The organism is Streptomyces sp. NBC_00076, assembly GCF_045041235.1.
In the GTDB taxonomy this organism is placed as follows: domain Bacteria; phylum Actinomycetota; class Actinomycetes; order Streptomycetales; family Streptomycetaceae; genus Streptomyces.
Map to the genome: position 1 here is coordinate 5765831 of NZ_CP108242.1, position 115343 is coordinate 5881173.

Here is a 115343-nt window from a genome sequence, read left to right on the forward strand (position 1 = left end):
CTCCTGAGCACAGGGCCCGGCTGTATGCCGTCGTCACCGACGCGGTGGGCACGCCCACGGAACTGGTGGCCGCAATAGGAGATCTGGTCTGGCAGCGCCGTACCAGCCTGTCCGGCACTCACCTCCCGGCTCCGGGGGAGGATGCGTCGCCGGTGGACTGTCCCCTGCGTTTTCCGGGCCAGTACGCCGATCCCGAGTCGGGCCTGCACTACAACCTTCACCGGTACTACGACCCCGAGACGGCGCGGTACATCAGCGCTGATCCGCTGGGTCTCGTCCCCTCACCCGATCACCACGCCTACGTTCCGAACCCACTGGGCTGGACCGACCACCTCGGGCTTGCCGGGAAGGGGCCGTCGGGGCCGAAGAACACACTGGACTTCGGGCAGGGGTACACGGGCCGGCGTGACAACTTCCCAGTGGGCAACAAGGGAAGGGACGTGGAGATCCACGTCTACGACAAGTCCATGCGCGAAGTCGGGCTGTACAACAGCCAGGGCTGGTTCAAAAAACATGGCATCAAGGCTTCGGAAGTCGAGGTCCCGCCCGGCGTGGAGAACTCCATCAAGGGGCGGGTGATCTACGAGCTGCGGAAGGTCGGCCGCATCGGCCCCAAGAGGACCGAGGACATCACCGGAGACAAATGGAGGCGACCGCGTCTCGCCGCGGAAGGATGCACATGAAGTACGTCACGGCCGTCTGGGACGACGGAGGGTTCTCCGTGGATCCGGGGGCCTATCTGGCCGAACTGCCGCGTCTGCGCGCCGACCTGCCCCCAGGCGCCCGGTCCTTCGCCACCGACCCCGGCCACTACGACATCGCGGGCGCGACCCACTGTGTCAAGGATCTGGAACTGGCCGGGGTCCACCTCGCCACCGACAAGAGCGGCAGCCTGGTCCTGGACTTCGCGCCCAACAAGTTCAAGCACGACTCCGGCCTGCGCATCAGCTACTCGGGCGTGACGCACTTCTCCGTCGACTATGAACACTCCATCGACTGGATGCTGGTCGACGCCGTCCTCCTCGACGAAATCCTTCCGGACGAGGACGGCGGTTGCACGCACGAAATCGCGCTGACCGACGCGAGCATCCTGGTCCGCTGCCGGGACCTGGAAGCGGTGTGGGGCGGCAGGAGCTGACGGAGACGGCTTCGGTGGTCTCACGCCACCTGGACCGACTCTCCCCGCACGCGGGCGTCGACGAGTGGACCGCGATCTCCTTGATGGAGTAGTCGCTGGTGCTCATCGCCACTTCGTCTGCGAGGGAGGGGCTGTAGCGCCGGACGTCTTCTGCACTCAGGTTGTGCCAGATCGGCAGGAGCGATTGCTCCCCGGTCACGTTACGGGTGACGAGTCCGTCAGTTCGTGGTTGGTCCAACCCTTGGCGAAGAAGGGGGACGAGAGCACGACGATGCCGAAGCGGCTCGCCCTGATCCCTCATCGATCTTGCCGCAGAGGCTGTGGCCGATCCGCATCTGGGCTTCGTCGAGCTAGACAGTCACGCCCACCTTGGTAAGTGTGTCTCGAAGGGGGCGGGCAACGGCTCCTTTGCCCTCGGACGCGTGGGAGATGAAGACGTCCCAGGTTTGACCACCAAGCGCGTCGCCAGTGGGCTCCTCCGGTTCATGGACCGCGACGGAGCGGGCCGGGCTGCCCTGCGGGTCGCGGGGCGAAGGCAGGAAGCCCGCGGAGGCCGCTGGACTGGACAGACGCAGAGATGCGGCCGGAATAGCCGCCAAGGTCGATGGTCACGACCCACTGTCCGTTACTGGGGATGGTGATCTGGTGAGGCGATCGAGAGACGCGACCGCCCAGGTACCGGTAGCTCTTCCCCGGAGGGCGACGATGTCTGAAGCGGTGTGGAAGCCCACGTCGGCTGGACCCTGGCACTAGTCCTTTTTGGCAGTACTTGTGGGAGCCGTCCGGGAACCGCTCCCCGAGGTCGGCTCCCAAATGGCTCCAAAATGGACCCACCAAGCAAATCAGGCCCGATGCTGATCTTTCAGCATCGGGCCTGACCTGGTGTTTCACTGTCGGGGTGGCGGGATTTGAACCCACGACCTCTTCGTCCCGAAGCAACTTGAGTGCGCCCTCGACCTCGGGGCCGTGCGGCTCTCACCTGCTGCGATGGTCCGCAGGTGTGCGCGGTTGTCCGCAGCTGTCCGTCGGCGTTGTCACGCAGTTAGACACTCACACGGCAAGCTGGAGGGATCTTCAGTCGCCTGCGAACCACAAGTAGCTGCCTGGGGTAGCCGCGCAATGTTCCAGCATCGATGTGAGATCGTCCAGCGCAGCGAGCTGGCGCTCATCAGCGCAACTCCGCCTCAAGCCGTGGATCTCCTGGAGGGCAGCCGCGGCCTCTTGCTCGTTCATCAACGTGTCCCCGTACGGATCGACGGCGGTGAGCCTTCCGGGTACTCCGAGGAGCTGGAGCGAGCCGAGTGCATCGGCCAGTGCGTCGCCATGCCCCTGGGAGCTCCGCAGGAGCGTTGCGCGGGACTTGCGCCAGTTGTTGCGTGCCGGCCGTGCCGAGTGCAGCTCCAGATCAATGCCCATGCTTCATGGTGACGCGCTGCGCTGCTGCATAGCCACAACTGATCACCGGCGGCCGTGACCTGCGGTCGCCTTATCGATCAATGCCTGACCTGCTGCTGAGCTGTCGGCAGCTGTCGACGTTGGTCAACACTGAGCGCCCTTCCACGGCCCTAGGACGGCCCGGGAGGGCGCTTCTGTTGACCAGGTGCTTTAGAAGCAGACAATGGCGCCGATGCCGGGTTGGCGCCCAGGGAGCAGTCCTGCTCAGGTTCACGGCGATCTGCCTACGTCCGTACTCGTTGCCGTCAGCGCTGGCGTCACTGCCGTCGGACGCGATCGCGGGCTCGGTCAGGCCCTCAGCGGTTCTCTGGTGGATAGCTAATGCTGGATGAGTGAAGCGCGCCCATTCGCGGGTTGCTCCTGCTATAACCAGTCGCATGAAGAAAAAGTGGGGGATGGTCCTGCGGGCCTGCAAGGCTGCGGCAGGGAGTTATTGGAAGCACGTTGCGGTAGTAGTAGGGGCTGCGGCGTTCGCGCTGCTTTTGTGGCGAGGCCCTTGGTGGCTTGATGGTGCACATTTGAGGCACGATAATCTCCAGCCAGCCGACGGTGTGGTAATCACTGGCTTTCGGGCCTCCATGGTGGCGGTGTTTGGTGGTGTTATTGCAGCTCTTACGCTGCGGCATAACCGAAAAAAGGATGAGCGCGACGCCGATATCGAGCGAGAGGGGCAAGTTACTGAGCGCTACATCGCGGCAGTCAAGTTGCTGGCTTCTAGTGTGCTGACTGAACGCTTGGGGGGAATTTATGCACTTGAGCGGATCATGCGTGATTCTGAGCGCGACCATAATACGGTGGTTGAAGTTCTTTCTGCCTTTATTCGTGAGCATGCCCGGAAGGAGGATGCGGCCGTAAATGGTGCAGAAGGAGAGGGGGGAGGCGACGGCGGTGGTCGCCGGGAACGCCTCGTGGGTGATCTTCAGGCGGCGATGGAGGTGCTTGGGAGGCGACCTGACCGCCAGGAGCTAGAAGATGAAGGGGGCTTGGAGCGCGTGAACCTTACGAAGGTGGACCTGCGCGGTGTCGAATTGTACTGCCACACCCTAAAGCATGTTGATATGCGTGATGCCCGACTGGACGGTGCGCAGTTTTATATGGTCAACTTCTTTGGGGCGCAGCTTCAAGACTCATGCTTCAATGGGGCCGATTTCTGTTGGGCCGATCTTTCGGTCTGTGACCTGAGCGGCTCCGACCTGCGAAATGCCCGGCTACACGGAGCGCAAATCAAACACTCGACTCTACGGCGGGTTGATTTCTCCGGTGCTGATATGGGCGAAGTCCTCCTGGAAAATTCCGACTTGGCTGAAGCGAATTTGGAGGCCGTCAATTTCTTGAGTACTGATCAAGTCTTGATGGCTCGCATATTCCGGTCGACAAAGCTTCCAGTCGAGATGTGCCAGGATGCACGTGTTGAGGCACGGATTGAAGAATGTGAGGCCGAAAGATTGGCCTGGTTGGAGTCTCGGCGACAAGCTCAACCCTGATCTGGCTAGGGGGGTCGGTTGGCGACAACGAGTGCACTGACATGTGAGGTTGGCGGAGCGGCTTTGGGCTGGAGTTTTAATGACCGAGTCAAGCGTCACTACCCAGGTCTTGGAGCACCTGTTTGGAAGATCGCGTATGCGGATGGCTGTTGACCTGGAGAGACGGTGACCTGCGCGTTCCTGGGAGACTCACCGCCGTTCCCCGTTGTTCCCCGCCGGTCGCCGCTCGGTCGGGCACGCAAGGGGCACGCTGCCCACCAGGGCTATTCGTAGACCCGAGCGGCAGTCAGGGCACGGGCGAAGAGCGTCCAGTCACCTTCGGGTGGCAGGTCGTGCCCGAAGTTCCGGTACCACCCCGGAGACGCAGCGACCCAGGCTTCCAGGGCTTTCAGGAACTTGTCCAGCGTTGCGTTCTCCCACTGCTGGCCGTTAGCTGCGTGGTCTGCACGAAGACGCGTCAGGAAGGCGCTGAAGGCCTCGCGATCGCCAATGTGGTCGTCGGGGGCGAGGGGGCTTGTCATGGCTGTGATCCTAAGAGGGTCCTTCTGTGGCTGGCGTGAGTGTCAGCGATCACACCGACCCAAACCCACCACTCACCCCAGCTCCCATCCCGTCCGCCGTCGACCCACACACCGTGGAGCGGGCGTGGTTCATGGCGTCCAGGTGGAGCGCGCCACTGTACGAACGACCTGGACGCCATGGGCCGCGTCTGCTCGGCTCTGCCTGGGTCGATGGTGGACGGGATGGGAGCCCACAACGCACGCCATCCATGGGCCCGCGGTCGGGCATCGAGAGGGATGGAGTGGAGCCCGACCGGCCGTGTCTTCACGACGCGGAGCGGTGAGCCGCTTGACGCTGCCAACGTCCGCCGCGACTTCAAGGCCATCGTGAAGAAGACCGGACTGAAGCCGGAGTGGACGCCGCGGGAGCTTCGGCACAGCTTCGTGTCCCTGCTCTCCGACCACGGCATCCCCTTGGAGCGGATCGCGCTCTTGGTCGGTCACAGCAGCCAAGCGACCACAGAAGCGGTCTACCGCAAGCAGCTCCGCCCCGTGATCACGCAGGGGGCCGAAGCCATGGATGACATTTTCGCCGACCAGGAGGAGGCAGAGGACAAGGAGGAAGTGGGCGGAGCGGCGAACTGATCAGCTTTGCCTTCTCGATTATTGAGTTTGCTGTGCGCCCGTCACGGGCGCACAGCAAATCAACGTGTCGTGCGAGTGCTCGGGGTCGGCCGGCGACTGGCTCTCCGCATCCTCGGTTGCGGTCAGCGTCACCGAGTCAGTACTCTGAGTGCTGGCCGAGCAGCGGCCGCGGCTTAGCTTCTAGCCCGTGACTGGAAGTGCCCATAGCCCGAAGGTGCACCGCATCCTGTGATCGCTGAACCGCGCTCGCCCTGTCAGGTGTGGCGGATCACGGGACAGTCATGCCGGAACCAGGACGACGACGTGGTGAAGAACCACCGCCGCAAGCGCGATGCGCAGCACCGTCAAAAAGAAACCGGTGAGTGTTATCAGGCGGCACTAAATGCGGTGCGCAGCCAGCCTCCCTCCACCCGAGCGGTGGCAACAGCCCGCCAGGCTGTTATTGCGGGCAAGCGTGACATCGTAGATCAGTTGATCAATGAGTGGCTGGACCTGCCTCTGAATGGACAGTGGCGAGCAGCAGTGGAGATGGCTCTGATGGACGACGCCTTGGACCCTGCTCGGCTAGATGAAAACTGTCTCCCTCTTCTTCGCACGCTAGCGCACTCTGAATACCGCCGGTTGGTGCCGTTGTGGATGCGTAGGGCGCTTGGCGGGCGGCTCGTCCTCCTGAGCGAATGGACAGGCACCGACGCTACCGACCACGAAAGCCCTGAAGTTGTTCTGCTGAACTCAGAGTTCGGTGATGAGCGGCTCGCGTCTGTGCTTGGCGGCCTGACAGAGCAGGAAAGGCGGCTGGTTCAGACCTGGGCTGGACTCGGCGGCTCCTGGGGAGAAGCTGCAGCTTCTCAAGGTTTGGACGCCAAGATGGGCGAGAGGGTCCGGCGCAAGCTGAAGCGTCTTGCAGCGAAGCACATCCGTCGCGCCGAGGCGGTGGCGTGATGAGTACTCTGCGTGATGCTCTCCCCGAACTGATTGGCGGCGTCGCCGCGGGGCTCGTTCTGATGGGACTCGGCTGGATCGTGCGTAGGGTGCTCTCTCGCGGCACGGCTCAGCGTCAGTGTCTACCTCGCCAGTACACCGTGCTCTATAGCGAGAACTCTGGCGGTCGCCCTGATCGGTTCGCAAGCGGGCAGCCCTTTGGCACTGTCGTGCTTCACGTTGTTGAGGGCCGCGTGCAGCGGCTCATGCTGACCGGGACGCGGCTTTCCGACGGAACGTTTGCCGCTCAGCCGTTGCCCAGCTAGCACGCTGGTTCTGAGGCATCCTGTTCGTGCCCGAGCGGCTAGACGCTCGGGCGCCAGGGTGGGTGGGTCCTTGCTGGGCTTCAGGCACCGCAGTTTGATCGCATTCGTTTGGCCCCCTGTTTGGCCCCCACGCACGGCAGAGGGCCTGGTGCATTGTCTGCACCAGGCCCTCTGACCAGCGTCGGGGTGGCGGGATTTGAACCCACGACCTCTTCGTCCCGAACGAAGCGCGCTGCCAAGCTGCGCTACACCCCGATTGTCGCTGCTCGTCGCGGCGACGTCGTTTACTTTAGCCCACTGGTGGCTGGAGACGAAATCCGGTTTTCGTGCGGTGGTGGCTGGGGGCGACCGGGGTCGGCTGAGGTTCGCGCGGGGGTGGCCGAGGTGGAGGCGGCCGGAGGCAGGAGCAGCCGACGGCTCCAGGCCCGGCCGACTGCACCTCGGCCTGATCGACTACGCGCGGCCTGATCGACTACGCGCGGCCTGATCGACTACGCCCGGCACAGTCGACTACTCCCGCCCCACCAGCGTCAGCAGCGTGACCTCCGGCGGGCAGGCGAAGCGGACCGGGGTGTAGCGGTTCGTGCCGCAGCCCGCCGATACGTGGAGGTACGCCGTACGGCCCTCCGCCGAGTGCTTCGACAGGCCCTTCACCCGGTCCACGTCCAGGTCGCAGTTGGTGACGAACGCGCCGTAGAAGGGGAGGCACAGCTGGCCTCCGTGGGTGTGGCCGGCCAGGATCAGCGGATAGTCGTCCGCCGTGAACGCGTCCAGAACCCGTAGGTAGGGGGCGTGGACGACGCCCATCGAGAAGTCGGCGGCGCCCGACGGACCGCCGGCCACCTCCGCATAGCGGTCTCGCTTGATGTGCGGGTCGTCCAGGCCCGTCAGCTCGATCGACACGCCCTCGATCTTCAGCGCGCCGCGGGTGTTGGTCAGGTTCTGCCAGCCCGCCGCGTCGAAGCCGTCGCGCAGGTCCTCCCACGGGTTGTGGACGGCGTTGACGGCGGGAGTGTTGCCGTTCAGTCCGTGGCGGCCCTGGGCCTTCTCGAACAAGTACCGGGCGGGGTTGCGGAGTTTGGGGCCGTAGTAGTCGTTGGAGCCGAAGACGTACGCGCCCGGGAACTCCATCAGCGGACCGAGGGCGTCCAGGACCTCCGGCACGCCCTCCGGGTCGGAGAGGTTGTCCCCGGTATTGATCACGAAGTCGGGGCGCAGGCCCGCCAGCGAGCGCAGCCAGCGCTGCTTCTTGTGCTGGCCGCCGACCATGTGGATGTCGGAGACCTGGAGTACGCGCAGGGGGCGCATTCCGGAGGGGAGGACGGGGACCGTCACTCGTCGGAGGCGGAAGGAGCGGGCCTCAAAGCCCGCCGCGTACACCAGACCGGCGGCGCCAGCCGCCGCGATCGACAGAGGTACTCCGTATCGCGCGCGCATACGTCCATCGTGTCAGACCCCGCCCGGGCCCCGTGCCCACAGCCCCTTAAATGAGCGGGCGTACGGGCCGCGACACCTGCGACAATCAGACCCATGACCACGCTCAAGTCGAAGCTGCAGGACGACCTCAACTCCGCCATCAAGGAGCGCGACGAGCTCCGCTCCTCGACGCTCCGGCTGACGCTCGCCGCGATCACCAAGGAGGAGGTCGCGGGCAAGACCAAGCGCGAGCTCTCCGACGACGAGGTGCAGAAGGTGATCACCCGCGAGGCGAAGAAGCGCCGCGAGGCCGCGGAGGCCTTCGCGCAGGGCAATCGCCCGGAGAGCGCCGAGCGGGAGAAGGCGGAGGGCGAGGTCCTCGCCGCGTACCTGCCCAAGCAGCTGTCCGACGAGGAGCTGCATGAGATCGTCGCTCAGGCCGTCGGGGAGGCGAAGGCGGCCGGCGCCGAGGGTCCGCGGGCCATGGGCGCGGTCATGAAGATCGTGAACCCGAAGGTGGCCGGCCAGGCCGAGGGCGGCCGCGTCGCCGCCGTCGTGAAGAAGCTCCTCGCCGGCTGAGTGGCTCCGAGCCGCGGGCCGAAGAGGGACGCCGAGCGCTCGTAGACGGGTGCGAACCGCACGACGGCCTGCGTACGGTCGTCCGTGGAAACCCATTCGTACAGCTGGCCGTTGCCGGTGGCTGTCTCCAGGGTGTCTTCGACGTCCTGGCGGGAGAGCGTGCCGTCCCTGGCGACGAGGGCGTCAGCTAGAAGCGGCGGGCGTCGTCGTGCGTGTTCTCGAGGGCGCGTGCTCCCGGTCGGACTCCTGGAGTCGGCGACGCCCCAGGAGTCCACGAGTGTCACCACCGGGGCGAGTCGGGACTGCACCGAGGGCTTTCGCCCACGGTGCAGTCCCGATCGGGTACGAGGCCCGTCAGCCGCGCCTTCCGCCGTTGCCGTTGCCCTGGAAGAACCCGTCCGGGAAGCTGAAGGTGGGATCCGGCTCGGCGCCGCCGTTCGTACCACCGTCGGCTAGGCCGCCGATGAGACCGTTGCCGTCGCCGTTGCCACCGTTGCCCCTCCCGTTGCCCTTTCCATCGCCCTTGTCACCCTTGTCACCCTTGTCGCCGTCGTCCTTCTTGGGGTCCGGTATGTCGACGAGGTTGAACGTCTCCGCGTTCTTGCCCTCCAGCGCTCCGGACATGGCGTCCCGCCAGATCGGGCCGGGGGTGTCACCGCCGTAGACCTGGGAGTGGAAAACTCCGCCGATGGTGATGTTGGTCATCTGGATCTTCTGAGTGGCGCTGCCGACCCAGACGGCGCCCGACATGTTCGGCGTGTAGCCGGCGAACCAGGCGTTTATCCGCTTGTCCGTCGTACCCGTCTTGCCGGCGCTCTCCCGGCCCGACAGCCCGGCCGCCTTGCCCGTACCGGAGTCGACCACGCCGCGCAGCAGGGTGTTGACGGTGTCCGCGGTCTTCTCGCTCATCGCCCGCGAGCACGTCGACTTGGGCACCTCCAGCGACTTCTTGTCGCCGGCGACGGTCTGGGTGATCGACTCGATCGCGACCGGGGTGCAGTACATGCCCCGGCTGGCGAAGGCCGCGTACGCGCTCGCCATCGTCAGCGGGGAGAGGCCGGTGGAGCCCAGTGTCATCGACGAGGGGACCTCGGGGACCTTGGTGCCGTTGCCCTGGACCACTCCCAGCGCGTTGGTCATCTTCACCACCGGGCACATGCCGATGTCGGAGAGCATCTGCACGAAGTAGGTGTTGACCGACTTGGCCATGGCCTCCTTGAGGGCGTAGGGCCCGACCTCGCTCTCGCTCTCGTTCTCCAGCTTGTACTTCGGCCTGCCGTCGTTGACCCACGGCTTGCCGCTGCAGGTCTGGACCGTGTCCGGATAGTCCATCTCGTACGGCGCCGGGTAGACCTGCGTCGGGGGCTTGCCCCCCTCCAACGCCGCCGCGGCCAGGAACGGCTTGAACGTCGAACCCGTCGGGAAGCCGAAGTTGGAGCCGCCCATCGCCGCGTTGACCGAGTAGTTGTACTCCGTCTCGTCCTTGCCGTACCCGTACGGCTTCGACTGGCCCATCGCGAGAATCTTGCCGGTGCCGGGCTCGACCAGCGTGGAGGCCGCGGCGACCTTGTCGCTCTTGTAGACGTGGTCCTTGAGCGACGTCTGGACCGATTTCTGCGCCTGCGGGTCGAGCGTCGTCCGAATGGTCAGGCCGCCCTGGTTCCAGAGCTTCGCCCGCGCCTCCTTGGTCTTGCCGAAGACCGGGTCCTTGAGGAAGACCTTCTCGACGTACTTGCAGTAGAAGCTGGCGCCCTGGACGGCCGTGATGCAGCCGTTCCTGGGCCGGCTGATCTTCAGGCCCAGCGGATCCTTCATCGCCTTGGCGGCCTCGGCCTGCGAGACGTCACCGACCTGCGCCATGCGCTGCAGCACGGTATTGCGCCGCTTGGTGGCCTCGGCCTCGTCGTTGATCGGGTCGTAGCGGCTCGGCGACTGCACGATGCCGGCCAGCAGGGCCGACTCGGAGAGGGTCAGGTCCTTGGCGTGCTTGGAGAAGTAACGCTGGGCGGCGGCCTCGGCGCCGTAGGCCTGCTGACCGAAGAACGTGATGTTCAGGTAGTTCTCGAGGATCTTCTTCTTGCCGAGCTCCTCCTCGACCTGGATCGCGTACTTCAGCTCCTTGATCTTGCGGCCGATGGTCTGCTGGGTGGCCTGCGCGACCTTCGTCGGGTCGTCACCGGCCTCCTCCACGAAGACGTTCTTCACGTACTGCTGGGTGAGCGTCGAGGCGCCCTCCGAGACGCCGCCGCTCTGCGCGTTCTTGTTGAGCGCGCGAAGTACGCCCTTCAGGTCGATCGCGCCGTGCTGGTAGAAGCGCGAGTCCTCGATCGCGACGATCGCCTTCTGCATGTACGGCGAGACGTCCTTGAGTCCGACCACCGTGCGGTCGCGCGAGTAGACCGTGGCGATCTGGCCGCCGTCGGCGTCGAGGATCGTGGTGCGCTGGCTCAGCGGCGGTGTCTTCAGGTTGGCCGGGAGCTCGTCGAAACTCTCCACCGACCCCTTGGCCGCGAGCCCCAGTGCGCCCGCCGCGGGCAGCGCGATGCCGGCCATCACGGCTCCCGCGAGCACACTGACACCGAGGAACTTGGCGGCCTGCTGCGTGGAGGACAGACCACCGCCCGAACGCTTCTTTGGCATGAGGGCAGCCTACGTTCTCATTCGCCGGACACGCGTACAGGCGTTGGCCTAAGCTGCTCTCAACTGTCACAGCTGTAGGGCTACGTATCAATACGTCCGGCGACCCCGAATCGTTCCGGCGATTCCCCAACTTTTTTATTGGGGCGTGTCCGAATCCGCCTTGTGTGTCACCTGGTGTCCGTTGTGACGCAACATAACTGTCCCGGTTCGCCGGGATAGTCACGTATGTCGTCAGCTCACTCCCCCGGGTGATCTGCCGCTTACCCATAGTCCGTTCGGGCCATTCAAGATTGGGCCCGAAGGGGGTGTTGCGCTGTGCCCACCTTCCGTAACGTCCTCAACTGGCGGCGGTGAATATGCCGCTGCCGCCGTGGGGGAGCCTCGATTCGGGAGAGGACGGCGCCGGTATGGGCTGGGTAGTCGACTGGAGTGCGCAGGCGGCCTGCCGCACTACCGATCCGGATGAACTGTTTGTTCAGGGAGCGGCGCAGAACAGGGCCAAGGCGGTGTGCACCGGCTGTCCGGTGCGCACGGAGTGCCTGGCCGACGCGCTCGACAATCGCGTCGAGTTCGGCGTGTGGGGAGGGATGACGGAGCGGGAGCGCCGCGCACTGCTGCGCAGGCGACCGACCGTGACCTCCTGGCGGCATCTGCTGGAGACCGCGCGTACGGAGTACGAGCGTGGGGCGGGCATCCTGCCCCTCGACGACGACGAGGTCTACGAGCGCTACGCGGCGGTGAGCTGAGGGGGGCCTCAGGCGCCTGCCCCGGTCTCGGGCAGCTCCGGCCGCTTGGCCGCGAGCCGGTCACCGATGTCCCGCAGCCCCGCGAGGTCGTGGACGTCGCCGGGCAGTGCGGCCACTTCTGCCACCGCCACCTCCGGGTGGCGCGCGGTGAAGCGGTCACGGGTGCGCTGCTCGCGGGAGAGCAGCCGCATGCGCTCGGCATGCAGCCTCAGCAGGCCCGCGGTGAGTTGTTCGACGGATCGCTCCTGGTCCTGCTTCTGGTGATGCTGCTTCTGACGCGGGTGCGTCTGCTGCGCCCGCTTGTGCCGCGCGGCGTCCTGAACCGTGGCGTCCTGGTCCGCGGTGTCCTGGTCCGTGGCTGTGGGGGAGCCTTCGTCGGAAGCAGGGGGTTCGGTAGCAGGAGGTTCTGAACTGCCGTACGTGTCGGGAGAGTTACGAATTGCTTTCCCGTCCCCCTGATCCACAATGCGGGGCTCTTCAAGATTTTCTGCGGCGGCGAGCGCCCGCTCGGCCGACAGGTGGACGGCACCGCTGCCGTGGACACGGTTGAGCACCAGGCCCGCCAGCGGCATCTCCTCGGCGGCCAGCCGCTCCACGAAGTACGCGGCCTCCCGCAGTGCGTCCCGCTCCGGGGCCGCGACCACCAGGAACGCGGTCCCAGGTGCCTGGAGCAGCTTGTACGTCGCGTCCGCGCGCGTGCGGAAGCCGCCGAAGGTGGTGTCCATCGCGGCCACGAACGTCTGGACGTCCTTGAGGAGCTGCCCGCCGAGCAGCTTGCCGAGAGTGCCGGTCATCATCGACATCCCGACGTTCAGGAACTTCATCCCGGCGCGACCGCCCAGCTTCGCCGGGGCCGTCAGCAGCCGGATCAGCCGGCCGTCGAGGAAGGATCCCAGCCGCTTCGGCGCGTCCAGGAAGTCGAGCGCCGAGCGGGACGGGGGCGTGTCGACGACGATCAGGTCCCAGGCGTCCCTGGACCGCAGCTGTCCCAGCTTCTCCATCGCCATGTACTCCTGCGTGCCCGCGAAGCCCGCCGAAAGCGACTGGTAGAAGGGGTTGTTCAGGATCGCGGTCGCCCGCTCCGGGTCCGCGTGCGCCTCGACGATCTCGTCGAAGGTGCGTTTCATGTCCAGCATCATCGCGTGCAGTTCGCCGTTCGCGGCGTCGTTGACGCCCTTCACACGGCGGGGGACGTTGTCGAGCGAGTCGATGCCCATCGACTGGGCGAGCCGGCGTGCCGGGTCGATGGTGAGCACCACCACCTTCCGGCCGCGCTCGGCCGCTCTGAGGCCGAGCGCCGCCGCGGTGGTGGTCTTCCCGACCCCGCCCGAGCCGCAGCACACCACGATGCGGGTCTTCGGGTCGTCGAGCAGGGGGTCCATGTCGAGGACGCGGGCGGGGGAGAGGCGGTGGCGGGGGTGGTCTTGGGGGTGCTGGGTGTCCTGGGGGTGTTTGGGGTCCGGGGGCTGCGGGGCGTCCTGGGTGTGGGGTGCGTCCTGGGGGTCCGGGGCGTCTTGGGGCTGAGCTGCGTCTTGGGTGTGGGGTGCGTCCAGGTCTGGTGCGTCCAGGTCCGGTGCGTCCTGGGGGTGGGGCTGGTTCGGGCTCATGACATCCCCTGTTCCCGCAGTTCCGCGGCCAGTTCGTACAGGCCCGCCAGGTCCATCCCCTCGGCGAGCAGCGGCAGTTCGTGCAGTGGCAGGCCAAGCTCGCCGAGCACCGCCCGCTGCTCGTGCTCCAGCTCGTACCGCTCGGCGTACTCATCGGCCTGTGCCACCAGCGGATCGATCAGCCGCTCGGCGTTCCCGCCGCGTCGCGCCCCGCCGAGTCCCGCCGCCGAGAGCGAGCGCGCGACGGCCGTCCGCGGGGCCTTCCGTACGAGTTCCAGGTCGGCCGCGTCCAACACCTCCGGCCGCACCATGTTCACGATGATCCGTCCCACCGGCAGCCTCGCCGACCGCAGCTCGGCGATCCCGTCCGCCGTCTCCTGGACGGGCATCTCCTCCAGCAGGGTCACCAGGTGCACCGACGTCTCGGCCGACTTCAGCACCCGCATCACGGCCTGCGCCTGATTGTGTATCGGGCCGATCTTGGCCAGTCCCGCGACCTCGTCGTTGACGTTGAGGAAGCGGGTGATACGACCGGTGGGGGGCGCGTCCATCACGACGTAGTCGTAGGTGAACCGGCCGCTCTTGTCCTTGCGACGCACCGCCTCACAGGCCTTGCCCGTGAGGAGTACGTCCCTCAGCCCGGGTGCGACGGTGGTGGCGAAGTCGATCGCGCCGAGCTTCTTCAGGGCTCGGCCCGCGCCGCCCAGTTTGTAGAACATCTGGAGGTAGTCCAGAAGGGCCAGTTCGGGGTCGATGGCCAGGGCATACACCTCCCCGCCCCCGCGAGCGACGGCGATCTTGCGTTCCTCATAAGGAAGCGCTTCCGTCTCGAAGAGCTGCGCGATGCCCTGCCGACCCTCGACCTCGACGAGAAGCGTCCGCTTCCCCTCGGTGGCGAGGGCCAGCGCTAGGGCTGCGGCGACCGTGGTCTTTCCGGTCCCGCCCTTGCCGCTGACGACCTGGAGCCTGCTCACGTATTCGAGCCTAACCAGTCCGCGTGCGGGCTACGCCGGAGGCTGTGGACAACGTGGCTGCGGATGGGGAGTGGGCAGAGGCTAAAGTCGGCCACATGACCAAGTGGGAATACGCAACTGTGCCGCTGCTCGTCCACGCCACGAAGCAGATTCTGGACACCTGGGGCGAGGACGGCTGGGAGCTTGTCCAGGTCGTGCCCGGGCCGAACAACCCCGAGCAGTTGGTGGCCTACCTGAAGCGGGAGAAGGCGTGAGCGCGGTCGAGGCGCGGTTGGCCGAGCTGGGCCTGAGCCTTCCTGCCGTCGTACCGCCGCTTGCCGCTTATCAGCCTGCCGTGCAGTCGGGTGTGTACGTCTACACGTCCGGCCAGCTGCCGATGGTGGACGGCAAGCTGCCCGTCACCGGCAAGGTGGGTGCGGAGGTCACGGCCGAGGAGGCCAAGGAGCTGGCGCGTACGTGTGCGCTGAACGCGCTGGCTGCGGTGAAGTCCGTGGCCGGTGACCTGGACCGTGTCGCGCGTGTCGTGAAGGTCGTCGGGTTCGTGGCTTCGGCGTCGGACTTCACGGGGCAGCCGGGTGTGGTGAACGGCGCGAGCGAGTTGCTGGGCGAGGTGCTGGGCGACAAGGGCGTGCACGCGCGGAGTGCGGTGGGGGTGGCGGTGCTGCCGTTGGACGCGCCGGTGGAGGTTGAGGTTCAGGTTGAGTTGACGGGGGCGTAGGTGGGGGCGTCGGCGGGGTGGCCCTGCCGGTGCCTGCGGCTGTCTGCGGGTTCGGGGGTCCGGCGGGTGATGCCTGTGGCGCCTGTGCGGGTTCGGTGGGGGTGGCTGTAGCGCCTGCGGTTCGGGGGTGGGTCGGGGCCGGGACGGGGGTGTCCGTCCTCGGAACGTCGCGGAATCGGTTTCCTGGTGAGGGGGCGGTGTTGACGCGACAACCGCTGCGGGCGGACACCCCCGCCCCGTCCCCTTCCCGCCGTGCGCGGGCGCGGCCACCGCTGTGACACCGGGCCGGGCTACGTCCGTCGGTGCCGCGGTGGGCTTCCGGCTTGCGGTTCCCGAGGGGCAGCAGAGGGCCCTGCCCAGTCGCGGCGCCTGACGGTGGGGCCTCCAGGGGCTTGGATCCGCGCCGGTGTTTGCAACACGGCCCCACTGCACCGCACCGGTCAGCTCTCGAACATCCGCGCGCCAAGAGATAGCCTCCGGCCATGGCAAACGGGCAGTGGTACCCCCGGGACTGGCCTGACCGTATCCGCGCTCTCGCGGACGGCACGCTCATCCCGGTCACCCCCAGGCGCGCGGCCACGGTGATGCTCCTGAAGGACGCGGAGACCGGGCCCGCCGTCCACATGCTGCGCAGACGCGCCTCCATGGCCTTCGCGGGCGGTGCCTACGCGTACCCGGGCGGCGGTGTGGACCCGCGCGACGACGACCACCACGTCCACTGGGCGGGCCCCACGCGCGCGTGGTGGGCGGACAGGCTGGGCGTGGCGGAGACCGAGGCCCAGGCGATCGTCTGCGCGGCCGTACGGGAGACGTACGAGGAGGCGGGCGTCCTGCTCGCCGGCCCGGACCGTGACTCCGTGGTCGGCGACACCACGGGCCCGGACTGGGAGGCCGACCGTGCCGCCCTGGTCGCCCGGGACCTCTCCTTCGCGGAGTTCCTGGAGCGTCGCGGCCTGGTCCTCCGCTCGGACCTGCTGGGTGCCTGGACCCGCTGGATCACCCCGGAGTTCGAATCCCGCCGCTACGACACCTGGTTCTTCGTGGCCGCGCTTCCCGCGGGCCAGCGCACCCGGAACGCCTCCACGGAGGCGGACCGTACGGTGTGGATCCGACCCGCCGAGGCGGCGGAGTCGTACGACAAGGGCGAGCTGATGATGCTGCCGCCCACCATCGCGACCCTGCGCCAGCTGACGCGGTACGCCACGGCCGCCGAGGCGCTGGTCGCGGCGCCCGGGCGTGACCTGACGCCCGTGCTGGCCCAAGCGCGCCTGGCGGACGGCGAGATCGTGCTCTCCTGGCCGGGGCACGACGAGTTCACCAAGCACATCCGGACCGACCTGCCGACCGGCGGAGCCCCCGCATGACGGACGCCGCAGCCCTTCCCGGCCAGCCACGGGGCGGGGTCCTCTCGGGCTCCGCCACCCCGCGGGCCGTGAACGTGCTCGCCCCCAACGCCTCCGCGATGACGCTCGACGGGACGAACACGTGGGTCCTGTCCGAGCCCGGCTCCGAGCTGGCCGTGGTGGTCGACCCCGGGCCGCTGGACGAAGGGCACCTGCGCAACGTCGTCGACGCCGCCGAGAGGGCCGGCAAGCGGGTCGCCCTCACCCTCCTCACCCACGGCCACCCGGACCACGCCGAGGGCGCCGCCCGCTTCGCCGAGCTGACCGGTACCGAGGTGCGGGCCCTGGACCCGGCGCTGCGGCTGGGGGAGGAGGGGCTGGGCGCCGGGGACGTGGTCGAGGTCGGCGGTCTGGAGCTGAGGGTCGTGGGGACACCCGGGCACACCGCGGACTCCCTGTGCTTCCATCTCCCGGCCGACCTGGCTGTTCTGACCGGCGACACCGTCCTGGGGCGCGGTACGACCGTGGTGGCGCACCCTGACGGTCGTCTCGGGGACTACCTGGACTCCCTGCGGCGGCTCAGGTCCCTCACGGTCGACGACGGGGTGCACACGGTGCTTCCCGGCCACGGGCCGGTCCTGGAGGACGCGCAGGGTGCCGTCGAGTTCTATCTCGCCCACCGTGCCCACCGCCTGGCCCAGGTCGAGACGGCCGTGGAGGACGGCTACGGGTCCCCCGCCGAGGTGGTCGCCCACGTGTACGCCGACGTGGACCGGTCCCTGTGGCCGGCGGCCGAGCTCTCGGTACGGGCACAGCTGGAGTACCTGGAGGAGCACGGGCTCATCTGAGGAGAGGGGAGAGTAGCGCGGGTAGGGGGTGAGGCTACGGCGGGGGGCTTCTCTGGCGGGCACAACGACGAGGTCCCGCCTCACCAGGAGACGGGACCTCAGCGACGTACGGTCAGGACCGGCGTCAGCGCGAGCGCTTGGCGAGCCGTTCCACGTCCAGCAGGATCACGGCTCGTGCCTCCAGACGGAGCCACCCGCGGCCCGCGAAGTCGGCCAGCGCCTTGTTCACGGTCTCGCGGGACGCGCCGACCAGCTGGGCCAGCTCCTCCTGCGTGAGGTCGTGGACGACGTGGATGCCCTCCTCGGACTGCACGCCGAAGCGGCGGGAGAGGTCGAGCAGCGCGCGGGCGACACGGCCGGGGACGTCCGAGAAGACCAGGTCGGACATGGCGTCGTTGGTGCGACGCAGGCGGCGGGCGACGGCGCGCAGGAGGGCGGTGGCCACCTCGGGGCGGACGTTCAGCCAGGGCTGGAGGTCGCCGTGGCCGAGGCCCAGCAGCTTGACCTCGGTCAGCGCGGTGGCGGTCGCCGTGCGCGGGCCCGGGTCGAAGAGGGACAGCTCGCCGATGAGCTCACCGGGGCCGACGACGGCCAGCATGTTCTCGCGGCCGTCGGGGGAGGTGCGGTGGAGCTTCACCTTGCCCTCGGTGACGACGTAGAGCCGATCGCCCGGGTCGCCCTCGTGGAACAGGGAGTCGCCACGCGCGAGGGTCACCTCACTCATGGAGGCGCGCAGTTCCGCGGACTGCTCGTCATCGAGCGCCGCGAAGAGCGGGTTGCGCCGCAGAACGTCGTCCACGAGTTCTCTCCTTGTCGACCTGCTCAGGGGATCTTGCTCCCCCTGTCTACCAGGGGACCGTGTTCCCCATTTTGCCGGACGGTCCAAACAGTGTGATCTGTCACAAGGATGCCGCACAGGTGTGCCGGGGTATGCGGCAGGGGTCCAATTGGAGGCCGATCTTCTGGGTCCGGGGCGGATGTCAGTGCCGGGCTCTAGGCTGGCCGGGTGTCCAAATCGCCGGTGGGAGCACAGGCCAAGGGGGCTGGACGGGTGGCGGCACATCAAGATTCCGCTGTGGGCGAACAGGGCTCCGGCGGCGGTAAGAAAAGCACAAAAGCGACAGAGAAGGCTCCGGTGAAGAAGGCGACTTCCAAGAAGGCTGCCCCGGTGAAGAAGGCCGCCGAGGCCGACAAGGCCGTACCGGCGAAACGGGCCGCCCCGGCGAAGAAGGCTGCCCCGCTGAAGCAGGGCGCCTCGCTGAAGAAAGCGGTCGTCGCGCCCGGGAAAGCCGCCGCCTCGGTGAAGAAGGCGGCTCCGGCGAAGACCGTCGCCGCGCCGCCGAGCGACGAGTCGCGCACCGCCCTCGTCCGTCGTGCCCGCCGGATCAACCGCGAACTCGCCGAGGTCTATCCGTACGCCCACCCGGAGCTGGACTTCGAGAACCCCTTCCAGCTGATCGTCGCCACGGTCCTGTCCGCCCAGACCACCGACCTGAGGGTCAATCAGACGACGCCCGCCCTCTTCGCCAAGTACCCCACGCCGGAGGACCTGGCCGCGGCCAACCCGGAGGAGGTCGAGGAGATCCTCAGGCCCACCGGCTTCTTCCGGGCCAAGACCAGGTCGGTCATAGGGCTGTCCAACGCGCTCGTCGAGGACTTCGGGGGAGAGGTCCCCGGGCGGCTCGACGACCTGGTCAAGCTGCCCGGAGTAGGCCGCAAGACCGCCTTCGTGGTGCTCGGCAACGCCTTCGGGCGGCCCGGCGTCACCGTGGACACGCACTTCCAGCGGCTGGTGCGGCGCTGGCGGTGGACCGCCGAGACCGACCCGGACAAGATCGAGGCCGCCGTCGGCGCGCTCTTCCCCAAGAGCGAGTGGACGATGCTGTCCCACCACGTGATCTTCCACGGCCGCCGTATCTGCCACGCCCGCAAGCCCGCCTGCGGCGCCTGCCCCATCGCCCCGCTCTGCCCGGCGTACGGCGAGGGCGAGACGGACCCGGAGAAGGCCCGGAAACTGCTCAAGTACGAGAAGGGCGGCTTCCCCGGCCAGCGCCTGAAGCCCCCGCAGGCATATCTGGACGCCGGCGGGAAACCCGCGCCGCCGCTGGGGGCCCGATGACGCGGTCCCGGATCCATCCTTGTGCACGTTCCCAGGAACGATCTCGGGAGTGTCGGGCGTTGGACCGAGCAGGACGAGGGGGGTGGCGATGACGCGCGCGAGCCATACGCGGGGCGGTCCGGTGACGGTCAGCACGGAAGGCCTGCCGGGCTGGCTGGATCCGGTGGTGCACGCCGTGGAGACCGTCGAGCCGCTGCAGCTCAGCCGCTTCCTGCCGCCGGCGGACGGTGCGGGGCGGCAGTCCGCCGTCCTGATCCTGTTCGGCGAGGGTGAGCGCGGGCCCGAACTGCTTCTCATGGAGCGGGCGAGCTCGCTGCGGTCACACGCGGGACAGCCGTCCTTCCCGGGTGGTGCGCTGGATCCGGAGGACGGTGACCCGAAGGGTGACGGTCCACTGCGTGCGGCGCTGCGCGAGGCCGAGGAGGAGACGGGGCTCGATCCTGCCGGGGTCCAGATCTTCGGCGTGCTGCCCCGGCTGTACATCCCGGTCAGCGGTTTCGTCGTCACGCCCGTGCTGGGCTGGTGGCGCGAGCCCAGCCCGGTCGGGGTCGTCGACCCGAACGAGACCGCGCGCGTCTTCACCGTCCCCGTGGCGGATCTCACGGATGCCGGAAACCGCGCCACCGCGGTCCACCCCCGAGGCCATAAAGGTCCGGCATTTCTGGTCGAATCGGCCCTGGTATGGGGTTTCACGGCCGGGATCATCGACCGCCTGCTCCACTACGCGGGCTGGGAGCTCCCCTGGGACCGGGACAAGCAGGTCCCTCTCGACTGGCGTGCATGACACTGTGTCTGCCGTGTTGTGCGAAGTCAGGGTGTCTGCCGTGCTGTGCAAAGTGATGAGGCGAGGCTCGAACCGGTGAACGTGCTGGACATCCTGTTGCTGGTCGCCGCCGTGTGGTTCGCGATCGTCGGCTATCGCCAGGGTTTCGTCGTCGGCATCCTGTCGGTGATCGGCTTTCTGGGCGGCGGTCTCGTCGCGGTCTACCTGCTCCCCGTCATCTGGGACGCGCTGACCGACAACGCCGAGGTCGGCACCACGGCCGCCGTCGTCGCGGTCGTCGTCGTCATCGTCTGCGCCTCCGTCGGCCAGGCCCTGACCACCCACCTCGGCAACAAACTGCGCCGGTACATCACCTGGTCCCCGGCCCGCGCCCTGGACGCCACCGGCGGCGCCCTGGTCAACGTGGTCGCGATGCTGCTGGTCGCCTGGCTGATCGGCTCCGCCCTCGCCGGCACCACCCTGCCGACGCTCGGCAAGGAGGTCCGCAGCTCCAACGTGCTCCTCGGGGTCGCCCGGGTGTTGCCCGACCAGGCCGACACCTGGTTCGCGGACTTCTCCACGGTCCTCGCGCAGAACGGCTTCCCGCAGGTCTTCAGTCCGTTCGCGGACGAGCAGATCACCGACGTCGATCCGCCCGACCCGGCCCTCGCGAACAGCCCGGTCGCCACCCGCGCCCAGCGCTCCATCGTGAAGGTCATGGGCACCGCCCAGAGCTGCGGCAAGGTCCTCGAGGGCAGCGGCTTCGTCTTCGGCGACCGCCGTGTCATGACCAACGCGCACGTGGTCGGAGGCGTCGACGAGCCCACCGTCCAGATAGGCGGCGAGGGCAGGAAGTACGACGCCACGGTCGTCCTGTACGACTGGGAGCGCGACATCGCCGTACTCGACGTACCGGACCTGAGCGCGCCCGCGCTGAAGTTCGCCTCGCAGGACGCGGCCCGCGGGGACGGCGCGATCGTGGCGGGCTTCCCGGAGAACGGGGGGTACGACGTTCGGGCCGCGCGCGTGCGCGGGCGCATCACGGCCAACGGCCCGGACATCTACCACCGCAGCACCGTCCGCCGCGATGTCTATTCCCTCTTCGCGACCGTCCGTCAGGGCAACTCCGGCGGCCCGCTGCTCACCCCCGAGGGCAAGGTGTACGGCGTGGTCTTCGCGAAGTCCCTCGACAGCGCCGAGACCGGTTACGCGCTCACCGCCGACGAGATCCAGCAGGACATCGTCAAGGGGCGCACCGCGAATCAGCAGGTGGACAGCGACAGCTGCGCACTCTGAGGCCGGATTTCGAGGAACCCGGCCGGGGAGAGGGAGTGTCAGAAAGCGGGGCGTCAGCCCCGCGGATGACGCAGGCGTACCGAGACCCAGCGGGCCCGGCGGCGCAGGATGCGCGGAATGCCCACTCGGAGATCCGTGCCGTCCGGCATTGCCGGGGCACCGCCTCGCTGGTGGGAGCTCAGGCCCGAGGCCGAGCGTCGATTGCGTGCTGCGTCACTGTAGTCGTGCGTCCAGCCCATACCCCGACGTCTGCCCCCGCCCCAAGGTCGATAACCGCCCCCAGGGCCCCCAATTGGCCTATGCGCCAGGCAATTGGCCGTTCGTCGGACAGGTGTTCATTTCCGGACACGGGCGCAGCGGCCGGGTCACCGATCGGGTTCGGGATCCTTGAGCCAGTTGACCAGCTCGGTGGACCCGCGCTTCACCGATCGGGTTCGGGATCTTTCAGCCAGTTGACCAGCTCGGTGGAGAAGGCGACCGGATCCTCCTCGTGCGGGAAGTGGCCCAGTCCGTCGAACAGTCGCCAACGGTACGGCGCTTCGACGTACTCCCCGGAACCGGCGGCGCTGCGCGTACGCATCACGGGGTCGAGGGAGCCGTGCAGATGCAGCGTCGGCACCCGCACCGGCCGCTTCATGCGCCGGTTGAACTGGATGCCGTCCGGGCGGGCCAGGGAACGCACCATCCAGCGGTACGGCTCGACCGAACAGTGCGCGGTCGAGGGGATGCAGATCGCGCGGCGATACGTCTCCACCGCCTCGTCGTCCGGCAGCCGAGGGCCCGACCAGTCCCGGATGAGACGGGCGACGAGCGCGCCGTCGTCCGCGGTGAGCTGCCGCTCGGGGACCCAGGGGCGCTGGAACCCCCAGATGTAGGAGCCGGCGCGCGTCTGCTTGACGTCCGAGAGCATGGCCGAGCGCCAGCGTCGCGGGTGCGGCATCGAGGAGACCGCGAGCCGTCGTACGAGTTTCGGGCGCATCGCGGCCGCCGTCCACGCCAGATAGCCGCCGAGGTCATGGCCGACCAGCGCGGCGTCCGGCTCGCCGAGGGAGCGGATCACGCCGGTGACGTCGAGGGCGAGGTTGGCCGGGTCGTAGCCGCGCGGGGTCCGGTCGCTGCCGCCGACGCCGCGCAGGTCCATGGCGACGGCCCGGTAGCCCGCGTCGGCGAGCGCGGTCAGCTGGTGCCGCCAGGTCCACCAGAACTGGGGGAAGCCGTGCAGCAGCAGCACCAGCGGTCCGTCACCCAGCTCGGCGATGTGGAAGCGCGCGCCGTTGGCGGCGACGTCCCGGTGGGTCACCTCTTGCCCGCCGGGGATGTCGACACGTACGACCGAGGCTGGTTGTGCCGAAGAGCCGGCGGGGTCCGTCATGAGGACGAGCGTGCCACAGCCTCGATGGCCTTCGCGTCCGGGACCCCGTCCTCCAGCGCCGGCCGCGGGTGCGGCTTGGCGTTCTGCAGGACGCCCGCCGTCTCCTTCATCGACGCGGCGACCTTCTGCGGCCCCTTGCTCTTCTTGGCCTTCTTCGCGAAGACCACGCCGATCAGCGCGAGGAGGCCGGCCAGCAGCACGTTGGCCGCGAAGGACAGCAGGAAGCAGACCGCGAGGTTCCAGCCGCTCCAGGTCCTGATGCCGTACGCCAGCGCGAAGTTGAGCATGGGCAGCGAGAACACCAGCACCGCGCCGGCCACCGTGAAGGCGCCGCCGCTGGTCGCGCCGCGCTTGACGTCATGCTTGAGCTGCGCTTTCGCCAGTGCGATCTCGTCGTGCACCAGCGCGGACATCTCGGTCGTCGCCGAGGCGAACAGTTGGCCGATGCTGCGTTCGGCGCCGACCGGGCTGCCGTCGGGTGCGCTCATCGCGGTCTCCCTCTTCTGCCTGACGTCCGCCGGGCTGGTGCCCGACCTCCACCCGGCGTGTGCCTGACTGTGTACGGTCCTTCTGCACGGTCCTTTTGTACCGTCCCGTCAGATCATGCCGGACGGGGGTTCTCCTCGCCTGCCCCGCCCGTCACTTCGGCAAGTCCGCTCGCTCGGCGGCCGTCCGTTCCGCGGCCTTCTGTGCGGCGATCCGGCGGTGCTCGGCGGCCTTGCGGTCGTAGATGTCGGCCATCCGCAGGTGGTAGGCGGGGTCGTCCTCCTCGTAGATGTCCGGGATGCCGTCGAGGTCGTCGTCGCGCTCCTCGGCCTCCCACAGCCTGCGGTATTTGGCGTTCCGTACCTTCAGCAGCACCGTCGCCAGCAGGGCCGCGATGAGGGATCCGGTCAGGACGGCGGCCTTGACCTCGTCCGTCAGCGCCGCGTCGCCCTCGAAGGCCAGCTCGCCGATGAGCAGCGACACGGTGAAGCCGATGCCGGCCAGGGTGGCCACCGCGAACACGTCCGCCCACTGGAGGTCGTCGCTGAGCGAGGCCCGGGTGAAGCGGGCCGTCAGCCAGGTCCCCCCGAAGATGCCGATGGTCTTTCCGGCGACCAGTCCGAGGACGACACCGAGCGTCTCCGGCCGGCGGAACACCTCGCCGAGCGCCCCGCCGGAGAGGGAGACACCTGCGCTGAACAGCGCGAACAGCGGCACGGCCAGGCCCGCCGACAGCGGCCGTACGAGATGCTCGATGTGCCCGCCCGGGGAGTGCGCCTCGCCCTCGCGGGTCGTGCAGCGCAGCATCAGTCCCATCGCGACGCCCGCGATGGTGGCGTGGACCCCGCTGTTGTACATGAGCGCCCAGTTGACGAGCGCGAGCGGGACATAGACGTACCACCCGCGCACGCCCATCCTCAGCAGTAGCCAGAAGACGGCGAGGCCGACGGCCGCGCCGCCGAGTGCGACGAAGTCGATCGAGTCGGTGAAGAACACCGCGATGATCAGAATCGCGAAGAGGTCGTCGACGACGGCGAGTGTCAGCAGGAACGCGCGCAGGGCGCTCGGCAGGGACGTCCCGATGACGGCGAGCACCGCCAGCGCGAAGGCGATGTCGGTGGCGGTGGGGACGGCCCAGCCCTCGAACGAGCCGCCGCCGGTGATGTTGGTGAGCGTGTAGACGAGCGCCGGTACGGCCATCCCGCACAGGGCCGCCACGACGGGCAGGGCGGCCGCCCTGGGGTCGCGGAGGTCACCGGCGACCAGCTCGCGCTTGAGTTCGATGCCGGCGACGAAGAAGAAGACGGCGAGGAGTCCGTCGGCGGCCCAGTGCGCGATCGAGAGGTTCAGGCCGAGGGCCCCGGGGCCGAGGTGGAAGTCGCTGACGTTCTCGTAACTGTCGTGCAGTGCCGGGACGTTCGCCCAGGTCAGTGCGGCGAGGGTGGCGATGAGCAGCAGCACGCCGCCGACGGTCTCGGTGCGCAGCGCGTCCGCCACATAGGTCCGCTCGGGCAGGGACAGACGTCCGAGAACCTTGCGGGCGGAGTTGGTGCGGGGGGCGGCCACGGGACAGACCTCCGGTCGGCGGGCAGGACGGAACACTTGCCGACCAGACTTCCCGGCGCACCTATGTGGTTAGCCTACCTAAGGTGCGCGAGGAGGAACACGGCGATCCTCACATTAGGCGCGAAAGGGGCACCCGGCGCGCTTGTCACCGGGTGCCCCTCACCGCCGTACGTATGCCCAGTCCTCGCTGGGCGCGCCTGCTCAGTCCTCGCTGGGCGCGGCCGGGAGCTTGTTCTGGATGAGGTCCATGACCGTCGAGTCCGTCAGGGTCGTCACGTCTCCGAGCTGGCGGTTCTCGGCGACATCCCGCAGCAGCCGGCGCATGATCTTGCCGGAGCGGGTCTTCGGGAGCTCCGCGACCGGCAGGATCCGCTTGGGCTTGGCGATCGGGCCGAGGGCAGTGCCGACATGGTTGCGCAGGTCGGCGACGAGACCCTCGTCATCGGCGTCCGCCGTGCCGCGCAGGATGACGAAGGCGACGATCGCCTGGCCGGTGGTCTCGTCCGCGGCCCCGACCACGGCCGCCTCGGCGACCGACGGGTGGGACACCAGTGCCGACTCGACCTCGGTGGTGGAGATGTTGTGCCCGGACACGAGCATCACGTCGTCCACCCGGCCCAGCAGCCAGATGTCGCCGTCATCGTCCTTCTTCGCGCCGTCACCGGCGAAGTACTTGCCCTCGAAGCGCGACCAGTACGTGTCGAGGAACCGCTGGTCGTCACCCCAGATGGTGCGCAGCATCGACGGCCACGGCTCGGTGAGCACGAGGTAGCCACCGCCGCCGTTGGGCACCTCGTTCGCCTCGTCGTCGACGACGGTCGCGGAGATGCCGGGCAGCGGGGTCTGCGCGGAGCCGGGCTTGGTCGCGGTGACGCCGGGCAGCGGCGAGATCATCATCGCGCCGGTCTCGGTCTGCCACCAGGTGTCCACGATCGGGGTCCGGTCGGCGCCGATGTGCTTGCGGTACCAGATCCAGGCCTCGGGGTTGATGGGCTCGCCCACCGAGCCGAGCACCCTGAGGCTGCTGAGGTCGAACTTCGCGGGGATGTCGTCGCCCCACTTCATGAACGTACGGATCGCGGTGGGAGCGGTGTACAGGATGGTGACCCCGTACTTCTGCACGATCTCCCAGAAGCGGCCCTGATGCGGGGTGTCCGGAGTGCCCTCGTACATGACCTGGGTCGCGCCGTTCGCCAGCGGCCCGTAGACGATGTACGAGTGGCCGGTGACCCAGCCGACGTCGGCGGTGCACCAGTAGACGTCGGTCTCCGGCTTCAGGTCGAAGACGGCGTGGTGGGTGTAGGCGGTCTGGGTGAGGTAGCCGCCGGAGGTGTGCAGGATGCCCTTCGGCTTACCCGTCGTGCCGGACGTGTACAGGATGAACAGCGGCTGCTCGGCGTCGAACGCCTCGGGAACGTGCTCGGCGGACTGCCGCTCGACGATCTCGTGCCACCAGACGTCGTGGGCGTCGTTCCAGGCGACCTCCTGGCCGGTGCGGCGGACCACGAGAACGTGGTCGACGTTGCCGGCCTTCTCGACGGCCTCGTCGACGGCGGGTTTCAGCGCGGTCGGCTTGCCGCGCCGCCAGCCGCCGTCGGTGGTGATGACGACCTTGGCGTCGGCGTCCTGGATACGGGTCGCGAGGGCGTCGGCCGAGAAACCGCCGAAGACGACGGAGTGCGCGGCGCCGATCCGGGCGCACGCGAGCATCGCGACGGCCGTCTCGGGGATCATCGGCATGTAGACGGCGACCCGGTCGCCCTTCTGGACTCCCAGTTCCAGCAGGGCGTTCGCGGCCTTGGAGACCTCGTCCTTGAGCTCGGCGTAGGTGATCGCGCGGCTGTCGCCGGGCTCCCCCTCGAAGTGGATGGCGACCCGGTCGCCGTTCCCGGCCTCAACGTGCCGGTCCACGCAGTTGTACGCGACATTGAGCTCGCCGTCCTTGAACCACTTGGCGAACGGCGGGTTCGACCAGTCCAGGGTCTCGGTCGGCTCCTTGGCCCAGGTCAGCCGACGGGCCTGCTCGGCCCAGAAGCCCAGCCTGTCAGCCTTGGCCTGCTCATACGCCTCCGCGGTGACGTTGGCGTTCGCGGCCAGGTCGGCGGGCGGCGCGAACCTGCGCTCCTCACGCAGCAGGTTGGCCAGGCTTTCGTTGCTCACGACATCTCCCTTTCTCAGGGTTGTCCGTTGTGTCCCAGGCCACAGCTCATCAGACCCAGGGGTCCGGTGACAAGGGTCGACGGACAATTGGTTTAGACCTGTTGGGCGGCGATTCGATGGCCGGGGTCATCCGTACCCACGGACGCCGACCAGGCAGAGTTCAGTGCCTGTAACGCCTTTCACACTCCGGTGCCCGAGGTCCAGCCGTGACCGAGGCGTGGGGTGACTGGGGACGTGGGGTGGCCGTGACCTGAGCGACGGTCAGCGACGGTCACGGTCACCCCGTTTCGCCTCACACCGACAGGTCCGCCGCCCGCACATGGTGGAAGACGCCGTCTCCGTCCGTCCCGGTGAGCAGATACGCCTGCGCTTCCCCCACGTGGAAGTACATCCCGTGCAGTTCCAGCGCACCGTCCCGCAGAGCCCGGGTCACCGACTCATGGGCGCGCAGATGCTCCAGCTGCTGGACCACGTTGCTCAGACAGAGCTGCTCCACCGCGTCCGCGGGGGCCCGTCCGGCGAGCCGGGCCCACGGCCGGCTGTCGTCGGCCATGCGCTCCATGCTCGGCAGCCCGTGCCGCAGCCACCGCTTGAGCGGGGTCCGGGCGCCGCCGGGCTCGGAGTTGATCAGCGCCTGCATGGCCCCGCACCCGGAGTGCCCGCACACCGTGATGGATCGCACCCGCAGCACGTCCACCGCGTACTCGATAGCGGCGGACACCGAGTCGTCCCCGCTCTCCTCGCCGGGGAGGGGGACGAGGTTGCCCACGTTGCGCACCACGAAGAGGTCGCCTGGACCACTGGAGGTGATCATCGAGGTGACCAGTCGTGAGTCGGCGCAGGTGAGGAACAGCTGGGAGGGTCGCTGCCCGTCGCGTGCCAGCCGGGCCAGCTCGCCCCGCACGAGCGGTGCGGTGTTGCGCTGGAAGGCGCTGATGCCGCGCGCCAGGTCATGCCCGCTCGGCTCAGTGGACGAGCCCGGTCCGTCCGGGTGCGCGTCATGGGCCGGCGAGGCGGCGCACCGCGGGCGATCGCACTGGTGGTTGCGCCACGGTGTCCACGGCCGGCAGCGGCACCCGGCGGTGCTGGTCGCCGCCTGGGCGCTCCCGTCCTCGGTGAGCTGACCGGCCCTGCTTCCGGGCTCGCCGATCCGTACTCCGGCGCGGCGGCCGATGAGTTCGACGGAGCCCCCCTGCGCGGTGTGTGTCTTCTGCCAGTCCTGCAGCGACTCGTAGGCCGCGTGGTCCATGAACGACCCGTCCAACTCCACGACGGCGTGGGTACCTTCGGGCACGAGATGCAGGGCCCGAGAGAGTCGGGGCACCGCGAGGAACGTCAACTGGCCTCGTACATGGACGTAGTGGACTCCTTCCTTCTCGTCGTGTGCGATGCGGGTACGGGTCAGGCGGTGCAGGGCGACGGCGACGGCGACGGCGACGCCGAGCATCACGCCCGCCAGGACACCGAGCATGACCACGCCGAGTGTGGTGACGGCGTACACCAGCACCTCTCGGTGGCGCGTCACCGTGCGGATGTGGTGCAGGGACACCATCTGGATGCCGACGGCCATCACCAGGGCGGCGAGCGAGGCGAGCGGGATGAGCTCCAGGATCGGGACCAACAGCAGCGCGGCGACTACTACGAGAACGCCGTGCAGCATCGTGGAGTTCCGGCTGACGGCACCGGCCTTCACATTCGCGGAACTCCGTACGGCGACCCCGGCGACCGGAAGTCCGCCGAGCGAGCCGGAGACGATGTTGGCGGCGCCCTGGCCGAGCAGCTCGCGGTCCAGACCGGAGCGACCGACGCGGGCGGGCAGGCCGGGGCGGCCGGCCACCAGCTTGTCCACGGCGACCGCACCGAGCAGTGACTGCACGCTGCACACCAGCGTGGTCGTGAGTACGGCGGCGACCAGGCCGAGTGCCGGGCCCTCGGGCAGTCCAGCCAGTGCGTGACTGCTCCAGGACGGCAGGTCGACCCTGGGCAGGGCCAGCCCGGCGAGGTACGCGGTGACGGTGGCCCCGCCGACGGCGACGAGCGCCGCGGGCACCCTGCGCAGCAGCCGGCCCGCCCGGCCGGGAATCCGCGGCCAGAGCAGCAACAGGGCCAGCGTCAGCACGCTCGTTGACGCGGCGGCCGGATGCAGGTGCGCCAACTGGGCGGGCAGCGCACGGAGGTTGTCGAGGACGGCGCTCTGCGGGGTGCCGCCGAGGACGATGTGCAGTTGGGCGACGGCGATGGTGACGCCGATACCGGCGAGCATGCCGTGCACGATGGCGGGGCTGACGGCCAGGGCCGTGCGGGCCACACGAAGGCAGCCGAGGCCGAGTTGGGCGAGACCGGCGAGCACGGTGATGGCGCAGGTCGTCCGCCAGCCGTAGCGGTGGATGAGGTCGGCGGTGACCACGGTGAGCCCGGCGGCGGGGCCGCTGACCTGGAGCGGTGAGCCACCGAGCCGTCCGGCGACGATCCCGCCGACGGCGGCGGCGACGAGGCCGGCCTGAAGTGGCGCGCCGGTGGCGAGGGCGATGCCGAGGGACAGAGGGAGGGCGATCAGGAAGACCGCGATGGAGGCCGACACGTCGGCTCCCTCGATGCGGAAGCGGCGTGGTGGGGTCGGCGGTGGGCTGTGGGGTGGGTGGACGTGCTTCGTACGACTCGGGTCGGTGGTGCGGGTGGGGACGCAGGCTGACATGTTCCCGTCTCCTCCGGGGCGGCGCGGTCGCGGATTGCGGCCGTGGGGCACGGCGTACAGCGGCGGGATGGATCAACTCTTGGTAAATGAATCGTAATGCAGAGTAAAGGTCAAGCATGGACTTTAGCGGCAAATGGGGTAGGAAATCACCTCAATGAGTGAACCAGGCTTTTTATCGGCTTGTCGTATTAATTCATTTTCTTTCTCGTGTGACCTTGGCGGCGCATCACACCGCACACGCCTCATCGGCGTCGGTCCGAGAGAAAGAAGGTGGGCGGACATGGCCGTCACCCAGAGGATCATCGCGGGCACCGTGGCTGCCGGGGCCTGTGCCGCGTCGCTCGCCGGTTGCGCGATCGGTACCGACGGCGCCGAGTCAGGGGCGCAGGGCGCGCAGAAGGCGAAACCGGCCCAGGCGCCGCCCAAGAGCATCGTCCGCCTGATCGGCGACGGCTCGACCGCGTACACCGGGGCGCAGCCGCACCTGTCGAGACCCCAACGTCTCAAGCACGGCCAGAAGCCCCCGCAGTTCGTGGTGTTCTCCTGGGACGGCGCCGGCGAGGACAGCCAGCGGCTGTTCTCCCACTTCCGCAAGGTCGCCAAGGAGAACGACGCGACGATGACCTACTTCCTCAGCGGCGTGTACGTGCTGCCGACGGAGAAGCGCGACCTCTACCGGCCCCCACAGCACTCTCCGGGCCGCTCGGACATCGGCTTCAACGACGAGCAGGGCATCGCCGACACCGTGAAGCAGTTGCGCCTGGCGTGGCTGGAGGGCAACGAGATCGGTACCCACTTCAACGGTCACTTCTGCGGCAGCGGGGGCGGCGTCGGCGAGTGGTCGGTGGATGACTGGAAGGACGAGATCGCCCAGGCGAAGCAGTTCGTGAAGTCCTGGAAGACCAACACCGGCATGAAGAAGGCCTCGCCGCTGCCCTTCGACTACGACAAGGAGCTCGTCGGCGCCCGCACGCCGTGTCTGGAGGGCCAGGAGAACTTCATGAAGGCGGCCCGCGACCTGGGCTTCCGTTACGACACCAGCGGTGTCAACAACCAGGTCTGGCCGAAGAAGAGAAACGGCCTGTGGGATCTGTCGATGCAGCTCGTGCCCTTCCCCGGGCACTCCTACGAGCAGTTGACCATGGACTACAACTACATGGTCAACCAGTCCGGCACCAGGACCCAGGGAGACCCCGGCAAGTACGCCTACTGGGGTGACCAGATGCGCGACAGCCTGCTCACGGGCTTCCACCGGGCCTACGACGGCAATCGCGCGCCCCTGATCATCGGCAACCACTTCGAGTCGTGGAACGGCGGCACCTACATGCGGGCCGTCGAGGAGGTCGTCCAGCGGGTCTGCAACAAGCCGGACGTGCGCTGTGTGTCCTTCAGGCAACTCGCCGACTGGCTGGACGCCCAGGACCCGACGACCCTTCACAAGCTGCGCGCCCTGAACGTCGGCGAGGCCCCGCAGCAGGGCTGGACGTCCTTCCTGTCGGGCCGCCCCGCCCCGGCCCCGAAGGGCGTGCCCGGGGCGCCGGCGGCCAAGTAGCGGTAGCGGTCTGACCGGTGTCACGAAGCGGTAGCGGTCAGGGCCTTGGTCACGAAGCCGTAGGGGGCAGGCCGTTGACACAAGTGCCGGTAGCGGTCCCGCCCTTGTCACGAGGTCGGATGGCGGCCGTCAGACCGTCGCCACGACACTCTCGCCGAGCACGAAGGAGGGGTCGACCTGCGCCGCAAGATCGACCCCGGTGCGCTCGTTGCCCCACGACTGGGCGTTCTTCAGATGGAAGTGCACCATCTGGCGCGTGTAGCGCTCCCAGTCGCGCAGTTCGTACGTCGCGTCGGCGGCCGTCCGCAGTCGGTGCAGGGCGCGGCGGTTGACGTCCTCCAGGAGCTCGAACCGGGGCGGCCGGCCCTTCTCCAGTGCGCGCACCCAGTCCGAGTGCCCGACCGTCACGAGCAGGTCGTCCCCGACTTCGGAGCGGAGGAAGTCGAGGTCGTCCTGGCCCTGCACCTTGTTGCCGACGACCTTCAGGACGACGCCGAAGTCGCGGGCGTACTCCTTGTACTGGCGATAGACGGAGACTCCCTTCCGGGTCGGCTCGGCGACGAGGAAGGTGATGTCGAAACGGGTGAACATGCCGGAGGCGAAGGAGTCCGAGCCGGCCGTCATGTCGACCACGACATACTCGTCGGGGCCGTCCACCAGGTGGTTCAGGAACAGCTCCACCGCTCCCGTCTTGGAGTGGTAGCAGGCGACCCCCAGGTCGGCGTCCGTGAAGGAGCCCGTGACCATCAAACGGACGGTGTCACCCTCGAGTTCCACCGGCCGTGCGCAGGAGTCGTAGACCGGATTGCCCTCGCCCAGCCGCAGCAGCCGGGAGCCCTCGCCGGGCGGGGTCGTCTTGATCATCGTGTCGGCGGAGGCGATACGCGGGTTCGAGCCGCGCAGGTAGTCCTTGATCAGCGGCAGCCGCTCGCCCATGGCGGGCAGCGCCGCAGCCTGCGCCTCGTCCAGGCCGAGAGCCGGGCCAAGATGCTGGTTGATGTCGGCGTCGACGGCGACGACCGGCGCGCCGGCGGTCGCGAGGTGGCGGATGAACAGGGAGGACAGAGTGGTCTTGCCGCTGCCGCCCTTCCCGACGAAAGCAATTTTCATGTTCACCAAGAGTAGTGGCCTGATAGCTGTGAGTGGCAGGAGGGCGTGAAGAAGACCACTCATTCGTGGCGCGCGTGGCTGTCATGCGTAGGGTCGTACCTATGAGTACGACAGGCGCGGCCGCCGATCCGCTCGCGGCCCTGGGCGAGCTGCCCGGTGTGGACGAATCCGTGGAATCCGTGCGCAAGTCCGTGGACCGTGTCTACGGACACCGGGTCATGCGGCGCCGCAGCAACGCGATCACCTCCGAGGCCGCCCTGCGCGGAGCCCGCGGTTCGGCGGCGCTGTCCGGTGCGGACTGGGCCCTCGAAGAGGTGCGTCGGCGCACCGACTTCAGCGGTGACGACGAGGCGCGCGTCGTGGGCGCGGCCCTGCGGCTGACCGCCGAGGCGGGGCAGCTGCTGTCCATCTGGCGGCAGTCGCCGCTGCGGGTGCTGGCCCGGCTGCACCTGGTGGCGGCCGCGGCCAAGGGCGACGAGGTCGGGCGTCCGCGGCAGGAGGGCGAGCCGGTCGACGAGCCGCTCATCGAGCTACGGACGCCGGGCGCGGCGGAGGTCTCCGGCCGTCTGGAGGGGCTCGCCGAACTGATCATCGCGGGCGGTTCGGCCCCCGCGCTGGTCACGGCCGCCGTCGTGCACGGCGAACTCCTCGCTCTCAGGCCCTTCACCTCACACAACGGCCTGGTCGCGCGCGCGGCCGAGCGCATCGTCCTGGTCGGCAGTGGACTGGATCCCAAGTCCGTGTGCCCGGCGGAGGTGGGCCACGCCGAACTGGGGCGCGCCTCCTATCTCGCGGCCCTCGACGGTTATGTCTCCGGCACCCCGGAGGGCATGGCCGCCTGGATCGCCCACTGCGGCCGGTCGATCGAGCTGGGTGCGCGTGAGTCGACGGCGGTGTGCGAGGCGCTGCAACGCGGGGCGGCGTAGGGAGAGTCCCGGAAAAGGGTTGCGGCGGTACGAGGATTCGTACCGCCGCTGGCATGTTCACCGGGGTACCAAGCGTCCTCGATGTATTGCCCATCAGGTCGGGAACTTCGCCCGTCCCTGGTGTGGCTGGCCCGTAATCGACGGGTCGACGTCGCGTGGGTGCCCGGTGTTCATGCTCGGTCCGTGGGGCCGTGTGCGTGTTTGAAGGTGATCCTCTCGGATGTCCTTGGTCTCGCGGGCCGTTAACTTCTTTGTACTCCAGGGCCGGAGTAAGCGGAACCCCTGACCGTGGTTCTTTACTTTTGGGTCAGAAAAGCCGCTAAACGGGCACGAGTGTGAATGCCTGCGCGGTCAGGCCGGAGCCGAGCGGCGCCGGTTCGCGTACCAGACGAGCCCGGCGGTGGCCGCCGCGGCACCTATCGCGGCGACCGCGACCAGAGCCGGACGGGGCGGTACGGAGAACGCGGGGAACCGCTGCTTGAGCCGGACCGGCCGGTGGAAATCGAGAATCGGCCACCCGCGCGCGACTGCCTCGCGGCGCAACGCACGGTCCGGGTTCACCGCATGGGGATGGCCGACTGCCTCCAGCATCGGCAGGTCGGTCGCCGAGTCGCTGTAGGCGTAGCAGCGGTCGAGGTCGTACCCCTCGGACTCGGCCAGCTCCTTGACCGCCTCGGCCTTCGTCGGGCCGTACGCGTAGTACTCCACCTCCCCGGTGAAGCAGCCGTCGTCGCCCACCACCATGCGGGTCGCCACCACGCGGTCCGCGCCGAGCAGTTCGCCGATCGGTTCGACCACCTCGGTACCCGACGTGGACACGATCACGACGTCCCGGCCGGCCGTGTGGTGTTCCTCGATGAGGGAGGCGGCCTCGTCGTAGATGATCGGGTCGATGAGGTCGTGCAGGGTCTCGGCGACGATCTCCTTGACCTGCTGGACGTTCCAGCCGCGCACCAGCGCGGACAGATACTCGCGGGTGCGTTCCATCTGGTCGTGGTCCATACCGCCCACGAGGAAGACGAACTGGGCATAGGCGGTGCGCAGGGCGGCCCTACGGTTGATCAGTCCGCCTTGGTAGAACGACTTGCTGAAGGTGAGCGTGCTCGACTTCGCAATGACCGTCTTGTCCAGGTCAAAGAAGGCCGCTGTGCGGGGCAAGGAGTGGTTTTCCACAACCCCGAGCATAGGCGCAGCCCATTCGGCGTAAGGTGGGCGCGTTGGTTTGCCTGGGAGGGCTCTCGGGTACACCATGGAAGTCACGGATCGTTCGCGACCGTGCTAACGCGGTCCGACTCCTCCCCCCCCGAGTCGGCCGTGAAGGCGACCCCCGCTCTCCCCCCCGGCGGGGGTCGTCGCATGTCCGGGTGGGTTTTCCTCTTCTGTGCACGGCCGTGAGGCCGGACCGGGGCGGCTGCGGCCGCCCCTTTCGCACACCCACGATCTGTCACTGTGCGTAGTCGCTGCGCTGCTCTACGGAAGTCGCACAGGGGGTGGTACAGCGGTCACCGGTATGGGTGACGGCGATATTCACAACCATCGAGTCGTCCACAGTTATCGACCAAGATCCACACGATTTCCCAGATCGCTGCACGGTGATTCCAACGCGCCCCGCTCGCACCGAGTTCATGAGCTGGTTCCGGTTAGGCGGGCGGGTTTGGCCGGTTCGTATCGGCCGTTCATATGGAGGCCGGGTGCCGGTTCTTCACATGCGTGGGATCGCGGGGCCGCTGGAGCCGCGCGAATCAGACCGATCGCGGGGCCGCAGGGCCCCGGAACAGAGGCGGATCGCGGGGGCTTTGGGCCGCCGGAGACGCAGCCAAGGGGGATGAAAACCGTGGCCGCAGCAGTCACACACGAACCATCGCCCGCCGCCGGAGGGCGGCAGGGCAAACCGTTGATCGTCACGGAGGACACCGATCTGCTCGACGACCTGTTGCGCCTGTGCGCGGCGGCCGGCGCCACGCCCGAAGTGCATCACGGGGTACCGGAGCGCAGAGGCGGCTGGGAGTCCGCGCCTCTCGTCCTCGTCGGCGACGACGCCGTGATCCGGGTGCGCGGTGCCGCCCGCAGAAACGGGGTGGTGCTGGTCGGCCGCGACCAGGACGACCCCGGAGTCTGGCGGCGAGCCGTGGAGATCGGAGCCGACCACGTCCTGATGCTGCCCGACGGTGAGCAGTGGCTGGTCGACCGCATCGCCGACGTGGCCGAGGGCGTCGTCCGACCCGCCCTCACCGTCGGCGTCATCGGCGGCAGAGGCGGGGCAGGAGCGTCCACACTCGCCTGCGCCCTCGCTGTCACCTCCGCACGCGAAGGGCTGCGCACGCTCCTCGTGGACGCCGATCCGCTGGGCGGCGGACTCGACGTCCTCCTCGGTGGCGAGACGGCCCAGGGGCTGCGCTGGCCCGCATTCGCCGCCTCGCGCGGGAGGGTCGGCGGTGGCGCCCTGGAGGAGTCACTGCCCGAACTGCACTCGCTGCGGGTGCTCAGCTGGGACCGCGGTGACTGTGTCGCCGTCCCGCCCCAGGCGGTCCGGGCGGTGCTGGCCGCGGCCCGACGGCGGGGCGGCACGGTCGTGGTCGACCTGCCCCGCCGGATGGACAACGCAGTCGCCGAAGTTCTGGCCCAACTCGACGTGGGCCTGCTCGTGGTCCCCGCCGAACTGCGCGCTGTCGCGGCGGCCGGCCGGATGGCTTCCGCCGTCGGCATGGTCCTGCGCGACTTGCGGGTGGCGGTACGCGGCCCGTACGCACCGGGACTCGACGACCGCGAGGTGGCCCGGATCCTGGGGCTGCCGCTGGCCGGTGAGGTGCCCGTGGAGTCCGCGCTGCTGCGTCCCCACGGAGGCAGGACACCTCCCGGCGCGGCCGGCCGAGGGCCGCTCGCGCGCTTCTGCAAGGAGTTCTGGGAGCGGGCGTTGCTGGAGGTGAGGGCGGCGTGAGCACCAATGCCGGAGCCGGGCGGGGGGAGCGGATCGAGGTGATCCAGGCGATCGGGGGGACCGAGGCGATCGGGTGGCCCGAGGAGGTCGGGGGTTTCGAGGGCTCGGGGGGCTTCAAGCAGGGCGGAGGGATTGGAGGGATCCGAGGGGCTGGAGGAATCGGATCGATCGGGGGGCAGGGAGTCGGCGCGGTGGGTGGGGCGGTCGAGGGCGAGGGATGGGGAGCTGGGGCCGGGTCGTCAGGGCGATGGTCGTCCGGTGGTGCTCATGCGGTCGCGCCGGTGTCCGGTGTGGATATGACGCCGGGGCTGCTCGACGGTGTCCGGCAGTGGCTCGCCGAGAGCGGGGGCGAACCGACACCCGCGCGCGTGGCGCAGGCGTTGCGCGAGCAGGGACGGGTGCTCGGGGACGCGGAAGTCCTCAGCGCGGCCGAGCGGTTGCGGTCCGAGTTGATCGGCAGCGGCCCGCTGGAACCACTGCTCGCCGATCCCTCCGTGACCGACGTACTGGTGTCCGCCCCCGACCGGGTCTGGGTGGACCGGGGCGGCGGGCTGGAACTGACCACCGTCTCCTTCACGGACGCCGCCGCCGTGCGACGGCTGGCGCAGCGCCTGGCCGCGGTGGCCGGACGTCGGCTCGACGACGCACGGCCCTGGGTCGACGCCCGGCTGCCCGACGGGACTCGGCTGCACGCGGTACTGCCCCCGGTGGCTGTCGGCTGTGCCTGTCTGTCTCTACGGGTCGTGCGGCCGCGAGCCTTCACGCTCGACGAGCTGGTGGCGGCGGGCACGGTGCCGCCGGGTGGCGACCGGGTGCTGCGCGCACTGATCGACGCACGGCTTTCCTTCCTGATCAGCGGTGGTACGGGTAGCGGCAAGACGACGTTGTTGAGCGCGCTGCTGGGGCTGGTCGGGCCGGATGAGCGGATCGTGCTCGCCGAGGACTCCGCGGAACTCAGGCCGGAGCATCCACACGTCGTACGGCTGGAGAGCAGACCCGCCAACCAGGAGGGCGCCGGACTCGTCACGCTCCAGGACCTGGTGCGGCAGGCGTTGCGGATGCGGCCGGACCGGCTGGTCGTGGGCGAGGTGCGCGGCCCCGAAGTGGTGCACCTGCTGGCCGCGTTGAACACGGGCCACGAGGGCGGGTGCGGAACCGTGCACGCCAACGCGGCGGCCGACGTGCCGGCCCGGCTGGAAGCGCTCGGCACGGCCGCGGGACTCGATCGGGCCGCCCTGCACAGTCAGGTGGCGGCCGCCCTGGCGGTCGTCCTGCATCTCGTCCGCGACCGGTCCGGACTGCGGCGGATCGCCGAGGTGCACGTGTTGGAGCGGGACCCGTCGGGGCTGGTGCGGACGGTGCCGGCGCTGAGGTGGGGCGCGGAGGCGTTCGCGTACGAGCGGGGCTGGGAGCGCCTACGGGGGTTGCTTCGTACCGAGTCGATCGGCGAGGGGCCGCGCGGTGAGCGGGATGGGTGAGGTCGGGATGTCGGTGGTGGCGGCTGCCGTGTGTGTCGGGGCGGCTGTCTGGCTGCTGGGCGAGCGGCACTCCGGGGCACGGCGGGCGCAGTTGCTGCTTGAAGGCGGCGAAGTGGTGGGCGTCGGGCCGCCCTCGTGGCGGAGCCTCGCGGGTGAGCTGCGGCGGATCCGTGAGTGGCTGCGGGCCGAGTGGTGGTCGGCGGGCGTCGGGCTGGTGCTGTCGCTGCTGGGAGCCTCGGTGTTGCCGGTGGCCGCGGGACTGGCCGGGGTGCCGTTGCTGCGGCGGATGCGGCTGGCCCGGGAGGAGAGACGGAGGCGGGAGCTCCGGGGCGACGCGGTGATCACACTGTGCGGGACGCTGGCCGGGGAGGTGCGCTCGGGGCGCCAGCCGGGCGAGGCGTTGCTGCGGGCCGCCCACGACTCCAGCGGGCTCGGTGACGCACAGGCGGCGGTACTGGCGGCGGCGAGGTTCGGCGGGGACGTCCCGGGCGCCCTCGCGACTGCGGCGCGACAACCGGGCGCAGAGGGATTGCGTGGACTCGCCGCGTGCTGGCGGGTGGCCGTGGACCAGGGGGCGGGCCTCGCAGCCGGACTCGACCGACTCGAAGGTGCCTTGCGTGCCGACCGGGACCAACGGGCGGATCTTCGCGCCCAGTTGGCAGGCGCCCGGTCGACAGCGGTGATGCTCGCGGGCCTGCCGGCACTGGGGCTCCTCCTCGGCACCGCCCTTGGCGCCGACCCGCTCCACGTACTGCTGCACACCGGGCTCGGTTTGGGGTGCCTGCTGGTGGGGGCGGTCCTGGAGGGCCTCGGGATGTGGTGGGCGACGCGGATCGTACGAGGAGCGGAGGCGACGTGAGCGCGGAAGTTGTCCACAGGCTGGGGGTAGTTGTGGGGGCGGTGCTCGCTGTCGGCTGGCTGGCGCGGTGGGCGGGCGCGGCGCGGCGCGAGCGGAGGGTACGGCGGCGACTGGCGGCGGTATTGCCCGTCGTCGAGGCAACCACATCCGTCGGATCGCGCTTCGACGTGCGGGAGTTCGCGCGACGTTGGCTTCCCGTGACGGGCGCGGCGGGCGCTGTGTTGGTTCTGGTCGGAGGGGTCGCGGGTGCCGGGGCAGGGCTGGCTGTCGGTACGGGGCTGTGGCGGTGGCGTGTTCGGCAGGCGGCGGCCGTCGGGGCCGGTGCCGGGGCGGGCATCGACGCCGGAGAAGCGGCTCGACAACTGCCGCTCGCCGCCGACCTGTTGGCGGCCTGCATCGCGGCGGGCGCCGGACCGGTGATCGCGGCGCAGGCGGTCGGTGAGGCGCTCGGCGGCTCGGTCGGGGAAGTCCTGGCGCGCGGTGCGGCGGAGGTACGGCTCGGCGGTGAACCGGGCGAGGCCTGGCGACGGCTCGCTGCGACACCGGGTGCGGGTGCCCTGGCTCGGCTGCTGGAACGGGCCGACGTCTCCGGGCTGCCGGCCGCCGCGCCGGTCGCCAGGCTCGCCGCCGACGCCCGCGCCGACTGGACGCGCACCGCGACGGCACGGGCCAGGCGGGCGGCCGTGATGGTCACCGCGCCGGTGGGGCTGTGCTTCCTGCCCGCGTTCATCACGGTCGGAGTCCTGCCCGTGGTGCTTGGGCTGGCGGGTGGGGCGCTGGGAGGGGGTGGTGGATGAGAGAACGCGGGCGTGGCAGCAGGGAGCCGATGACAAACGGCAGGCGGCCGATGTCAAACGGCAGACAGTCGACGGCGAACGACAGGCAGCCGACGGCAAACGACAGGTAGTCAACACAACGGATCCTCACGGGGGTTGAGATGTACAAGGCGGTACGGGCGCGGATGCGTGCCCTGGTGTGCAGGGCGCGTGCGTCGCGGAGGGACGTGGGAATGGTCACCTCGGAGTACGCGATGGGAATCGTCGCGGCGGTGGCGTTCGCGGTGGTTCTCTACAAGGTGGTCTCCAGCGGGGAGGTCAGTGCGGAGCTGCAGGGAATCGTGAAGCGGGCCCTCAATGCGCAGGTGTGAACGAGGCGCGGACAGGGGGTTTGTCACGGCGGAGGCTGCCGTGGTGCTTCCCGTGCTGGTGATGTTCGCGATGGCGTTGGTGTGGGTGCTGCTGGCCGTTGCCGCGCAGATCCAGTGCGTGGACGCGGCGCGGACGGGCGCTCGCGCGGCGGCTCGCCAGGACTCGGTCGACGCCGTCGTCGAGGTGGTCCGGGGGGTGGCGCCGCGCGATGCGAAGGTCACGGTCAGTCGGGAGGGCGATCAGGTCCGTGTCGCGGTCGTGGCGAGGCCACCGGCACTGCACGGCCTGCCCTTCGAAGTCCGGGAGGAGGCCGTGGCGTCGGTGGAGGAGACCGTGGGGGAGGGGAGTTGAGCGCCGGCTGGTCGGGCCGCCTGCGGGAAGCTGTCCGGCATGTGACCGCCGGGGCTGTCACCGCCAGGCGTGGGGACGGGCGAGGTGGCGGCGGGGACCGAGGCTCCGCCACCGTGTGGAGCGTCGCCGCGATCGCCGTCCTGTGTGTGGTGGTGGGTGTGGTGCTGGCCATGGGGCAGGCCATCGTGGCCCGGCATCGCGCGGCCGGCGGCGCCGATCTGGCGGCGCTCGCGGCGGCGGACCACTGGGCGGACGGCGGTACGGCGGCCTGCGCCCGGGCGGACCGCGTGGCCCGGGCTCAGAGTGCCCGGCTGGTGAGATGTGTGCTCGTGGGCGAGATCTCGGACGTGACGGCGGCGTCGGGACGGGGGCCGTTCGCGGCGGAGGTCAGGGCACGGGCGGGTCCTGCGGAGCCGGAGCCGGACTCTGTCCCGGTCCCGGTGCCGGTGCCGGGCTCGCCGGTGCCCCCTGCGGAGCCTGTGCCTGGGCCGGATTTGGATCCGGAGCCAGATCCGGAGCCAGATCCAGATCCGTAGTCGGCCCTTCCGGAGTCCGAGCCCGTGTCGGCCCGGTCGGGGCCCCGTGCGGACCCACGCGGGGCGCCTCCTCCGGGGGCGGAACCTCCCCACGCGGGGCGTCCGTATGCCGCCCCTCATGCGGAGGCGGAGGCCCTGCAGACTGGGGCCCCGCCTCCGCCTTCCCCGCCTCTGCCTGCCCCGCCTCCTCCTCCGGCGCCCCCCGCAACAGCACCGTGAGCAGTCGTACCGCCCCCCTCTTGTGCAGCGGGTCGTTGCCGTTGCCGCACTTGGGGGACTGGATGCAGGACGGGCAGCCGGCCTCGCACTCGCAGGAGGCGATGGCCTGTCGGGTGGCGCTGAGCCAGGCGCGGGCGGTGTGGAAGGCGCGCTCCGCGAAGCCCGCGCCGCCGGGGTGGCCGTCGTAGACGAAGACGGTGGGCAGCAACGTGTCGGGGTGCAGCGGGATGGACACGCCACCGATGTCCCAGCGGTCGCAGGTGGCGAAGAGGGGCAGCATGCCGATGGACGCGTGCTCGGCGGCGTGCAGGGCGCCGCCGAGGATCTCCGGATTGATCCGGGCCTCGTCCAACTGGTCCTCGGTGACCGTCCACCACACCGCGCGGGTACGCAGCGTACGAGGAGGGAGGTCGAGCTTCGTCTCGCCCAGCACTTCACCGGTGATGAGCCGTCGACGCAGGAAGGAGACCACCTGGTTGGTGACCTCGACGGAGCCGTAGCACAGGCGTCCGTCGCCCCAGGGGACCTCGACGTCCGTCTCCAGGACGGAGATGGCCGTGGTGTCGCGGGCGACGGTCGCATACGAAGGGCTGGCCTGCTCGACCAGGGCGACCGAGTCCTCCAGGTCCAGCGAGCGCACCAGGTACGTACGGCCCTGGTGCAGGTGGACAGCGCCTTCGTGCACGGTCGAGTGCGCGGCGCCCTCGTCGACCGTGCCCAGGAGCCGGCCCGTGCCGGCCTCGACGACCTGGACCGGCCGGCCGCCCTCCCCGCGGATGTCGGTGAGGTCGGCGGCCCGCTCCCGGCGGGTCCAGTGCCAGGCCTTCGTGCGGCGGCGCAGCAGCTTCGCGGCCTCCAACTGGGGAAGCAGTTCCTCGCACGCCGGGCCGAACAAGTCCAAGTCATCGTCCGTCAACGGCAGTTCGGCGGCGGCAGCGCACAGGTGCGGGGCAAGTACGTACGGGTTGTCGGGGTCGAGGACCGTGGACTCCACGGGCTGGTCGAAGAGGGCCTCGGGGTGGTGGACGAGGAAGGTGTCCAGAGGGTCGTCGCGGGCGATCAGGACGGCGAGGGCGCCCTGACCGGAGCGGCCCGCCCGGCCCGCCTGCTGCCACAGGGAGGCGCGCGTGCCCGGGTAGCCGGCGATCAGGACGGCGTCGAGGCCCGAGACGTCGATGCCGAGTTCCAGCGCGGTCGTCGCGGCGAGGCCGAGGAGTTCGCCGGAGTGGAGCGCCTGCTCGAGGGCGCGGCGCTCCTCGGGGAGGTAGCCGCCGCGGTACGCCGCGACACGCCGGGCCAGGGAGCGGTCGATCTCGGCGAGGCGTTCCTGGGCGATCACCGAGATCAGTTCGGCGCCGCGCCGGGAGCGCACGAAGGCGACCGAGCGCACGCCCTGCACGGCGAGGTCGGTCAGCAGGTCGGCCGTCTCGGCGGTGGCCGTGCGGCGGACCGGCGCGCCCTTCTCGCCCTGCATCTCGGTGAGCGGGGGCTCCCAGAGGGCGAACACCAGTTCGCCACGCGGGGAGGCGTCGTCGGCGACCTCGACCACCCGGAGGCCGGTCAGGCGCCCCGCGGCCTCCGAAGGCTCCGCGGCGGTCGCGGAGGCCAGCAGGAACACCGGAGAGGCTCCGTAGCGGGCGCAGAGGCGGCGCAGCCGGCGCAGCACCTGGGCGACGTGCGAGCCGAACACGCCGCGGTAGGTGTGGCACTCGTCGATCACGACGTACTTCAAGGCGCGCAGGAAGGAGGACCAGCGGGGGTGGGACGGCAGGATGCCGCGATGCAGCATGTCCGGGTTGGTCAGGACGTAGTTCGCGTACTGGCGTACCCATTCGCGTTCTTCGACCGGCGTGTCGCCGTCGTACACCGCAGGACGTACGGAATGGCCCAGAGGTTGTGAAAATTCCTTCACGGAGCGGCACTGATCCGCCGCGAGTGCCTTCGTGGGGGCCAGGTAGAGGGCGGTGGTGCCGCGGCCGTTCGGGGCCTCGGAGCCGTCCAGGAGCGTCGAGAGGACCGGGACCAGGTACGCCAGGGACTTGCCGGACGCCGTGCCGGTGGCGACGACCACCGATTCGCCGTCCAGGGCGTGCTCGGCCGCGCGTGCCTGGTGGGCCCAGGGATGTTCGATGCCACGGGCCTGCACCGCGGCGATGACCTCGGAACGGATCCGGTCCGGCCAGACGGCATGGCGGCCCTCACGTGGGGGCAAGTGCTCCGTATGAGTGATGCGCGAAGCCCGGCTCGGCCCTGCGGCGAGCCGGTCCAGGATGGTGCCCGGCGAGAGCCGGGAGGCGGTCTGAGCCGAGGGTCGATCGGATCGGTGATTCTTGGCCATCGGCACCGAGTGTGTCACTGGCGTGACGGACAATGGGACCAAGGCGTCGTACACGCCTGCCGGTAAGTGATTGAATGCCATCGCGGCTGGCGAACCGTCCTGGGGGCTTCAAGCCGAGGTGTCCCGAGGGGCGACCGCTCGATTGCAAGGTGCTGGAGGATCCGTGGACCTGTCCCTGTCGACCGAAACCGTCGGCGATCGCACGATCGTCAGGGTCGGTGGCGAAATCGACGTATATACCGCGCCCAAGCTGCGCGAGCAGCTGGTCGAGCTGGTGAATGACGGCAGTTTCCACCTTGTCGTCGACATGGAAGGCGTGGACTTCCTCGACTCCACCGGTCTCGGCGTGCTGGTCGGCGGACTGAAGCGGGTGCGGGCCCATGAGGGCTCGCTGCGCCTGGTCTGCAACCAGGAGCGCATTCTGAAGATTTTCCGTATCACCGGCCTCACCAAGGTGTTCCCGATCCACACCTCGGTCGAGGAAGCGGTTGCGGCCACCGACTGACGACCGGCCCGGGCGCGACCCGAAGGGTCCGCGCCCGGTACGGCCGACGTTGAACGAGGGGTCCGGGCTCTCGGCAGCCCGGTCCCCCCACCGCACGCCCGTAGTTCCGAGGGGGATGCATGGCCACCGTTGAACTCCGCTTCAGCGCGCTGCCCGAGCACGTCCGGACCGCCCGCCTGGTGGCGGCAGCGGTGGCGCGCAGGGCCGGAGTGGACGAGGCCGTTCTCGACGAGGTCAGACTCGCGGTCGGCGAGGCCTGTTCCCGTGCCGTCGGACTGCACCAGAACGTCGGCATCACGGCGCCGGTGAAGGTGCTGCTGATCGAGGAGGAGAAGCAGTTCTCCATCGAGGTCGGCGATGAGGCGCCGAGGCATGCCCCCGGCGATCGGGCGCCCGGCAGTGCCGGTGACGTCCTCGACGCCGAGACCGAGGAGGACGAGATGGGCCTCGCGGTCATCAGTGGCCTCGTCGACGATGTGGAGGTCACCGCCGGCGAACACGGCGGCTCCATTCGTATGACCTGGCCGAGCACACCTTCCGTCGCGGTGCTTCCCTGACGCCACACACGTCAGCCGACGTCACTGACGCACCCTGAATCACTACCGAGGGGCCCTGCTGAGCAGGGCCCCTCGGTTGTTTTTCAAGAGCATTCTGAATTCGTGAAAGAATTCACGATCAATTTCCGATCATCGGATCGGATGAAAATGCTTTCGAGGGGTTACCGCGTGTCGGCAGGGTGTGGCAGATTCCGTTTACCGCGTACTGTTTTGATCAGGAACAGATCTCTAGAATCCGTCCACATCTTGAGCTCAGCCCCAGCGTCAAGGAGGACGAATGGCGGGGCTTTCTTCCCCAGATCAGCTGGACCACTCCACAGCCCTCGCGGCAGCGGTCCTGACCGACGGCAACCGGGTCATGGTGTCGGTCATCGGCGTCGTGGCCCTGGCCGCCCTCGTGGTGGCGGGCGTCCTGGTACGCCAGGTACTCGCGGCGGGTGAGGGCACCGACAGCATGAAGAAGATCGCGACGGCGATCCAGGAAGGAGCGAACGCCTATCTGGCCCGGCAGTTGCGCACGCTCGGCGTATTCGCCGTCGTCGTGTTCTTCCTGCTCATGTTGCTGCCCGCGGACGACTGGAATCAGCGCGCCGGACGATCGGTGTTCTTCTTGATCGGCGCGGGCTTCTCGGCCGCCACCGGCTATATCGGCATGTGGCTCGCCGTACGGAGCAATGTGCGGGTGGCCGCCGCCGCACGCGAGGCGACCCCGGCGGAGGGTGAGCCGGAAAAGGATCTCACCGCCGTCTCGCACAAAGCCATGAAGATCGCTTTTCGAACCGGCGGCGTGGTCGGCATGTTCACGGTGGGGCTCGGTCTGCTGGGCGCCTCCTGCGTGGTGCTGGTGTACGCGGCCGACGCGCCGAAGGTCCTTGAGGGCTTCGGTCTCGGCGCGGCCCTCATCGCGATGTTCATGAGGGTCGGCGGAGGCATCTTCACCAAGGCCGCCGACGTCGGCGCCGACCTGGTCGGCAAGGTCGAGCAGGGCATTCCGGAGGACGATCCGCGCAACGCCGCGACCATCGCCGACAACGTGGGCGACAACGTCGGCGACTGCGCGGGCATGGCGGCGGACCTCTTCGAGTCGTACGCCGTGACGCTGGTCGCCGCGCTGATCCTCGGTAAGGCCGCCTTCGGCGACGCCGGGCTCGGCTTCCCGTTGCTCGTTCCCGCGATCGGCGTGCTCACGGCGATGATCGGCATCTTCGCCGTGGCCCCGCGCCGCGCCGACCGCAGCGGTATGTCCGCGATCAACCGCGGGTTCTTCATCTCGGCGGTGATCTCGCTGGTGCTGGTGGCGGTGGCCGTCTTCGTCTATCTCCCCGGCAAGTACTCCGACCTGGACGGCGTCACCGACCAGGCGATCCTGGGCAGGGCCGGCGACCCGCGGATCCTCGCCCTGGTCGCGGTGGCGATCGGCATCCTGCTCGCGGCCGTGATCCAGCAGCTGACGGGCTACTTCACCGAGACCAGCCGCCGTCCGGTCAAGGACATCGGCAAGTCGTCACTGACCGGTCCGGCCACGGTCGTCCTCGCGGGAATCTCCGTCGGTCTGGAATCGGCCGTCTACACCGCCCTGTTGATCGGCCTCGGCGTCTACGGGGCGTTCCTCCTGGGTGGTACGTCCATCATGCTGGCGCTGTTCGCGGTGGCGCTGGCCGGCACCGGCCTGCTCACCACGGTCGGCGTGATCGTCGCGATGGACACCTTCGGGCCCGTCTCCGACAACGCGCAGGGCATCGCCGAGATGTCCGGCGACGTCGAGGGCGCGGGCGCCCAGGTGCTCACCAACCTGGACGCGGTCGGCAACACCACCAAGGCCATCACCAAGGGGATCGCCATCGCCACCGCCGTCCTGGCGGCGTCGGCGCTCTTCGGGTCGTACCGGGACGCCATCACCACCGGCGCACAGGAGGTGGGCGAGAAGCTGTCCGGCGAGGGCGCGCCGATGACCCTGATGATGGACATCTCCCAGCCCAACAACCTCGTCGGTCTCATCGCCGGCGCGGCGGTCGTCTTCCTCTTCTCGGGCCTCGCCATCAACGCCGTGTCGCGGTCGGCGGGTTCCGTGGTCTACGAGGTGCGGCGGCAGTTCCGCGACCATCCCGGGATCATGGACTACAGCGAGGAGCCGGAGTACGGCAAGGTCGTCGACATCTGTACCAAGGACGCCCTGCGTGAGCTCGCCACGCCCGGGCTGCTCGCCGTGTTGGCGCCGATCTTCATCGGGTTCACGCTCGGGATCGGCGCCCTGGGTTCGTTCCTCGCCGGTGCGATCGGCACGGGCACCCTGATGGCGGTGTTCCTCGCCAACTCCGGTGGCGCGTGGGACAACGCCAAGAAACTCGTCGAGGACGGTCACCACGGCGGCAAGGGCAGCGAGGCTCATGCCGCCACGGTGATCGGCGACACGGTCGGTGACCCCTTCAAGGACACCGCCGGGCCGGCGATCAACCCCTTGCTGAAGGTGATGAACCTGGTCGCGCTGCTCATCGCGCCCGCGGTCATCAAGTTCAGTTACGGCGACGACGAGAGCCTCGGCGTACGGATCGCGATCGCGGTTCTGGCGTTCGTGGTGATCGCGGGCTCGGTCTACGTCTCCAAGCGGCGCGGGATCGCCATGGGTGACGAAGACAACGCCGATGAACCGTCGAAGTCGGCCGATCCGGCGGTGGTTTCGTAGGTCGGGCTTGGTCAGTCCCAGCTCAAGGGGCGGGCGGGTGGCGCGTGTTGACGCGCCGCCCGCCCGCCTTTTGTGTGGGCGCGCCCCCTTCCCGTGAGCCTTCTCTCGCTGGTGCAAATGATGCAATAAGAGTCATAAAGGATGTTCGGTATATGGGTGTCGCCCGCTTGGCGTGTATGTTCCGGGGCCGAGAGCCATGGAAGGGACCAATCCGGTGAACAAGAAGCTCGCGGCCGCACTGTCCGGCGGTGCGGTACTGGTACTCGCCCTGTCGGGATGCAGCAGTGACGACAGCAGCGACAAGCTGAACTCCTGGGCCAAGGAGGTCTGCGACGCCGTACAGCCGCAGGCCAAGAAGATCGAGGCCGCCAACGCCGCGATCCAGAAGGAGACCTCGGACAACAGCACGCCCGCCGAGGTCCAGAAGACCGACGCCCAGGCCTTCCAGGACATGTCGGACGCCTACAAGGCGATCGGGGCCGCCGTGACCAAGGCCGGGCCGCCGGACGTCGACAACGGCGAGAAGAAGCAGCAGGACGCGACCAAGGAACTCAACGGCATCTCCACGTCGTACGCGTCCCTGCAGAAGCAGGTCGACGAACTCGACACCAAGGACCAGGCGAAGTTCGCGGACGGTCTCAAGGACATCGCGACCGAGCTGGCCAAGCTCAGCAAGAGCGGGAACGACGCGCTGAAGACTCTCGAGGAGGGCGACGTCGGCAAGGCGATGGCCGAGCAGGAGAGCTGCAAGGCGGCGCCCTCTCCGGCGTCGGCGGCCACGGGCTGACGCGGGCCGCGGTCCACGGGGCGCGAGGAGCTGAGATCCGCGGGCGCCCAGGGTCACAATGGGGGCGTGAGTATCTCCGGCCTGCCTGCCCTGCCCGCGTCCGACCGTCCCGATGTCACCGCCCGGCTGCGGGAGGCCCTGCTAAGGGCCTCCTTCACCGCCGACGGGCTGCTCGAACTGCTCGGCGCCCCCGCGTACGCGGCGCTGGCCCGCAGCGAGACCGTGCCCGCGCTCCGGGCCACACGCGGGGACACGCCACTGGAGACGCTCGTACGGCTGTTCCTGTTGCAGCAGCCTGTCCCCCACGCGCGCGTGGGGGACGTCCTGCCCGTCGAGGCCTGCCTGGAGAGCGGATGGCTGGTCCGTGTCGGCGGGGACCGCGAGGGCGCTTCGGCGGGTGACCTCGCCGCGGCCGTGGACGTACGGCCGTACGGCGGACCCGGCGGCGAGGACTGGTTCATCGTGTCCGACCTGGGATGCGCGGTCGGTGGGGCGGGGGGCATCGGCAGCAAGGACGAAGGCGTCGTCCTCGGCGTGGGCGGTGCGTCCACGACCCTCGCGGGCATCACGGTCCGCACGCCCGTCCCCGCCGCCCTCGATCTCGGCACCGGCTCCGGGATCCAGGCGCTGCACGCCGCCCAGCACGCCACGCGGGTGACGGCGACCGACCTCAACCCACGCGCGCTGCAGATCACCGCGCTCACGCTGGCGCTGTCCGGGGCGGCCGCCGCCGATCTGCGCGAGGGTTCGCTGTTCGAGCCGGTCCGGGACGACGAGACCTTCGACCTGATCGTGTCCAACCCGCCCTTCGTGATCTCGCCGGGCGGCCGGCTGACGTACCGGGACGGCGGGATGGGCGGGGACGATCTGTGCCGCTCGCTCGTTCAGGGGGCGGGGGAACGGCTGCGGGAGGGCGGATTCGCGCAGTTCCTCGCCAACTGGCAGCACGTGGAGGGGGAGGACTGGCAGGACAGGCTCAGGTCGTGGGTGCCGCGCGGATGCGATGCCTGGATCGTGCAGCGCGAGGTGCAGGACGTCACGCAGTACGCCGAGTTGTGGCTCAGGGACGCGGGTGACCACCGCGGCGACCCGGCCGAGTACCAGGCGCGGTACGACGCCTGGCTGGACGAGTTCGAGGCGCGCAAGGTGAGGGCCGTCGGCTTCGGCTGGATCAGCCTGCGGAAGACCGGGGCCGCTGTGCCCTCGGTCACCGTCGAGGAGTGGCCGCACCCGGTCGAGCAGCCGCTCGGCGACACGGTCCGGGCGCACTTCGGCCGCCTCGACTACCTGCGGGCGCATGACGACGCGGCCCTGCTCGCGGGCCACTTCAAGCTGACATCCGAGATCGTCCAGGAGCAGGTCGGGCTGCCCGGCGCCGAGGACCCCGAGCATGTCGTGCTGCGGCAGAACCGTGGCATGCGCCGGGCCACCAAGGTGGACACGGTCGGCGCGGGCTTCGCGGGTGTGTGCGACGGCTCGCTGAGCGCGGGCCGAATCCTCGACGCGATCGCCCAACTGGTCGGCGAGGATCCGGTGTTGCTGCGCGACCGGACGCCGGCGCAGATCCGGCTGCTGGTGGAGCAGGGGTTCATCGAACCGGCGTGATCCACGTGCCACCCGTGGCGTGTCACCTCTGAGGGCACCGGCGCCCTGACGAAGCCGTGGGCAGCGATGACGAAGCCGTGCGGCAACAGTGTCGAGCCGACCTGGGCGCCGAGGCCGGGGGTGGACCGGGCACCCCGTGAGCCGTCCCGACGGCATGAGCGCGTCATGAGCGCGGCATAAGGGGGACAGGGTGCGAGCAGGAGGGCGACAGAAAAAAATGTGCGCGCCCCTGTGCGGTCCGACCCCTACCGAGCGTGGCGGGGCGGGAGGAGTCCGCAGCCGTGTCGTCCCCGCGTTCACCCGGGGTTCGCCTGTGCGCCGTCCGCGCGTGTCAGCCTCCACGGGCTGGACACGCGCGGACGGAGAAAAAGGGGCACGGGGTGGCCATGGAAAGCGAATCGGCGATCTTCGCCGGAATGGTGTTCACCCTGTTCGGAGGCGGGCTCCTGGTGTGGACCACGGCCCGGGTGCGGCACCGGGAACCGGTCGCCCACGGTGTGAGTCCGGTCGCATCGGCGACCGCCGCGAGCGTCGTCGCACTGCTTGCGCTCGCCCTCGGGACATGGTGCTTCACCCAGGTGTGAGCGCCCTGTTGCCGCTGCGGTACCAGTAACTGATGGATCACCCTCCGGATAGGTCCGAAAAGGCCGGTGGGCACTCCGGGCGGCAGGAATGGCGGTAGTCGGGTTACCGTTCGAGTGGCCGTTGCGGGCTTTTCCCGTTTGACACGGGGGCGGGATGTACCGTCACACTCCGCAGCGTCAGCATGACCCGACCCCGGGACCAAGGCCTGGGGAGAGACCCCAGCGCCGACCGGAGAGAAGAGCGAAGTTGTCCCCGACCAGCGAGACCGCACAGGGCGGCCGCCGACTCGTCATCGTCGAGTCGCCTGCCAAGGCGAAGACGATCAAGGGCTACCTCGGCCCCGGCTACGTCGTCGAAGCGAGCGTCGGGCACATCCGCGACCTCCCCAACGGCGCCGCGGAGGTGCCCGAGAAGTACACCGGCGAGGTCCGCCGCCTCGGCGTGGACGTCGATCACGACTTCCAGCCCATCTATGTCGTCAACGCCGACAAGAAGGCCCAGGTCAAGAAGCTCAAGGACCTGCTGAAGGACTCCGACGAGCTCTTCCTCGCCACCGATGAGGACCGCGAGGGCGAGGCGATCGCCTGGCACCTCCAGGAGGTGCTCAAGCCCAAGGTCCCGGTCAAGAGGATGGTCTTCCACGAGATCACCAAGGCCGCGATCCAGGCCGCCGTCGCCAACCCGCGCGAGCTGAACCAGAAGCTGGTCGACGCCCAGGAGACCCGCCGCATCCTCGACCGTCTCTACGGCTACGAGGTCTCGCCGGTCCTGTGGAAGAAGGTCATGCCGCGTCTGTCGGCCGGCCGTGTCCAGTCGGTCGCCACCCGGCTCGTGGTGGAGCGGGAACGCGAGCGCATCGCGTTTCGTTCTGCTGAGTACTGGGACCTGACGGGCACCTTCGCGACCGGCCGCGCCGGGGACTCGTCGGATCCGTCGTCGCTGGTCGCCCGTCTCCAGACCGTCGACGGCAGGCGGGTCGCGCAGGGCCGCGACTTCGACTCGCTGGGACAGATCAAGAGCGCGAACACCCTCCACCTCGACGAGGCCAACGCCCGCGCGCTGGCCGCCGCCCTGGAGAACACCCAGTTCTCGGTGCGGTCCGTCGAGTCGAAGCCGTACCGCCGCTCGCCGTACGCCCCGTTCCGTACGACGACGCTTCAGCAGGAAGCCTCGCGCAAGCTCGGCTTCGGCGCTAAGGCGACCATGCAGGTGGCCCAGAAGCTGTACGAGAACGGCTTCATCACCTACATGCGTACGGACTCCACGACGTTGTCCGACACGGCGATCACCGCCGCCCGCGCCCAGGTCACACAGCTGTACGGCGCCGACTACCTGCCGGCCTCGCCGCGTACGTACGCCGGGAAGGTCAAGAACGCGCAGGAGGCGCACGAGGCGATCCGCCCCTCGGGCGATCGTTTCCGCACCCCCGCCGAGACGGGTCTGACCGGCGACCAGTTCAAGCTCTACGAGCTGATCTGGAAGCGGACCGTCGCCTCCCAGATGAAGGACGCGACCGGCAACTCCGTCACGGTGAAGATCGGTGGCGCCGCCTCCGACGGCCGGGACGTCGAGTTCAGCGCCTCCGGCAAGACGATCACCTTCCACGGCTTCCTGAAGGCGTACGTCGAGGGCGCCGACGACCCGAACGCCGAGCTGGACGACCGTGAGCGCCGCCTGCCCCAGGTCAACGAGGGCGACCCGCTGCGCGCCGAGGAGATCACGGTCGACGGGCACGCCACCAAGCCCCCGGCCCGCTACACCGAGGCCAGCCTGGTCAAGGAGCTCGAAGAGCGCGAGATCGGCCGCCCGTCGACGTACGCGTCGATCATTGGCACGATCCTCGACCGCGGCTATGTCTTCAAGAAGGGCACGGCCCTCGTGCCGTCCTTCCTGTCCTTCGCCGTGGTCAACCTGCTCGAGAAGCACTTCGGGCGGCTCGTCGACTACGACTTCACCGCCAGGATGGAGGACGACCTCGACCGCATCGCCCGCGGCGAGGCGCAGGCCGTGCCGTGGCTCAGGCGCTTCTACTTCGGCGAAGGAGAAGGCACGGCTGCGGGCGGTGCCGCCGACGCCGGCAACGGCGACGGGGACCACCTCGGCGGCCTCAAGGAACTGGTGACGGACCTGGGCGCGATCGACGCGCGCGAGGTGTCGTCGTTCCCGGTGGGCAACGACATCGTGCTGCGGGTCGGGCGCTACGGCCCGTACGTCGAGCGCGGCGAGAAGGACTCCGAGAACCACCAGCGCGCGGACGTGCCCGAGGATCTCGCCCCGGACGAGCTGTCCGTCGAGCTCGCGGAGGAACTGCTCGCCAAGCCGAGCGGTGACTTCGAGCTCGGTGCCGACCCGCTGTCCGGCCACCAGATCATCGCCCGGGACGGCCGCTACGGCCCGTACGTCACCGAGGTGCTCCCCGAGGGCACCCCGAAGACCGGCAAGAAGGCCGTCAAGCCGCGTACGGCCTCACTGTTCAAGTCGATGTCCCTCGACACGGTGACGCTTCAGGACGCCCTCAAGCTGATGTCGCTGCCGCGCGTCGTCGGCAAGGACGCCGAGGGCGTGGAGATCACCGCGCAGAACGGCCGCTACGGCCCGTACCTGAAGAAGGGCACGGACTCGCGGTCCCTCCAGGCCGAGGACCAGCTCTTCACGATCACCCTCGAAGAGGCGCTGGAGATCTACTCCCAGCCCAAGCAGCGCGGCAGGGCCGCCGCCAAGCCGCCGCTGAAGGAGCTGGGCGAGGACCCGGTCAGCAAGAAGCCGGTCGTGGTGAAGGACGGCCGCTTCGGACCGTATGTCACCGACGGGGAGACCAACGCGACCCTGCGCTCCGGCGACAGCGTCGAGGAGATCACCCCGGAGCGCGGCTTCGAACTGCTCGCCGAGAAGCGGGCGAAGGGGCCCGTCAAGAAGACGGCGAAGAAGGCGCCCGCGAAGAAGGCACCGGCCAAGAAGGCGGCGGCGACGAAGAAGACCGCGGCGAAGAAGACGACGACGGCCGCGAAGAAGACGACCGCCAAGAAGACAACCACGACCGCGAAGAAGGCGACGGCGTCGAAAACGGCGTCCGAGGACTGACCGGTTGAGGTCCGCTGTGGAGGCCCGAGTGGTTGAGGCCGACCGCTGAGGGCCGAGCGGTGAAGGCGGCCGTTCAGGACGCCGCTCAGGACAGAACGGTTGAAGGCGGCGTCGCGAACCGAGCGGTCCTCGTTTCCCTCGCCGTTTCTTCACAGCGGCTTCGCAAAAAGAACGCCCCGGCATCGCTTTGATGTCGGGGCGAGCGCACGTTCGGGACGGGCGCTCCAGGCTGTCGGTGCGTCCCGATAGGCTGAAAGCATGACCCCAGCCGAGCAGCCAACGGCCACTCACCCGGCCCCCGACGACGCCCTGGTCGCGGACTCCCGCGAGCGCGCCGTCCGCGCCCTGCTGCGCCGACCGCAGCTGAAACGGCTGTGGAGCGCGCAACTCGTGGGCGGTGTCGGCGACACCCTCGCGCTTCTGGTTCTCGTTGTTCTCGCCCTCCAGGCGGCGATCGCCGAGGGTTCGTTCGGCGGTGGCTACCGGGGCGTGGCGTTCGCAGTGGCGACCGTTTTCGGGGTGCGCGTCCTCGCGACGCTGCTCTTCGGAGCCGTGCTCCTCGGCCCGCTCACCTCGCTCACCTCCCAGGACGGCCCGCTCGATCGCCGCTGGACGATGGTCGGCGCGGACGGGCTGCGGGCCGCGGTGCTCATCGTGGCGCCCCTGTGGATCGACTGGATGCCCGAGAACGCGCTGGCGATCCTCCTGGTCACCGCCTTCGTGACCGGTGTCGCCGAGCGCTTGTGGACGGTGTGCCGCGAAAGCGCGGCGCCCGCCCTGCTGCCGACGCCGCCGCCGGAGGGCGCGACGGTACGACCGCTGCCGGACCACATGGACGCCCTGCGCCGTCTGTCGCTGCGGACGACCTTCGTGGCGATCCCGCTCGCGGCCGCCGCGCTCGTCGTCGCGGGTCTGCTCAACAACCTGCTGGGCTCGGGGATCGCCTGGTTCGCCCAGCATCAGGCTGCCCTCGCGTCCTACGTCGCGGCCGGTCTGTTCGCCGCGTCCCTGTCGGTGCTGACCTACCTGGAACTGCCCGACACGCACACCCCGCGCGCGCGTTCGCCGCTGGAGGGACTGCGCCGCCCCAAGACGGGCACCGGCGTCGACAAGGGCCGCACCGGCGCGATCCCGCTGTTGGTGCCGGCCTGCGCGGCCATCGCGGGAGCGGTCGCGGCCGCCGTGGGCGTCGCCGTACTGCACGCCAAGGACCTGGGCGGCGGCCCTGTTCTCTACGGCCTGATGGTGGGCATGCTGACCGGCGGAGTGGTCGTCGGCATCCGCACGGCACCCGCCCTGCTGCCGACGTTGTCGCGGCGCCGGCTGCTGGCGCTGGCGATCGCCTTCACCGGTGTCGCCCTGCTGGCCGCGGGGCTCGTCCCCGACGTCACCAGCGTGCTGCTGATCCTCGCGCTGGCGGGGGCCGGCGCGGGCGTGGCCGCCAACACCGGGCACACACTGCTGGACCAGGAGGCCGAGGAGTACCGGCGGGCCCGCACGACCGAGCACCTGCACGCGGTCGTCCGCGTGTGCGTGGCGCTGGGAGTGGTGATCGCGCCCCTCGTGGCCGCGGCGATCGGCCCGCACCGCCTGGAGAACGGCAAGTTCCTGTTCGCGCATGGCGGCGCGGCCTTCACCCTGATGCTGGTGGGCGCTCTGCTGCTGCCCGTGGCCGCGCTGGTACTGGCCAAGGTCGACGACCGTTCCGGTGTGCCGCTGCGCCACGACCTGCGGGACGCGCTGCTCGGCGGTGACGACCCGGAGACGGCGGCCGCCTCGGCCGGTTTCTTCATCGCCCTGGAGGGCGGCGACGGGGCCGGGAAGTCCACCCAGGCCGAGGCGCTCGCCGAGTGGATCCGAGCCAAGGGCCACGAGGTCGTCCTCACGCGCGAGCCGGGAGCGACGCCGGTCGGCAAGCGGCTGCGGTCGATCCTGTTGGACGTGTCGAGCGCCGGGCTCTCGCACCGCGCGGAGGCGCTGCTGTACGCGGCGGACCGCGCGGAGCACGTGGACACGGTGGTGCGGCCCGCTCTGGAGCGGGGCGCGGTCGTGATCTCCGACCGGTACGTCGACTCCTCCGTTGCCTACCAGGGGGCGGGTCGTGACCTGTCCCCGACAGAGGTCGCCCGCATCAACCGCTGGGCGACGAACGGGCTTGTGCCTCATCTGACGGTGTTGCTGGACGTCTCGCCGGAGATCGCCCGCGAGCGGTTCACCGAGGCGCCGGACCGGCTGGAGTCGGAGCCGGCCGAGTTCCACGCGCGCGTGCGGTCCGGGTTCCTGACGCTGGCCGCCGCCGACCCCGGGCGTTACCTGGTGGTGGACGCGGGCCAGGAGCCCGAGGCCGTCACGACCGTCGTCCGGCACCGGCTCGACCAGATGCTGCCGCTGTCCGAGGCCGAGGTGAAGGCCCAGGAGGAGGCGCGGAAGAAGGCCGAGGAGGAGGCACGCCGCAAGGCCGAGGAAGAGGCGGCCCGCAAGGCCGAGGAGGAGCGCCTGGAGCGTGAGCGCCAGGAGCAGCTCGAACGGCTGCGCGCCGAGGAGGAGGAGCGCAAGCGGCGCGAGTTGGAGGAGGCGCAGCGGCGAGAGGCCGAGCGCCAGGCGGAGGAGGCCCGGGTGCGGGCCGAGGAAGCGCGGCGCCGTGCCGAGGAGGAGCGGCAGCGGCTGCTCGCCGAGGAGAAGGTGCGGGCCGAGGAAGAGGCCCGGCGGAAGGCCGACGAGGAGCGGCGCCGCAAGCAGGCCGAGGAGGAGGCCCGACTGCGCGCCGAGGCCGAGGCGCGGCGCCTGGAGAAGCAGCAGAAGGCCGAGGAGGCGCTGCTGCGGGCCGAGGAGGCGCGGCGGCTGGCCGAGCAGGCGGCGGCCGCGGCGGCGGAGGGGCCTCGGCCGGCCTCGCCGCAGGGGGGCACTTCGGGAACGGACGCGTCTGGGCAGTCAGGGCAGGCGGGGCCGTCGGATCGGTTCGCGCCGAAGGATCGGTCCGGGCAGTCGCGCCGGTCGGGCCCGGGTGCCACGCCGGACGAGGCGACCGTGGCGACACCGATGGTGACGCCGACGAACGCGTCGGGCGGGCCGGTGGACGAGACGGCGGTCCTGCCGAGGGTGCGGGACGACAAGAGTGGCGGTGAGCCGAGCTCCGGCGCCGGTGGTCCCGACTCCGAGGTGACAACCGAGTTGCCGCAACCGCCGGTTCCTGAGGGTGCCGCGGACGAGACCGCTGTGCTGCCGCCGGTTCCTCCGGGTGCCGCGGACGAGACGGCCGTACTGCCTCCCGTCCAGGACGACACTCCCTCGGACCGGGTGCCGCCGGGCTTCTTCAGGGACGAGCAGGAGACGACGCGGCCGGAAACGGGCGCGGACCGTACACGCGAGCTGCCGCAGGTGGACGAGGACGGGGTGCCTCGTCGGCGGGCCCGGTCGGACTGGGCCGAGGAGACGCCGTTGGACGACTTGCCGACCCTGGCGGACGAACTGCTGGGCCCGCGTGACGACGAGGAGCCCGAGGAGGGACGCGGCCGACGCGGCCGGGGGCGGCGGGGCTGAACTCCGCTCGCTCGCCCGGTGTTGAGCGGGAGCCCGGCGCCCGGCGTCGAGCGGGTGGCAGGGACGACGGGCGGGCACGGGCGCGGGGCCGACCCGCGCCGGGGCCGGCGTGGCGGACAAGGGCGTGCCCACCGCTTACCGGGGTGGGCACGCGGTGGTCCGGCCGAGGTTGCCGGCACACCTGCCGCGGCGCGTTGAGCATCCCGTGTGTCAGGCCCGCCCGTTCGGCGGGTACGGCGTCCACGTCATCGCGGCGGTCAGCGGCGGGACCGTCGGGAGGCGCCCGTGACCGCCTGCGCCCCCGCCGTCGGCGCCCGTTGTCAGTGGTCGCCCCCACAATGGACCCCGTACAGCGAAACGTGACGAAAGGGCGGGGTGACGCATGACCGTCTGGGACGACCTGGTCGGCCAGGAGAAGGTGAGCGAGCAGCTCGATGCCGCTGCCCGGGACGCCGACGCCCTGGTCACCGCGGCCGCCGCGGACACGCCGCCGCCCGAGGCGTCGAAGATGACACACGCCTGGCTGTTCACGGGACCGCCCGGAGCGGGGCGGAACCAGGCAGCGCGGGCCTTCGCCGCCGCGCTGCAGTGCGTCAGCCCCGACCGGGCCCTCGGCGGATCCCCCGGCTGCGGGTTCTGCGACGGCTGCCACACGGCACTCGTCGGTACCCACGCCGACGTCAGCACCGTCGCCGCCGTCGGCTCGCAGATCCTGGCGGACGACATGCGTGACACCGTCCGCAAGTCGTTCACCTCGCCTGCCAACGGCCGCTGGCAGGTCATCCTCGTCGAGGACGCGGAGCGGCTGAACGAGAAGTCGGCCAACGCCGTCCTCAAGGCCGTGGAGGAGCCCGCTTCCCGCACGGTGTGGCTGCTGTGCGCCCCTTCCATCGAGGACGTGCTGCCCACCATCCGCTCCCGCTGCCGCCATCTGAACCTGAGCACGCCGTCCGTCGACGCCGTCGCGGACATGCTCGTACGACGGGAGGGCGTCGAGCCGGCCGCCGCGATGGCCGCCGCCCGCGCCACCCAGGGACATGTCGACCGTGCCCGCCGCCTGGCCGTCGACCCGGCCGCGCGCGAGCGCCGGGCGGCGGTCCTCAAGCTGCCCCTGCGCATCGACGACGTCGGCGGGTGCCTCAAGGCCGCCCAGGAACTGGTCGACGCGGCGGCCGCGGACGCCAAGCAGCTCGCCGAGGAGCGGGACGGCAAGGAGACCGAGGAGCTCAAGGCGGCGATGGGGGCCTCCCAGGGGGGCCGCATGCCGCGCGGCACGGCGGGCGTCATGAAGGATCTGGAGGACAAGCAGAAGCGCCGCAGGACCCGCACCCAGCGCGACAGCCTCGACCTCGCGCTCACCGACCTCACCGCCTTCTACCGCGACGTCCTCGCCCTCCAGCTCGGCTCCCGGGTGGCGATCGCCAACGCGGACGCCGGGGACGCCCTGGAGCGGATCGCCCGCGGCAGCTCCCCGGAGTCCACGCTTCGCCGCATCGAGGCGATCGCCGCGTGCCGTGAGGCCCTCGACCGCAATGTGGCCCCGCTCCTGGCGGTGGAGGCGATGACGATGACACTCAGAGCGGGCTGAGCCGCCGACAGCGCGGGCTGAGCGGCCGACGCCTGACGACAGGAGGTTGACGACGTCCCTCGTACGAGGCAGCGTGCGCACGGAGAGCGTTTGATCCACCGCGCAGAGTTACGCTCGGTCGATGTACATCAGGCGCAGCCCCCGCCCTGGCACGACAGCAGACCGGACCGACCCGTCCGGCCCACATCTCACCAGGCACAGCACCCCTGTCCGCGCGCGCAGAGCGCGTATGGGCGGCGTTCTCGTGGCCGTCGCCGCGATGCTCGTCTCCGCCTGTTCCGCCTGTTCGGCTGGGAGTACGACGACGGCCGGTGCCGCGGCCCAGGCGGCTCTCGCCTCGCTGCCGCGGGCCACACCGACGGTCCTCGCGTCGTACTACGACCAGAAGCCGGACTGGCGCTCCTGCACAGTCCCCGGCTTCCAGTGCGCCACGCTGAAGGCGCCGCTCGACTACGCGAAGCCGGCCGACGGTGATGTCAGGCTCGCCGTCGCCCGCAAGAAGGCCACGGGCCCGGGCAGCCGCCTCGGTTCGCTGCTCGTCAACCCCGGCGGGCCGGGCGGCTCGGCCGTCGACTACCTCCAGGCGTACGCGGGGATCGGCTACCCGGTGGAGGTCCGGGCCCGCTACGACCTGGTCGCGGTCGATCCGCGCGGCGTCGCCCGCAGTGAGCCCGTGAAATGCCTCAGCAGGCGGGACATGGACCGGTACACGCAGACGGACAGCACGCCGGACGACCAGCGGGAGACCACGGAACTCGTCGACGCGTACAAGAAGTTCGCCGAGGGCTGCGGGGCGGACTCGCCGAAACTGCTGCGGCATGTGTCCACCGTCGAGACGGCCCGGGACATGGACATCGTGCGGGCGGCGCTGGGTGACACGAAGCTGAACTACGTGGGCGCGTCGTACGGCACCTTCCTCGGGGCGACCTACGCGGGACTCTTCCCCGGCCGGTCGGGCCGACTGGTCCTGGACGGAGCGATGGACCCGTCGCTGCCGGCCCGCCGGCTGAACCTCGACCAGACGGCGGGCTTCGAGACGGCGTTCCAGTCCTTCGCGAAGGACTGCGTTCGGCAGCCGGACTGCCCGCTGGGCAGGAAGGGCACGCCGACCGCCGAGGTCGGCCGGAACCTCAAGGCCTTCTTCGGGAAGCTGGACGCGCACCAGATCCCGAGTGGCGACGCGGACGGCCGCAGGCTCGGCGAGGCCCTCGCCACCACCGGTGTGATCGCGGCGATGTACGACGAGGGGTCGTGGGAGCAGGTGCGCGAGGCACTGAACTCGGCGATGAAGGAGAACGACGGCGCGGGACTCCTGGCCCTCTCCGACACCTACTACGACCGTGACGCCGGCGGCGGCTACGCGAACCTGATGTTCGCCAACGCCGCCGTGAACTGCCTCGACCTCCCCGCGGCCTTCGACACCCCCGACGAGGTGCGCAGGGCGCTGCCCGCCTTCGAGAAGGCGTCCCCGGTCTTCGGCGAGGGCCTTGCCTGGGCCTCCCTGAACTGCGCGTACTGGCCGGTGCGGGCGACCGGCGAGCCGCACCGCATCGAGGCGAGGGGCGCCGCCCCGATCGTCGTGGTCGGCACCACCCGCGACCCGGCGACTCCCTACCGCTGGGCCCGCGCCCTGGCCGCCCAGCTCTCCTCGGCCCGCCTCCTCACCTACAAGGGCGACGGCCACACCGCCTACGGCCGAGGGAGCGCCTGCATCGACTCCACGATCAACGCGTACCTACTCCGCGGCACCCCTCCGACGGACGGAAAGCGCTGTTCCTAGCCCCGAGAACGGCCTGCCCGAAGCATGCCGGCACCGGCCCGCCGCCTGCCTACCGCCCGCCGCCCGCCCCGGGGACCCCGCCTCCGGGGCTGGTTCGGAGCACCCTCGGAAACTGTGTAGACTTACCCGCGTTGCTGATCGCACCATGGTGTCGACAGCGCGCCGCCTTAGCTCAGATGGCCAGAGCAACGCACTCGTAATGCGTAGGTCTCGGGTTCGAATCCCGAAGGCGGCTCCATGCTGAACCCCAGGTCATGGCTTTGACCTGGGGTTTTTTGTTTCCGTTGACCTTGGAATCCCGGCAGATCGGGCACTCGTTGTCTGCGCATCGTAATGCGTAGGTTCGGGGTTGTGTTTCCGTGACCATGTTGCGGGCTTGAGTCTCTGGGCTGGGCTTTTGCTTATCTGGGAGGGGCGGCTCGGGCCTACGCAATGAGGTTCGGTGGACAACCGGTGGACAGGCGTGCGTGACACGCCATCAGCAGCCTGTGGTTGCACTCGGACCATCGGGGTGGGAATACGACCGTCTTCGATGTGGTGATCGGAAGCGGCGGGACTGTCCAATCCTGACAACACCGCCGCGTATCGCGAGGTGCTGCCCGCGCCGGTCCGTGCCGAACCGTGGCGGGGGAACCTCAGGGCCGCCGCGTCGACGACCGGTGGCAGGTGCGGTGCACGTCCTTCGCGCCGAGGCGGATGATGAAGGTCAGCCGTCCGGGAACGCCCTCCGGATACAGTGTCCGGCTCTGGGTGACGGCATCCTCCGACGACACGGTCGGCTCCGGCTTGAGATGTGTGCAGCTTGAGCGAGGCCGAACGTGGGCTCCATCCGGCTGGCGCGTCCGTTCTCCCAATCCAGCCGAAGAGGGAGGATCCGCTGGTCGCGCCGCGCGCGTCTTCCAGTACCAAGGGCCGTTCATACGGCATGCGGTGTGGGCTCTGGGGCGGTTCGCTCTTGAAATGCTCTTGATTCGGCAAAAGAGAACCCATACGTTTCTTCCGCCACTGCTGCACGGCATGGCCACATCAATTTCATAGCGGGCTCTGGGGAGAGCCCGGGGGGAGACAAGGGCATGACCAACCCTTGGTTCCGGCGGCTTCGTGCTGCCCGGACGCTCGGCGTGCTGCTCGGCGGCGCCGTCGTCCTGGGCTCGTTGCCCGCCGTCACCAGTCCGGCCGACGCGGCCGGCAGCACACGGCAGGCTTCGGCCGAGACGGCCGCGTTCCGGCTCGCCGCCGAGACCGGCGAACCGGTGGAGATCATCCAGCAGAGGACCGAGGACGAACTCGTCTTCGCGAACCCGGACGGCAGTTTCACCAGCGAGACCAGTGTCCAGCCGCAGCGGGTGCAACGCGCCGATGGCAGCTGGGAGAAGGCCGACGCCACGCTGGAGCGGCGGGCGGACGGCACGGTGGGCCCGAAGGCCGCAGTCGTCGACCTGGCCTTCGCCGGGGGCGGCTCGTCCGACCTGATCACCCTGGGGGACGCCGGCAAGTCGTTCACGCTGCGCTGGCCCAGGCCGCTGCCCGAGCCGGTCTTGGAGGGCGACACCGCCGAGTACCGCGAGGTGCTGCCCAGCGTCGACCTGCTGGCCAGCGCCACTGTCACCGGGTACTTCGTACGTCCTGAAGGTGAAGAGCCCGGAAGCCGCTGACAATCCCGAGCTGGCTCGACTGCGGCTGCCTGTACGGTCCGAGGGCCTCGACCTGACCACCGGGCCGGCCGGCGGGCTGCAGGCGGTGGACGCCTCCGGCGCGCGTCTCTTCGGCGGCCAGGCCCCCAAGATGTGGGACTCCGCCACCACCACCGAGGAGGTCCCGGCGGATGCCGTGCCGGCCGCCGGCTCCGGCGCCCCCGTCGAGGACGGGCCCGGCGCGGCGGCGAAGGTCGCCGACATGGTCCTGGACATCTCCGTGGACGCGGTCACAGTCGTCCCCGACGCTTCCGTGCTGACCGCTTCCGACACCGACTTCCCGGTCTACCTCGACCCGGAGGCCGGCATGTCCAAGAGCGAGTGGCTGTACGTCTCCAGCGCCCACCCGAGCACCGAGTTCCACAAGTTCAAGAAGGACGAGGGCGTCGGGCGCTGCTCGTACAAGTCGATCGGCGGCACCTATTACGTGTGCAGCTCGTCGCCGTACACGAACCGCATGTACTTCCAGTTCGGTACCTCCGGGTGGAAGAACCGCACCATCTCCAAGGCGGTCTTCGAGGTCTACGAGACCTTCTCCTTCTCGTGCCAGAAGAGCACCGTCAACCTGCACGCGGTGGCCGAGGGCGGCGTTGACTCCGCCACCAACTGGAACAACAAGCCCAAGGACGGCGACCTGATGGTCGACCGGACGGTGGCCTACGGGCGCGGCGACAGCTGCAGCCCCGACGCGCCGGCCAGCTGGGTCGACTTCCAGGACAGCGCCGATGAGAGCAACGAGAATCTCACCGCCACCGTGCGCAAGAAGGCCAAGGCGGAGGATCCGATCGCCTTTTCACTGCGGGCCGCCGACGAGGACGACGCGAACTCCTGGAAGCGGTTCCGCGGTGACAACGCCAAGCTGGTCGTCACTTACAACACCACCCCGGGGAAGCCGTACAACGAGCGGCTGAGCAACCCGGAGGAGAAGACCTGCACCACGGGCAACACCAAGCGGCCGTGGATCCGGGACGACACCCCGGCCATGGCGGTCAACGGCACCGACGCCGACTCCTACAGCGATGGCACCGGCCAGAACCTCACCGCCACCTTCCGCGTGTGGGACCAGGTCGACGGCCGGCCCCTGGTGTACGAGGGCAAGGACGGGCCGCAGAACGAGGGCGTGTTCGAGAAGGGCATCCCGATCAGGGAGCTGGCGCACGGCCATGGCTACAAGTGGCACGCGCAGCTCTACGACGGCTCCACCGGCAAGCTGAAGGACTCCGGCTACTCGGACTGGTCCGACTGGTGCGAGTTCGTGGTGGACACCGAACGGCCCGACACCAAGCCGCTGGTGACGCCGGTGGACGGTGAGGCCGACCTCCCGGCGGGCGCCAAGCGGCACTTCACCGTCTCGGCCAACGGCAACTCCGACTCGGTCTTCAAGAATGACGTCGAGTACTACGAGTGGGACCTCGGCAGCGACACTCCCGGCCGCAAGGCCACGCCCGCGAGCCTCGGCGGCGGCGCCACCATCGAGGTGGCGCCGTCCACCTTCGGGCCGAACGTGCTCTATGTGCGCAGCGTCGACCGGGCGGGCAACCGCGGTCCGTTGGAGAAGTACATCTTCACCGCCGACCGCGCCTGTCCCGACGCCCTCGCCGACACCTGCGCCGCCGCCGTCTACGGCCTCGACCAGACCTCCGGCACCACCGCCCCCGACACCTCCGGCCACGACCGCGACCTCACCGTCAAGGGCGCTGATTGGGTGGCGGGCAACCACTCCGCCACCGAGACCGCCGACAAGGCCCTGCGCTTCAACGGCAGCAGCGACTACGCCACCGCGACCTCCGCCGTCCACACCGGGCAGGCGTTCACCGTCTCGGCGTGGGTGCGGCCGACCTCGCTGAGCGGGAACATCTCGGTGATCAGCCAGGCCGGCACCAGCGGCAACGGCCTCAACCTCTACTACTCGACCGCGTACAAGCGCTGGATCTTCGGCCGCCACATCACCGACAAGGACGGCTCCGACATCGTCCGCGCCATGGCGACCAGCGAGCGGCCCGCGACCGTCGGCAAGTGGACCCACCTGGCCGGCTCCTACGACCCGGCGGCACGGAAGTTCACCCTCTACGTCGACGGCGAAGAGCAGGGCAGCACCACCGTCACCGGTGTCTGGAACGCAGGCAAGGGCCTGAACATCGGCCGTGCCCAGTACGACGGCGCGTGGCACGACTACTTCGCCGGCGACATCGATGACGTACGGCTGGTACCCGGCCTGCTCTCCGGCACCGAGATCTACCGGCTCGCGAACGACTAGCTCATCCAGCAATCGGCGGCTCCTGACCAGAGCGGCTTCGCCCGGGCGCACGGCAGTCGACCGGCGCCCGGGCACCCCACATCACACGGGAGGGGAGCGCGTATGCGCTCGACACGGAGACATTGCGCCCATAGGTGGGCGAAACATCTGGCCGCGGCGGTGTCCGCGGCCCTGACCCTGACCCTGCTCCAGGCGGCCCCCGCGCTCGCCGACGACGACGCCCGGGAGCAGCGGCGCCCCAAGACCCAGGACGTGCCCTCCACCCCCGTGGTGGAGGAGGGTGGCCAGGTCACCCCGCTCAAGCACCTTGCGGGGTACGGAAGTTCGCGGGCCCCGAAAGCGTCCTGGCCGAAGCCGGGCAGCGCCACCGTCGTCCTGGACGGCGGCAGGGCCCCGCGGAGCATCAAGGCGGGCGGCCTCCCGGTACGGATCGCTGCCGCCCAGGCCCGCTCGGTCCGCGCGGCCACCCCCGCCCGGGCCACGGTCGACGTCCTGGGCCACGACGCCGCGCGCAAGGCCGGTATCGAGGGCCTGCTGCTGAAGGTCACCAACGCGGACGCGCGAACCTCTCTGACGACGGCCGCCGCGCCCGCAAAGGTCTCGGTGGAGGTCGACTACGCCTCCTTCGCCCAGGCCTACGGCGGCGACTGGGCGCAGCGGCTGCGGCTGGTCCAGCTGCCTGCCTGCGCGCTGACCACGCCGAAGGCGGCAGCCTGCCAGACGGTCACGCCGCTCGCCACGGACAACGACGTCCGCGCCCAGAAGCTCACCGCAGACGTGCCGGCCACCGTGGGCGCGAAGGCCCCGCTGCTCGCGGTCTCCGCCGCCCCCTCCGGCGGCTCCGGTTCCTACACCGCGACCTCCCTCGCCCCTTCGGCGTCCTGGCAGGTGGCGGCCCAGACCGGCGCGTTCACCTGGCAGTACCCGCTGCGCGTCCCGCCCGCCATCGCGGGCCCGTCGCCGCAGCTGGGCCTGGCCTACAACTCGGCGTCCACCGACGGCCGTACCGCCAGCAGCAACAACCAGACCTCCTGGGTCGGCGAGGGCTTCGACCTCAGCGCCGGCTACATCGAGCGGTCGTACCGCTCCTGCACGGAGGACGGCCACGACGAGGCCGGGTCCCAGAAGTACGACCTGTGCTGGCACTCCGACAACGCCACCATGAACTTCGGCGGCCGGGCCGGTGAGCTGGTCAAGAAGGCCAAGGACGAGTGGCGTCTGAAGCAGGACGACGGCACGATCGTCGAGCGGAGGACCGGCGGCTTCAACGCCGACGACAACAACGAGTACTGGGTCGTCACCACCACCGACGGCACCCGCTACTACTTCGGCAAGGGCAAGCGCGAGGCCGCCGACACCGAGTTCACCGGCTCCTCCTGGGAGGTCCCGGTCTTCGGTGACGACAAGGACGAGCCCTGTCACGCGGACACCTTCAAGGAGTCCCGCTGCCAGCAGACCTGGCGCTGGAACCTCGACTACGTCGTCGACGTGCACGGCAACACGATGACGTACTACTACGGCACCGAGACCAACAAGTACGACACCGTGCGCGGCGACAAGGTCGTCTCCTACGATCGCGGCGGCTGGCTCAAGCGCGTCGAGTACGGCGAGCAGGAGGGCAAGGAGAACTCCACCGCCGCTCCCGCGCGGGTCGTATTCGACACCGCCGAGCGCTGCAAGGGCGCCGCCGCCGACTGTGAGCCGGGCGACCTGAAGGAGTCCACCGCCACCCGCTGGCCGGACGTGCCGTTCGAGCAGATCTGCACCTCCGACACCGAGTGCAAGGACCAGTGGTCCCCGACCTTCTTCTCCCGCAAGCGCCTGACGAAGGTCACCACGCAGGTCCTGGGTTCCGACGGCAAGACGTACACGGATGTCGACGAGTGGGAGCTGGCGCACAAGTACCAGAGCGCCGACACCACCCACTCCCCGTCCATGTGGCTGGAGTCGGTGACCCACTCCGGCAAGGACGGCGCGAACAAGCTCCCGAAGGTCACCTTCTACGAGCGGCAGGACGCCAACCGCGTCGACACCGGCGCCGACGACCGCCTCCCCATGTACAAGTGGCGCATCCGGGCGATCCAGTCGGAGACGGGCGGCACGATCTCGGTCAACTACAAGCCCACCGAGTGCACCCCGTCGAAACTCCCCACCCCCGAGACCAACACCAAGCGCTGCATGCCGTCCTTCTGGTCGAAGGAGGGCACGGTCGGGGAAAAGGAGGACTGGTTCCACAAGTTCGTCGTCGACACGGTGATCGAGGACGAGGTCACCGTCACCGGCCCGAACAAGGTCACCTCCTACGACTACGCGGGCGCCGCCTGGGCCTTCGACGACAGCGAGCTCGTCAAGACCAAGAAGAAGACCTGGAACCAGTGGCGCGGCTTCCGCAACGTCACCGTGAAGACGGGTGACGAGAACAGCAAGCAGCTCCGCACGGAGTCCACCTACCTCCAGGGCATGGACGGCGACCGGGAGAAGGAGTCCGGCGGCACCAAGTCCCTCACGGTCACCGCCTCCGACGGCACCAAGGTCCGCGACGACGCCCGCCACCAGGGCTTCCAGCTGGAACAGCGCACCTACAACGGCAGCGCGGAGATCACCGGCACGGTCAGCACCCCCTGGAAGTCGGCCCCGACGGCGACGGAGGGCAGCGACGAGGCGACGTACGCGGCGGTGAAGTCGACGAAGACCCGCACGGCGCTCGACGACGGCAAGGTCCGCCGCGCCGCCGTCGAGCACTTCTACGACTCGTACGGCATGCTGGAGCGCTCGTCGGACTCGGGTGACCTGTCCGACCCTGACGACGACACGTGCACAACGAACGCCTACGTCCGCAACACCGGCGCGAACCTGCTCACGCTCCTGAAGCGTGTCACGGTCGTCCCGGTCAACTGCGACGACGGCCCACCGAGCGGCTACAAGGGCGAGGCGATTTCGGACGTCCGCACCTGGTACGACGACCCCGACACCTACGGCACCACGCCCACCAAGGGTGACGTGGTCCGAAGCGAGAAGGTCAAGGATTACGCGGACGACGGTACTCCGCAGTACGTGACGACGTCGACCGCGAAGTACGACGCCCACGGCCGGGTGACGGACTCAGCGGACCAGCAGGGCAACACGACGAAGACCACCTACACGCCGACCACCGGCGGCCCCGTGACCGGCATGAAGGTCACCGACCCGGCCGGCAACTCGACCACCTCCACGGTCGACCCGCGCTGGGGCCTGGTCACCGCCACGGTCGACGCCAATAAGCAGCGCACCGACCTGGACTACGACGCCCTCGGCCGCCTGCTGAAGGTCTGGCTGCCAGGCCGGGCCAAGTCCGGGGACACCCCGTCCTTGGAGTACGCCTACCTGGTCCGCAACAACCTGCCCGTCGTCACCACCACCAAGTCGCTCCTCCCGAACGGCTCCGTCGCGGTCAGCCACCAGCTCCAGGACGGCCTCCTGCGCCAGCGCCAGACCCAGACCCCGGCCGCCAACTCCGGCCGCGTCGTCACCACCACCGAGTACGACTCCCGCGGCCTGGCCGTCAACGAGATCGGCCCGTTCTATAACTCCGCCGCCGTCGGCACGACCTTCGTGAACGTGGCGGACGCGTCCGAGGGGACGCCTCGGGAAACCGAGACGGTGTACGACGGGGCGGGTCGGGCGACGGACGAGATCTTCCGTGTGGCCGGCACCGAGAAGTGGCGCACCAAGACCTCGTACCACGGTGACCACACGACGGTCGACCCGCCGGCCGGCGGCACGCCCACCGCGACGTACACCAACGCGCAGGGGCAGAAGACCAAGGTCCTCGAGTTCAAGGCCTCCTCGCCGACGGGCGCGGCGGACACGACGTCCTACGACTACGACGCCGCGGGCCATGTCACCGAGGTCAAGGACGAGTCGGGCAACCTCTGGTCGTACGAATACGACGTGCGCGGCCGTCAGACCCGCGCCGTCGACCCGGACGCCGGCACGTCCTGGATGACGTACAACGACCTCGACCAGGTCAAGACGGTCCGCAACCAGCGCGGCACCACCCTCACCTTCACCTACGACAAGCTGGGCCGTCAGCGCTCGCTCTACAACGGCGACAAGAAACTGACGACCTGGGAGTACGACAGCGCCACCGTCCCGAACGGAAAGGGGCGCTTGGCCTCGGCCACCAAGTGGGTGGGCGACGACGCCTACACGAATTCGGTCGACGCCTATGACGCGGCGGGCCGCCCGACGAAGACCTCGGTGACGATCCCCGCCGCCGAGGGCAAGCTGGCCGGCACCTACACCTCGACGGCGTCGTACAAGCCGGACGGGTCGCCCGACGACGTCGGTCTCCCGGCGGCCGGTGGTCTCCCGGCGGAGACGGTCACCACGGGCTACACGGCGACCGGTCTGCCGTCGTTCACCCTGGGCGACACGACCGACTACGCCCGTGAGTCCCGCTACTCCAACTACGGCGAACTCCTCCAGCTCACGCTGGGCACCGCCAGCGCCGACAAGTTCACCTGGCTCACCAACACCTACGAGGAGGGCACCCGGCGCCTGGAGCGCGCCCGCATCGACCGGGAGATCGTCAAGACCCCCGACTCCGACATCACCTACGGCTACGACGCCACCGGCAACATCCGCAAGCTCGCGGACACGCCCGAGGGCAAGACCGCCGACGTCCAGTGCTTCACGTACGACTATCTGCGCCGTCTGACCGAGGCGTGGACCCAGACGGCCACCGACTGCGCGGCGAGCGCCGGTGAGGCGACCGTCGGCGGCCCGGCGCCGTACTGGCACTCCTACGGGTACGACGCGGCGGGCAACCGCACCAGTGAGGTCCGCCACGCCACCGGCACGACCGGCGACGCGGCGATCACGCAGTCGACGACGTACGTACCGACGGCCCAGGACACCAAGGGCGGCACACACGCCCACGCCCTGAAGTCGGCGGAGGTGCGCACCGCGACCTCGGACTCGTCGGCGAAGGAGGTGACGGCGGCCCAGTCGTTCGCGTACGACGAGGCGGGCAACACCGTCCGCCGTACGAAGGCGGCGACGGACCTCTCCCCTGCGGTCGACCAGAAGCTGGACTGGGACGAGGAAGGCCGCCTCAGCGCCGTCACCCCGTACCTGTCCGGCGACGCCCTGGACGAGGCGAACAAGACCTCGTTCGTGTACGGCGCGGACGGAAAGCGCCTGCTCCGCAAGGAGAAGGGCGCCGTCACTCTGTACCTGGGCAGCCAGGAGATCCGCCTCGACACGGCGAAGAAGTCCCTGTCAGGCACGCGCTACTACTCCCATGGCGGTCGGCAGATCGCCGTGCGGACGTCCACCGGCGTGACCTGGCTGGTCGGCGGGCAGAACGGGACCGCCGAGATCGCCGTCAAGGCCTCCGACTCGGCGATCGTCCAGCGCCGTACCCTGCCCTTCGGCGAGGTGCGCGGCGCCAAGCCGGCGGCGGGCGCGTGGCCCGGTGACAAGTCGTTCGTGGGCGGCACGGCCGACGCGACGACCGGTCTGATCCAGCTCGGCGCACGAGCATACGACCCGGCCGCCGGCCGCTTCGTCTCCGTGGACCCGAAGCTCAACCTCGCGGACCCGCAGCACCTCAACGCCTACGCCTACGGCCGCAACAACCCGCTTGTCTTCCCGGACCCGACGGGCCTGTACTGGGGCGAGTCCTGGCTCAGCCCGTTCGGCCACGGCGCGCTCGACGTCGTCGGCCTGGTGCCCGGTTTGGGTGAGCCCGCCGACCTGCTCAACGGAGTCTGGTACACGGCCGAGGGCAACTACATCGACGCGGGGCTCTCCTATGCCTCGGCGATCCCGATCGCGGGGTACGGCGCGAGCGCGGCGAAGGGCGCGCGGTACGTCGACAAGGCCGTGGACGCGGTCGACGTGGCGACGGACACCGTCAAGGCGGCCGACAAGACGAAGGACGCAGTCAAGGCAGCCGAGAACGTGACGCCGCCGTCCACCCCCAAGCCCAAGCCGCCGCCCAAGCCGGCTCCGCCGGCCAAGCCCAAGCCGGCCCCGCCGACCAAGAAGGCCGACGCCCCGAAGAAGAGCGAGAAGCCGGACGCCGACAAGCCCGCGAGGCCGAAGAAGGACGACGATCCGGACAACGTCTACATCTACAAGGCGCCGTACAAGGGACAGACCAAGAAGATTAAGGAGGAGGGCTTCAAGCCCGAGGATTACCCGGGCAGCAAGGGCCAGAACCCGGACGGCGCCGCCTACTTTGGCCTGGGCGACAAGGGGCTGGACATCGCGGAGGACTACGCGGGGCGTGGTGTCTACGATGGGACAGTCGTGGAGATCAAGATCCCCAGGGTCGACTTCGACCAGCACTTCGAGAAGTACGTCGGTAGGTACGACGGCGTTCCACGCGCCGAGGTCGGAATCCCCAAGGAGATGTTCGGTCTCCTCAACTCATATCCGCTGAGAGTGATGGACGAGCTATGACCAACCCCGAGGTACCCGAGGCCGAGATGCTCCTCGTGGGGAGCGTCGTCGAGGGAGAGGCCACGGCGGTTTTCCGCTGGGGGGTCATCGTGGACCTGGGCCTGTCACGGGACGGCCTCATCGATGTCCTCTACATCGACGATGACGACAACTACCAGGTGGGAGACCGTGTGTCCTGCTATCTGAGTGCCTTCGACGAGATGAAGAACAAGTTCATCCTGAGGCCCCCGGGGCAGGTACCTCTCGCGGAGCGCCTGCGCAGGCTCGAGGAGCAGCGAGGTCTCTCGTCCTGACCTTCCGGACAACTGCGATCGCCGGGGAGCGCGTGTGACGAGCTCCCCGGCGATCGTCGTGACGCCGACCTGCTGCTGGACGAACGAGCTGAGGACGGGAGAAGCACTTGTATGGGATCGATAATCCTCCTGGTTGTCCTGCTAGCCCTCTGGGCAGCTAGGTTCGCGTGCTCGGAGCGTTCTTCCCGGCGGCTCTTCAGCAATTCCGCCGGTGGACAGCCGGTGGACAGACGCCTTTGGACAGGGCATCACGGGGTGGCACGGGTCAACCTGCCGCATATGCTCTGATCAGGAAAAACGTCACTGGGCAGCACGACGGAACACCACGCAACACGAACGCTCACGGTCTCGTAATGCGTAGGTCTCGGGTTCGAATCCCGAAGGCGGCTCTGTGGAAGCCTCAGGACTCACTCGCCGTGACCTGGGGCTTTTGCTCTTACTGGATGCGGCGGCGACGCCGGGCACGGACCGCGCGGGTGTCGGCGGTCTCACTTCTGGTCTCAGTGGGGGCGGGAATCGGGGTCGAGGGCGGAGGCACGAAGAACTCGCCCATCCGCCGCATGGCTTCCTTCGACAGGTGGGACCGGCCCTTGACGTACCGCCGGGTCTGACTGATCTGCGTATGCCGCAGGATCTCCATGATCGTGGGCATGTCGACGCCCAACTCGTTCAGGATCGTCCCGGCGGTGTGGCGGCTCCCGTCGTACAGGCGGCGGTCATCGATACCAGCCTCCTTGAGTAGTTCCTTGAACTCCTTGCCATGGGCGGGGCAGGCCGGCGGTCACGGCTTCTGCCCGGTCGGCCCGTCGGCGTAGTCCTCGACCAGGTTACTGATGAGCGCAAGCAGGGCGTCGGCTCGGTGTCGGTCCTCGCGCTGGCTGCGCAGGGCCTCGTCGAGCGCCCGGAGCCGGGACAGGGCGGCCGGCTCGCCGTCCTCCACGTCGAAGATCACCGGCTGGGTGACGAGGTCCAGGCATTCGCTGAGCAGCTGCCGGGTGGCGGGGGACGGCGGGTCTGGGGAGGGGGCGGCGTACGTGGCGGTCAGGTAGCGCGCGGGGTAGGTGAGGCTCCAGCCGACGACGGTGCCGTGCTGGACGAGGAGCGTCACGTCGGGGGCGATGCCGACGCGGGCCTCCAGCGGCTCGTCGAGGACGTCGAGGTCGCGGAGACAGGTCAGCACGGCGTCCCCGGGAGCGCGGCACAGCACCGTGCACATCTCGTGTCGGAAGTGCTTGACCTCGTCCGCGCGGAGCCCGCCCGGGCGTACTTCGGGCGTGACGGGAAGGCGGGCCGAGTCCTCGGCCGAGGCGGACACTTCTGGAATCCGGAACTCAGCCCCGACCAGCCGTCGGTCGTCCGGGGCGAAGCGGAAAACGTCGGGGAGGTCCCACAGCAGGTCCTGGCTGCCGAACGTGTCCGCGAGGAACTTCTCTCGTTCCACCCGGTCCGCATAGGGGGAGACGATCAGGAAAGTACCGAGGAGACGGGGAACGAGGCCGAGCGGCTCGTCCGTCACCGTCGCGGACCAGCCGCCGTCGAACTTCAGTTTCGTCGTCATCACTGCCTCATCTGATCTGTACCGCCGGAGGCTGGCAGCGGCCGTCCTTGGCGGGAATCCTGCCGTTCACGATGTCCTCGTGCGTCACCGGGGCGCCGGGGTCCGTGGGTGAGGATGCGCTCGGTCTGGGCCAGGGGACAGCGGGCCGGCGACCCCGCTCACCGTCGTGGCGGCGATCCTGGCCGGAACCGTCGTCGGCCCGATCGGGGAGGTTGCACGGCAAGGTCCCACTCCGAGACGCATCGCCGAGCGACAGCGCGTCACACCTGCCCGCCCCCCTCCCCGCCGGTCTTCACCGGCGTCTCGGAGGCGACCGGCGTGCCCTCCAGGTGGTCCCGCAGCCACTGCTCGGTGTTGCTGACGTGCAGCAGCGCGGCGGCCTGGCTGAGTGCGGCGTCGCGGCGGGACAGGGCCGCGAAGATCGCCTCGTGTTCCGCGAGGGTGCGCCCCGCGGCCTGGCCGTCGACCAGGCCGCGCCAGATGCGGGCCCTCAGGGTGCGGCCCGAGACGCCCTCCAGGAGCGTGACCAGTGACTCGTTGCCCGTGGCGGCGACCACCGCGCGGTGGAACGCCGCGTCGTGCGCGTTGAGTTGCTCGACATCGTCGCGGGCCTCCCGCATGGCGTCCAGGTGCCGCTTCGCCTCGGCCAGGCCCTCGTCGGAGATCCGGGTGGCGGCCAGCGCGGTGGCGACCGGCTCGAGCAGCCGCCTGACCTCCATCAGGTCCAGCAGGGCACCCGCGTCGCCCTGCAGCAGGTCCACCGCACCCCCGAGACCCTCCAGCAGCAGACTCGGCTGCAGGCTGGTCACATAGGTGCCGTCCCCCCGTCTGACCTCCAGCACCCGGGCGACGGCCAGCGCCTTGACCGCCTCCCGCGCCAGATTGCGCGACAGCCCCAACTGCGCGGCCAGGTCCTGCTCCGGAGGCAGCTTGGAGCCCGGCGGCAGCGCGCCCGAGCGAATGAGCTCGCGGATCTGCTCGATTGCTTTGTCTGTCAGGGACAAAGGGGACCTCTCTCCGGAAGACATGTGATGTCTACTCCTGTACGAACAGTACTCTCGCGCATCAAATCGCCCATCTCGCCTGTCTCGGCAAGGTTATTCATCCCTGCACGCCCGTTGACAGTGAAGGGTTCCATGCCTGACCTTCGTGCGTAACACCAGGCGCTCACGTCCCATGAGTACCGCGTTGCCGGAGGTTCCCGCAGTGTCGCAATCGATCAGCAGGCGCAGGTTACTGGCCGGTGCCACGTCCGTCGTGGCGGCCGCGATGGTCACCGACGTGTTCGCAGGCGGCAGTGCCCTGGCGGCCCCGCGCACCTACACGCCCTCCTGGGACTCCGTGAACCGGCACCCGGCGGCGCCCGAGTGGTTCCGCGACGCCAAGTTCGGCATCTACTTCCACTGGGGCGTGTTCAGTGTGCCCGCGTACGACAGCGAGTGGTACCCGCGGAACATGTACGAGCCGGACAGCAAGGCGAACAAGCACCACATCGCCACGTACGGCAACCCCGCCGACTGGCCGTTGCACAACTTCATCAACGGCGCGGACGACCTGGCCGGGAACCACGTGGAGTTCGCGCCGAAGCTCAAGTCGGCCGGCGGCGCCTTCGACCCCGACGAGTGGGCGCAGCTCTTCGTCGACGCCGGCGCACGGTTCGCCGGTCCGGTCGCCGAGCACCACGACGGCTACTCGATGTGGGACAGCAAGGTCAACGAGTGGAACTCCGTGGCGAAGGGGCCGCGGCTCGACCTGCTCCACCTGTTCACCGACGCCATCCGCGCCCGGAACCTCAAGCTGCTGGTGGCGATGCACCACGCGTACAACTACACCGGCTACTACGAGTACGCGCCCGCTCAGTCCGACCCGAGCCTGAAGAAGCTGTACGGCCAGCTGAGTTCGGCCAAGGAGAACCAGCTGTGGTTCGACAAGCTCAAGGAGGTCGTCGACCGGGCCCGGCCGGACATCCTGTGGCAGGACTGGCGACTTGACCACGTCGACGAGACACAGCGGCTGAACTTCCTGGCGTACTACTACAACCAGGCGAACAAGTGGGGCAAGGAAGTCGTCGCCACCTACAAGGACGGGCTCGACCCCCACGGTGAGGTCTTCGACTACGAGCGGGGCGGACCGGCCGACCTCACCGCGCCGTACTGGCTGACCGACGACAGCATCTCCAACTCCAGCTGGTGCTACACCGAGGGCATCGGCTACTACTCGCTCACGCAGATGCTGCACTCGCTGATCGACCGGGTCAGCAAGAACGGCAACATGCTGCTCAACATCGCGCCGAAGGCCGACGGCACCATCCCGCAGGGCCAGCGCGACCTCCTCCTCGCCATCGGCGACTACCTGAAGCGCCACGGCGAGTCGATCTACGACACCCGGGCGTGGACCGCGTACGGCGAGGGCCCGACGAAGATGGGCGGCGGTTCCTTCACCCGTCCCACGGCCGGCACCGCGCGGGACATCCGCTTCACCCGCAACAAGCGGGACACGGTCCTGTACGCCACGGCCCTCGGCTGGCCCGGCAGTTCACTCACGATCGAGACGCTCGGTTCCGAACGGATCGATCTGGCCTCGCTGTCCTCGGTGAAACTGCTCGGCGCGACCGCCGGCGAGTACATCGACCTCCCCGCCCCGGCCCAGGACGCGACGGGGCTGAAGGTGGCCCTGCCGTCCACGGCGCCGTTCGACGCGCCCGCGTACGTCCTCAAGCTCCGCTTCTCCGGCCGGATCCCCGCGCTGCGGCCCCTTGTCGGTGCCGTGGCCCACCAGGGCGCCAACTACGCGGGTGACAGCGCCGTGTTGGCCGTCGGCGGCTACACCGCCGAACAGCTCTCCCTCGCCGGAATCCCGCCGCGCACGCTCTCCTCGCTGCGGCTGGCCCCGGGGTACCAGGTCGTCGGCTACTCCGGCGACGACTTCACCGGCACGTCGTGGACCTTCACCGTCGACGACGCCAGGATCGGGAGCAGGATCACCTCCCTGAAGGTCGTGTTCGACCCGGCCGCGAACTTCCGCGTCACCAATGTCACCAACGGCCTGGCCCTGGACGGCGGCGACGTCCCCGCCGGTGCCGACCTGAAACAGAGGACCTGGGACGGCTCGGCCAACCTGCAGTGGCACGCCGTCGACCTCGGCAACGGCTACCACAGGCTGGAGAACCGCGGCAACGGCCTCGTCGCCGACGGCTGGGGCGCCACGAGCGACGGCGCCCCGGCCAGGCAGCAGGCGTGGACCGGAAGCACCAACCAGCAGTGGCTGATCACTCACCGCGGCGACGGCCGCTACTCCCTCGCCAACCGCACCACGGGTCTCGTCCTGGACGGCGGCGGCAACGTCTCCTCCGGCTCCGTCACCAAGCAGTGGACCTGGGACATCAGTACCAACCTGCTGTGGACCCTCACGAAGATCTGACGGATGCGGATGCGGATGCGGATGCGGACGCGACGGCTCGCCGCGATGAGGCGCCGGCTGGTCTGAAGGCGTCGGCACGCCGCGATGAGGTCCGGGCTGGTCTGAAGGCGTCGGCATGGGTGGTGACCTGGGGATTGCACTGGCGAAGGAGGCGGGGAGTGCTGGCCCGAGACATCTGGCGACGATCCGTTTGCTGGCACCTACACATGGTTAGATCGCTCGCATGAATCCATTGAGTGAGCGTTCCGAAATGGACCGCGGCGCCCTGCTTGCCGCCTCGGTCACGGTCTTCTTATGGGCTTCGGCATTTGTGTCCATTCGTGCGTCGGCGGACTATTTCGGACCCGGCGCCCTGGCCCTCGGGCGCCTTGCGACGGGCTCCGTCGCGTTGCTGTGCGTTCTCCTGGTCAAGCGGGGCGGTATACCGCCGCGTAAGGCATGGCCCGGGATCATATTGTCCGGAGTGCTCTGGTTCGGGTGCTACATGGTGGCGTTGAACTGGGGCGAGCAGAAAGTCGACGCCGGCACCGCCGCCATGGTCGTCAACATCGGCCCCATGGTGATCGCGCTGTTGGGTGGCTGGCTGCTCAAGGAAGGGTTCCCGCCCCTGCTGCTCGCCGGCATGGGAGTGTCGTTCGTGGGTGCGGTCGTGGTGGGCTTCTCCACGTCCGGCGGTGGTTCGTCATCGGTGCTGGGCGTGGTGCTGTGTCTGCTGGCGGCCCTCGCCTACGGGGCCGGAGTGGTGTCGCAGAAGCCCGCGCTGCGGCATGCCACCCCGATGCAGGTGACGACGTTCGGATGCCTCATCGGGACCGTCGCGTGCCTGCCGTTCAGCGGGCAGCTGGTCTCGGATCTGTCCACGGCGCCGACCTCGGCGATCCTCAATGTCGTCTATCTCGGCTTGTTCCCGACCGCCCTGGCGTTCAGCACCTGGGCCTACGCGCTGTCGCGGACCACCGCGGGCCGGCTGGGCGCGACCACGTACGCGGTGCCGGCGATCGTCATCCTCATTTCCTGGATCGCCCTGGAGGAAGTGCCCGGCTGGGTCACGCTCCTGGGCGGCGCCATCTGCCTGGGCGGCGTGGCCGTTTCCCGGCTGCGCCCCGGCCGCGCCTCTCAGGTGCCGCCGGCCGCCCCGCCGGTACCGGACGACACTCCGGCTTCCTCGGTGGAGCCGACGCGCTGAACCTGGGCGCAGCGCAGCGCAGCGCAGGGCGTGGGCGGTCCCTGCCCACGTCTTCCTCGCCCACGCCTTCCCCGCACGGGCGCGAGCGCTCCCGGGACTACCCCCGTCCTCCGGGGGCGCTCGCCTCGTGGTGCTCACCGCAGGGCGGTCACAGCACGAGCGTGGTCTCGTCCCTGCCCAGCAGATAGCCGAGCTGCAGCCGGGTGTTCGCCCCCAACTGCTGCTTCATCGCCGCGATATGGCCCTGCAGCGACCGTTCGCTGATACCGAGGCGGCGCGCGATCCGCTTGTCGGAGTAGCCGCCGATGAGGAGTCCGCTGATCGACTCGCGCAGCGACGGGATGACGTCGTCGGCCGCCTTCGCGGCGTGCAGGGGAACGAACGGGAAGGACTTCGCGCGGTCCCAGGAGCGTTCGAAGATGTCCTTGAGGAAGCGCACGATCGCCGGCTCCCTGACCGCCAGTCCCACGGTTCGGCTCTCGTTGGCGGAAATGAACGCCACTGAGTCGTCGATGATGATGAGACGGTCGAAGAATTCCGCCAGGGTTCGCACTCTCACCCCGTAATCGGTGACCGTCCGCACGTAGTTCTTCGTCGCCTCATCGAAACGCGTCGTGTGCTGATAGAGCGTGCGCATGGCGACCCCGGCCTCGATGTGGCGCCGTACGGATTCCAGGGCGTCGTCCAGAACCTGGCCGGGGCGGGGGCCATCGGGCTGCGCGGTCAGTATTTCCCGCTGCGCACTGTTGAGTGCGTCCTCGATGGCGGAGCTGATCGCGTCCAGCCCGTGGAGGTATGAGATGCGGGATTCCTCGGAAATCGACGCACGCATTGACTCCTTGGTTCTGCCGATGTCAATGAGGCGGCCAGTGGTCAGTCGAGACAGTGATTCCAACTGTTCGGCAATGGCTCGCAGTGCGCCCTCCGGCCCTTCCTGCGGTGTGGCCGCTTCAATCCCGAATCGCTCCGATGTGTCCCCATTTGGATGCTCGGTTGACATCATGATCTTACCCCCCGGGTGTCCGTTATCAACGATTTTCCACTGAAATGGATCCCTCGGCTTTCGGCGGTGCGGAAACCTGAGCCATCATAAATCTTCAGTCCTGGCTCGGGGCAAGGAAAGCTGAAGCCAGGTGATCAGTTTGAGCCGCAGGTCGCCTCAGTGGTTGGTGCCGGGCGAGCCGCCTTGCCACCCTCTGGGAATTCTCCATAATTCCTGCGGGCACGTTTGGCAAGAGAGGCAAGGGCACATGTTCTCGTTTTCTTTACCCTCCCGTACGCCCGGACGGTCTTCGTTCGCAGTCCGCATCGGATTCGCTGTCGCTACCGGTGTGCTGGCCGGAGCACTCGGGCTCTGCGCGCTCCCGCACTCGGACTCCCGGCACGTGGCCGAAGCCGCCACGTTCGGCGACGTCGGCTGGAATGTGGCCGGTCCCCGGTCGGCTGCCTGACCGCTCCAAGGCGCGAGAGATCGGTAAAATCCCTGTGAGTTCTTCTCCGTGGTTTTTGCGTGACCCGGCATCGTCCGAGCGTGAGGCCCGCATCTACTGCTTCCCCCACGCGGGCGGAAACCCGCGCTCGTTCCTCGGCTGGCAGCGGGGGCTGGGGGACGACGCCGAGATCGTCGCAGTCTGCCCGCCGGGCCGTGGCCCCAGATACCAAGAGCCCTCCGCCACCGACGTGATGGAGCTCGCCGACGGTGTGGCCGCCGCCATCGTCGCCACCGCCGACCGTCCCTTCGTCCTCTTCGGACACAGCTTCGGCGCGGTCCTGGCCTTCGAGGTCGCACGCCGTGTCGGCGGCCTGCCCGACTGCCGCCACCTGGTCGCCTCCGGGTGCTCGGCGCCCGCGTTGCTGCCCAGCCGACGCGTGGTGGAGACCGCACGCCTCAAGGGCCGCGCGTTCACCGAGGCGGTGGGCTTCTTCGGCGGGCTGCCGCCGGAAGTGGTCGCCGACGAGGCTCTGCAGGAGCTGTTGCTGCCGCATCTGAAGGCCGACTTCCGCATGGTCGCCCAGTACGCCTACCGCCCGGGCGCCCCGCTGTCCGTGCCCGTCACCCTCATCAACGGAGTCGACGACCCGCACGTGAAGGAGGCCGGTCTCGAACCGTGGGCGCGCGAATGCGCCGACGAGCCGGCCCAGCACTGGGTCGACGGCGGCCACTTCTACTTCGACGGCAGGCCCGACGCCGTCACCGATGTCCTCCGGTCGCTCCTGAGCGCCGATCGTGGCGCGAATCCGCCTGGCGGCACGCATGTTGAGGTTATCTGAGCAGTGCCTCACACCTGCCTCACGAGCACCGCAGAGGGGAACGACCATGAGCCAGTCCGCCACCGACCAGTACCGACGGGCCGTCACCTTCCACAAGCTCCATGAAGGACCCGACCCCTTCGTCGTCCCCAACCCGTGGGACGCGGGCACCGCGCGCGTCCTCACGGGGCTCGGCTTCCCCGCGCTCGCCACCACCGGCGCGGGCCTGGCCCACACCTGCGGCCTGCCCGACGGCTCCCTCACTCGCGAGAACATCCTCGACAACGCCAGGTCGATCGTCGCCGCGACCACCCTGCCGGTGACGGCGGACCTGGAGAGCGGATTCGGTGACACGCCCGAGGAGGTCGCAGAGACCATCCGGCGCGCCGCCGCCGCGGGCCTGGTCGGCGGCTCGATCGAGGACTCCACCGGCCGCGCCGATGACCCCGTACGCCCCCTTGAGGAGGCCGTCGAGCGGGTGGCCGCCGCCGTCGCCGCCGCCAGGGAGCTCGACTTCCCGTTCACGGTGACCGCGCGGGCCGAGAACTTCTTCCAGGGCAGGCCCGATCTGCCGGACACCATCCGCCGGCTGAAGGCGTACGAGGAGGCCGGCGCCGATGTGCTCTACGCGCCCGCGCTGCCGGACGCCGACGCGATCCGCGCCGTGTGCTCCTCCGTCGAACGCCCCGTCAACGTCCTGATGGGTTCACCCGCACTGCCGCTGACCGTGGCCGAGCTGGGCGCCCTGGGTGTGCGACGGATCAGCGTCGGCTCGGCGCTGTCCCGGGCCGCGCTCGGAGCGGTCGTCCGCGCGGCGACGGAGATCCGTGACCTCGGCACCTTCAGGTTCGGGGCCGAAGCCGTCCCGTATCCCGACGCCAACGCGATGATGGCGCCGGCCCGACCGGCCGACCCGGAGAGTGATCCCGCACCGTGAATGTCGCACAGGTATATCTGTCCGCCCCCCGCTACGTCATCGGCGAAACCGAGGCCGACCACACCTCGGTCAAGGACCTGCCCCGCAAGGCCCGGGAGTTCGGCATGCCTCCCAAGGCGTCGCTGTGGGGCTGGGGCAGCGTCCGGCTCACGAACCAGAGCCTGGAGACCCTGGCCGTGCGCAGCGGTCTGGCGACGCTGGACGCCGCCGGGACCGCCCCCTCGTCCGTCGACTGCCTCGTGCTGTGTTCCACCCGTTTCCCCGGCGGCCCGCGTACCCACGGCAAGTTCATGGAGACCGTGATGTCCGGACTCGGCCTGGACAACGCCGCGTTCACCGGCATCACCCTCAACCGCTGCACCAACCTCCTGGTGGGCCTGCGCACCGCACAGGCGCTCGTGGCCGCCGGACACCACCGCACGGTGCTGGTCGTCACCACCGACCGGATCTCCGACGAAGCCGTGCGGATGGAGAACTTCGCGCTGTTCAGCGACGGCGCCGCGGCGGCCCTGGTGAGCGACGTTCCCCAGGGCCCGGACTCCTACGAGATCGTGGCCGGGGCGTCCGCGCAGGACCCCCGGGCGCTGGAGTGGACCAACGAGATCAGCTCGGACCTCGCCCGCGTGGTCAACCAACGCATCCTCGACGCCGTCGACATGAAGATCGGCGACATCGACGGTGTCCTGCACCTCAACCTGTACAAGCCCATCGTCGTACTCAAGGAACGTCAGGCCGGGTTCACCAAAGAGCAGTTGTTCCTCGACAACATCCCCCGCGTCGGCCACTGCTTCGCCGCCGATCCGCTCATCAACCTCGCGGACCGGGCCACGGCCGGACACCTGCGGGACGACGGCCACTACCTGCTGGCGGCAAGCGTGCCCGGCGTCCGGGTCGGCGTGCTGCTGCGCAAGCTGCCGACCGCACCGACCACCGAGGCGGCGGCCACCGAGACCCGGGAGCTTCGATGAACGCACACACCGGATTCCCCCTTCCCGACCTGACCACGTCGCTGCCCCGCGCCCCCTTCCACTTCAGCCCGAAAGCAGCCGAGGAGGCCGCGGCGGTCATCGCCGGGGAACTGGCCGGTGTCTTCCGGCAGTTACTCGGCGACCAGGAGAGCGAGACCACGCTGCTCGTCTCCCGCCGCACCCTGGAAGCGTTCCTCACCACCGCGCAGTCGGAGTCGCAGCCCCCGTCGCAGCCCTCGTCGCAGCCGCGAGGAGACGCCGACGCCGACGCCGTCGCCGCGTGGGTGCAGCAGACCCGCGCCGAGCTCGCGCCGGACCTCGTCGCGTTGCGCGAGGCCGACCCCGAGACACGCGAGCTCGTGCTGCGTCAGCGCGCCCCTCTCGCCCTGATCGGCGGCTGCTGGCTCGACACCGTCTCGCAGGCCGCCACCCAGCCGTCCGTCATCGTCAACCGACTCTTCGGCCAGTACTTCCTCCTACAAGGTGAGGGCATCCCGCAGCGTGGGCAGCTGGCCCGGCGCCGGCGGGCCCTGACCGAACTGGGCGTCCACCTGCCCGAGATCGAGGCCGCGGACTTCCTGCGGCAGGCCTCGGCCCGCCCGCTGACCGTCCTGCACGCCTCCTTCCACCTCGCGCTCTCCCGGCTGCCGGCCTCCTTCCTGCCCGAAGTGGTCGGCGTGCACTACGCCATGGCCGCGCTGGGCGTCGACGATCTGCTCCTGGGCACCGAGCCGCACCTGCCGGAGGCCGAGGCCCGTACCGTCCTCGCCGACTACCTCTCGCTCACCGACCGGTCCCCGACCGGGGACGAGGACCGCCGCCGCACGCTCACCGCGATCGCCCTCGTCCTGAGGCTGGAGCGGGAGCACACCGCCCTGCTCACCGAACTGGCCGCCTGGCACGAGGGACTCTCCCTGGACGCCAGGGTCGCGCAGATCGTGGCCCGTCACGCGCCGTTCGCCGGCCGCCAGCACCGCAGCGTCCGCATGGGCGACCGGCGGCTGTCGGACTGGCTGGACGGCGAAGACCTCGACCTGGCCGCGTTCGTCGCCGAGTTCCGCGCCTCACGGCAGCTGAGGCCCGGCCGCGACGGAACCTGCCGGTTCCTGAAGTCCATCAAGTTCGGCGGCCCGATGTTCGGCATCTTCGACGAGCGCGAGGCGGCCACCTTCACGGCATGGGCGCACGCCGTGGCAGCCGGCGAACCCGCCGATCTCGACTTCGCCCCCAACACCGCGGGGGACGACCGGGCCGAGGGCTGGGCCCGGGCCCTGCGCGGCACCGCGGCCGAGGACCTTGCTGACGTCGTCCTCGCCGACGCCGAAAGCGGTCTGGACGACCGGCGGTTGTTCCACCGTGTCGTCAACGTCGAGCAGTACCCCCACATCCTGGCCACCGCCCGGGACCGGGCCGAGGCGGGCCTCACCGACGCGGAGATCCTCTTCACCCACGGCGCCGGCGGACGGCTCACCAACGCCGAGTACTTCGACTACACGCCCGAGGCGCTCATGGAGCGGGTCGAGCGCGTCTACTGGGACAAGCTGGTCGACCCCTACCAGCCGCTCACCGAGATCCCGGACCGCGACGAGGTCATCTTCGAGCAGACCACCTTCGCACTCGGCAGCCTCATCGACGGCAGCTGGGCCCACCGCATCGGCAACCTCGGCCGCAACCACCGGCAGAGCGACGCCATGCTGTTCGGGATCTACGCCGACGAAATGGGCCGCGGCGACGTCACCAAGAACCACATCACGCTCATCCACCAGGTCCTCGCCAGCATGGACATCCACCTGCCGCACATCCGGCAACCGGAATTCCTCGAGCAGGGCGACCTCCCCGACCACCTCTACGGGTTCTCGATCCACCAGGTCTGCCTGTCGCTCTTCCCCGACACGCTCTACAACGAGATCCTGGGCTACAACCTGGGCATCGAGATGTTCGGCCTGGGGGAGATGCGGCTCCACGAGATACAGAAGCTGCGCCGGCACAACCTCGACATCTCCTACGAGGAGGCCCATCTGTCGATCGACAACTTCTCCGCCGGACACGCCCGGCAGTCGGCCGACATCATCGTCTCCTACCTCGACGACGTGCGGCGCACCTCCGGCGACGCGGCCGTCCAGCAGGAATGGCGCCGCATCTGGCGCGGCTACGCCTCGTTCGCCTACTTCGTCGAGCATCAGCTGGTCAAGCGGATGCGGGCGGGGGAGCGGACACCGGCGGCGTCCGCGCCCACCGTTCAGCCCGACGACGTCGACCTGCTCATCTGACTCTCCGTGCAGGACCACCGCCCCCTCCGCCCCTCCTTCCAGCACGGAGAATCACCTTGGGACCGACCACGAGCTTCGACCCGGAAATCCTCGGCCTCCCCTTCTACGACGACCGGCACCGTCGCCTCGCCGACGCCATCGGCACCTGGTGCGACGACCGCACCGCCCTGTGGGACGAGGTCCGGGCGGAGGAACCGGACAAGGCCGGCCTGCGCCTCGTACGACACCTGGGGGAGGACGGCTGGCTCGCCTTCCTGGACCCCGGCTCCGATCCTGAGACCCGACCCGGCGACTACCGCAGCATCTGCCTCATGCGCGAGGCGCTCGCGTACGCGGAGGACCTGGCCGATTTCGCCTTCTCCATCCAGGCCCTGGCCGCGACGCCCCTGATCCGCTTCGGAACCGACGACCAGAAGCTCCGCCACCTGCCGCGCATGGCGCAGGGCTCACTCGTCGGCGCCTTCGCGGTCTCGGAGGAACAGGCGGGCTCCGACGTCGCCGCCGTCGGCCTCGCCGCCGAACGCACCGACGACGGCGGCTACGTCCTCAACGGGCACAAGGCGTGGATCGCCAACGGCACCATCGCCGACGTGTACATCGTCATAGCCCGCACCGGCGAAGGCCCCGGCCCGCTGGGACTGACGGCCTTCCTGGTGCCCGCCGACACCCCCGGGGTACGGGTCAGCGGCCGGCCGGTCCCGGTAGCCCCCCGCTCGTTCGCCCACCTCGCCTTCGAGGACTGCCGGGTGCCGGCCGAGGCCGTGCTGGGCAAGCCCGGGCGGGGCTTCGTCATCGCCATGGACCTGCTCGAACGGTTCCGGATGACCGTGGGCGCGGCGGCACTCGGCTTCGCCCGCCGGGCCGCCGACACCGCTCTGGCGCGCGCCCGCACCCGACAGGTCGGCGGTTCCCTGCTCATCGACCACCAACTGACGAAGGCGTCCCTGGCCGACATGGACGTCCAGCTCAATGCCGCCGCCCTGCTGGTGGCCCGGGCCGCCTGGGAGGCCGACCGCGGCAGCCCCCGCTTCGCCCGCCACTCCAGCATCGCCAAGCTCCACGCCACCGAGGAGGCGCAGCGCATCGTCGACACCGCCGTGCAACTGCTCGGCGCCTCGGGCGTCGTCAAGGACAGCGTCACCGAGCGTCTGTACCGGCAGATCCGGTCTCTGCGAATCTACGAGGGCACCTCGGAGATCATGCGGTTGACGATCGCGGGAACCCTCGACACACGTCGTGCCGACCGTGCCGCCCGCGACCTGTGATCTGTGATCTGTGACCATCCCAGTCCCGCCGTCGAGTCGACAAGGAGTTCCCGGGTGACCACCCCGATCGAAGCGGTCCGGCAGCCGGATCCGTACCCCTACTACGCGACCCTGGTGGCCGAGCGTCCGCTGGCGTTCGACGAGGCCGTGGGCGCCTGGGTGGCGTGTGACGCTGCGGCGGTACGAGCCGTACTGGGCGCCACCGCCCTGCGGGTGCGCCCGCCCGTCGAGCCGGTGCCCGCCGGGATCGTCGGGACCCCGGCCGGCGACGTCTTCGGCGACCTGGTGCGGATGACCGACGGCGAACCGCAGCACCGCCTGAAGGCCGTGGTCGTCGACGCCCTCGGGCACGTCGACAGGGCGCGCGCGGCCCACCTGGCCGCCGAACGGACCCGCGACGTCCTCGCGGCGGGCGGCCGGCCGCCCTTCGAGGAACTGATGTTCGGTGTGCCCGCCCGGGTCGTGGCGGCGCTCTGCGGACTCGGCCAGGGGACGGACGCCGAAGCCGCCAGGCTCATCGGCGACTTCGTCCAGTGCATCCCAGCCTCCGCCACCCCCGAGCAGCAGAAGGCCGCGGCGCTCGCGGCCGGCCGGCTCCAGGAGCTGCTGGGTCCCGGGATCGAGCGGGGGGAGGACGGCACGGGCCTGCTCGGGGACCTCGTACGGGCCGCGCGCCATGCCTCCTGGTCCCGCACGGCGCCGCTGCTGTCCAACGCGGTCGGCTTCCTGTCCCAGACCTACGACGCCACGGCAGGCCTGATCGGCAACACCCTGGTGGCGTTGGCCCGTGGTGCGCGGCTGCCCTCCGGTTTCGCCGACGCCGAGGCGTTCGTCCGCGAGGTCGTACGCCACGACGCGCCGATCCAGAACACCCGCCGCTTCGCCGCCGAGGCGTTCCGCCACGGCGAGGCCGAGATCTCCCCGGGCGACCAGGTGCTGGTGGTCCTCGCCGCCGCCAACCGCGACCCGGCCGCCAACCCCGATCCGCACGCCTTCCGGCCCGGCCGCCCGGACCCGGCGGTCTTCACCTTCGGCGCCGCGGCCCACCGCTGCCCCGGTCAGACGCTGGCCGTCACCGTGGCGGTCGCGGTCGTCCGCGAGGTGCTCGCGGCAGGCTTCGACCCGGCGGAGCTGCCGGACGCGGTGACGTACCGGCCCTTGGCCAACGCCCGCATTCCGGTGCTCTAGCCGTCGCACGACCCACGCACAGAATCCCTCGAAGAGAGAGTACGAAGCCGATGTCGGACAGGCCACGCTTGTGGATGCGGCACGAGTCCCGTACCGGTGAGCGCCGGGCACCGCTCGTTCCCGAGGACGCCGCGCGGCTCGTCGCGCAGGGCGTCGAGATCACCGTCGAGGAGGCACCGCAGCGTGCCTTCCCCCTCGCGGACTACGTCGCGGCCGGCTGCCGCACCGCACCGTCCGGCAGCTGGACCGACGCCCCGCGCGACCACTTCGTCCTGGGCCTGAAGGAACTGCCCGACGAACCGGCGCACCTGGTGCACCGTCACATCTACTTCGGCCATGCCTACAAGGGCCAGACCGGTGCCCGGGAGCTGCTCGACCGGTTCACGCCCGACGGCGGAGCGCTGCTGGACCTGGAATACCTGACGGACGACGCAGGCCGGCGGTTGGCCGCCTTCGGGTACTGGGCCGGGTACGTCGGCGCGGCCCTGGCCGTGCTCCACCACCGCGGGCTGCTCCAAGCCCCGCTGGAGCCGCTGGACCGGGCCGCGCTGGACGCCCGGCTCGCCGCCACGGAATCACCGTCGGACGAGAGGGCCCTGGTGATCGGTGCCCTCGGCCGCAGCGGCCGAGGCGCCTGCGACGCGCTGGAGACGGCGGGCATCACCCCCACCCGCTGGGACGTGGCGGAGACCCGCGCCCTGGACCGGACGGCGCTGCTCGACCACGACATCCTCGTCAACACCGTGCTCACCACCCGGCCCGTGCCGCCCTTCCTCACCTCCGCGGACCTCGACGACGCCGGGCGGCGCCTGTCCCTCATCTCGGATGTCACCTGCGACGTCACCTCCGAGTGCAACGTCCTGCCGGTCTACGACGAGATCACCGACTGGGAGCACCCGGTCCGGCGGCTGCGCGAAGGCGAACGGCCGGCCGACCTCATCGCCATCGACAACCTGCCCTCGCTGCTGCCGGTGGAGTCCAGCCGTGCCTTCTCGGCCGAGCTGTACCCCCAGCTGCTGCTCCTGAACGACGCCGGCACGGCCTGGGAGCGCGCGCTGCTGGCCTTCGAGACCGCGGTCGCCACCAACAGCAAGGGAAGCACCCGTGCCCGTTAGCCCAAACACCACCGAGGCGGCAGCCCCGGCCCCCGCGAGCGGCACCGTCCACTGGATCGGCACCGGCCTGTCCACCGGCCCGTCCGGCCTCGGCCTGTTGTGCGACCGTGCCGAGCGCGTGGTGCTGTGGGACCGCACCGCCGAACGCGCCGCCGACCGCCTGACCGCACTCGGCCTGGCCGGCCGCGCCGAGGTCCGCGCGCTCACGGACGACGCCCTCGAGGACGCGGTCGGCGCCGGCGACGTGATCGTCTCCATGCTGCCCGCCGCCGAACACCCTCGCCTGTTGCGCCTGGCCCTCGACCGCCGTGCCCACTTCGCCTGCACGAGCTACGTCTCCGACGCGATCACCGAACAGGCCGCGGCCGCGGCGGACGCGGGCGTCGTGGTGCTCACCGAGGCCGGACTCGACCCGGGCATCGACCACCTGATGGCCCACCAGCTCGTCGAACGCGCCCGCGCGGCGGTCGGCGACACGGCCGAGACGGTCGACTTCACCTCCTACTGCGGTGGCATTCCCGCCGTTCCCAACGACTTCCGCTACCGCTTCAGCTGGGCGCCCTACGGAGTCCTGGCCGCCCTCGGGTCCCCGGCCCGCAACATCGACGAGGGCGTGGAGCGCACCGTGGCCCGCCCCTGGGAGGCCTCCCGCACCCACCGCCTGGGCGGCGAGGACTTCGAGGTCTACCCCAATCGCGACAGCCTGCCGTTCGTGGCCCAGTACGGCGTCCCCGAGGGCTGGCGACTGCGCACCTTCGTCCGCGGCACCCTGCGCAACGCGGGCTGGCGCGAGGCCTGGAGCGATGTCTTCGCCACCGTGAGCACCGGCGACCAGGAGCAGATCCGTTCCCTGGCCAAGGACCTGGCCGCCCGCTATCCCACCACCGACGCCGACCGCGACCGCGTCGTACTGTCCGTCGCGCTCGACGTCCGTGCCACCGACGGCGCGCGCTTTCAGGGATCCTGCCTGCTGGACCTGACCGGCGACGAGACCGAGAGCGCGATGGCGCGCTGCGTGTCCCTGCCCCTCGCCTTCGGCATCACGCGGATGCTGGCCGGGGCGTTGCCCGCCGGCCTGAACCGCGCCGCGGAGTCCGCCGACGAGGCCGCCCGCTGGCTGGAGTTCCTGGACGGGGCCGGGCTGCACTGCTCATTCACCGACGGCGCCTCCACCCCCGGCGGAGAGGAGGTGTGAGCGCGGGACACCCGACGGCCCGGCGGCGTTCGACTGCCGGGCGGTCGCGGGCCCACAGAACCTGACATCCCGCCGCACCGCCGGCTTCCGGTTCGTGGTCGGCCCCGGCACGGCGCCGCCGGCGGTGCGACGCGCGCGGCCCCGGCCGCCGTACGCGGGCCGCAGCCGCAGCCGCAGCCGCCCGACGGACCGCGGCGGACCCCGGTCCTGACCGGGACGACGAGGGCCTGATCGCCGGGCTCACCTTCGACACCCCCACCGCCGGGGATCTCGGCCCACACCCACACCCCCGACAGCAACCAGGCGCGCCCTTTTGGCGCCCGATTCGTCACGTTTCGCATCAGTTAGTCAGTACGTCCTGAGTCGGCCACGCCGCCGGCACCTGTCCGAAGGAGAGATCCGACCATGGGGTACGAGAACACCACGTCTGACTCCACGCACTACCGCTGCGTGGGAATCGGCGTGGGACCCGCCAACCTGAGCCTCGCGTCACTGCTGCACAGCCGTACGGAGGTGCCCAACCTCTTCCTCGACCGCAAGGCGTCCTTCGGCTGGCACGACGGCCAGCAGATACCCGGCACGACCCTGCAGGTCTCCATGTTCAAGGACCTGGTCTCGCTCTCCGACCCCAAGTCCCCGTTCTCCTTCCTGGCCTATCTGCACGACCAGGGCCGGGTCTACCACTTCCTCAACGCCCAGTTCGACGACGTGCCGCGGCTGGAGTTCCGCAACTACCTCGCCTGGGCGAGCCGGCGCAACGAGAACATCGTCTTCGGCGAGACGGTCAAGGAGGTCGGCTTCGACGGTGTCTTCACCGTCCGCACCGACCGCCGCACCGTCACCGCCGACAACGTCGTGGTCGGCGTGGGCAACCAGCCCTGGGTGCCGGAACACGGCCGAGGCCACCTCGGCGCCACCCAGTTCCACGTCAACGACTTCATGACCTCGGCCCGGAACCTGGGCGGCAAGCGGGTCGTGGTGGTCGGTGGCGGCCAGTCCGGCGCCGAGGCGTTCTCGGACCTGATCGCCCGCTCCGGCGCCGAACTGCCGCGCCGGGTCTCCTGGATATCGCGGCGCCGCAACTACTTCCCCATCGACGACTCGCCGTTCACCAACGACTACTACATGCCCGACCACTCGGACTACTTCTACAGCCTGGGCACCGACGTCCGGGCCGCGTTCAACGCCCAGCACATCCTCACCAGCGACGGCATCTCCGAGTCCACCCTGCGCGACATCTACCAGCGCATCTACGTCCACCGCTTCGTGGAGGGCAACCCCGACCTGGTCGGGCTGCATCCCAACCGCGAGGTCGTCGGCGTCGAGGCCGACGCGGCGGGCGGCTGGGACATCACCGTCCGGCACAACGACGAGCCCGGCGCCCGGGAGCACTTCGAGGCGGACGTCGTCGTATGGGCCACCGGTTTCCGGCCGGCCGCCATGGACTTCCTCGCCCCGATCGCCGACCGCCTCGAACGCGACGGCGACGAGCTGCGCATCGACGAGGACTACGCGGTGCGCTGGGACGGCCCGGCCGACCGCAGTGTCTTCGTGCAGAACGCCGCCCGGGGCCAGCGCGGTCTCGCCGACCCCAACCTCAGCCTCAACGCCTGGCGCAGCCAGCGCATCGCCGACCGGCTGTCCGGCGTGCGCAGCGACGAGCAGCTGGCGTCCTTCATCGAGTGGTCGACCAAGACCGGCACCAAGATCCCGTGGGGGGCCTGATGACGGCGCGGCACACCGACCATGACTACGCGGTGGTCGGCGCCGGAGTGCTCGGCTGCCTGATCACCCGGGAGATCCTCGCCCGCGACCCGCACGCCTCCGTGGCCCTGCTGGAGCGGGACGCCATCGGCAGCGGAGCCACCCGCCGCTCGGCCGGACTGCACTTCCCGCGCGGCCGCACACCACGCGTCCGCCGCATGGCCTCGCACAGCCAGCAGTGGTACGCCGCGCTCAAGGACGCCAGCCCCGAACTGCCCGTACACAGCCTGCGGATGACGGTCGTCGCCTCCGCCACCGAGGAGACCCGGCTGCGCGGCACCTACCTGCCCGAGGCGACACTGCGGCCCGCGGCGGCACTCCCGGCGGCCGTCGCGGCGCTGCCCGACGGCATGAGCGCCTGGGAGGGAGACGGCTGCCAGTACGCGGACGTCTACGCCCTCAGCCAGTTCCTGGCCCGCGAGCTGCGCCCGAACGCCAAGTTCCGTGAAGGAGCCCAGGTCACCGGCGTGACCCCGGTGGCGGACGGGGTGCGCCTGGACCTCGGCACCGGTGACGCGCTCACGGCGGGGCACGTCGTCCTCGCCCCCGGCCCGTGGCTGGCGGCCCCCGCCTGGAAGGAACTCGTCGCCCCGCTCGGTGCCCGGGTGAAGAAGGTCGTGGCCCTGCACATCGAGACCCCGCCGACCGCCGACGACGAAGCCGTCGTCTTCGAGGACGAGGACGCCTTCCTGCTGCCGTACCACGAGCGCGGCCACTGGCTGTTCAGCTACACCTGCCAGGAGTGGGACGTCGACCCCGACACGCTGCCGGCCGGCCTGACGCCCGCCGACCGTGGCGAGGCCCTCGCCACACTGCGCCGGTACGCCCCCCACCTGGTGGAGCACTGCGCCTCCGGCCGCGTCTTCTGCGACGCGTACGGCCCCGACTTCGAGCCGCTGGTCCGCGCGCTCACCGATGACGGGCGCGTGGTCTTCGCGGGCGCCGCGAACGGTTCCGGCTACCGGCTGGGCCCCGCCATCGCCGCGGAGACCGCCGACCTGCTCCCTCTTCCGTCCCAGCGAAAGGACGCGGCGTGATCATCAACACCTACGACGACACCGCACTCTCCGAGGCCTTCGGCATCGACATGAGCAGCATCGAGGGCCTCGGCACGGGCGCCGGCTGGGGACGTGTCGCCCCCGGCCAGGCCTCCGACAGCCATCAGCACGACGAGACCGAGTTCTTCGTGATCGTCGCCGGCCGCGGCGAGTTCATCGTCGACGGGCGGCGACATGCGGCCGCCCCCGGCACGGTGGCGCTCTTCGAGCCCTTCGAGTCCCATGTCCTGGAGAACACCGGCGACGAGGATCTCGTCTTCCTCACCCAGTACTGGCGCGATGCCGGACGCGCCCTGACCTCCGCGCAGAACACGGAGCGCAAGAGCTTCGGCGAGCGGCCGGTCTTCGTCTTCTCCACCCCGCCCACGCCCAACGGCGACCTCCACCTCGGCCACCTCTCCGGCCCCTACCTCGGTGCCGACGTCTTCGTGCGGCACCAGCGGATGAACGGCACCAACGCCTGGCACCTGACCGGCAGCGACGACTACCAGAGCTATGTGCCGGCCGCCGCCCGCGCCGAGGGCCGCGAACCCGCCGAGACCGCGGCCCACTACAGCGCCGAGATAGCCGCGACCCTCGCGCTGATGGACATCACACCCGACCAGTACACCGTCACCAACGACGACCCCGACTACCGGGGCGGGCTGAAGGACTTCTTCTCCCGTGTCGTCTCCTCCGGCACGGTCCAGGTGACCGAGGCCGACGCGCTCTTCGACGCGGAGAGCGGCCAGTACCTCTACGAGGTCGACGTCAAGGGCGGCTGCCCCGGCTGCGGTTCGGGCACCAGCGGCAACATCTGTGAGGAGTGCGGCGAGCCCAACACCGTCACGGATCTCGCGGAGCCCACCTCCACCGCTTCGGCAGCGGCCCCCCGCCGCGGCCCGATCGGCCGGTGGATGCTGCCCCTGCACACCTTCAAGAGCGACATCGCCGCCCACCACCACCTCGGCCGGGTCCCGGCCCGGCTGCGGGAACTCGCCGACCGGCTCTTCAGCCGCCCGAGCATGGACATCCCCCTCACCCACCCCTCCTCCTGGGGCGTCCCCCCGGCCGAGAAGGACGTGGACGGCCAGGTCATCTGGGTGTGGCCGGAGATGTCGTACGGCTTCCTGCACGGTATCCAGGCCCTCGGCTCCCGCCTGGGCGAGAACTGGCAGGCGGCCGAGCCGAACCAGGACTGGAAGATCGTCCACTTCTTCGGCTACGACAACAGCTTCTACCACTCGGTGCTCTACCCGGCCCTGTACCGGCTCGCGTTCCCGGGCTGGACGCCGGACATCGACTACCACGTCAACGAGTTCTACCTGCTGGAAGGCAGCAAGTTCTCCACCAGCCGGCGGCACGCCGTCTGGGGCAAGGACATCCTCAGCCCCGACTCCGTCGACTCCGTCCGCTACTTCCTCGCCGCCACCCGTCCCGAGGGCACGCGCACCAACTTCCAGCGCGTGGCCTACGAGTCGGCCCTGACCGACACCCTCATCGGCACCTGGCAGAACTGGCTGAACGACCTCGGCTCCCGGATCGCCAAGCACTACGGAGGCACGGCTCCGGACGCCGGCAACTGGACACCCGAGCACTCCGCCTTCCTCGGGCGGCTCGGCGCCCGCCTCGCCGCGGTCACCGGCGCCCTGGGCTCCGACGGCTTCTCCCTCAACCAGGCCGCCGCCGAACTCGACGGCATCGTGAGGGACACCCTGCGCTTCTCCCACCAGGAGTCGCTCCTCGCCGAGTCCGCGGGCTGGGAGAACGAGACACGCACCGCCATCGCCCTGGAACTGGCCGCCGCCCGGCTCCTCGCCCACGCCGCCGCCCCCGTCATGCCGCGCTTCGCCGCGCACCTCGCCGACACGCTCGGCATGCCCGAGCCGGGCAGCTGGCCGCGCACCGTCGAACTCGTCGCCCCCGGCAGCGAGATCCGCCTCGCGGACGCCGTCTTCTTCCGCCCGACGCCGATCCCGGAGGCCGCCTGCGTGAACCACGCCGGCCCGCGGCTGACGCCGTGGCTGAGCGGCCTGGTGCGGGCCGTGCTCCAGCTCCCCGACGACGAGGAGGTCTGCGACCGCAGCCTCAGCCAGCTGAACACCAGCTCCCTCCAGGCGGTCACCCTCCAGTACCAGATCCTCGAAGCCCTCGACGTGGACGTCAGCGTCGAGGAACTCCTGGGCAGCCACGACATCAACACCCTCGCCACGGTCATCGAGGAGCGCGCCGAGCCGGCGGCCCTGGAACCGCTCACGGAGGCGCACGTCCGATGACCTATCGCGAGGTGTTGCACGAGATCGAAAGCCGCGGCCTGTCCGTCGCCCTGTCCGGCAACGACCTGCGGCTCCAGGGCGGCCGCGAGCGCATGGACCCCGCGTTCATCGCCCGCGTCAAGAGCGTGAAGAACGAACTGATCGCCCACCTCGCCGAGGAGGAGCGGCACGGCCCGGGCTTCGGGCTCACCACCCTCCAGCGCGCCTATCTGCTGGGCCGCAGCGGCATCTTCGAGATCGGTGACGTGGCCAGCCACGTCTACCACGAGATCGAAGGCGTGTGGGACGTCGACCGCCTGGAGTCAGCGCTGGAAGCGGTCGTGGACGCGCACAGCGGCCTGCGCTCCCGCTTCGTCGGCGACGACCGCCAGATCACCGAGTTCCGTCAGTACCGGCCCCGGATCCCCCGCCTCGACCTGCGCCAGAAGAGCCCCGAGGAACAGCGCCGCATCCGCCGCGAACTGCGCGAGCAACGCTCTCATCGGGTGCTCGCCGCCGACCAGGTGCCGCTGATCGCCGCCGAGGTGACCATCCTCGCCGACGACCGCATGGTCCTCCACGTCAGCCACGACGGGCTGATCATGGACGGCATCAGCATGTTCCTGTTCTTCGACGCCTGGTGGCAGCGCTACCGCGACGGCGCCGACGAGGAAGCGCCCAACGAGCTGCCGTACGCGGAGTACGTCGCCGCGCTGGAGTCCGCACGTGACCGGGCCCCCGCCCACCGCTCGCGCCAGTACTGGCTCGACCGGGTCGACGACCTCGCCCCGCATCCGGACCTGCCGCTGCGCACCAGCCCGTCCGCGCTGACCCGCACCCGTTTCTCGCAGCGACAGGTGCGCCTGGACGAACGGGCGTGGACCGCGCTGAAGGAGCGGGCCGCGCACGCGGGACTCACCCCCTCGGCGCTGCTGCTCGCCGCCTACGCCGAGACGCTGGCCACCTGGGGCGGCGGCCCGCGGTTCACCATCAACACCACGGTGGCCAACCGCCCGCCCATGCACCCCCGGGTCTTCCAGGCCATCGGCAGCTTCTCCGACACCATGCTCGTCGAGATCGAGGTCGACCGGGCCCGCTGCTTCGAGGAGCGGGCCCGCGCCCTGCAGACCCGGCTGCGGCGCGACCTCGACCACCGGCACTTCTCCGGCAGCGACGTCATGCAGGAACTGGCACGACGGCGCGGCGGCGTGACCGGCGCCCGGATGCCGTTCACGTTCAACAGCGCGATCGGTCATGTGGGCGGCGACATCGACGGTTCCGCCCTGGAACTGTTCGGGCCGGAGGTGTTCACCGTCAGCCAGACCCCCCAGGTGTGGCTCAACGCCTTCGCGATGGAACAGCACGGCGGGCTCGTCGTCCAACTCGACGGCGTCGACGAGCTGTTCCCCGAGGGCCTGCTCGACGATCTCGCCCAGGGCTACCGCACACTCCTCGACACGCTCATCGACGAGGCCGCCTGGCAGCGCCAGACCTTCGACCTGCTGCCCGAGGCCCAGCGCGAGCGGCGCCGCGAGGCCAACGACACCGCCGCGCCCCTGCCCGAGACCATGCTGGGCGACGCGTTCCTGGCCCAGGCCGAACGCACCCCTCACGCGCCCGCCGTCATCACCTCGGGACGGACGGTCAGCTACGGCGAACTGCTGCGCCGTGCCACCGCGGCGGCGGCCCGGCTGCGCGCGGGGAACGTCGGCCGCGACGAGCTGGTCGGCCTGGTGATGAGCCGGGGACCCGAGCAGATCGTCGGCATCCTCGCCACCGTGCTGGCCGGCGCCGCCTATCTGCCCGTCGACGCGGCACTGCCCGCCGAGCGGCAGAACTACATGCTGCGTGACGGCCGGGTGCGCCACGTGCTCACCAACACCGGCTGGCAGGACCCCGACGGCGAACGGCAGGTACTGCACCTCGACATCGCCGACACCGCCGACACCGCCGACGACGCCGCCGAGGTCACCGACGGGACGGCGGACCTGCCGGCCCCGCTGCCGGGCTCCGGCCCCGACGACCTCGCCTACGTGCTCTACACCTCCGGCACCACGGGTGAGCCCAAGGGCGTCATGGTCAGCCACCGCAGTGTCGCCAACGTCGTCGCCGACTGCCACAAGCGGTTCGGCATCACGCCCAGGGACCGGTTCTTCGCCATCAGCGCGTTCAACTTCGACCTGTCGGTGTGGGACGTCTTCGGCGCGCTGTCTGCCGGTGCGGCCCTGGTGATGCCCGACAAGGACCGGGCCGTCGACCCCGCCCACTGGCTGGAACTGTGCGAGAGCGCCGGGGTGACCGTCTGGAACTCGGTGCCCGCCATCGTCTCCCTGCTGCACGACCAGGCGGTTGCCGACGGCACCGTCCCGCCCGCGCTGCGCCTGGTGATGATGAGCGGCGACCGCATCCCGCCGGCCCTGCCGGCCGCGCTGCGCCGGCTGAAGCCCGACCTGGACGTCATCTCGCTCGGCGGGCCCACCGAGACGACGATCTGGAACATCCAGCATCCCGTCGGCCCCGACGAGGACGGCAGCGAGTCCATTCCCTACGGCCGCCCGAACGCCAACAACCGAGCCTACGTGCTCGACCGGGACGGGCTGGACTGTCCCGACTGGGTGACCGGCGAGATCTGCGCGGCGGGCACCGGCCTGGCCCGCGGCTACTGGGGCGACGAGGCGCGCACCTCCGAGCGGTTCCGCCACGACGGCCGCCGCGGCGAACGCCTCTACCGCACCGGAGACCTGGGCCGCTATCTGCCCGACGGCAGTATCGCGATCCTCGGCCGCAGCGACTTCCAGATCAAGGTCAACGGCTACCGCATCGAGGCCGGCGAGGTCGAGACCCGGCTGGTCGCCGTCGACGCCGTCGCCAAGGCCGTCGTCGCCGGGCGGCCCGGCGCCCAGGGCGACCGCCTGGTGGCGCACCTGGTGCCGACCGGTGAGAGGCGGCCGGGCGTGGCCGAACTGCGCGAGGCCCTGCGCCGCGACCTGCCCGACTACATGGTCCCCACGGCCGTCATCTGGCACGAGGAACTGCCGCTGACCAAGAACGGCAAGGTCGACCGGGGCAAGCTCGCCGACGTCCCCGTCGAGGAGACGGCGCGTGCCGCCGACGCGCAGGGCGACGGCGAACCCGCGACGGACACCGAGAAGGCCCTCGTCGAGATCTGGTCCCAGGTGCTGCGAGGCACACAGGTCGGCGTCCACGACAGCCTGGGCTCCCTGGGCGGCGACTCCATCGCCGCCGCCCGCATCCTCACCGCCGTCCGCAAGCGGTTCGGGGTCACCATCCCGCTCGACATGTTCGCCGACATGGACACCGTCCGGGCCATGGCCACCGCCCTCACCCCCCGACAGGAGGACCAGTGACCGACCACTCGACGATCAACCACATCGTCACCCACCCACCGCTCGGCGGACGCATCTCCTTCGCCCGGCTCGACGGCACACACAGCGTCGAGCTGCCGGAGCTGTACGAGATGGCCGGCCGGCTGGCCCGACGGCTGCGGGCCCGCGGCATCGGACCGGGCGACCGGATCGGCATCCTGGCCGCCAACAGCCTGGAGTGGGTGCTGCTCGACCTCGCCGCGCTGCTCCTGAAGGCCGAGACGGCAGGGTTTGAACCCGGCAAGTTCGACCCCGACGACCAGCTCACCGAGCGCTACGACGTCACGCTGCTGTTCACCGACCGGGAGACGAACGCCCCGGGCACCCTGCCGATCAGCGAGGTCCGCGCCCTCGCCGAGGAACCGGACGACGCGGACACCGAGCCCCTGCCCCCGGTCACCTGGGCACCGCGCGACGTGACGACGATCAAGTTCACCTCGGGCAGCACCGGCACCCCCAAGGGCCTGGCCGCGACCGTCGGCAGCATCGACAGCTCCCTGACCGCGGTGCAGGAGATCTTCGAACACAAGCCGGGGGACGACCTGTTCGTCTTCCTGCCGCTGTCACTGCTCCAGCAGCGGTACTGGATCTACTCCGCGCTCACCCATGGCCACGACGTCACCATCAGCACCTACGAGGCGGCCTTCGCGGCGCTGCGCCGCACCCGGCCCACCGTCGTCATGGGCGTACCCGCCTTCTACGAGACGGCCAAGCGCCAGATCGAGGCACGGCTGCGCCGCTCGGACGGCGCGGAGACCCTCGAACAGGCCGCCGCCCGCATGTTCGGCGACCGCGTCCGCTACCTGTGGACCGGCTCCGCACCCGCCGCCGCGACGACGCTGACCTTCTTCACCGAGGCCGGGCTGCCCATCTACGAGGGCTACGGACTCAACGAGACCTGCATCGTCACCAAGAACCACCCCGGTGCCAGCCGCGCGGGCAGCGTCGGCCAGGTGCTGCGGGGCAAGGAGGTGCTGGTCGGCGAGGACGGCGTCATCAGCGTCCGCAGCGACCACCCCGTGGGCTACGGCTACGCGTACGCCGCCCCCGGCGACTCCGAGAAGGTCTTCGGCCCCGACGGCACCGTACGCACCGGCGACCTCGGGTACGTCGACGACGACGGCTTCCTCTTCATCCGTGGCCGAGCCGACGACGTCATCGTCCTGGACAACGGCAAGAAGATCGTCGTCCGGCCGATCGAGGAGAGCATGCGCACCAGCCCGGCCATCGCCGAGTGCGTCCTGTTCTGCCCCGCGCAGACCGACCTGGTCGCCGTCGTCTCCCCGGTCGGCGAACCCGCCGACCGCGACGCCATCGCGGCCCAACTCGCCCTGACCAACGCCTCGTTGACCAAGGACGAACAGATCAGCAGGGTGGTCGTCGCCGAGGCGCCGTTCAGCATCGAAGGCGGCCTGCTCACCTCCCAGTACAAGCCGAAACGCAAGCAGATCCTCGAGGCCTACCGGGCCGAGATCCACAACAGCAAGGAAGGCATCCATGCGGTCTGACATCGAAAGCGCGGCCAGGGACAATCTCTCCGCGGTGCTCAACCCGCCCGTCGGCCCCGACGACCTCGACCTCGACGCGGACATGGCCGGCACCTATGGCCTGACCTCCCTCAACAAGGTCCTCTTCCTGACCGAGGTGTGCGAGGCGACCGACGTCGACCTCGCCCACTTCACCGAACACGACCTCGCCGAGATGAACACCCTGCGCAGCGTCACCGAGGCGCTCACCCGACACACGAACAAGGTGGCCTGACCATGACCTGGGCACAGAACGCGGCAGCGGTCCTTCAGAACGAGCACGTCCTGCTGCGACCGGTCACCGAGTCCGACCGTGAGAACGTACGGGCCGTGGCCATGGACCCCGACATCTGGCGCTACTTCGTCTCCGCCGTGGAGACCGACGCCGACTTCGAGACGTTCTTCGACACCTGCCTCGCCGACCAGGCGGCCGGCCGCCGCGTGGTCTACGTCATCACCGACCGGGCGAGCGGCCGCGTCGCGGGCAGCATGAGCTACGGCAACATGGCCGAGGCCGACGCCCGCCTGGAGATCGGCTGGTCCTGGCTGGGCCGTGACTTCCGGGGCCAGGGCATCAACCGCTGGGCCAAGTACCTGCTGCTGCGACACGCCTTCGACACGCTCGGTGCCGAGCGTGTCGAGTTCAAGACCGACATCCTCAACACCCAGGCCCGGCGCGGCCTGCGCAACATCGGGGCGGTCGAGGAAGGCACCCTGCGCAGCTTCAACTACATGCCCGGCGGCCGCCGTCGCGACGCCATCTTCTACAGCGTGCTGCGCGCCGAATGGCCGCGCGTGCAGCAGGAGCTCGCCACCAAGCCGAAGGTCTCCCAGCTGGACACCGTCGGATGACCGCGGGCGGGGGCATCCCCTTCATCCGCGCGTCCGGTGACCCCTTCGCCGTCGGACGCGCCCATGGCGAGGCCCTCGCCGGCCCGCTGCGCACGTTCCTCGACGACGCGCTCTGCCGCCTGAACAAGGTCATGCCTGAGCCGGTCACTTACGACGCGCTGCTGCCGTCGATCGCCGCCTACCGGGCGGCGGTCACGGCGGCCCTGCCGGACCAGGCGGCGGAGATCGCCGGACTCGCCTCGGGCGCCGGGATCACCGAGGACGAGGCGTGGCTGCTCCAGCTGCGCCGGGAGATCATGGGATACCGCAAGGTGCCCACCGCGGGCGACTGCACGACGTACGCCCGCACCGCGGGCAGCCCTCCGGTGCTCGCGCAGACCGTCGACCTCAACGGCGACCTGGACGACTACATCGGCGTCCTGGAGATAGCCCCCGGTGGCTCGGCACGTCGCTCGCTCGTCCTCAGCTTCGGTGGCCTGCTCGGCTATCTGGGCCTCAACAGCGACGGCCTCGCGGTCGGCCTCAACCTGGTCCTGGGCGGGGAGTGGCGCCCAGGGGTGCCGCCCTACCTCGCGATCCGTCATCTCCTGGACACGGCACGGGACGTCACCGAGGCCCTGGAGATCCTGCGCACCCTGCCGCTCGCAAGTTCCCGCACGCTCGTGCTGTGCGACCGGGACCGCGCCGTCTGCGTGGAGGTCCTCGGGGAGGAGTTCAGGATCATCGAGGACGCGGAGGTGGCGCACACGAACCACTTCCTGCACCCCGATTTCGTACCGGGTGACGAGATCAACGTCTTCGCCCGCAACTCGTCGGTCCGCAGGCTGAAGACGGCCACGGCCGGACTCGGCGAACTGCGCCCCGACGCCGGCCCGGAGGAGCACTTCGCACTGTTGTCACAGACTCCGATCCGCGTACCGGACCGCGGAGACATCCGCGCCGAACGCACCGTCGCCGCCGTCGTCCTGCTGCCCGACCGCGGTGAGCTGCACGTGCGCCCCGGCGATCCGGCACTGTCACGGACACAGGTGTTCAGCTTGTAGGAAGGGGGCGGGCACGTGCGGACGTGGCTGGTGGACCTGGACGCGAACGAGCCGGCCCAGGCAGGGGAGGGAGCGCTGACGGAGGCGGAGCGGCGGCGCGGAGCCGAGTTCGCGCACGAGCTCCCGGCACGCCGTTTCCTGCGTTCCCGGCTGGCCGTGCGTCAGCTCCTGGGGGAGTGGCTGGGCGTTGCGCCGACGGAGCTTCGCATCGCGTGCCTGCCGGGCGGCAAGCCGTATCTGCCGGACCACCCTGAGCTGCACGTCAACTGGTCGCGTTCGGAGGGCCTGCTGCTGCTCGGGGCGTCCGGCAGCGGGCCCATCGGCGTGGACATCGAGTGGCAGCGGCCGGTACCGACACCCCTCGACGTCCTCGCCGCCGTCTACCCCGCTCTCCCGGCTGACGCCGGCCCCGAGTCGTTCCTCCCCGCGTGGACGCTCCTGGAGGCGGCGGTCAAGGCGACGGGCCGCGGCCTGTCCCGCGGCGCACGAGAGGTTGATCTCCAGTTCGACGCCACGGGCGAGGTCGCCCTGCGCGCCATCCGCGGCCAGGGACCGGACACCTGGTCCGGCCGTACGGAGGTGCTGCCCGCGCGGGCCGGCGCACCCGCGGCCGTCGTGGCCGTGGTGGTCCAGGGCGAGGCCGCCGGGACGGTCGTGCCTGGCGTCGGGACGGGCCGGCACGAACTGTGCGGGCACGCAGGCGCATACACATGCGTCAGGCCCGTTCCGATCTCGGCGGGACGGCCCCCGTCCGGCGCAGGGGTCTGTCCACCGCAAGCGCTACGTCCCCGAGGACGCGTACCGGACGCCGAAGCGGAATCGGCGTTGCCGGCCGGGTTCCAGGGACAGGGCGGAGGCGTGTTCGGGGCGGTTGAAGGCGTCGGTCGTCGCCTCGACGGGTTCCAGCGCGAGGGAGGTACGGCGGTCGCGTGCCAGCGTGTCTCCGGTGAAGACGTGCAGGTATCCGCCGTACTGCCACACCCGCAGCTCGTCACCGGTCGCCGGGTCGCTCAGTACGGTCTCGGTCCGGCCGTCCGGGCCGGTGATCAGGTCCGCGTAGCAGGCGTCGATGACGGCGGCGCCCAGACGTCTCGGTGTCCTGAAGTCCATGCCGGGGGAGCCGTCGAGGGGGAGCAGGGCGTCCTCGCCGTGCAGGGGGATGAGGGACGCGTCCGTGCGGATCAGGGTCCGGGCGGGGATGTGCAGGTCCAGGTCGTCGATGGGCCGTGACAGGGTGAAGTAGGGGTGCCAGCCGGCCGCGTGGGGGGCGGTGGTGTCGCCCACGTTCGTCGCGCGGATCTCGATGCTCAACTCGCGGTCGCCGACGGTGTATTCGACGTCCAGGTCGACGGCGAACGGGTAGCCGGGGTACCGGCCCGGTCTGATGCCGGTGCTGCGCAGCAGCAGCCGCGCGGAGTCGGGTTCCGTGGTGGCCTCGACGAGCTCGAACGGCGTCTCGCGGGCGAAACCGTGGTAGATCAGGCGGTCCGCGCGGCGGCCGGGCAGCAGGTCGTGGTCGTCGCCGCGGAAGCGGTAACGGCCGTCGGCGACGCGGTTGGGGAAGGGGGCCAGCACGCCCGCTCGTACGCCGTCCTGGGACAGCAGTTCCTTTTCGTCGCGGTAGCCGTCCGTCAGCTCCGTCAGCTCTGGCAGCTCTGTCGGCCGGTTGTCCCCTGCCGACCCGCGTCCGACCTGCCAGCTCAGCAGCGTGGCACCGCGCAGGGCCAGGACGACGCGGGTGGAACCGTTCGGAGCGGAGACGACAAGGGTGGGTTCGCCGCCGAGGCGGTCCTCGGCGATCCGGTACTCGGCGGTCATGGAGCCGATGTCCCCCTCAACTCGCTTCGGGGGCGAGCTTCTTCGCGCCCGTCATGATGGCCACCGCGTCCTCCATGGAGTGCGACTGGGGCGTGATGACGCCCGCGCGGGCGCCGAGGCGCTGGATGTGGATGCGGTCGGCGACCTCGAAGACGTTGGGCATGTTGTGGCTGATGAGGATGATGCCGAGGCCCTGGTCGCGCAGGTCGCGGATGAGTTTGAGGACCTGTCCGGTCTCGCGGACGCCGAGCGCGGCGGTGGGTTCGTCGAGGATCACCACGCGGCCGCCGAACGCCGCGGTCCGGGCGACGGCCACGGACTGGCGCTGGCCGCCGGAGAGCGTCTCCACCGCCTGGTTGATGTTCTGGAGCGTGCCGATGCCGAGCCGCTTGATGTGGTCGGCGGCCTGCTTCTTCATCTCGCCGGTGTCGAGCATGCGGAACACCGAGCCGAGGATTCCCTTGCGGCGGATCTCGCGGGCGAGGAAGAGGTTGCTGGCGATGTCCAGGGCCGGGGACACGGCGAGGGTCTGGTAGACCGTCTCGATGCCGGCGTCACGGGCGTCCTGCGGCCGCTTGAAGGTGATCTCCTTGCCGTCCACGCGGATGCTGCCCTGGTCCGGCACGAGGGCGCCGGAAAGGCACTTGATCAGGGTGGACTTGCCGGCGCCGTTGTCGCCGATCACGGCGAGGACCTCGCCGGGGTGGAGGGTGAGGTCGACGTCGTTCAGGCCGACGACCCGGCCGAAGACCTTGACCAGGCCCTTGGCCTCGAGAACGGGGGCGGTGGCGGTCGTCACGACTTCACACTCCGGATCCACTGGTCGACGGAGACAGCCGCGATCACCAGGACGCCGACTGCGAGAACTTGGTAGTTGGGGTCGATGCCGGCCAGCGCGAGGCCGTTGACGAAGACCTGGACGATCAGCGCGCCGATCAGCGAGCCGAAGACCACTCCGCGTCCGCCGAACAGGCTGGTGCCGCCGATGACGACGGCGGTGATGGACTGCAGGTTGGCGTTGAGACCACTGTTGGGGTCGCCGCCGCCGACCCGGCCGACCAGGACCCAGGCGCCCACCGCGATGGTGAACCCGGCCAGCATGTAGGCGCTGAGCAGCACCCGGTTGACGGAGATGCCGGCCAGCCGGGCGGCTTCGATGTCGTCGCCGACCGCGTACAGATGGCGCCCCCACGCGGTGTAGCGCAGCGCGTAGCCGACCACCGCGTACAGGGCGATCATGAGCAGGACGCCGTTGGTCAGGTTCAACTGCCCGAGGGAGACGGTCTGGCCGCTCCACATCAGGATGTTGCCCGGATTCAGGGCCACGGTCTGGCCCTTGGCGTAGATGAGGGTGATCGCCGTGAAGACGCTGAGGGTGCCGAGGGTGACGATGAACGGTGGCAGCTTGATCCTGGTCACCAGCAGCCCGTTGACGGCCTGGGCGGCTATCGCGACGACCGCGCCGGCCAGCAGGGCGAGCCCGCCGGGCCAGCCGTTGTCCGCGACGAGCTTCGACATCATCAGCGAGGCGAGCACCATCACGGCGCCGATGGACAGGTCGATGCCGGCGGTCAGGATGATCACCGTCTGTCCGACGGCGAGTGTGCCGATGACGGCGACCTGCTGGGCGACCAGGGAGAGGTTCTGCAACGCGTAGAAGCGTTCGTTCACCAGGGAGAACACGATCGCGGCGAGCACCAGGACGATGGCCGGACTGAGGGCCGGCTGGCGGTGCAGCACCGACTGGATGCGCTGGGCGGGCGTGGCGGGCCGGTTGAGGAACTCCTCCGCCGGCGCCGGTGTGGCTTGACTGTCCACGTGAGTGGTCACAGGGGTCCTTCCGGTTTCTTCCCTGGTACGGGCTCATGGGCTCGTGCGCTGCGGGTGCGACGCCGGCGCCGGGACGGCCTCTTCCGGCGTCGCACGCGGTTCGGGTGTCAGCTGCCCCAGCAGGCGGACGCGGCCTGGGACGGGGACTGCACGGTCAGGCCGCCCACGGACTTGGCGGCCACCAGCGCGGTGCCGGTGTCGTGGAAGGACTTGCCGTCGGTGACACTGGGCTTGCTGCCGCCGCGGGCCAGCTTGGCGATCGAACTCACGCCCAGGGACGCCATCTTGCCCGGGTACTGGACGGCGTCGGCCGCGAACTTGCCGCTGGTGACGTTCTTCAGGCCGGAGCAGCTGCCGTCGATCGCGTAGATCGCGACGCTCTTCTCCTTGCCGGCGGCCTTCAGCGCGTTGTAAGCGCCCTCGCCGGCGGGCTCGTTGATCGCGTAGACGACGTTGATGTTCGGGTTGGCGGACAGGCAGTTCTCCATCGCGGTGCGTCCGCCGTCGATGGCGCCCTGGGTGGGCTGGTGGCAGGCGATGGTGTACGTGCCGCCCTTGCCGCCGGTGTACTTGCCGGTCTTGGCTTCCTTGCCGTTCTCGGTCTTGCTGCCGGGGGCGATGCCCATGCCCTCGAGGAAGCCGTGGTCACGGTCGATGTCGACGGAGACGACCTGGTTGTTGAACAGGTCGAGCATGGCGATGACCGCGGGCTTGCCGTTCAGGGCGGCCGCGGCGTACTGGCCGTCGAGCTTGCCCGCCTGCTTGTTGTCGGTGGCGTAGGTGATGTCCGCGACGCTCGCCGGGTTCGGCGCCGTGTCCAGGGCGATCACGAACAGGCCGGCCTGCTTGGCGCGGTTCAGCGCGGCGTTCACCGCGTCGCCGTTGGTGGTGATCAGGATGCCCTTGTCGCCGCGCGAGATGGCGTTGTCGATGGCGGTTATCTGGGTCTGGGTGTCGCCGTCGGTGCTGCCCGCCGCCACGGTGAGGTTCACGTTGTCCTTGGCGGCCTGGGCCTTGGCGTCCTTCTGCATGCTCACGAAGTACGGGTTGGTGAGCGTCTTCAGGACCAGCGAGACGCCGACCTTGTCACCGCCGCCGGACGAGGAGCTTCCGGAGTCGCCGGAGCCGCACGCCCCGAGGGCCGCCGTGAGGCAGACCGTGAGTCCGACCGTCATCGCCGCGGTGGTACGCCGACTCCGGCGGCCCGGCACCTGGTTGATTGGCATGTTCATGCTGAAACCCTTCCGGGACCGTCGTCGGCCGATGCCGAGACAACGTTGACTGACGGGATAGTGGTCCCCCATGGACGAGCGCGTCAAGGCACTGGTAGACATGGGTCCGCAACGAGTCGGTAACGTGCCGAGGGTGGGGAGACAACGATGACTCAGGATGAGCCGCCGTCGCGGTCGCCCCGTAGCCGACCCACCATGCGTGAGGTGGCGGCGCTGGCCGGAGTGGCCATCAAGACGGTCTCGCGCGTGGTCAACGGCGTCCCCACGGTCGATCCGGCGATTGCCGCCAGGGTCCGCGCGGCCGCCGACAAGCTGGGCTACCGGCCCAACCTGACCGCCAGCAGCCTGCGCCGCGGTGACGGCCGCACGGCCACCATCGGCATGCTCGTCGAGGACGCGGCGAACCCCTTCTCCGCCGCCCTGACCCGAACCGTCGAGAACGTCGCGCGGGAACGCTCAGTGGTGGTGCTGGTCGGCAGCCTCGACGAGGACCCGGCCCGCGAGCGGGAGCTGACCCGGGCGCTCATCGACCGGCGGGTCGACGGGCTCGTGATCGTCCCGGCGGGGCGCGACCAGAGCTACCTGATCAGCGAGCAGAGTTCCGGCACCTGCATGGTCTTCGTCGACCGCGAGGCGGGCCTGCTCGACGCGGACGCCGTCGTCTCCGACAACCGCCGGGGTGCCGTCACCGCCGTCAACCACCTGCTGGCGGCCGGCCACCGCCGCATCGCCTACGTCGGCGACCGGGCGTCCATCCCCACCGCCGCCCAGCGCTTCGACGGTTACCGGCACGCGCTGGAACTCGCACACATCGGGTGCGACGACGGCATCGTCCGGCACACCGGGTCAAGCGAGGCATCCGCCATCGCCGCCACCGAGCAGCTCCTGTCGCTGCCGAACCCGCCCACCGCGCTGTTCACCAGCCAGAACTTCGTCACCATAGGGGCCGTACGCGCGCTGCGTGCCCTCGGACTGCAGGACACCGTCGCCCACGTCGGCTTCGACGACTTCCCCCTGGCCGACATCCTCAGCCCGGGGATCTCCGTCATCGCCCAGGACGTCGAGCAGTTGGGCAGGACAGCCGCCGAAATGCTCTTCAGCCGGCTCGACGGCGACGCGTCCCCCGCCCGCACCGTCACCGTGCCGACCCGGCTGATCCAGCGGGGCTCCGGCGAGATCGCGGCGGGAGGCTCGCGCCGGGACTGAAGCGATACCGGGATGGGGACTTCGGTCGCCCTTCTCCGCTGTCGGACAACGACGCCACCGAGGAGCTGACGGTGGACGTCTTCCACCCGGACCACGCGGGCCCGGCCCGCCTCGGGCAGGCCGCCGAACGGGCCAAGACCGCCCGGCAGACCGTGCGCCACCTCTTCGAGCTGCGCGAGTTCGTCGCCCGCCAGGAAGCCCGTGACCTTCGGCAATGGGCACAACTGGTCGACGCGGACACCTCGTTGCCCCCCGCTAGCCCGAAGACCCCCTGAGCGTGCGCATGCGGCCCCTGGCCGCCGCCCGCGCCTTCGCCGACCGGCTACGGGGCGAGGGCCGCCCCTGCCGCTCCGACCCAGCCGCGCCTGCACACCGCCAAATGGCGGCCGGCACAGGCGAAATGGGGGCGACTGCGCCGCAACTTCGGACGCTGATCCGCCGATCCGTCCGAAGCGCTGACCCGCCCGATGCGCTGATCCGCCGATCTGCCCCGTCGCCATGTCCGCGGGGATGTGCGCGCACAAACAGGCGTACTCAGAGGGCCTTTACCGTGAACGGCTAGCATCGCGGGCGCGGTTGGTTCGCGCGTGGTTGGTTCGGGTGGGATGAGGTGAGGGACGTGGCGGAACTGAAAGTCGCCGTAGCCGTGGTGACCATGGGGAACCGGCCGACGGAGGTCGACGCGCTGCTGGAGTCCGTGGCCAAGCAGGACCTCGCTCCCGCGCGGATCGTGATCGTCGGCAACGGCTGCCGGCTGCCCGAGTTCGCCCAGCGGCTCTCGCTGCCCGGCGAGGTCACCGCCATCGACGTCGAGGAGAACCTCGGCTGTCCCGGCGGGCGGAACGTGGCGCTCGCCCGGCTCCGGGAGTTCGGGGACGTCGACCTGGTCGTCGAGCTCGACGACGACGGCCTGCTCGTCGACCCCGATGTGCTGCGTCACGTGGGGGAGTTGTTCACGGCCGACCCGCGCCTCGGCATCGTCGGCTTCCGCATCGCCGACGAACACGGGGAGACCCAGCAGCGGCACGTCCCCCGGGTCGGCTCCTCCGACCCTCTGCGAGGCGGGTACGTCACCGGGTTCCTCGGCGGCGGGCACGCTTTCCGCATGGCGATGCTCGACCAGACCGGCGACTGGCCGGCCGCGTTCTTCTTCGCCCACGAGGAGACCGACCTGGCCTGGCGGGCCGCCGACCACGGCTGGCGGATCCTGTACGCGCCCGAACTGCTGCTCCAGCACCCGAAGACCTCGCCCGCCCGGCACGCCATCTACTACCGGGTGAATGCCCGCAACCGGGTCTGGCTGGCACGCCGCCGGCTTCCGCTGGCGCTCATCCCCGTGCATCTGGGCGTGTGGACCCTGCTCACCCTGCTGCGGGTGCGGTCGACGGCCGGGCTGCGTGCCTGGTTCGGCGGCTTCGTCGAGGGGCTGCGGGAACCCGCCGGTGAGCGGCGGCCGATGCGTTGGAGGACCGTGTGGCACCTGACCCGGCTGGGCCGGCCGCCGGTGATCTGACGCCGCCCTCGCCCTGTCCCGCGTCGCGACTTCGCCCACGAACTCGCCGGGGACGGGGACGGGGACGGGGAGGGGGACGAGGAAAGGGCCCGGGACGGGCACGGGCACTCGGGACCACGCTGATCATTTCGCGTCGGCATAGCACTCCACCACCGCCGTGCTGAACGGAAACCGAACCGGTGTCTCGCCGAAGGTCAGCCGGCCCGCCAGGTCCGCCGCCTCCCGGATCGCCGCCACGATCGTCTCCGCCTCCTCCTTCGGGCAGTGCACGATGACCTCGTCGTGCTGGAAGAAGACCAGCTCCGCCGCCATGTCCGCGCAGGTGCGGCGGAGCGCGGCGAGCAGCAGCAGGGCCCAGTCGGCGGCGCTGCCCTGGACCACGAAGTTGCGCGCGAAGCGGCCGCGGGCGCGGGCGTTGGTGGAGGCGTACCCGGGCACCCACTGGCGGTCCTCGGAGTCGTCCTCGGCGAGGGGGATGCCCGCCTCCTCCGTCGAGTCCTCGGTCGCCCCGGCCACCGGCGGGCAGGTCCGCCCCAGCCAGGTACGCACCAGCCGCCCTTCCTCGCCGGCCCGTGCCGCGTCGTCGACGTAGGCCACCGCGCGCGGGAAGCGGCGTCTGAGCGCGGCGAGGTTCTTGAGACCGTCGCCGGAGGTCTGGCCGTAGACCGCGCCGAGCACGGCGAGCTTGGCCTGGGCGCGGTCCCCGGAGAAGGCGCGGTCGGACACGGACTGGTAGAGGTCGCTCTCGCGGCCGGCGACCTCCATCAGGCCGGGGTCGCGGGAGATGGCGGCCAGTACGCGCGGCTCCATCTGGTCGGCGTCGGCCACGACGAGCCGCCAGCCCGGGTCGGCGATCACGGCCCGCCGGATCACCTTGGGGATCTGAAGGGCGCCGCCGCCGTTGGTCACCCAGCGGCCCGTGACGGTCCCGCCGGCCAGGAACTCGGGCCGGAACCGGCCGTCCCGCACCCAGTCCTGGAGCCAGGACCAGCCGTGGGCGACCCAGATGCGGTACAGCTTCTTGTACTCGATCAGCGGTTTCACAGCGGGATGGTCGATCGACTCGATCTCCCAGCGCCGGGTGGACTTGATCTTGATCCCGGCCCGCATGAACGCCCTGACGACGTCGGCGGGCAGGTCGGGACGGACCCGGCGGCCGAAGGCGGCGGACACCTCGTCGGCGAGTTCGGCCAGGCGCCGGGGCTCGCCACCGCCCGGGTACCGCTCGCCGAGCAGTTCGTGCAGCACCGCGCGGTGCACGTCGGCGCTCCAGGGCAGTCCGGACCGGTTCATCTCCGCCGCCACCAGCATGCCGGCGGACTCGGCGGCGGTCAGCAGCCGCATGCGGGCGGGGTGCGCGGTGGAGTCGTGCCGCCGCTGCTGTTCGGCGTACACCTCGACGAGGTCGGTGAGCGGCACGTGCGCGGCCTGGGGCTCGAACAGCGGCGACTGCGAGCCCGGTTCCGCGGACCGCTGCGGCGGATCGGGGGGTACGGGGCCGCCGCGCAACCGGGCCAGGGCGGCGGCCGCCGACCGGGGTTCGCCGTAGCGGCCCTCGTGACCCAGGAGGAGCAGCTCCGCGTCCTCCACGTCGTAGCACCGCTCCACTCGCACCCCCGTGGCGAGCAGGCGCGGATAGGTCTCGGCCGTCGACCGCCACACCCAGCGCGTGACGTCCGGCAGGCCGCGTACGGCCTCGGCGGCGTCCGACGCGCGCCGCACCGGCCCGGCGAGCACCCCACCGGAACCGAGGGGGGCGAACTCCACGCCCCCGTCCTCGGCCGGAGCGAGAGCCCATCGGTCGGTCATGCTGCGAGTGTGGCAGGAGGGTCTGACAACGGCCTCAGCCCTGCTCTTCGCCCTGCTCTTCGCCCTATTCCTCGCCCTTTTCTTCGCTCTGCCCTCCACCCTGTCCGTCGCTCTGTTCCTCGAACGTGACCTTGATCTTTTCGAGGGCCGCGGTGACGTTCTCCTCCGACGCCGGCTTGGTGATGCCGAGGCCCGACAGGACGCCCTCGCCGTTCTCGAACTCCAGCAGGGCGAGCAGGATGTGCTCGGTGCCGACGTAGTTGTGACCCAGGCGCAGGGCCTCGCGGAAGGTGAGCTCCAGGACCTTCTTGGCGTCGGAGCCGTACGGGACGAGTTCCGGCACCTCCTCGGCGGCGGGCGGCAGCGCGGCGATGGCGGCCTGGCGTACGGAGTCCAGGAGGACGCCCTGCGCGGTGATCGCCTTGGCGGCCAGGCCCTCCGGTTCGGCCAGCAGGCCGAGGACCAGGTGCTCGGGGCGGCCTTCGGCGTTGCGAGCGGCGATGGCCTCGTTGTGGGCGGACATCACCACGTTGCGAGCGCGCGGGGTGAAGCGCCCGAACCCCTGGCTGGGATCGAGGTCGGCCGACTCCTTCGGCACGAACCGCTTCTGCGCGGCCTGCCGGGTGACGCCCATGCTCTTGCCGATGTCCGTCCAGGAGGCACCCGAGCGCCGGGCCTGGTCCACGAAGTGCCCGATCAGATGGTCGGCCACCTCCCCGAGGTGATCAGCGGCGATCACCGCGTCCTGGAGCTGTTCGAGCGGCTCGGCGTGGACCTGTTTGATGGCCGAGATGAGGTCGTCGAGGCGTACGGATGACGTGGTCTTCGGGTTCGTCGTCATGTGTCAACCGTAGGTTGACACCCCCCTCGTGTCAACCTCGGGTTGACGCCTGGTCTTCGGGAAATGAGACGATCGCCGAGTGAGCAGTACGAGCAGCGCGAACAACGCGGGCCACGGGGCTGACGACTCCGCCGCCACGGCCGGCACCGTCGAACGAGCCTTCCGGGCCGCCCTGTACGCCGATTCCGACACCTCCCTCGACACTGGCGCCTCCCTCCTCGCGGCACACCCCGCGGCGGACGCGGAACTGGCCCGGCGGGGCGAGGAGTTCGTGGCGGCGGCCTGGCGGCGCGGCTGGCAGCCCGCGGATGTCGTACGGATCGTGGGCCGCGAGCTGGACGACATCCACGTACGCCTGGCGGCCGGACTGATCCACGCGCAGTCCCCGAACGACCGCCCGCGCGGCCGACGCTGGACCGCCCAACTCGCCCAGCTCGGCCGCCTCGCGGACCCCGGCGGCACCCCGCCGCGCCCGGACCGCTTCGCGCACGCCACCGCCGTACTGGAGCTGTACCGCCTGCTCCTGCGGCTGCCGGCGCTGGAACCCCTCGAAGAGCCGCGGCCGGGCTCAGGGCCACGCCAGGGTCCCGGGTCGGGGCGCGGCACCGAATCCCGCATGCTCACGCGCATCCGCGGGCTCCTCGCCAAGGCGGAGGCGACCGACTTCCCGGCGGAGGCGGAGGCGCTCAGCGAAAGGGCGCAGCAGCTGATGGCCCGCCACAGTGTCGACGAGGCGGTCCTCGCGGACCGGGGCGGGGCCGGCGCCGCCGACGCGCCCGGCGCCTGCCGTATCGGGGTCGAGCCGCCGTACGAGCAGGCGAAGGCGGTGCTGTTGGACGCGGTCGCCGCCGCGAACCACTGCCGGGCGGTGTGGAACGAACCCTTCGCCTTCTCCACCGTCGTCGGTTTCGAGTCGGACCTGGAGGTGGTCGAACTCCTGTACACCTCGCTGCTGGTGCAGGCCCAGTCCGCGATGACGAAGGCGGAGGCGGCCCAGCGCGCGGGCGGCCGCAAGCGCACCAAGACCTTCCGGCAGTCGTTCCTCGCCGCCTACGCCCACCGTGTCGGCATCCGCCTGCGCGAGGCCGCCGCCACCCCGGTGAGCGAGGACCTGCTCCCGGTCCTGGCCTCCCGTGAGGTCGCGGTCACCGACCGCCTGGACCGCATGTTCCCGCGGACGAGCACGACCCGACTGCGCGGGGTGAGCGACGAGGCGGGCTGGACGGAGGGCGCGCAGGCCGCCGACCGTGCCCAGGTCGGATCCCGACGGCCGCTGGAGTGACGCCCACGCGCGCGTAGGGCGGAGCCATCTGGATGACCCCTTGGCTCAGTCACCCGCCCGAGTGAACGGTCCCACCGAGGCGTCCGGCGCCCCGCCGTCGCCCTTCAGCGCGACCACGCCGTACGACCACCGGAAGCTCTTGGTGGTGTCGGCGTCTCCGGGCAGGCTGACCTCCAGGTTCTTCGCGGCGAGGCTCTTCGCGCCGGTCGCGCCGCCCCGTACGTAGGTGAGGGTGAAGGTCGCGCTCTCGCCCTTGGCGAGGGTCAGCTTCTCGGGCTTGGCGCCGGTCGCCGCGGGGACGGTCGCGACGGTGTCGCCGGCCTTGAGGGCGATGCCGGGGGAGCCGTCCAGGGCGCACGGCGCGCTCTGGTTGGTGAGGGAGACGGGGATGTTGCCCGTGTCCCCGGCGGTCGGTGCGGCGTTCGCCGGACCGACCTCCACGCCCAGCTGCCCGATCCCGCAGGCGCCCCCGGCCTTGCCGGAGGTGCTGCCGGTGTCGTCGCCCCCGCCGCTGTCGCAGGCGGTCAGCAGGAGGGCCGCGGCGAGGGCGGTGACGGCGAGCGGAATGGCGCGCATGTGGGGTCCTTTGGGGCGAGACGGCGGTACGCGAGGATCATCCCGTACGAGGGGATCGTCATGTACGAGGGGAGCGTGACGCACGAAGGGAGCGTGACGCACGAAGGGAGCGGCACCGTTGGCCCCCCCCCGTCCGGTCTACGACCCCAGGCTCGCCGTCGGCAGCCCGGTCGGCAGCGTTCCGCCCTCCGACCGGGTGTACTCCTCCACGCCGAGACCGCTCTTCCAGGTCACCTTCAGCGTCTCGCCCCCTACCGGGTCGGCCACGCCCGAGGCCCGGTCCTTGTTGCCGTCCGTGCAGGTGAGGCGGATCGTCCGGGCGCCCGACGCCTGACCCGCGGTGCCGCTGCACACACTCCCGCCGGTGGTGAACAGTGCGGCCTGGTCGCCGGTGATCACCAGCGCCACGGCCTTGCCGTCGGTGGTGGCGAGCCAGCTCCCCTGGATCCCGCCCGACGTGCCCTTGGAGTCGCCGGACCCGCTCCCGCCGCCCGCGTCGGCGCTGGCGGAGGCGGAGGTGGAAGCGGACGGGCCGGAGCCGGTGGAGGGCTCGTCGTCGGAGCCGCTGTCGCCGCTGCACGCGGTCAGCGCGAGCGCGCCCACGAGGCCGGCGGCCGTGGCCGCGACCCGGATCCGCCGGTGTGTGTCCCAAGTCGGCCAAGTCACTGGAAGCTCCCAAGCTGTAGCGGTCGGCCCGGTTGGCCGGGAGGACCGCAGCAAGCTACCAGGACACCCCCGGCCCGGAGCCTCACACCCGGGACCTCACACCGGAACGCCCGGGTCTCACACCCGGAACCCCCCGGGCCCTCACACCCGGGCCCTCACCAGGACGACTTCCGCACTCCTGGCAGATACCCCGCGTGGGCCTGCCCCCGCAGACTCACCCGGGACAGCCCGAAGGCCCGGAAGTAGCCGCGCGGCCGGCCGTCCACCTGGTCCCGGTTGCGTACCCGCGTGGCGCTGGCGTCCCGGGGCTGGCCGCGCAACTCCCGCTGCGCGGCGAGACGTTCCGCGTCCGTGGACGAGGGCCGCCGGACGATCTCCTTCAGCTCGGCGCGCCGCTCGGCGTACCGGGCGACGATCTCCTGCCGCTTCTCGTTCTTCGCGATCTTGCTCTTCTTGGCCATCAGATCCGCACCCCCCGCGCCCGGACCCGGGCCACGGCCGCCTCGACGCCGATCGTGTCGACGGTCCTGATGCCCTTGGCGCTCAGTCGCAGCCGTACGTACCGGCCCTCGCTGGGCAGCCAGTAGCGCTTGGACTGGATGTTCGGGTCGAAGCGGCGCGAGGTGCGCCGGTGGGAGTGCGAGATGCGGTTGCCGAAGCCGGGCTGGGCGCCGGTCAGCATGCAGTGGGCGGACACGGGTGATGCACCTCTCTCGAAGCAGATGTGTAAATGGAATTCATTTTCAGTAAGGTAGCAGCATGGCACGCAACGAACTCCGCCCGGTCATCAAGCTCCGGTCCACCGCCGGAACCGGCTTCACCTATGTGACCCGCAAGAACCGCCGCAACGACCCGGACCGCATGACGCTGCGCAAGTACGACCCGGTTGCCCGCCGGCACGCCGACTTCCGAGAGGAGCGCTGAACACCCGCCATGCGCAAGGGAATCCACCCGGACTACGGCCCCGTCGTCTTCCGCGACCGCGCCGCGAACCACGTCTTCCTGACCCGCTCCACCCTGTCGGCCGCGGCGGGTGGGAAGACGATCGAGTGGGAGGACGGCAACACGTACCCCGTCGTCGACGTCGAGACCTCCTCCGTCAGCCACCCCTTCTACACGGGCACCGCCCGTGTCCTGGACACCGCCGGACGCGTGGAGCGCTTCGAACGCCGGTACGGAAAGGGTTAGTACGGTGCCCGAGCTCTCCGTCGTGATCGTCGGCGGGCTGCACGCCGACGCCCGCAAGGCGGCCGTCGAGCGGCTGCTCGCCGACGTGCCCGGCAGTGTGGTCCTCCACCACGACCTGGCGACAGCCGCGGCCGGCACGGTGATACGGACGATCCGTGACGCCACCGGTGTTCTCGCCGCCGGTGAGGCGCCCCTCGTCAACGACTGCGCGTGCTGCGCGCTCCGGGAGGACCTCGTCCCGGAGCTGCGCCGACTCGCCGAAGCCGGTCCGACCCGCCTCGCCGTCGTCGAGCTGTGGGACTCGGTCGAGCCCAAGGCCATGGCCGAGGTGGTCACGGCCGGCGGGCTCACCGTCACCGGCGTGATCACCGCCGTCGACCCGGCGCTGGTCCTGCCGTACCTCGGCAACGGCGACGACCTGGCCGAACGTGGCCTCGCTGCCGCGGCCACCGACCAGCGCACGGTCGCCGACACCTTCGCCCGCCAGTTGGAGTACGCCCCCGTCCTGGCCGTCGCCGACTCCCCGGACGCCGACGACGAGGACCGCGAGCTGCTCGCCCAGCTGCACCCGACCGCCCGCCAGGTCCGCATCGAGGGCGGCCACCCGCGGGGCCTGGCGGGCCCGCAGTCCACCGCTCGGTCCACCGACCAGTCGACAGACCGGTTCACCGATTGGTTCACCGACCAGTCCGGCGCGCGGTCCCCGTTGGCGCGGGCCGCACTCGCCGGTTTCGACGTGGAGGCGGCCGACGCCGCCCAGCACCCGGCCTGCGCCCTGCTCCCCGCCGAGGCCGACGCGCACGGCGTGTCGACCCTCGTCTGGCACCGCCGCCGCCCCTTCCATCCGGAGCGGCTGTACGAGGCGCTGGAGGACATCACCTGTGCCGCCGCCCGCAGCCGTGGGCGATTCTGGCTCGCCGACAAGCCGGACACCCTGCTGCACTGGGACGCGGCCGGCGGCGCCCTGTGCGTGGAGAGCGCCGGTCCCTGGCTCGCCTCCCTTCCCGACGCGGCCTGGGAGATGGTCCCGCCGGTCCGCCGCGCCGCCGCCGCGCTGGACTGGCACCCCGAGCACGGCGACTGCTGCCAGCACCTCGTCTTCACCTCGCCCGGGCTGGACCGCGACGGACTCGAACGGCTCCTCGAGACCTGCCTGCTGACCGACGCCGAGTACGCCGGCGGGCGCGACGCCTGGAAGCGGCTGCCGCCCGCCTTCGACACCCTCCTGGAGGTCTGACACCCATGGCCCGCAAGCTCGACCGCAAGCCCGCCACGTCCCGCCCCAATCCGCTGGACCAGGCCGGCGTGACCTACATCGACTACAAGGACACCGATCTGCTGCGGAAGTTCATCTCCGACCGCGGCAAGATCCGCAGCCGCCGGGTCACCCGTGTCTCGGCACAGCAGCAGCGGCTGCTGGCCCGTGCGATCAAGAACGCGCGGGAGATGGCGCTGCTGCCGTACTCGAGCCGCTGACCGGCGTCGGGGAGGTGGTCCATTCCGGACCATC

At 70.1% G+C, this 115343-nt stretch carries 92 protein-coding genes, 2 tRNA genes and 4 pseudogenes; 65 read left to right on the forward strand and 33 right to left on the reverse strand.

What is annotated here, in order from left to right; all coding sequences use genetic code 11:
- Window positions 1–152 precede the first annotated feature (152 nt).
- Both OHA64_RS26140 and OHA64_RS26145 read left to right on the forward strand, forming a co-directional pair.
- A complete protein-coding gene (locus OHA64_RS26140) occupies window positions 153–683 on the forward strand; it encodes an RHS repeat-associated core domain-containing protein (protein WP_405617097.1) in 531 nt (176 codons plus the stop codon).
- Window positions 680–1138 carry a hypothetical protein gene (locus OHA64_RS26145; RefSeq protein ID WP_405617099.1) on the forward strand — a complete coding sequence of 153 codons (459 nt, stop codon included), beginning with the start codon at window positions 680–682 and terminating at the stop codon, window positions 1136–1138. Before OHA64_RS26140 ends, OHA64_RS26145 begins: the two co-directional genes overlap by 4 nt.
- A gap of 483 nt (window positions 1139–1621) precedes the next feature.
- Here the strand turns inward: OHA64_RS26145 and OHA64_RS26150 are convergent, their stop codons facing one another.
- Both OHA64_RS26150 and OHA64_RS26155 read right to left on the reverse strand, forming a co-directional pair.
- The gene (locus OHA64_RS26150) at window positions 1622–2056 is read right to left on the reverse strand and encodes a DUF1883 domain-containing protein (protein WP_405617101.1); all 435 of its coding nucleotides are present in this window, start codon (window positions 2054–2056) and stop codon (window positions 1622–1624) included.
- A 156-nt stretch (window positions 2057–2212) separates the two neighbouring features.
- On the reverse strand, window positions 2213–2554 hold the full coding sequence (locus OHA64_RS26155) for a hypothetical protein (protein WP_405617103.1): 342 nt from the start codon (window positions 2552–2554) through the stop codon (window positions 2213–2215).
- Between the two features lie 416 nt (window positions 2555–2970).
- Here OHA64_RS26155 and OHA64_RS26160 point away from each other — a divergent pair, with 416 nt between their 5' ends.
- Window positions 2971–4077 (forward strand): pentapeptide repeat-containing protein, encoded by a 1107-nt coding sequence (locus tag OHA64_RS26160; RefSeq protein WP_405617105.1) that lies wholly within the window; start codon window positions 2971–2973, stop codon window positions 4075–4077.
- Window positions 4078–4340: 263 nt separating this feature from the next.
- Here the strand turns inward: OHA64_RS26160 and OHA64_RS26165 are convergent, their stop codons facing one another.
- Complete coding sequence (locus OHA64_RS26165; protein WP_405617107.1) at window positions 4341–4598, reverse strand: hypothetical protein; 258 nt, start codon at window positions 4596–4598, stop codon at window positions 4341–4343.
- A gap of 276 nt (window positions 4599–4874) precedes the next feature.
- Here OHA64_RS26165 and OHA64_RS26170 point away from each other — a divergent pair, with 276 nt between their 5' ends.
- Window positions 4875–5222 (forward strand): tyrosine-type recombinase/integrase, encoded by a 348-nt coding sequence (locus OHA64_RS26170; RefSeq protein WP_405617109.1) that lies wholly within the window; start codon window positions 4875–4877, stop codon window positions 5220–5222.
- Window positions 5223–5450: 228 nt separating this feature from the next.
- Window positions 5451–6164, forward strand: coding sequence for a hypothetical protein (locus tag OHA64_RS26175; protein ID WP_405617111.1), 714 nt, complete (start codon window positions 5451–5453; stop codon window positions 6162–6164).
- A gap of 486 nt (window positions 6165–6650) precedes the next feature.
- Here OHA64_RS26175 and OHA64_RS26180 read toward each other — a convergent pair.
- Window positions 6651–6724, reverse strand: a tRNA-Pro gene (locus OHA64_RS26180).
- A 255-nt stretch (window positions 6725–6979) separates the two neighbouring features.
- Window positions 6980–7906, reverse strand: a complete 927-nt coding sequence (locus OHA64_RS26185; RefSeq protein ID WP_405617113.1) for a metallophosphoesterase — start codon at window positions 7904–7906, stop codon at window positions 6980–6982.
- 93 nt (window positions 7907–7999) lie between these two features.
- On the opposite strand from OHA64_RS26185, the gene OHA64_RS26190 reads away from it, so the two are divergent.
- Window positions 8000–8464, forward strand: coding sequence for a GatB/YqeY domain-containing protein (locus OHA64_RS26190; protein ID WP_405617115.1), 465 nt, complete (start codon window positions 8000–8002; stop codon window positions 8462–8464).
- Window positions 8465–8818: 354 nt separating this feature from the next.
- Here OHA64_RS26190 and OHA64_RS26195 read toward each other — a convergent pair whose 3' ends face one another.
- Window positions 8819–11104, reverse strand: a complete 2286-nt coding sequence (locus OHA64_RS26195; RefSeq protein ID WP_405617117.1) for a transglycosylase domain-containing protein — start codon at window positions 11102–11104, stop codon at window positions 8819–8821.
- Window positions 11105–11511: 407 nt separating this feature from the next.
- Here OHA64_RS26195 and wblA point away from each other — a divergent pair, with 407 nt between their 5' ends.
- Window positions 11512–11850 carry a transcriptional regulator WblA gene (gene wblA, locus OHA64_RS26200; protein ID WP_405617119.1) on the forward strand — a complete coding sequence of 113 codons (339 nt, stop codon included), beginning with the start codon at window positions 11512–11514 and terminating at the stop codon, window positions 11848–11850.
- Between the two features lie 8 nt (window positions 11851–11858).
- On the opposite strand, the gene OHA64_RS26205 is transcribed toward wblA, so the two are convergent.
- Window positions 11859–13232, reverse strand: a complete 1374-nt coding sequence (locus tag OHA64_RS26205; protein WP_405624123.1) for an ArsA family ATPase — start codon at window positions 13230–13232, stop codon at window positions 11859–11861.
- A gap of 221 nt (window positions 13233–13453) precedes the next feature.
- Complete coding sequence (locus tag OHA64_RS26210) at window positions 13454–14431, reverse strand: ArsA family ATPase (RefSeq protein ID WP_405617121.1); 978 nt, start codon at window positions 14429–14431, stop codon at window positions 13454–13456.
- Between the two features lie 95 nt (window positions 14432–14526).
- Between OHA64_RS26210 and OHA64_RS26215 the strand changes: the two genes are divergently transcribed.
- The 4 genes from OHA64_RS26215 to OHA64_RS26230 all read left to right on the forward strand — a co-directional run bounded on the left by OHA64_RS26215 (window position 14527) and on the right by OHA64_RS26230 (window position 17340).
- Window positions 14527–14685: a DUF4177 domain-containing protein gene (locus OHA64_RS26215; protein WP_003967454.1), complete on the forward strand. Its 159-nt coding sequence runs from the start codon at window positions 14527–14529 to the stop codon at window positions 14683–14685.
- Window positions 14682–15149: a RidA family protein gene (locus OHA64_RS26220; RefSeq protein ID WP_405617123.1), complete on the forward strand. Its 468-nt coding sequence runs from the start codon at window positions 14682–14684 to the stop codon at window positions 15147–15149. The genes OHA64_RS26215 and OHA64_RS26220 overlap by 4 nt, the downstream gene beginning before the upstream one ends.
- 482 nt (window positions 15150–15631) lie before the next feature.
- Window positions 15632–16513, forward strand: coding sequence for an NUDIX hydrolase (locus OHA64_RS26225; protein ID WP_405617126.1), 882 nt, complete (start codon window positions 15632–15634; stop codon window positions 16511–16513).
- Window positions 16510–17340: an MBL fold metallo-hydrolase gene (locus tag OHA64_RS26230; RefSeq protein ID WP_405617128.1), complete on the forward strand. Its 831-nt coding sequence runs from the start codon at window positions 16510–16512 to the stop codon at window positions 17338–17340. The genes OHA64_RS26225 and OHA64_RS26230 overlap by 4 nt, the downstream gene beginning before the upstream one ends.
- A 124-nt stretch (window positions 17341–17464) precedes the next feature.
- Here OHA64_RS26230 and OHA64_RS26235 read toward each other — a convergent pair whose 3' ends face one another.
- The gene (locus tag OHA64_RS26235; RefSeq protein ID WP_030043265.1) at window positions 17465–18139 is read right to left on the reverse strand and encodes a Crp/Fnr family transcriptional regulator; all 675 of its coding nucleotides are present in this window, start codon (window positions 18137–18139) and stop codon (window positions 17465–17467) included.
- A gap of 336 nt (window positions 18140–18475) precedes the next feature.
- Here OHA64_RS26235 and nth point away from each other — a divergent pair, with 336 nt between their 5' ends.
- The 3 genes from nth to OHA64_RS26250 all read left to right on the forward strand — a co-directional run bounded on the left by nth (window position 18476) and on the right by OHA64_RS26250 (window position 21518).
- Entirely contained in the window at window positions 18476–19459 is a 984-nt protein-coding gene (gene nth / locus OHA64_RS26240; RefSeq protein ID WP_405617131.1) for an endonuclease III, read from the forward strand.
- A gap of 88 nt (window positions 19460–19547) precedes the next feature.
- The gene (locus OHA64_RS26245) at window positions 19548–20243 is read left to right on the forward strand and encodes an NUDIX hydrolase (protein ID WP_405617133.1); all 696 of its coding nucleotides are present in this window, start codon (window positions 19548–19550) and stop codon (window positions 20241–20243) included.
- Between the two features lie 75 nt (window positions 20244–20318).
- A complete protein-coding gene (locus OHA64_RS26250) occupies window positions 20319–21518 on the forward strand; it encodes a MarP family serine protease (RefSeq protein WP_405617136.1) in 1200 nt (399 codons plus the stop codon).
- Window positions 21519–21571: 53 nt separating this feature from the next.
- Here OHA64_RS26250 and OHA64_RS26255 read toward each other — a convergent pair whose 3' ends face one another.
- The 6 genes and pseudogenes from OHA64_RS26255 to OHA64_RS26280 all read right to left on the reverse strand — a co-directional run bounded on the left by OHA64_RS26255 (window position 21572) and on the right by OHA64_RS26280 (window position 29797).
- On the reverse strand, window positions 21572–21757 hold the full coding sequence (locus tag OHA64_RS26255; RefSeq protein ID WP_405617138.1) for a hypothetical protein: 186 nt from the start codon (window positions 21755–21757) through the stop codon (window positions 21572–21574).
- A gap of 182 nt (window positions 21758–21939) precedes the next feature.
- Window positions 21940–22890, reverse strand: a complete 951-nt coding sequence (locus OHA64_RS26260; RefSeq protein WP_405617141.1) for an alpha/beta fold hydrolase — start codon at window positions 22888–22890, stop codon at window positions 21940–21942.
- On the reverse strand, window positions 22887–23378 hold the full coding sequence (locus OHA64_RS26265; protein ID WP_405617143.1) for a phage holin family protein: 492 nt from the start codon (window positions 23376–23378) through the stop codon (window positions 22887–22889). The genes OHA64_RS26260 and OHA64_RS26265 overlap by 4 nt, the downstream gene beginning before the upstream one ends.
- A gap of 113 nt (window positions 23379–23491) precedes the next feature.
- A pseudogene (gene nhaA, locus OHA64_RS26270) lies at window positions 23492–24942 on the reverse strand (Na+/H+ antiporter NhaA).
- Between the two features lie 201 nt (window positions 24943–25143).
- Complete coding sequence (gene acs / locus OHA64_RS26275) at window positions 25144–27102, reverse strand: acetate--CoA ligase (protein ID WP_405617145.1); 1959 nt, start codon at window positions 27100–27102, stop codon at window positions 25144–25146.
- A gap of 292 nt (window positions 27103–27394) precedes the next feature.
- Window positions 27395–29797, reverse strand: coding sequence for a SulP family inorganic anion transporter (locus OHA64_RS26280; RefSeq protein WP_405617147.1), 2403 nt, complete (start codon window positions 29795–29797; stop codon window positions 27395–27397).
- A gap of 280 nt (window positions 29798–30077) precedes the next feature.
- On the opposite strand from OHA64_RS26280, the gene OHA64_RS26285 reads away from it, so the two are divergent.
- Window positions 30078–31349, forward strand: a complete 1272-nt coding sequence (locus OHA64_RS26285; protein ID WP_405617149.1) for a hypothetical protein — start codon at window positions 30078–30080, stop codon at window positions 31347–31349.
- A 129-nt stretch (window positions 31350–31478) separates the two neighbouring features.
- Here OHA64_RS26285 and OHA64_RS26290 read toward each other — a convergent pair whose 3' ends face one another.
- The gene (locus tag OHA64_RS26290; protein ID WP_405617151.1) at window positions 31479–32459 is read right to left on the reverse strand and encodes an ATP-binding protein; all 981 of its coding nucleotides are present in this window, start codon (window positions 32457–32459) and stop codon (window positions 31479–31481) included.
- A gap of 101 nt (window positions 32460–32560) precedes the next feature.
- On the opposite strand from OHA64_RS26290, the gene OHA64_RS26295 reads away from it, so the two are divergent.
- Complete coding sequence (locus OHA64_RS26295) at window positions 32561–33385, forward strand: oxidoreductase (protein WP_405617153.1); 825 nt, start codon at window positions 32561–32563, stop codon at window positions 33383–33385.
- 351 nt (window positions 33386–33736) lie between these two features.
- Here OHA64_RS26295 and OHA64_RS26300 read toward each other — a convergent pair whose 3' ends face one another.
- A complete protein-coding gene (locus OHA64_RS26300) occupies window positions 33737–34570 on the reverse strand; it encodes an HAD family hydrolase (protein ID WP_405617155.1) in 834 nt (277 codons plus the stop codon).
- Between the two features lie 640 nt (window positions 34571–35210).
- Here OHA64_RS26300 and ssd point away from each other — a divergent pair.
- The 7 genes and pseudogenes from ssd to OHA64_RS26335 all read left to right on the forward strand — a co-directional run.
- Complete coding sequence (ssd, locus tag OHA64_RS26305; protein WP_405617157.1) at window positions 35211–36323, forward strand: septum site-determining protein Ssd; 1113 nt, start codon at window positions 35211–35213, stop codon at window positions 36321–36323.
- A gap of 296 nt (window positions 36324–36619) precedes the next feature.
- Window positions 36620–37801 carry a TadA family conjugal transfer-associated ATPase gene (locus OHA64_RS26310; RefSeq protein ID WP_405624124.1) on the forward strand — a complete coding sequence of 394 codons (1182 nt, stop codon included), beginning with the start codon at window positions 36620–36622 and terminating at the stop codon, window positions 37799–37801.
- A complete protein-coding gene (locus tag OHA64_RS26315) occupies window positions 37794–38660 on the forward strand; it encodes a type II secretion system F family protein (RefSeq protein WP_405617159.1) in 867 nt (288 codons plus the stop codon). The genes OHA64_RS26310 and OHA64_RS26315 overlap by 8 nt, the downstream gene beginning before the upstream one ends.
- Entirely contained in the window at window positions 38657–39457 is an 801-nt protein-coding gene (locus OHA64_RS26320; RefSeq protein ID WP_405617161.1) for a type II secretion system F family protein, read from the forward strand. The genes OHA64_RS26315 and OHA64_RS26320 overlap by 4 nt, the downstream gene beginning before the upstream one ends.
- A 140-nt stretch (window positions 39458–39597) precedes the next feature.
- Entirely contained in the window at window positions 39598–39807 is a 210-nt protein-coding gene (locus tag OHA64_RS26325) for a DUF4244 domain-containing protein (protein WP_405617164.1), read from the forward strand.
- Window positions 39794–40159: a TadE family type IV pilus minor pilin gene (locus OHA64_RS26330; RefSeq protein ID WP_405617166.1), complete on the forward strand. Its 366-nt coding sequence runs from the start codon at window positions 39794–39796 to the stop codon at window positions 40157–40159. The genes OHA64_RS26325 and OHA64_RS26330 overlap by 14 nt, the downstream gene beginning before the upstream one ends.
- A gap of 41 nt (window positions 40160–40200) precedes the next feature.
- Window positions 40201–40632 (forward strand): annotated as a pseudogene (locus OHA64_RS26335) (Rv3654c family TadE-like protein); the annotation flags it as partial.
- Here the strand turns inward: OHA64_RS26335 and OHA64_RS26340 are convergent.
- The gene (locus OHA64_RS26340) at window positions 40547–43333 is read right to left on the reverse strand and encodes a DEAD/DEAH box helicase (RefSeq protein WP_405617168.1); all 2787 of its coding nucleotides are present in this window, start codon (window positions 43331–43333) and stop codon (window positions 40547–40549) included. The pseudogene OHA64_RS26335 and the gene OHA64_RS26340 overlap by 86 nt on opposite strands.
- Window positions 43334–43415: 82 nt before the next feature.
- On the opposite strand from OHA64_RS26340, the gene bldG reads away from it, so the two are divergent.
- The 11 genes from bldG (at window position 43416) to OHA64_RS26395 (ending at window position 60201) form a co-directional block, all read left to right on the forward strand.
- Window positions 43416–43757, forward strand: coding sequence for an anti-sigma factor antagonist BldG (bldG, locus tag OHA64_RS26345; RefSeq protein ID WP_006132569.1), 342 nt, complete (start codon window positions 43416–43418; stop codon window positions 43755–43757).
- 119 nt (window positions 43758–43876) lie between these two features.
- Window positions 43877–44314, forward strand: a complete 438-nt coding sequence (locus OHA64_RS26350; protein ID WP_405617171.1) for an ATP-binding protein — start codon at window positions 43877–43879, stop codon at window positions 44312–44314.
- 277 nt (window positions 44315–44591) lie between these two features.
- The gene (locus OHA64_RS26355) at window positions 44592–46997 is read left to right on the forward strand and encodes a sodium-translocating pyrophosphatase (RefSeq protein ID WP_405617174.1); all 2406 of its coding nucleotides are present in this window, start codon (window positions 44592–44594) and stop codon (window positions 46995–46997) included.
- Between the two features lie 196 nt (window positions 46998–47193).
- The gene (locus OHA64_RS26360; protein WP_405617176.1) at window positions 47194–47784 is read left to right on the forward strand and encodes a small secreted protein; all 591 of its coding nucleotides are present in this window, start codon (window positions 47194–47196) and stop codon (window positions 47782–47784) included.
- Between the two features lie 66 nt (window positions 47785–47850).
- Entirely contained in the window at window positions 47851–49389 is a 1539-nt protein-coding gene (locus tag OHA64_RS26365; RefSeq protein ID WP_405617178.1) for a methyltransferase, read from the forward strand.
- Window positions 49390–49775: 386 nt separating this feature from the next.
- Entirely contained in the window at window positions 49776–49973 is a 198-nt protein-coding gene (locus OHA64_RS26370) for a hypothetical protein (RefSeq protein ID WP_405624126.1), read from the forward strand.
- Between the two features lie 247 nt (window positions 49974–50220).
- Window positions 50221–53055 (forward strand): type I DNA topoisomerase, encoded by a 2835-nt coding sequence (gene topA / locus OHA64_RS26375; protein WP_405617180.1) that lies wholly within the window; start codon window positions 50221–50223, stop codon window positions 53053–53055.
- A 258-nt stretch (window positions 53056–53313) separates the two neighbouring features.
- A complete protein-coding gene (gene tmk, locus OHA64_RS26380) occupies window positions 53314–56595 on the forward strand; it encodes a dTMP kinase (RefSeq protein WP_405617182.1) in 3282 nt (1093 codons plus the stop codon).
- Between the two features lie 382 nt (window positions 56596–56977).
- A complete protein-coding gene (locus OHA64_RS26385) occupies window positions 56978–58183 on the forward strand; it encodes a DNA polymerase III subunit delta' (protein ID WP_405617184.1) in 1206 nt (401 codons plus the stop codon).
- A 229-nt stretch (window positions 58184–58412) separates the two neighbouring features.
- Window positions 58413–59963 (forward strand): alpha/beta hydrolase, encoded by a 1551-nt coding sequence (locus OHA64_RS26390; protein WP_405617186.1) that lies wholly within the window; start codon window positions 58413–58415, stop codon window positions 59961–59963.
- A 161-nt stretch (window positions 59964–60124) separates the two neighbouring features.
- Window positions 60125–60201, forward strand: a tRNA-Thr gene (locus OHA64_RS26395).
- Between the two features lie 397 nt (window positions 60202–60598).
- Here OHA64_RS26395 and OHA64_RS26400 read toward each other — a convergent pair.
- Window positions 60599–60982: a 3-deoxy-7-phosphoheptulonate synthase gene (locus tag OHA64_RS26400; protein ID WP_405624127.1), complete on the reverse strand. Its 384-nt coding sequence runs from the start codon at window positions 60980–60982 to the stop codon at window positions 60599–60601.
- Window positions 60983–61036: 54 nt separating this feature from the next.
- Here OHA64_RS26400 and OHA64_RS26405 point away from each other — a divergent pair, with 54 nt between their 5' ends.
- The 4 genes from OHA64_RS26405 to OHA64_RS26420 all read left to right on the forward strand — a co-directional run bounded on the left by OHA64_RS26405 (window position 61037) and on the right by OHA64_RS26420 (window position 70657).
- Complete coding sequence (locus tag OHA64_RS26405) at window positions 61037–61618, forward strand: hypothetical protein (protein WP_405617188.1); 582 nt, start codon at window positions 61037–61039, stop codon at window positions 61616–61618.
- Entirely contained in the window at window positions 61596–63914 is a 2319-nt protein-coding gene (locus tag OHA64_RS26410; protein WP_405617190.1) for a LamG-like jellyroll fold domain-containing protein, read from the forward strand. Before OHA64_RS26405 ends, OHA64_RS26410 begins: the two co-directional genes overlap by 23 nt.
- Before the next feature lie 159 nt (window positions 63915–64073).
- Window positions 64074–70364: an RHS repeat-associated core domain-containing protein gene (locus tag OHA64_RS26415; protein WP_405617193.1), complete on the forward strand. Its 6291-nt coding sequence runs from the start codon at window positions 64074–64076 to the stop codon at window positions 70362–70364.
- On the forward strand, window positions 70361–70657 hold the full coding sequence (locus OHA64_RS26420; RefSeq protein WP_405617195.1) for a S1 RNA-binding domain-containing protein: 297 nt from the start codon (window positions 70361–70363) through the stop codon (window positions 70655–70657). Before OHA64_RS26415 ends, OHA64_RS26420 begins: the two co-directional genes overlap by 4 nt.
- A 436-nt stretch (window positions 70658–71093) precedes the next feature.
- Here the strand turns inward: OHA64_RS26420 and OHA64_RS26425 are convergent.
- The 3 genes and pseudogenes from OHA64_RS26425 to OHA64_RS26435 all read right to left on the reverse strand — a co-directional run.
- Window positions 71094–71411 (reverse strand): annotated as a pseudogene (locus tag OHA64_RS26425) (tyrosine-type recombinase/integrase); the annotation flags it as partial.
- Window positions 71412–71438: 27 nt separating this feature from the next.
- On the reverse strand, window positions 71439–72215 hold the full coding sequence (locus OHA64_RS26430) for a hypothetical protein (protein ID WP_405617197.1): 777 nt from the start codon (window positions 72213–72215) through the stop codon (window positions 71439–71441).
- Between the two features lie 260 nt (window positions 72216–72475).
- On the reverse strand, window positions 72476–73219 hold the full coding sequence (locus tag OHA64_RS26435; RefSeq protein ID WP_405617199.1) for a FadR/GntR family transcriptional regulator: 744 nt from the start codon (window positions 73217–73219) through the stop codon (window positions 72476–72478).
- Between the two features lie 202 nt (window positions 73220–73421).
- Between OHA64_RS26435 and OHA64_RS26440 the strand changes: the two genes are divergently transcribed.
- Together OHA64_RS26440 and OHA64_RS26445 are read left to right on the forward strand one after the other, a co-directional pair.
- A complete protein-coding gene (locus OHA64_RS26440; protein WP_405617201.1) occupies window positions 73422–75635 on the forward strand; it encodes an alpha-L-fucosidase in 2214 nt (737 codons plus the stop codon).
- A 250-nt stretch (window positions 75636–75885) separates the two neighbouring features.
- Window positions 75886–76821: a DMT family transporter gene (locus tag OHA64_RS26445; protein ID WP_405617203.1), complete on the forward strand. Its 936-nt coding sequence runs from the start codon at window positions 75886–75888 to the stop codon at window positions 76819–76821.
- A 148-nt stretch (window positions 76822–76969) separates the two neighbouring features.
- Here the strand turns inward: OHA64_RS26445 and OHA64_RS26450 are convergent, their stop codons facing one another.
- On the reverse strand, window positions 76970–77824 hold the full coding sequence (locus OHA64_RS26450) for a LuxR C-terminal-related transcriptional regulator (RefSeq protein ID WP_405617205.1): 855 nt from the start codon (window positions 77822–77824) through the stop codon (window positions 76970–76972).
- Between the two features lie 482 nt (window positions 77825–78306).
- Between OHA64_RS26450 and OHA64_RS26455 the strand changes: the two genes are divergently transcribed.
- From OHA64_RS26455 to OHA64_RS26535, 17 genes and pseudogenes are all read left to right on the forward strand, one after another.
- On the forward strand, window positions 78307–79092 hold the full coding sequence (locus OHA64_RS26455; protein ID WP_405617207.1) for a thioesterase II family protein: 786 nt from the start codon (window positions 78307–78309) through the stop codon (window positions 79090–79092).
- Window positions 79093–79138: 46 nt separating this feature from the next.
- Window positions 79139–80008 carry an isocitrate lyase/phosphoenolpyruvate mutase family protein gene (locus tag OHA64_RS26460; RefSeq protein ID WP_405617210.1) on the forward strand — a complete coding sequence of 290 codons (870 nt, stop codon included), beginning with the start codon at window positions 79139–79141 and terminating at the stop codon, window positions 80006–80008.
- Entirely contained in the window at window positions 80005–80976 is a 972-nt protein-coding gene (locus OHA64_RS26465; protein ID WP_405617212.1) for a 3-oxoacyl-ACP synthase, read from the forward strand. Before OHA64_RS26460 ends, OHA64_RS26465 begins: the two co-directional genes overlap by 4 nt.
- The gene (locus OHA64_RS26470) at window positions 80973–83246 is read left to right on the forward strand and encodes an iron-containing redox enzyme family protein (RefSeq protein WP_405617214.1); all 2274 of its coding nucleotides are present in this window, start codon (window positions 80973–80975) and stop codon (window positions 83244–83246) included. Before OHA64_RS26465 ends, OHA64_RS26470 begins: the two co-directional genes overlap by 4 nt.
- A gap of 56 nt (window positions 83247–83302) precedes the next feature.
- Window positions 83303–84511, forward strand: a complete 1209-nt coding sequence (locus OHA64_RS26475; protein WP_405617216.1) for an acyl-CoA dehydrogenase family protein — start codon at window positions 83303–83305, stop codon at window positions 84509–84511.
- Between the two features lie 54 nt (window positions 84512–84565).
- Window positions 84566–85699 (forward strand): cytochrome P450, encoded by a 1134-nt coding sequence (locus OHA64_RS26480; RefSeq protein ID WP_405617218.1) that lies wholly within the window; start codon window positions 84566–84568, stop codon window positions 85697–85699.
- Between the two features lie 50 nt (window positions 85700–85749).
- Complete coding sequence (locus OHA64_RS26485; protein ID WP_405617220.1) at window positions 85750–86814, forward strand: saccharopine dehydrogenase; 1065 nt, start codon at window positions 85750–85752, stop codon at window positions 86812–86814.
- A complete protein-coding gene (locus tag OHA64_RS26490; RefSeq protein WP_405617222.1) occupies window positions 86804–88009 on the forward strand; it encodes a saccharopine dehydrogenase C-terminal domain-containing protein in 1206 nt (401 codons plus the stop codon). Before OHA64_RS26485 ends, OHA64_RS26490 begins: the two co-directional genes overlap by 11 nt.
- Before the next feature lie 405 nt (window positions 88010–88414).
- Window positions 88415–89734, forward strand: coding sequence for a lysine N(6)-hydroxylase/L-ornithine N(5)-oxygenase family protein (locus OHA64_RS26495; protein ID WP_405617224.1), 1320 nt, complete (start codon window positions 88415–88417; stop codon window positions 89732–89734).
- Entirely contained in the window at window positions 89734–90810 is a 1077-nt protein-coding gene (locus OHA64_RS26500; protein ID WP_405617226.1) for an NAD(P)/FAD-dependent oxidoreductase, read from the forward strand. The genes OHA64_RS26495 and OHA64_RS26500 overlap by 1 nt, the downstream gene beginning before the upstream one ends.
- Window positions 90807–93086, forward strand: a complete 2280-nt coding sequence (locus OHA64_RS26505; protein WP_405617228.1) for a class I tRNA ligase family protein — start codon at window positions 90807–90809, stop codon at window positions 93084–93086. Before OHA64_RS26500 ends, OHA64_RS26505 begins: the two co-directional genes overlap by 4 nt.
- The gene (locus tag OHA64_RS26510; RefSeq protein WP_405617230.1) at window positions 93083–96433 is read left to right on the forward strand and encodes a non-ribosomal peptide synthetase; all 3351 of its coding nucleotides are present in this window, start codon (window positions 93083–93085) and stop codon (window positions 96431–96433) included. Before OHA64_RS26505 ends, OHA64_RS26510 begins: the two co-directional genes overlap by 4 nt.
- Window positions 96430–97959 carry an AMP-binding protein gene (locus OHA64_RS26515; RefSeq protein WP_405617232.1) on the forward strand — a complete coding sequence of 510 codons (1530 nt, stop codon included), beginning with the start codon at window positions 96430–96432 and terminating at the stop codon, window positions 97957–97959. Before OHA64_RS26510 ends, OHA64_RS26515 begins: the two co-directional genes overlap by 4 nt.
- A complete protein-coding gene (locus OHA64_RS26520; RefSeq protein ID WP_405617234.1) occupies window positions 97949–98212 on the forward strand; it encodes an acyl carrier protein in 264 nt (87 codons plus the stop codon). Before OHA64_RS26515 ends, OHA64_RS26520 begins: the two co-directional genes overlap by 11 nt.
- Window positions 98213–98214: 2 nt before the next feature.
- Complete coding sequence (locus OHA64_RS26525; RefSeq protein ID WP_405617236.1) at window positions 98215–98829, forward strand: GNAT family N-acetyltransferase; 615 nt, start codon at window positions 98215–98217, stop codon at window positions 98827–98829.
- Window positions 98826–99872: a C45 family autoproteolytic acyltransferase/hydolase gene (locus OHA64_RS26530; protein WP_405617238.1), complete on the forward strand. Its 1047-nt coding sequence runs from the start codon at window positions 98826–98828 to the stop codon at window positions 99870–99872. The genes OHA64_RS26525 and OHA64_RS26530 overlap by 4 nt, the downstream gene beginning before the upstream one ends.
- Before the next feature lie 324 nt (window positions 99873–100196).
- Window positions 100197–100388: pseudogene (locus OHA64_RS26535) on the forward strand (phosphopantetheinyl transferase-like protein); the annotation flags it as partial.
- Between the two features lie 264 nt (window positions 100389–100652).
- Here the strand turns inward: OHA64_RS26535 and OHA64_RS26540 are convergent.
- From OHA64_RS26540 to OHA64_RS26555, 4 genes are all read right to left on the reverse strand, one after another.
- A complete protein-coding gene (locus OHA64_RS26540; RefSeq protein ID WP_405617240.1) occupies window positions 100653–101690 on the reverse strand; it encodes an aldose 1-epimerase in 1038 nt (345 codons plus the stop codon).
- Between the two features lie 16 nt (window positions 101691–101706).
- Entirely contained in the window at window positions 101707–102489 is a 783-nt protein-coding gene (locus OHA64_RS26545; protein WP_405617243.1) for an ATP-binding cassette domain-containing protein, read from the reverse strand.
- Window positions 102486–103520 (reverse strand): ABC transporter permease, encoded by a 1035-nt coding sequence (locus OHA64_RS26550; RefSeq protein ID WP_405617245.1) that lies wholly within the window; start codon window positions 103518–103520, stop codon window positions 102486–102488. The genes OHA64_RS26545 and OHA64_RS26550 overlap by 4 nt, the downstream gene beginning before the upstream one ends.
- A gap of 107 nt (window positions 103521–103627) precedes the next feature.
- Complete coding sequence (locus OHA64_RS26555; protein ID WP_405617247.1) at window positions 103628–104752, reverse strand: substrate-binding domain-containing protein; 1125 nt, start codon at window positions 104750–104752, stop codon at window positions 103628–103630.
- Window positions 104753–104899: 147 nt separating this feature from the next.
- Here OHA64_RS26555 and OHA64_RS26560 point away from each other — a divergent pair, with 147 nt between their 5' ends.
- From OHA64_RS26560 to OHA64_RS26570, 3 genes are all read left to right on the forward strand, one after another.
- Window positions 104900–105958, forward strand: a complete 1059-nt coding sequence (locus OHA64_RS26560) for a LacI family DNA-binding transcriptional regulator (RefSeq protein ID WP_405617249.1) — start codon at window positions 104900–104902, stop codon at window positions 105956–105958.
- Window positions 105959–106029: 71 nt separating this feature from the next.
- The gene (locus tag OHA64_RS26565; RefSeq protein WP_405617252.1) at window positions 106030–106233 is read left to right on the forward strand and encodes a hypothetical protein; all 204 of its coding nucleotides are present in this window, start codon (window positions 106030–106032) and stop codon (window positions 106231–106233) included.
- A gap of 344 nt (window positions 106234–106577) precedes the next feature.
- On the forward strand, window positions 106578–107471 hold the full coding sequence (locus OHA64_RS26570; RefSeq protein WP_405617254.1) for a glycosyltransferase family 2 protein: 894 nt from the start codon (window positions 106578–106580) through the stop codon (window positions 107469–107471).
- Window positions 107472–107594: 123 nt separating this feature from the next.
- On the opposite strand, the gene OHA64_RS26575 is transcribed toward OHA64_RS26570, so the two are convergent.
- Window positions 107595–109280 (reverse strand): bifunctional 3'-5' exonuclease/DNA polymerase, encoded by a 1686-nt coding sequence (locus tag OHA64_RS26575; protein WP_405617256.1) that lies wholly within the window; start codon window positions 109278–109280, stop codon window positions 107595–107597.
- 64 nt (window positions 109281–109344) lie between these two features.
- Window positions 109345–110121 carry a Clp protease N-terminal domain-containing protein gene (locus tag OHA64_RS26580; protein ID WP_405617258.1) on the reverse strand — a complete coding sequence of 259 codons (777 nt, stop codon included), beginning with the start codon at window positions 110119–110121 and terminating at the stop codon, window positions 109345–109347.
- 79 nt (window positions 110122–110200) lie between these two features.
- Here OHA64_RS26580 and OHA64_RS26585 point away from each other — a divergent pair, with 79 nt between their 5' ends.
- The gene (locus tag OHA64_RS26585) at window positions 110201–111403 is read left to right on the forward strand and encodes a DUF2786 domain-containing protein (RefSeq protein ID WP_405617260.1); all 1203 of its coding nucleotides are present in this window, start codon (window positions 110201–110203) and stop codon (window positions 111401–111403) included.
- A 45-nt stretch (window positions 111404–111448) separates the two neighbouring features.
- Here the strand turns inward: OHA64_RS26585 and OHA64_RS26590 are convergent, their stop codons facing one another.
- The 4 genes from OHA64_RS26590 to rpmB form a co-directional block, all read right to left on the reverse strand.
- Complete coding sequence (locus tag OHA64_RS26590) at window positions 111449–111979, reverse strand: DUF4232 domain-containing protein (protein ID WP_405617263.1); 531 nt, start codon at window positions 111977–111979, stop codon at window positions 111449–111451.
- Window positions 111980–112117: 138 nt separating this feature from the next.
- Window positions 112118–112645, reverse strand: a complete 528-nt coding sequence (locus OHA64_RS26595; RefSeq protein ID WP_405617265.1) for a hypothetical protein — start codon at window positions 112643–112645, stop codon at window positions 112118–112120.
- A 155-nt stretch (window positions 112646–112800) separates the two neighbouring features.
- A complete protein-coding gene (gene rpsN, locus OHA64_RS26600) occupies window positions 112801–113106 on the reverse strand; it encodes a 30S ribosomal protein S14 (protein WP_405617267.1) in 306 nt (101 codons plus the stop codon).
- Window positions 113106–113342 (reverse strand): 50S ribosomal protein L28, encoded by a 237-nt coding sequence (gene rpmB / locus OHA64_RS26605; RefSeq protein WP_405617269.1) that lies wholly within the window; start codon window positions 113340–113342, stop codon window positions 113106–113108. The genes rpsN and rpmB overlap by 1 nt, the downstream gene beginning before the upstream one ends.
- Before the next feature lie 62 nt (window positions 113343–113404).
- Here rpmB and rpmG point away from each other — a divergent pair, with 62 nt between their 5' ends.
- The 4 genes from rpmG to rpsR are packed head-to-tail and all read left to right on the forward strand — an operon-like array spanning window position 113405 to window position 115309.
- A complete protein-coding gene (rpmG, locus tag OHA64_RS26610; protein WP_405617272.1) occupies window positions 113405–113569 on the forward strand; it encodes a 50S ribosomal protein L33 in 165 nt (54 codons plus the stop codon).
- Between the two features lie 9 nt (window positions 113570–113578).
- The gene (locus OHA64_RS26615; protein WP_405617274.1) at window positions 113579–113833 is read left to right on the forward strand and encodes a type B 50S ribosomal protein L31; all 255 of its coding nucleotides are present in this window, start codon (window positions 113579–113581) and stop codon (window positions 113831–113833) included.
- 4 nt (window positions 113834–113837) lie between these two features.
- Complete coding sequence (locus OHA64_RS26620; RefSeq protein WP_405617276.1) at window positions 113838–115070, forward strand: CobW family GTP-binding protein; 1233 nt, start codon at window positions 113838–113840, stop codon at window positions 115068–115070.
- Window positions 115071–115075: 5 nt separating this feature from the next.
- Complete coding sequence (gene rpsR, locus OHA64_RS26625; protein ID WP_405617278.1) at window positions 115076–115309, forward strand: 30S ribosomal protein S18; 234 nt, start codon at window positions 115076–115078, stop codon at window positions 115307–115309.
- The last annotated feature ends 34 nt before the right edge of the window (window positions 115310–115343 follow it).

Excerpts from the sequence above, each read along its gene's own strand:
- OHA64_RS26145 (WP_405617099.1), top strand. The coding sequence starts at position 680 with ATGAAGTACGTCACGGCCGTCTGGGACGACGGAGGGTTCTCCGTGGAT.
- OHA64_RS26155 (WP_405617103.1), bottom strand. The coding sequence starts at position 2,554 with ATGGGCATTGATCTGGAGCTGCACTCGGCACGGCCGGCACGCAACAAC.
- OHA64_RS26160 (WP_405617105.1), top strand. The coding sequence starts at position 2,971 with ATGAAGAAAAAGTGGGGGATGGTCCTGCGGGCCTGCAAGGCTGCGGCA.
- OHA64_RS26165 (WP_405617107.1), bottom strand. The coding sequence starts at position 4,598 with ATGACAAGCCCCCTCGCCCCCGACGACCACATTGGCGATCGCGAGGCC.
- OHA64_RS26170 (WP_405617109.1), top strand. The coding sequence starts at position 4,875 with ATGGAGTGGAGCCCGACCGGCCGTGTCTTCACGACGCGGAGCGGTGAG.
- OHA64_RS26185 (WP_405617113.1), bottom strand. The coding sequence starts at position 7,906 with ATGCGCGCGCGATACGGAGTACCTCTGTCGATCGCGGCGGCTGGCGCC.
- OHA64_RS26190 (WP_405617115.1), top strand. The coding sequence starts at position 8,000 with ATGACCACGCTCAAGTCGAAGCTGCAGGACGACCTCAACTCCGCCATC.
- OHA64_RS26195 (WP_405617117.1), bottom strand. The coding sequence starts at position 11,104 with ATGCCAAAGAAGCGTTCGGGCGGTGGTCTGTCCTCCACGCAGCAGGCC.
- wblA (WP_405617119.1), top strand. The coding sequence starts at position 11,512 with ATGGGCTGGGTAGTCGACTGGAGTGCGCAGGCGGCCTGCCGCACTACC.
- OHA64_RS26205 (WP_405624123.1), bottom strand. The coding sequence starts at position 13,232 with ATGGACCCCCTGCTCGACGACCCGAAGACCCGCATCGTGGTGTGCTGC.
- OHA64_RS26215 (WP_003967454.1), top strand. The coding sequence starts at position 14,527 with ATGACCAAGTGGGAATACGCAACTGTGCCGCTGCTCGTCCACGCCACG.
- OHA64_RS26225 (WP_405617126.1), top strand. The coding sequence starts at position 15,632 with ATGGCAAACGGGCAGTGGTACCCCCGGGACTGGCCTGACCGTATCCGC.
- OHA64_RS26230 (WP_405617128.1), top strand. The coding sequence starts at position 16,510 with ATGACGGACGCCGCAGCCCTTCCCGGCCAGCCACGGGGCGGGGTCCTC.
- OHA64_RS26245 (WP_405617133.1), top strand. The coding sequence starts at position 19,548 with ATGACGCGCGCGAGCCATACGCGGGGCGGTCCGGTGACGGTCAGCACG.
- OHA64_RS26255 (WP_405617138.1), bottom strand. The coding sequence starts at position 21,757 with ATGGGCTGGACGCACGACTACAGTGACGCAGCACGCAATCGACGCTCG.
- OHA64_RS26260 (WP_405617141.1), bottom strand. The coding sequence starts at position 22,890 with ATGACGGACCCCGCCGGCTCTTCGGCACAACCAGCCTCGGTCGTACGT.
- OHA64_RS26265 (WP_405617143.1), bottom strand. The coding sequence starts at position 23,378 with ATGAGCGCACCCGACGGCAGCCCGGTCGGCGCCGAACGCAGCATCGGC.
- OHA64_RS26280 (WP_405617147.1), bottom strand. The coding sequence starts at position 29,797 with ATGTCAGCCTGCGTCCCCACCCGCACCACCGACCCGAGTCGTACGAAG.
- OHA64_RS26285 (WP_405617149.1), top strand. The coding sequence starts at position 30,078 with ATGGCCGTCACCCAGAGGATCATCGCGGGCACCGTGGCTGCCGGGGCC.
- OHA64_RS26290 (WP_405617151.1), bottom strand. The coding sequence starts at position 32,459 with ATGAAAATTGCTTTCGTCGGGAAGGGCGGCAGCGGCAAGACCACTCTG.
- OHA64_RS26295 (WP_405617153.1), top strand. The coding sequence starts at position 32,561 with ATGAGTACGACAGGCGCGGCCGCCGATCCGCTCGCGGCCCTGGGCGAG.
- OHA64_RS26300 (WP_405617155.1), bottom strand. The coding sequence starts at position 34,570 with ATGCTCGGGGTTGTGGAAAACCACTCCTTGCCCCGCACAGCGGCCTTC.
- ssd (WP_405617157.1), top strand. The coding sequence starts at position 35,211 with ATGAAAACCGTGGCCGCAGCAGTCACACACGAACCATCGCCCGCCGCC.
- OHA64_RS26310 (WP_405624124.1), top strand. The coding sequence starts at position 36,620 with ATGACGCCGGGGCTGCTCGACGGTGTCCGGCAGTGGCTCGCCGAGAGC.
- OHA64_RS26315 (WP_405617159.1), top strand. The coding sequence starts at position 37,794 with ATGGGTGAGGTCGGGATGTCGGTGGTGGCGGCTGCCGTGTGTGTCGGG.
- OHA64_RS26325 (WP_405617164.1), top strand. The coding sequence starts at position 39,598 with ATGTACAAGGCGGTACGGGCGCGGATGCGTGCCCTGGTGTGCAGGGCG.
- OHA64_RS26330 (WP_405617166.1), top strand. The coding sequence starts at position 39,794 with ATGCGCAGGTGTGAACGAGGCGCGGACAGGGGGTTTGTCACGGCGGAG.
- OHA64_RS26340 (WP_405617168.1), bottom strand. The coding sequence starts at position 43,333 with ATGGCATTCAATCACTTACCGGCAGGCGTGTACGACGCCTTGGTCCCA.
- OHA64_RS26350 (WP_405617171.1), top strand. The coding sequence starts at position 43,877 with ATGGCCACCGTTGAACTCCGCTTCAGCGCGCTGCCCGAGCACGTCCGG.
- OHA64_RS26355 (WP_405617174.1), top strand. The coding sequence starts at position 44,592 with ATGGCGGGGCTTTCTTCCCCAGATCAGCTGGACCACTCCACAGCCCTC.
- OHA64_RS26360 (WP_405617176.1), top strand. The coding sequence starts at position 47,194 with ATGGAAGGGACCAATCCGGTGAACAAGAAGCTCGCGGCCGCACTGTCC.
- OHA64_RS26370 (WP_405624126.1), top strand. The coding sequence starts at position 49,776 with ATGGAAAGCGAATCGGCGATCTTCGCCGGAATGGTGTTCACCCTGTTC.
- tmk (WP_405617182.1), top strand. The coding sequence starts at position 53,314 with ATGACCCCAGCCGAGCAGCCAACGGCCACTCACCCGGCCCCCGACGAC.
- OHA64_RS26385 (WP_405617184.1), top strand. The coding sequence starts at position 56,978 with ATGACCGTCTGGGACGACCTGGTCGGCCAGGAGAAGGTGAGCGAGCAG.
- OHA64_RS26390 (WP_405617186.1), top strand. The coding sequence starts at position 58,413 with ATGGGCGGCGTTCTCGTGGCCGTCGCCGCGATGCTCGTCTCCGCCTGT.
- OHA64_RS26400 (WP_405624127.1), bottom strand. The coding sequence starts at position 60,982 with ATGCCGTGCAGCAGTGGCGGAAGAAACGTATGGGTTCTCTTTTGCCGA.
- OHA64_RS26405 (WP_405617188.1), top strand. The coding sequence starts at position 61,037 with ATGACCAACCCTTGGTTCCGGCGGCTTCGTGCTGCCCGGACGCTCGGC.
- OHA64_RS26420 (WP_405617195.1), top strand. The coding sequence starts at position 70,361 with ATGACCAACCCCGAGGTACCCGAGGCCGAGATGCTCCTCGTGGGGAGC.
- OHA64_RS26430 (WP_405617197.1), bottom strand. The coding sequence starts at position 72,215 with ATGACGACGAAACTGAAGTTCGACGGCGGCTGGTCCGCGACGGTGACG.
- OHA64_RS26445 (WP_405617203.1), top strand. The coding sequence starts at position 75,886 with ATGGACCGCGGCGCCCTGCTTGCCGCCTCGGTCACGGTCTTCTTATGG.
- OHA64_RS26450 (WP_405617205.1), bottom strand. The coding sequence starts at position 77,824 with ATGATGTCAACCGAGCATCCAAATGGGGACACATCGGAGCGATTCGGG.
- OHA64_RS26460 (WP_405617210.1), top strand. The coding sequence starts at position 79,139 with ATGAGCCAGTCCGCCACCGACCAGTACCGACGGGCCGTCACCTTCCAC.
- OHA64_RS26470 (WP_405617214.1), top strand. The coding sequence starts at position 80,973 with ATGAACGCACACACCGGATTCCCCCTTCCCGACCTGACCACGTCGCTG.
- OHA64_RS26485 (WP_405617220.1), top strand. The coding sequence starts at position 85,750 with ATGTCGGACAGGCCACGCTTGTGGATGCGGCACGAGTCCCGTACCGGT.
- OHA64_RS26495 (WP_405617224.1), top strand. The coding sequence starts at position 88,415 with ATGGGGTACGAGAACACCACGTCTGACTCCACGCACTACCGCTGCGTG.
- OHA64_RS26500 (WP_405617226.1), top strand. The coding sequence starts at position 89,734 with ATGACGGCGCGGCACACCGACCATGACTACGCGGTGGTCGGCGCCGGA.
- OHA64_RS26510 (WP_405617230.1), top strand. The coding sequence starts at position 93,083 with ATGACCTATCGCGAGGTGTTGCACGAGATCGAAAGCCGCGGCCTGTCC.
- OHA64_RS26520 (WP_405617234.1), top strand. The coding sequence starts at position 97,949 with ATGCGGTCTGACATCGAAAGCGCGGCCAGGGACAATCTCTCCGCGGTG.
- OHA64_RS26525 (WP_405617236.1), top strand. The coding sequence starts at position 98,215 with ATGACCTGGGCACAGAACGCGGCAGCGGTCCTTCAGAACGAGCACGTC.
- OHA64_RS26530 (WP_405617238.1), top strand. The coding sequence starts at position 98,826 with ATGACCGCGGGCGGGGGCATCCCCTTCATCCGCGCGTCCGGTGACCCC.
- OHA64_RS26540 (WP_405617240.1), bottom strand. The coding sequence starts at position 101,690 with ATGACCGCCGAGTACCGGATCGCCGAGGACCGCCTCGGCGGCGAACCC.
- OHA64_RS26555 (WP_405617247.1), bottom strand. The coding sequence starts at position 104,752 with ATGAACATGCCAATCAACCAGGTGCCGGGCCGCCGGAGTCGGCGTACC.
- OHA64_RS26560 (WP_405617249.1), top strand. The coding sequence starts at position 104,900 with ATGACTCAGGATGAGCCGCCGTCGCGGTCGCCCCGTAGCCGACCCACC.
- OHA64_RS26575 (WP_405617256.1), bottom strand. The coding sequence starts at position 109,280 with ATGACCGACCGATGGGCTCTCGCTCCGGCCGAGGACGGGGGCGTGGAG.
- OHA64_RS26580 (WP_405617258.1), bottom strand. The coding sequence starts at position 110,121 with ATGACGACGAACCCGAAGACCACGTCATCCGTACGCCTCGACGACCTC.
- OHA64_RS26590 (WP_405617263.1), bottom strand. The coding sequence starts at position 111,979 with ATGCGCGCCATTCCGCTCGCCGTCACCGCCCTCGCCGCGGCCCTCCTG.
- rpsN (WP_405617267.1), bottom strand. The coding sequence starts at position 113,106 with ATGGCCAAGAAGAGCAAGATCGCGAAGAACGAGAAGCGGCAGGAGATC.
- rpmG (WP_405617272.1), top strand. The coding sequence starts at position 113,405 with ATGGCACGCAACGAACTCCGCCCGGTCATCAAGCTCCGGTCCACCGCC.
- OHA64_RS26615 (WP_405617274.1), top strand. The coding sequence starts at position 113,579 with ATGCGCAAGGGAATCCACCCGGACTACGGCCCCGTCGTCTTCCGCGAC.
- rpsR (WP_405617278.1), top strand. The coding sequence starts at position 115,076 with ATGGCCCGCAAGCTCGACCGCAAGCCCGCCACGTCCCGCCCCAATCCG.